Below are 115,343 nucleotides of genomic sequence, written 5' to 3'. Positions count from 1 at the left end.
TGCGCGGCAAGCCTTCCTTGAGCAACTGGCGCAGGATGCTTTTGACCCGTTGTTCCAGCGACGCATCTTCCAGCGTCGCCATCAGCCCCATCGCGTGTTCTTCCAGCGTGCGCAGCAATTGCGCGTCGGCCTGACGCAACGGCAATTGCAGATACGGCAGTGGCGCGATTAGCGCGGAATAGGGCTGCTCGAACAACACCGGGCAATCGAAGAACGCTTCGTACTGCGCCTGTGTGGCGTCTGTCGGGCATGGATGTTCCAGCCACACTGCGGCCGGCGACATCTGCGTGTCAGCGATCCAGCGCGCATATTGCAGCCACGAACCGAGGACGTTTTCCACCAGATGCCGGCGGATCCGTGGGCGCTCGTAGCGGCACGTCCAGATCAGGTGCACGTGACCGTCCTGCACCTCGGCGCGGCTGACGCCCATGTCGCCCACCAGTTTTTCGAACGGCATGATCCGGCTCATGGCCTCACCCAGGGTCGCGCAGTTCATGGTGATGTAACCCAGCACGCTCCAGGAATTGGGCAGCACGAAGTTCGCGGCGTTGAGACCGAACAGCGGATCGCCCGAGTGTTCGCAGAAGTAATCCAGCAGGCGCTCATGCACCTCACCCGGCAGGCGCAGGCTGTTGTCGCTCAACTGCGGCGCCTGCAAACCGGCCGCCGCCAACGCCGGCTCGATGGCCATGCCCAGTTGCTCGGCATGGCGCACGTATTTGAGCAGCGGCGGAACGGAGGTGAAGCCGAGCGATTGCATGATCCAATTCCCTTGATCAAGGTCTGCGTGAGCGAATGAATGGCTGAAAGGTAATTTGAAACCCCGACTAAAGTAAATGGCTGGCACTTGCGCGACGTTTGACTCAATTGGCTACTCGAACTGGCCGGATGCGACCGTGACACTTTTCGGCCGCTGACTAGTATGGAGGCCTGCCACATCACTGATCAGACTGCAGAAGAAGGACACACGCATGCGACGCTGGAACGGCTGGGGAGATGCAACCACGGTGGTCGAACTGCCGGCCCAGGGCGCGAGTTTTCTCCATGAACGACTGGGAGCCGGGCGCGCGCTGCCCGATGCCACGCTTGAAGCGGCATTGGCGCGGGTGCCGGTCTCGCGGCTGGCGCCGCACGCCTTGTACAGCGTCGACGCCCATGATCGCCTGCTGCATGCCCGGGGTCAGAGCCTGCCGGACTGGCTGGCGCTGCGCGAAGGCGCGTTGGGCATCTATCCCGACGCGGTGGCATTCCCCGAGACTGCCGAGCAGATCCGCCAATTGCTGGCGCTGGCCCATGCGCAGGACCTGTGCCTGATTCCCTATGGCGGCGGCACCTCGGTGGCCGGGCACATCAATCCGCCCGATTCGATGCGGCCGGTGGTGACGGTGTCGCTGGCGCGGATGAATCGCCTGATCGATCTCGATGAGCAGAGCCAGTTGGCAACGTTCGGCCCCGGCGCCAGTGGCCCGCAGGTGGAAAGTCAGCTGCGCGCTCGCGGCTACACGCTGGGGCATTTCCCGCAGTCGTGGGAGCTGTCGACGCTCGGCGGTTGGGTGGCCAGTCGCTCCAGTGGTCAGCAGTCGTTGCGTTATGGGCGCATCGAGCAATTGTTCGCTGGCGGCACCCTGGAAACCTTTGCCGGACCCTTGGACATTCCGACGTTCCCGGCCTCGGCGGCGGGGCCTGATCTGCGCGAAGTGGTGCTCGGTTGTGAGGGCCGTTTCGGAATCATTTCCGAAGTCAAAGTGCGGGTCAGCGCACTGCCCGCTGACGAACGTTTTTACGGTGTATTCCTGCCGAGCTGGACCAAAGCACTGCAAGCGATTCGCCAACTCGCTCAGGCGCGCGTGCCGCTGTCGATGCTGCGTTTGTCCAACGCCGTGGAGACCGAAACGCAATTGGCGCTGGCCGGTCATCCGCAACAAATCGCCTGGCTGGAAAAGTATCTGAGCCTGCGCGGGGCGGGCGAGGGCAAGTGTCTGCTGACCTTCGGCGTGACCGGCAATCGTCGGCAAAACGCGCTGTCGCTGAGCCAGGCCCGCCAGCATCTGAAAGCCTTCGGCGGGGTGTTCACCGGCACCTTGCTCGGCAAGAAATGGGCGCAGAACCGCTTCCGTTTCCCCTACCTGCGCGAGAACCTGTGGAACGCCGGCTACGTGGTCGACACCCTGGAAACGGCCACCGACTGGAGCAACGTCGACACTCTGCTCAACCTGATCGAAAACAGCCTGCGTGACGCGTTGGCGGCGGAGGGTGAGCGGGTGCATGTATTCACCCATTTGTCCCACGTCTACGGCGAGGGTTCGAGCATCTACACCACCTACGTGTTTCGCCCGGCGGCGGATTACCCGGCGACGCTCGCGCGCTGGCAGGCGCTCAAGCACGCGGCCAGTCAGACCATCGTCGACAACCACGGCACCATCAGCCACCAGCACGGCGTCGGCAAGGATCACGCGCCGTACCTGCTGCGCGAGAAAGGCGCGCTGGCAATGGACACCTTGCAGGCGCTGAGCAAGCACTTCGATCCGGCCGGGCGCCTCAACCCCGGCACGCTGTTGCCGGAGTGACGGCCATGAATCAGCACTGGAATGCCGCATGGCGCCAGCAGATTCTGCCGACGCTGGCCAAGGAGACCTGGGATCTGATCGTCATCGGCGGCGGCATCAGCGGCGCCGGCATCCTGCGCGAAGCGGCGCGGCGTGGCTGGCGTTGTCTGCTGCTGGAGCAACGGGATTTCGCCTGGGGCACCTCCAGTCGATCATCAAAAATGGTCCACGGTGGTTTGCGTTACATCGCCAAGGGCCAGTGGCGCCTGACCCGCGATTCGGTGCGCGAGCGTCAGCGTCTGCTCGACGAAGCGCCGGGGCTGGTGGAGCCGATGAGTTTCATGATGCCGCACTATCGCGGCGGTTTTCCCGGGCCGCGCGTGCTCGGCGGCTTGTTGTCGGTTTACGACGCCTTGGCCGGACGGCGCAGCCATCGTTTTCATGACGCGCAGCAACTGCGGTTTCTGGCGCCGGGGGTGAAGGAAAACGGTTTGCTCGGCGGCACTTGTTTTGTCGATGCGCTGACCGATGACGCGCGGCTGGTGATGCGCGTGTTGAGCGAAGCGCGGGCCGATGGCGCGGTGGTGCTCAACGGTGTGCGCGTCGAACATTTGCTGCGCGAAAACGGGCGAGTGTGCGGGGTTCAGGTCGAGGATTGTGAGGCAGGTACGTCGCTGCAATTGCGCTGTGGTGTGCTGGCGGTGGCCACCGGTGCCTGGGCGGAGCGCTTGCGACCGTCAGAAGCGGCAAAGCAATTGCGCCCGCTGCGTGGCAGTCATTTACTGCTGCCGGGCTGGCGCTTGCCGGTGGCCCAGGCGTTCACCTTTCTGCATGAACGGGATCGGCGTCCGGTGTTCGTGTTTCCGTGGGAAGGGGCGACGGTGGTTGGCACCACCGACCTCGATCACCGCGAGAATCTGGACCAGAGCGCGAGCATCAGCGCCGAAGAACTCGACTACCTGCTGGCGGCTTGCACGCAACAATTTCCAGGTGCCGAAGTGACGGCGGCGGATGTGCTGTCGACCTGGTCGGGCGTGCGCCCGGTGGTGGGCAGTGCGGCGGGTGAGCAGCCAGGCAAACCGTCGAATGAAACCCGTGAACATGTGCTGTGGCGGGAGCCGGGTTGCGTGACCCTGGCCGGCGGCAAACTGACCACGTTTCGCCCGCAAGCCATCGAAGTGCTCAAGGCCTGTGCCGACATGCTTGGCCGCGATTTCGAAGATGACGGCGCAGCGGTTTTTGCTGCGGTAGCACCACAGCCGATCCCCGGACTCAGCCCGCAACAGTGGCGACGTCTGGCCGGACGCCACGGCCGTGACCTGCCGAGGCTGGCGCAGTTGATCGCCGAGCTGGGGCACGAAACTGTCGGCAGCACCGACACCTTGTGGGCAGAGCTTGCCTTCGCCTGCGAGGCGGAAATGGTGCTGCACCTCGATGACCTATTGCTGCGCCGCACCCGGCTGGGCCTGTTGCTGGCGCGCGGTGGCGAAGCGCATTTCGCCGCCATCCGCCAGCTCTGCCAGCCACGCCTGGGCTGGGACGATGCACACTGGCAGCAAGAGCTGCAGCGTTACCGGGCGTTGTGGCAACGCCATCACGGTTTGCCGGAGGCCGCGCCTTGATGCCCCTCGAAGAGAGCTCCATGGATAAGCAATCGAACACGCGTTACCTGCTGGCGATCGACAACGGCACCCAGAGCGTGCGCGCGCTGCTCTTCGATCTGCAGGGCAATCTGCTGGGCAAAGGCAAGGTCGAGTTGCAGGCGTATTACTCGACGCAACCGGGCTGGGCCGAGCAGGACCCGGATTATTACTGGGCGAAACTCGGCGAGGCCTGCCAGCAGGTGTGGGCGCAAACCGGGATCGATCGCTCGCAGATTGCCGGGGTGTCGCTGACCACCCAGCGCGGCACGGTGATCAACGTCGATGCCGAGGGCAAGCCGCTGCGCCCGGCGATTTTGTGGCTCGATCAGCGCCAGAGCGAAGTCGAGGGCGGGATCAAGGGACCGTGGGGCTGGCTGTTCAAACTGGTCGGCGCTCAGGCAACCGTGGATTATTTTCGCGCTCAGGCCGAGGCTAACTGGATCGCCAGACATCAGCCCGAACTGTGGGCCGCGACCGATAAGTTTTTGCTGCTTTCGGGGTTTCTCACCCATCGCCTGTGTGGGCGCTTTGTCGACTCTGTCGGATGCTGCGTCGGTTACCTGCCGTTCGATTTCAAACGTCTGAAATGGGCCGCGCCCAGCGACTGGAAATGGCAGGCGCTGGCGGTGCGTCCCGAGCAATTGCCGACCTTGCACAAACCCGGTGAAACCCTCGGCTACATCAGCGCCGAGGCCAGCCGTCACACCGGGATTCCCGAGGGCTTGCCGCTGATTGCGGCGGGCGCTGACAAGGCCTGCGAAGTGGTCGGTTCCGGGGTGGTCGATGCGAGCACCGTGTGCCTGTCCTACGGCACCACGGCGACGATCACCAGCACCCGCTCGCGTTACCTGGAAATCGTCCCGCTGATCCCGCCTTACCCGTCGGCGGTGCCGGATCAATACAACTGCGAGGTGATGATTTATCGCGGTTACTGGATGGTCAGCTGGTTCAAGAACGAGTTCGGCCTGCGCGAGATGCAGCAGGCAAAAGAGCAGGGCATTGAGCCGGAGCAACTGTTCGATGCACTGGTCAACGCGGTGCCGCCGGGGTCGATGGGCTTGATGCTGCAACCCTACTGGTCGCCTGGGATTCGTGAGCCGGGCGTCGAGGCCAAAGGCGCGATGATCGGCTTCGGCGATGTGCACACCCGCGCGCACATTTACCGGGCGATTCTCGAAGGGCTGGCGTATGCGTTGCGCCAGGGCATGGAGAACATCGAGAAGCGCTCGAAGGTCTCGATCAAGCGTCTGCGTGTGGCCGGTGGCGGCTCGCAGAGCGATGCGGCGATGCAGCTCACGGCGAATATTTTTGGCCTGCCGGCGGAGCGTCCGCATGTGTACGAAGCGTCCGGATTGGGCGCGGCGATTTGCTGTGCGGTGGGGTTGGGGTTGTACGCGGATTTCCCCAGTGCGATGGCGGCGATGACCCGCGTCGGCACGGTATTCACCCCGCAACCCGAGGCGCAGCAGGTCTACGAACGGTTGTACAAAGAGGTGTACCTGCGCATGTATCGCCAGCTCAAACCGTTGTACCAGAGCATCCGCAACATCACCGGTTACCCCGCCTGAAACAACACCGCCAATCCCCTGTAGGAGCTGCCGAAGGCTGCGATCTTTTGCCTTTGATTTTTAAAAACAAGATCAAAAGATCGCAGCCTTCGGCAGCTCCTACAGGGGCGCGTGGTGATTCGCACATGGCGCTATCGGAGACTTTTTCTGGTGAGATTGGACAGTGTCAGCGCCGGGGGCGGTTGTTAGGCTCAACCCCCACAGCACCTCCAATAAGAACTAAAAGCAATGAAGCTGACTTTTCTCCTGTTGCTGCTTTGTGCAATGGCCCCGACGGCGTGGGGCTGGTCGAACCACACGGTGGGCAGCTATCTGGCGTTGCAGCAACTGCCGGCGCTGCGTGATGCGCCACCGGTCGAGGTCGAGCCGCTGGAGCGTTTTCTCGCCGAGCAATATGCGGCCGTGGTCGCGCTGCTGGAGCAACAGGAAAGCTTCGCCCGTGAGCACTTCACCGAGTACCCGCCGCGTCCCGACAACCTGAAACTGCCCGCCGTGCCGGGCGACAATCTGCGCCACGACTTTCTCACCGCGTTGCGCCTCAATCCGCGCATTCATCTGGCGATGGTCATCCAGCCGCTGCCGGGTAAGGATCTCCCCGAGCGCGAGCATCTCGGTGCCGATCAGGTGATGGTCGAGCAGACGCTGTCGCCATGGAATCGTCAGCGTTTCATTCGCGTGGCCGATGGCGAAAAAGTGGCGCCGCTGGCGGTGCTGGCCAGCGCTGCCGATGAGCCGGATTACGGCCACGACATCAACCTGTTCAGCGACAACCCCGGCGAGGTCGGCGCGCTGTATGGCTTCGGCCCGCAGCCGTTCGGCGACGCGCGGTTTCAGTACAGCTCGCAGGCGCCGTTCCACATGGGCTTCTTCCATGAGAGCGCGGTGGTGTATGCCGCTGCCGGATTTCTTCAACGCAGCTGGCCGGACTGGCGCGCCTATCAATACCTGGGCCTGGCGCGACTGGCGTTCGCCACTGGCCATCCTTACTGGGGCTACCGCTTTCTCGGCTGGGGCGTGCACCACGTGCAGGACCTGACCCAGCCGTATCACGCCAAGCCATTGCCCGGGGTCGAGCTGCCGAGTCTGTTGCTATTGGAAGGCAAGGCGCTGGCCGGTTTTGCCGATGATAAAAAGACCTCGATCGAACGCGTCGCCACCCGCCACATGGAAGTCGAGAAGTACCAGTCGACCTGGTTGCGCCGGGTGCTGCGTGCCGGTCAGGCGCATCCGATGCTCGCGGCCTACGCCGATGTGGCTCAAGACAAACAGTATCCGCCGTACTCGGTGGACTACTTGCGCAACGTGGTCAGCGCCGAGTCGGTAGAGGACTCGGCGGCGTTCGATGAAGCCATCGGCCAATGGCTGGAGACGGCGCCGGTGACCAGCGATTTCAGCAGCGGCAACGCGTTGCAGCGCGAGACCTTCGAGCATCCAGCGCTCAATCAGCAGTTGTTCACGTTGCTTGGGCATTTCGGCGCGCACAGCCGGATTTATGTCAGCGCCGCACTGGCGCCCCCGCCCTAGCGGTATTTGCACCCCACAACAATAAAACCAGGGAAAGAGGAACAGATCATGAAAGCTCGATTTCGCCTGTCTGGCGTAGCGCTCCCCGGCGTCGGTCTGGCAGGGCTGCTGCAACTGTGCGCAGTCGATGGCGTGCAGGCCAAGGAGTTCAGCGTGCTGGACAATCAGGTCACCGGCTCGATCGACACGACCCTGTCCTATGGCCGCTTGTGGCGGGTGCAGGGGCGCGACAAGAACAACGATGACGTCAACACCAACGACGGCAATCGCAACTTCGACACCGGGCTGGTTTCCGAGGTGTACAAGATCACGTCGGAGCTGGAAGCCAACTATCAGAACTACGGGATGTTCCTGCGTGGCACGGCGTTCTACGACACCCAGCTGATGGACAAGCGCAACGATTACTACCGCAACAACAACCCGTCGCAGCCGAGTCAGAGCTACCCGCAGGACGACCGCTTCACCAGCCAGACCCGCGACATCGCCGGCAGCCGGATCGAGATGCTCGACGCCTATGTCTACGGCAACTGGGACGTGGCGCAGATGCCGCTGACTGCGCGCATCGGGCGTCAGGTGTTCAACTGGGGCGAGGGGATTTTCTATCGCGGCGGGATCAACACCACCAACCCGGTGGACGCGGCGAAGTACCGTTTGCCGGGCGCCGAGGTCAAGGAGGTGCTGATGCCGGTGGAGGCGTTGAGCTTCAACATCGGCCTCAGCGATTCGCTGACCCTGGAAAGCTTCTATCAGACCAACTGGAAGGAAACCCGCATCGACCCGGTCGGCACTTTTTACTCGCAGACCGACCTGTTCGCCGATGGCGGCAACACCGGTTACAACAACTTCAGCGGCACCGCGCTCGATACGCCGGTGCCGGGTTTTGGCAACGTCATCGGCCTGTACAGCGCGCTGGGCAACAACCCGTTGCTCGGTCCGGCGCTGAAAAGCACTGGCCTCTACGCCAACGGCGTGACCCCGGCCTACGGCAACACGCTGAAAGTGGCGTCGATCGGCAAGGACTACAACGCCCGTAACGACGGCCAGTTCGGCTTCGCCTTCCGCTATATCGCCGAAGCGCTCAACAGCACCGAGTTCGGCCTGTACATGGTCAATTACCACGCCAAGGAACCGACCATCGCCGCTGACTTGGGCGGCTACAAGGGCATCGACATGAATGCCCTGACCAACATGCTTTCCAGCGTCGCCGGCAGTCAGGCCGGGGCGCTGGCCAACGGTCTGGCGACGGCCGATGTGATGGGCAACATCCAGGCGCATCGGCGTTATGCCGAAGACATCCGCATGTACGGCTTCAGCTTCAACACCACCCTGGGTCAGGCCTCGGTGTTCGGTGAGATTGCCTATCGGCCGAACCTGCCGATCGGCGTCGCGGCCACCAACGATCTGATTGGCGACCTGGCCAACGGTGCCGCTGTTGCGGTGACCGGCAAGCCCGTCAACGTCGGCGGGCAGATGGTCACCCTCGACAGCGAGATCAATAACGCCGAACGCGTCGAAGCGTTCAACACCTCGCTGGGCAGCATCTACAACTTCGGGCCGACGCTGTCGTTCGACTCGATGTTCGGCATCTTCGAACTGGCCTCCGAGCACCTGCGCGGCAGCAGCCTGCAATACACCGCCTACGACGGCAGCACCCGCTATTACGCCGGCACCGGCAACACTTCTTATGTGTCCGGCGGGGATCGCGACGATCAGGTCAACCGCAATTCCTACAGCTACACGGTGATGTTCAACGGCACCTGGAACGATGTGTACGCCGGGGTCAACGTTTCGCCCTACGTGGTCTACAAGGACGACTTCAAGGGCAACAGCTATCAGGCCGGCAACACCATCGAAGGGCGCAAGGCCTACACCCTGGGGATCAAGGCCAACTACCAGAACAAGCTCGAGGCCGAGGTGCAATACACCAACTTCTGGGGCGGCGGGCAGAACAACGGCATTCGCGACCGCGACAACGTCGGGTTCAACCTCAAGTACTTCCTTTGATAGCCATAACACAGGCGCACCCCTTGTAGGAGTGAGCCTGCTCGCGATAGCGGATTTTCAGTCGCAGTCGATGTTGTCTGTCACACCGCTATCGCGAGCAGGCTCACTCCTACAAGGGACTTGCGGTGATTTTCCGACCTCACTCCCATCTCGGAGATCGATCATGTTTTACACATCACGATTCAGCAAAACCGTGCTGGCGCTTGTTCTGGGCCTGAGCGCCGGCAATGCACTTGCCGCCATCACCCCACAACAAGCCGAACAACTGAAAACCACCCTGACGCCCATGGGCGCCGAGCGTGCGGGCAACGCCGCCGGCACCATTCCAGCGTGGACCGGTGGCATCACCCAGGCGCCGGCCGGCTACAAACCGGGGCAGCACCATCCGGACCCGTACGCGGCGGACAAGCCGTTGTTCACCATTACCAAGGCCAATCTCGACCAGTACAAGGCCCACCTCAGCCCCGGCCAGATCGCGCTGTTCAACAGCTACCCGGACACGTTCCAGATGCCGGTCTATCCGTCGCGTCGTTCAGGCTCGGCGCCGCAGTGGCTGTATGACAACACCCTCAAGAACGCGACCTCGGCCAAGCTGCTGGAGGGTGGCAGCGGGTTCGCCGATGCCTACGGCGGCGTGCCGTTCCCGGTGCCCAAGGACGGCGTTGAAGTGTTGTGGAACCACATCACCCGTTATCGCGGCATCTACGTGGTGCGTCGTGCATCCGAAGCGCCGGTGCAACGCAACGGCAGCTTTGCGCTGGTCACTTCGCAGCAGGAAGCGCTGTTCAACTTCTACCGTCCGGGCGGCCAGTACGCCGACCTGAAAAACATCCTGTTCTACTACCTCGCCTTCGTGAAAAGCCCGGCGCGACTGGCCGGTGGTGCGGCGCTGGTGCACGAGATGCTCGACCAGCTCAAGGACCCGCGTCAGGCCTGGGTCTACGACGCCGGTCAACGCCGCGTGCGCCGTGCGCCGAACCTTGCCTATGACACGCCGATCGCCTCGTCCGATGGCCTGCGCACCGCCGATGACACCGACCTGTTCAATGGCTCGCCGGACCGCTACGACTGGAAGCTCAAGGGCAAGCAGGAAATCTACATCCCCTACAACAACTACAAGGTCGGCAGCCCTGACGTGAAGTACGCGCAACTGCTGACCCCGGGCCACCTCAACCCGCAATTCACCCGCTATGAGCTGCACCGCGTATGGGTGGTCGAAGGCAACCTCAAACCGGGCGCGCGGCATATTTATTCCAAGCGCGTGCTGTTTCTCGACGAGGACAGCTGGGGCGCGGCACTGGTCGATCAATACGACGGGCGCGGAGAGTTGTGGCGGGTGTCGATGGCCTACCTGAAAAACTTCTACGACCTGCCGACCACCTGGAGCGCACTGGACGTGTTCCACGACCTGCAGGCACGGCGTTACTACGTGCAGAACCTCGACAACGAAGAAGCCTCCACCGTGGACTTCTCGCAACCGCTGCCGGAAGACGCGTATTTCATGCCGTCGGCATTGCGCCAGCGCGGGACGCGCTAAGGGGCACCGGACTGCTGATCGAACGCAATTCCTGCAGGAGCTGTCGCAGGCTGCGATCTTTTTTAAAAACAAGATCAAAAGATCGCAGCCTGCGGCAGCTCCTACACAAGGCGGGTTGTCTTTGACATTGGGTTGACTGGTCGGACGCCATCGCGGGCAAGCCCGCTCCCACAGGTTTTTCGGTCGTTCACACATTCTGTGTTCGACTCGTTTCCTGTGGGAGCGGGCTTGCCCGCGATTCGATTTACGCTTTGGCGCCGATTGAAGATCAGACGCGGAAGTGGCTGACCATCTGCTGCAGCTGACCGCCCAGGCGTGCCAGTTGAAGAGAGAATGGCCTTTCGGAAGATCGCCAGGTTTCAGCAAGAAAGGATGTGCTAGCCTGCAATCAATGATTTCATTGATTGCAGGGGGCGTCATGGCCAGCATCACCATTCGAAACCTTGACGAGAAGCTCAAGGAACAGTTGCGTATTACCGCTGCTCACAACGGACATTCCATGGAAGAAGAGGCGCGCCTGATTCTCGGTCGAGCCTTGGCAACGGTGGATCGTGCTGGCGGACTTGGAAGCCGGATACGCAACAGATTCAGTGCTCTCGGCGGAGCAGAACTTGATCTGCCAGAGCGCTCAGAGAAAGCCACCGGGGTGGATTTCTCTGAATGATAGTGCTCGATACCAACGTGCTTTCAGAGTTTATGCGTATCGAGCCTGAAGCCAGAGTGCTGGCTTGGGTCGATGCGCAGCCCGCCATGAATCTGGCCATCAGTGCGATAACGGTGGCAGAGATACTCCACGGCATCGCCCGACTTCCCTCAGGCAAGCGCAAACAGAATCTTCAAGCCCATGCGATGGCGATGTTTGAAGAGGATTTCGCCGGACGCATTGTGCCATTCGATGCACATGCCGCCGTCGAGTACGCGACACTCGTAGCTGATTGCGAGGCAATGGGGCGAGCGGCGTCGATGGCTGATGCGCAAATAGCCGCAATCTGCCGGGCTCATGGTGCGGCAATCGCTACTCGCAACGTGAAGGATTTTCAATTCTCAGGAGTGGAAGTGATTAATCCGTGGGAGGCGGGGGCGTAGATCCAGTGAGCATGGGGTGCCTGGGCTGACGCCATCGCGAGCAGGCTCACTCCTACAAGGGATTGGCGTTGTTCACATAATCTGTGTTCAACGCCGTACTTGTAGGAGTGAGCCTGCTCGCGATTGGATTTACGCTTTGGCGCTGACTGAAGGTCAGACGCGGAAGTGGCTGACCATTTGCTGCAGCTGGCCGCCCAGGCGCGCCAGTTCAACGCTGGACGCTGCGGTCTCGTCGCTGGCGGCGGCGGTCTGTTCCGACACGTCGCGCACGTTGATGATGCTGCGGCTGATCTCTTCGGCCACGGCGCTTTGCTGTTCGGCAGCGGCGGCGATCTGCTGATTCATCGACTGGATGTTCGACACCGTGCGGGTGATGTTTTCCAGGGAGTCGCCAGCCTTGCGGGTCAGGGCCACGCTGCTGTCGGTCAGGGCGCGGCTGTTGTTCATCACGGCCGCGACTTGCTGGGTGCCGTTTTGCAGACCGGCGACCAGGCCTTCGATTTCCTCGGTGGACTTCTGCGTGCGCTGGGCCAGGCCACGGACTTCGTCGGCAACCACGGCGAACCCACGACCGGCCTCACCGGCGCGCGCCGCTTCAATGGCTGCGTTGAGTGCCAGCAGGTTGGTCTGTTCGGCGACGGCCTTGATCACGTCCATGACGCTGCCGATCTTGTCGCTTTCCTGTTGCAGCACGCTCATGGCTTCGGTGGAACGCACCACTTCGCTGGCCAGACGCTCGATCTGCGCGATGGCTTCGTTGACCACTTTGTCGCCTTCACGGGCTTCGCCGTCAGCGGCGGCAGCGGCTTGCGAGGCTTCCTCGGCGTTGCGCGCGACTTCCTGCACAGTGGCGGTCATCTCGTGCATGGCGGTGGCGACCTGATCGGTCTCGACCTTCTGGCTGTTCACACCGGCGCTGGTCTGTTCGGTCACGGCCGAGAGTTCTTCGGCGGCGCTGGCGATCTGGGTGACGCCGTCGCGGATGCCGCTGATCAAGTCGCGCAGGGTCACGCCCATGCGCGCGATGCCTTGTTGCAGCACGCCGAGTTCGTCGCGGCGGGTGACGGTGACGTTCTGGGTCAGGTCGCCGCTGGCGATGCGTTCGACCACGGCCAGGGTTTCCTGCAGCGGACGGGTGATCTGACGGGTGATGATCACCGCAGCAATCACGCCCACCAACAGCGCCAGCAGGGTGCTGATCAGCTGGAAGGTACGGGCCTGGGCGCTTTCGATGTCGCGACGGTCAAGCTGGATCTGGTACAGCTGCTCGCTGGTGTTGACGATCGCGGTGCCTTGATCGGTCATCTCTTTACGCGCCTGCACGGCGTCGCTGTTGGCGTTCTTGTACGCCTGCAACGCGCTGCGGTAGTTGGTCAGGGCGGTTTCCAGCTGACGCAGGGCGTCCTGTTGGCTCGCGGCGAAATGCACGTTCAGTTGCTTGAGGCTGGCAATCGCCACGTCCAGCTGACGAACGGCTTTCTGCTCGGTTTCAGCGTTGGTGGTGGCGGTGTAGCCGCGCACTTCGTAGCGGGCGAGGATGAACGCTTCCTTGGCTTCGGTGATCGCCTGGAACTGCTCGAAGCGCTGCTCGCTCATGTCCATCTGCTGCACGCGTTTGCTGATCGCTTCGATCAGGCCGTACGCGGTATCGGCGTTGGTGCCCATCACGTCGCGCGCGCTGTTACCGTTGCGGTAGGCGTTGCGCATCTTGTTCAGCGAGGTCTGGTATTCAGCGATGGTCGCCGCCTGCTCCTTGAGCAGTTTGACGTTTTCCGGGCTCTTGAACTTGTTGATCAGCGCCTGCTGTTGCGCGGCAAAGCTTTCGAGGGTGGTCTGCACATTCTGCGCGGCGGTTTCGTCGCCGTTGGTCAGCATGTATTGCAGGCGCACCACGCGCAGCTTGGTCAGGCCGGCGTTGAGCTGGGTGATGTCGCTCATCCAGTTGCTGCGGTCGATCAGACCGCCGAGGCTGGTCCAGCCGGTCAGGGCCAGTACGCAGGTCAGGGCCAGGACCAGGCCGAAGCCCAGGCCCAATTTCATGTTCACGCTGATGTTGCCGAACCAGCTATTCATCACAATTCCTCCAGGAACGTAGAGCTACTTGATCGTCGGTCAGGCTGGAAGATTGTTGTTTTTTTGAGCCAGCAAGGGTGTTAGCAGGTTTGTATCGGCCGCAAACACGAGAGCTGAAAGGATTTTGTCCTACGGAATTTGTAACAAAGGCGTCCCAAGACTTTTTTCACATGCGTTTCACTCGCTGCTTACGCCTGCTTCTCTAGCCTCGCCGCATCGAATTGACTGTGATGCATGCCGACGAGGCGGCCCGATGTGGAATTGAGACTGAGTCTGTTCGGCGTCAAACGCTCGATCTCCCTGAGCGGATTGGCCCGCTATCGCAATACCTGGGTCGTCCTGGGCGCCTTGCTGCTGGTGATTCCGCTGACCCTGTGGCTGCTGGCCCCGGCGGCAGTGCCGGACCTGGCGCATGGCAACGTGTCCGGCGCCCGCGCGCTGGCGGCCGGGTGGGCCAAGGGCGACATGATCGTGCTGGTGCGTCACGTCGAGCGCTGCGATCACTCCCCGGCGCCGTGCCTGAGCGGCGATGATGGCATCACTGACCGCTCGCGCGGTGTCGCGGTCAGTGTCGGTGCGCAATTCGAGCACCTGGGCCTGAATAACGCCGAAATCTATAACAGCCCGATGCTGCGCACCGTGCAGACGGCCGGCTACATGTTCAACCGCGCGGCCAGCGGCGAAGACTGGCTGATCAGCTGCAAGGGCCGCATTTTGCAGGAAGCGCTGGCGCATAAGCTCCCGGGCCGCAATCTGATCCTGGTGACTCACAGCGAATGCATGGCAGAGCTGGAAAAGGACCTGGATGTACCGGTTTCCGACCCTGGTTACGGCTCCTCGCTGTTCGTCTCCGCCGCGAACAAGGCGGCCCCGCGCATGCTGGGCTTCATCGAAGCCTCCGACTGGCACTCATTGACCACTCGATGAGTTGACGTTTGCAAAGCGTCAGCCCAAACAAAACCCGCCAGTTCCGGCGGGTTTTGTTTGGGCTGGCGCGACGGCCGTCAGTAGCTGACGAAATAGTACGCCTGCCGCCCGACCATCATGGTCTTGAGCACTTTCAGCGGTGCGGCGGGTTCGCTGTCTGCCGAGATCACCGCGACGTTCGCCGGCGAGGCGCTGAGGAAGTCGTGCAGTTGCGCATCGGTGTCCAGCCCTTTGAGCACACGCTGGGTGTAGAACACGCTGGCGCCGCCAACCCGCTCATTGGCCTGGAACAGCGCGACCTGTTGGCCGTTGGCTTGCAGGGTCTGAATGTGTTCGGTCAGCGGCAGGAACGACAGCTCCTTGTCGGCATTGGGCAAGGCCCACTGGGCGGCGCCGAGGTAGCTGGCGATCACCACCGTGAGCAAACCAGCGGCAAGCGCCTGACGATGACGGGCGATTTTTCCGATGAAGCGGTCGGCAGTTTCACGCGCCTGCAAGCGCTCGAACAACACGCGTGCGTACTCGGCGGCGATCACGGCGGCGGCCGGGGTCATCGACATCAGGTACACCGTGCGCTTGCTGGAAGCCAGGGTCAGCATGATGAACTGCGCCACGATCCACAGGCTGAAAAACAGCAGGTAACGGTTGGCCTTCAACTCCTTGCGGAAATGCCACAGCCCCAGGTACACGAGGATGTTCCACGGCAGGAACGCTTCCGGCAGTTTGGCCAGGTAGTAATAGAACGGCTCATAATGCCCGGCCTCGACGAACGAACCGCTGAAACGGCCGACGCTGTTGGTCAGCAGCACTTCCGCGACGGCGTGCGAACCACCGCGTTGATAGAGCACGGCGAGCCAGATCAGCAACGGAATCAGGCCCAACGCCGTGAGCAGGCCGGGACGCAGCCAGGCGCCGATCTTCAGGCGTTTGTCGATCAGGTTGTCCGCCAACAGGTAGGCAAAAATCACCACCCCGGGCATTGCCAGCCCGAGCACGCCCTTGCTCAAGGTGGCGATGGCGATCCCGACGATAAACAGCAGCGAGTTGCCGGCGTTCGGCGCGCGTTGCGCCTGAAAGAACGCCAGCAACGCGGTGGTCACGCCGAGCGCCAGCAGCGCATCCTCGCCGACCCCGCGCACGTTGCTCCAGTAACTGGCCATGGTCGCCAGCAGAATCCCCGCCGTCCACGCGACGGCTTTCGGGCGCCCGAAGCGACGCAGCATGCCGTACAGCAACATCACGCTGAGCAGCCCGGCCACCGCCGACGCCAGCCGCACCGCCCACGGTGAAACACCGAACACGCGCATGGCGCCGGCGTCCAGCCACAGGCTCAGCGGCGGTTTTTCCAGAAACGGCTCGCCAAACAGGCGCGGCGTCACCCAGTCATCGTCCAGGTGCATCTCCATGGCGATCCCGGCGACCCGGGCCTCGGTGGAGCCTTGCAACTGGTGGTTACCCAAGGCGAAAAAAAACAGCAGGGCGGCGAGTAGAAACAGCGAAGTGGCGGCACGCGGCATGGATTTCAGGCAACCGGAGAGGGCAGGAGCCTTGAGCATACTTCGCCAATGCTTAACAAATTGTGAAACTCACGCCAGTTGGCGCGACCAGCGCTTCTCCGGCGTCTCGAACAATGGATTGACCAGCGCCGTCAGCACATGGTCCTGCCAGCGCCCGGCGATGTTCAGGTAAGCTTTGGCGTAGCCTTCGCGCTCGAAACCCAGGCGCTCCAGCAGCCGCGCACTGCGCTCGTTGCCGGGCATGTAGTTGGCCATGATCCGGTGCAGGTTCTGCGTGTCGAACATATAGCCGATGCCGGCCACCAGGCCTTCCTGCATCAAGCCCTGGCCCTGATGAGCGTGGTCGATGTGATACCCCAGATAACACGCCTGAAACGCGCCGCGGATGATCCCGCTGAAGTTACACGCGCCGATCATCTGCTGACCATCCGGCGTCAGCAGGGCGAAATGCATCGCCAGCCCGGCCTCGTAGGCGCTGGCCTGAATCTCCAGGCGTCGGCGAATCTGTGCAGTGGAAAAGTACTCGGTGGTGCGAATCGGCGACCACGGCGCGAGGTGGCGTTGGTTGCGGTGGTAGAAATCACTTTCCAGTTCGGCCTGGTCCGGGGCCAGGATGGCGAGCGTCAGGCGTTGGCAGGGCAGACTCAGCAGTGACATCGGGCGCTCCGGTTGGCAGGGTCGAGGGACAGAATTGATCACGGGGCGGAAAAAAACAAACCGCGCGCAACGCTTCGGCACCAAACGCCAGGCAAAAAAAAGCCCGCGGGAGAGCGCGGGCGAACCGTAGTTTCTTGAATGAGCGAGCGGACTGTACCGTGTTGATCGAACGGGGGCAGTGAAGAAAAATTCATCTCGGCAGCGACCGCTCTGCAACGCTTCAGGGCAGATGATCCGCGGCGAAATCGGCTTCCGAACGAGCTTTCAGTCGACCCTTGCGACAAGCGTCCTGAAAGCGTTCGAAGTCGCGCTCGTTCTGCGCGGTGTAACGGCGGGCGTATTTGAATAAAGCGTCAGCCAAGGCATCGCCCTTGCCGAGGTAGCCGCTGATGACCGCCGCGTTGCCTGAGGCTTTGGCGTGGGCTCGGGCCAGGGCGCGACCGCAGACCCGGGCATAGGCAGCGAAGGTTTCGGCGTCGAAGTTTTCCAGTTCGGCGGAGATCTTCATGTCGCGCAATTGCCGGACATAGAAATAGCGCCCGTTGGGACCGGTGGTCCAGCCGAGGAACAGATCGCTGGCCGACTGCATCAGCCGTTGGCCCTCGACCACCCGTTGACCTTCATGGCGCGTCCGGGACTTGCCTTTCACGTAATCGGCGAGCACCGAACGCCGCGCCTCCTTGAACTGCAGAAACAACGGAAACTCCTGATCATCGGTCAGCAGCGCCACCAGACAGCGCGTGCCGACGCTGCCCACACCGACCACTTTGAACGCCAGATCCTGCACCTTGAACCGCGAGAGCAGTTCCCGCCGGTCAGCCTGCAGGGTGGATCGATAATCCCGCATGAACGTGTCGAACAACGGTCGCCAGTCCGCCAGCCGCAACCAGTCATCATCGGCGTCGAGCAGCGTGGTGTTCTTGTGCAGGTGGAAGATCTCCGGCAAATCATCACGAATGACCAGCCGTCCGTGGGCGTCGCGCTCGCTGATCTTCGGCAGCAACTCGGCGTGGGTACGCCGCTCGGCTTTGTCGACGGCCCGCTGCACATGGTCCAGCGCACTCTTGCGTGCCTGATCGAGCAGGTCTTCGTACTTGATCGAGTCGTACCAGGTTTCCAGCGCACTCTGTTCGGCACACTCCAGCATCGTCGCCTGATAGGCGCCGACCATCTGCCGACACACGTCTTCCTCAACCGATTCGCCATGACGCAAATCCCGAGCCGCCACCACGAAACTCGCCGCCAGCCGCTTCACATCCCACTCCCACGGGCCTGGATGCGCCTCGTCGAAATCGTTGACGCTGAACAGCAGGTTGCGCTCCGGCGTGGCAAACCCGCCGAAATTCATCAAGTGCGCATCCCCGCAGATCGGCCCGACCAGCCCCATGTTCTCGGTACCCGACAGATCATGGGCCTGCAACAACGCATTGCCGCGAAAGAACGTGAAGGGCGAGACCAGCATCCGCCCGTAACGCAACTCCACCAGTGAGGCGACGCGGCCCTGACTCGAGGCCTTGATCAGCGGGATCGGATCGCGGCTCATTTTGCCGGTGGTGGCGTGGGCGCTGCGCGAGCATTGCTTGCGGGCGTCCTTGCCTTGCTTCATGCGGTCTTGGAGGGTGGTCATGGGGGCCTTTTTTTGGCTTTGCAACGTTGTCCCGGCCATTCCCTGAAGCCTGAAAAGACCCGGGAAAGGCCAGCGTTCATCGGGTGGCAAATTGATATTGCGTCAGGTAGCATTCGAGTGCCATCGCCCCCCTGGCATTGAGTAAAGCACTATTCAGGCCCGTCGGAGTGTGCGTAACGCCTTCCACGCAGGGTAGCCGGGGCGGAATAGGCGGCAACACGTGCTGCTGCTAAAAAGCTGAGCTTCACACTCACAAAATGAAAGTTATCGGGCCCTTCTCGGATCGTTATGGGCCCTCGCTTGCGTTCACTTTGATCGCATCGTTCTTGTTCCAGGGATTAGGCACACGATATGGCTTTACTCTTTCCTTCTCGATCCGCTTGCCAGTTTGATACTCCGGGTGAGCGGCGTTTGGCAGAACGTCTGGAGAAAAAACTTACGGACGATTGGCTCTCCTGGTTCGATGTACCCATCGGTCTCAAGGCCCGACGACCTGACTTTGTCATCATGCACCCGAAGAAGGGAATCCTGGTGCTGGAGGTCAAGGACTGGAAGATCGATATCATCAAAAGCATGAGCGTGACCCAGGCCAGCATACTTGTCGAAGATGAGCTGAAAAGTGTTGCCAACCCGCTCGAGCAGGCGCGCATCAATATCTTTGAGGCCGTGAATCTGCTTCAGAAAGACCCTGCCTTGAAACAACCGCCCGGATCTATCCGCCAGGGCAATTTATTGATGCCCTACAGTTGGGGCGTGGTGTTGCCCGAGATCACCCGAAAGCAATTTCAAAGTGAGGGGCTGGCGCAAGTAATGAGCGCTGATCGGGTCATCTGCCGGGACGAAATGACTGAAACGGTGGATAACCAAGAGTTTGAAAAGCGTCTGACTGACATGTTTGTCCAGCGGTTTCCTTGCCATCTTACCGCTGCTCAAATTGATCGCGTGCGCTATCACCTGTTTCCGGAAGTACGGGTGAATGTCTCACCCGGCCAGTTCGGACTGTTCAGTGCGCATGACGCACCGGTACCAAGCTTCATCAAGGTCATGGACTTGCAGCAGGAGCAACTGGCTCGTTCCATGGGTGAAGGTCACCGGGTCATTCACGGCGTCGCAGGTAGCGGCAAGACGATGATCCTGGGATATCGTTGCGTATACCTGGCGCAAACGTCGAACAAACCTGTTTTGGTCCTGTGCTACAACAAATCCCTGGCTGGACGGTTAAAGCAAGTACTGACCGCTCACGGGTTAAGCAACAAAGTGTCGGTGCGCAACTTTCATGGTTGGTGCTGGGATCTGTTGAAAGCAGCGGGTGCTGATTTGCCTGGCAAAGATCTGACCCCCGAGGAGGCCAAGGCGTTTCTTGAGCACCATGTATTCGAGGGTGTCGCCAGCGGACTCATTGCCAAAGGGCAATATGGCGGCATATTGGTCGATGAGGGGCACGACTTCCAACCTGAATGGTTTGAACTGGTCGTCAAAATGCTCGATCCGCAGATTAACTCTCTATTGGTGCTCTACGACGATGCACAAGCCATCTATCGTGGTAAGGCTGGCAAGGGCGGTATGGAGTTCAGCTTCGCCAGCGTAGGCATCCAGGCGTCAGGGCGAACCACCATTCTGCGCCTCAACTATCGAAATACCCTGGAAGTGCTGTCGGTGGCCCGAGCGTTCTCCCTGGACCTCCTGAATGCGCGTGATGCTCAGGAAGACAACATTCCGATCGTCGCGCCTCAAAGCGCTGGACGACGCGGCCCGATCCCTGAACTGCTCCATTGCTCGACGTGGTGGCAGGAACGCGACTGCATCGTTGAGCGGATTCGCGATGAACAAAACAAGGGGCGCAGTCTGGAAGATATGGCCGTGGTTTATCGCACTTCCTCCCAGGCACTTCAGATCGAAAAGAATTTGGCGTATGCAGGAATTCCTTTTGTCTCCGGTCGTTTCGCCAAAGGCCGCGGCGAACTTTACGGCGGTGCAGATGCGGTCAAAGTCGTCAGCATGCACTCTAGCAAGGGGCTGGAATTTGGTCTGGTGATCATCCCCGCATTGCATGAAATGCCCAAAACGGGCGAAGAAGAGGCGGACGAAGCCCGTTTGCTCTATGTCGCCATGACGCGAACAATCGAGCGTCTGGTGATGGTTCACCGTGAGCATTCGATTTTTACGACCAGAATACGTGAGGCAATTGATGCGGTGAGGGCGCATCTGGCGGGTGATAATGCGATAGAGGTGGCGGGCTAAGTTGCCATGCCAATCAGGGAGTGATTTCTTTGTTGAGATGAGTCCGGCTCTTTGAACGCTTCTTCCCGAGGGAGCAGGTGATAGCGCCAGTGCCTGGAGAGCGGCCGTGGTTTTAACGGTCGATGGGGGGCGAGCGATGGGGGATGGATTTCAGGCACAAAAAAAGACGTCCGAGGACGTCTTTTTTCGTTGAAGTGGTGGAGCCGGGGGGATTTGAACCCCCGTCCGCCAGTGCTCCGCTGTCGGTACTACATGCGTAGCCGTGTCTATTAAGTTAACCCTCAGCGACCCGACGGGCAGGGTGCTTTGGGCGAGTTGTGTAAGTTTTAGCCGCTTCGTCCACAACGTACTGCACGGCGATTCTGTTCTATATGACAATCATTTCGGGTTTACAGACATCCCCTGATGATTGCTGGGCCCGAAGGCACCAGGAGTGCATGTCAGCTGCAATTAAGCAGCGAGAGCAGCACCGTATTGGTCGTCATTGGCAACTATAAGAAGTTGCAACAGTGGATTTACGACTTCTGTTACCAAGTCGGCATGCACCTAAAGTTTCGTCACCGGCGTCGAATCCTAATCGGCCCCGAACTCATTGCCTCGTACATCAGGTGAGGCAACAAGCCTGCGCAGTGTACGCCAAACGGCCCACAAGGCCAACCCGAAGGTTGGCCGGGGCGTGAATCAATTGTTGGTGCCGGTGGATTTCCGCAGTTCCAGAATGGTTTGCGAGGTTTCCGCGACGCAGTCATCGATCTTGCCTTGAGCTTTGAGCGCCTGTGCCTTGCTCACGCTGGCCTCAGCACGCTGAGTCAGCTCTGGCGACGAGGACAGTTGCCCTTTGGCATTGTTGATGGTTTGGATATTGGCATCGCACAGGTCGGCAGGCTTGTCGGCGGCGAACGAAGTGGACGCCAACATCGATGCAGTAACGAACAGACCTAACAGTACAGAACGTTTCATGTGTATCTCCTTGAACCGAGTGGGTCCAGACTTCGCTGTCCGTCAGGACGGGCAACCGTATGGAAGAAAAACCCCGATCAGTCGGGGTTATTCTGTGGACTACAGTCGAACTCAAGGGTTCTATTTTTCTTCAACAGGCCTTGGCCCGGGTCACCCGATCCACTAGATAGACCAGCCCGTGATAGTCGATGCCGCCGTGTTGCGTCAGGCCGATTTCACAGGTGCGGCTGGTGGAAATCCCTTCGCTGCAATGCTGCACCGCGTCCTTGAGCGTGCGCAGCGAATGGCTGTTCAGCTCCGGGGTGGTGAAGCCCTTGTCGCCGGCAAACCCGCAGCAGTGGATACCTTCCGGGATGACCACGGTGTTGCTGCATTTGCGCGCCAGATCGATCAGCGCCTGGCTCTCGCCAAGGTGCTGCGTGCTGCAGGTCACGTGAACCGCAATCGGTGCTTCTTGCGGCGTAAAGTCCAATCGATCGAGAAGATGCGTACGGATGAAGCGCACCGGGTCGTACAGGTCCAGGCGCACATCTCCCACGTCCTGCACCAGGCGCAAGGTGCACGGGCTGGTGTCGCAATAGATCGGATCAAGCCCGCCGCGACTGGCGTGCAGCAGGGCGCTGATCAACTCCTGACGCTTGTGCTCGGCCTGTTCGGCATAGCCTTTGGAGGCGAAGGGCTGACCGCAGCAAAGGTTGTCCTGATTGTCCGGGAACACCACTTGGTAACCGGCCTTTTCCAGCAGGCCACGGGTTTTGTCGTAGAGCGACATTTGCTCCTTGTCACCGGCCGCCGGGCCCATGACCCGCGACACGCACGCCGCCAGATAGACCACGCGCGGACGCTCATCGGACACGCTCGGACTGAAGCGAATGGCTTTTTCCGGCTGCGGCATCGCGTTGGTCCACAGCGGCACCTGGCCTTTGGACAAACGCGTCAGCGTCGCCGAAAGTTTGGCCAGACGCGGTGCGCCGAGCAGCATTCGCGCACCGTTGGCCACGTGCAGGGTGAAGCGTGCGCCTTGCAGGGTCTTGGCGAAATTTCCTTCGATCCAGTCAGCAGTTTTCTGATGCGTGGCGGTGCGGGCGCGAAGCTTTTTCACCAGCTCACCGGTATTGATGCCGACAGGGCAACGCTGCGCACACAATCCGGTCGCCGCACAGGTGTCAATGCCTTGATATTCGTAGGCTTTTTCCAGCTCAGTGGTATCGATGCCGGCGCGTTTTTTCGCCTGAATGTCGCGCCAGATCACGATGCGCTGACGTGGGCTGAGGGTCAGGCCTTTCGACGGGCAGACCGGTTCGCAGAAGCCGCACTCGATGCATTTATCGACAATTTCATCGGCTGCCGGTAGTGGCTTCAGGTGCTTGAGGTGGATCTGCGGATCTTCGCTGAGCACCACGTCCGGGTTGAGGATGCCGTTGGGGTCGAGCAGGCGTTTGAGCTGCCACATCAATTGATAGGCATCGCTGCCCCATTCCAGCTCAACGAACGGCGCCATGTTACGCCCGGTACCGTGCTCGGCCTTCAGCGAACCGCCGAACTCCACCGCCACCAACTGCGCCACGTCGTCCATGAACGCCTGATAACGTGCGACTTCTTGCGGACTGTTGAAGCCTTGGGTGAAGACGAAGTGCAGATTGCCTTCCAGCGCGTGTCCGAAAAGGATCGCTTCATCGTAGGCATGTTTGTCGAACAGCTCGATCAGGCGATTGACGCCGATGGCCAGTTGCTCGACCGGGAAGGTCACGTCTTCGATGATTACCGTGGTCCCGGTTTTGCGCACCGCGCCGACGGCGGGAAACGTGTCCTTGCGGATGGCCCAGAGCTTGGCGTTCTCGGCTGCATCTTCAGTGAAATCGACCTGCTTCTCCACGGGGAAACTGGCCAGCGATGCCATGATCTGCGCCAGTTGTTCCTGCAGCAAAGTGGAAGAGGCGGCGCGGGATTCGATCAGCAGGGCGCAGGCATTGTTCGACAGGTGCTGTACGAAATCCGGCATGCCGGGTTTGTCCTGCACCGAACGCAGGCTGCGTCGATCGAGCAATTCCACCGCCGACACCGGTTGGCTTTTCAGCACGGTGACCGCGTTGCAGCAGGTTTCCACATCCGGAAACACGATCAGCGCCGACGCCTTGTTCGGGTGGTCGATTACCGTGTCGTAAGTCACCGCGCTGATGAAGCCGAGGGTGCCTTCGGAACCGACCAGCAGGTGGCTCAAGATATCCACAGGCTCGTCGAAATCCACCAGCGCATTGAGCGACAGGCCGGTGGTATTTTTCAGACGGTATTTGTGGCGAATTCTGGCGGCCAGTTCGGCGTTGGCGCGGGTCTCGCGGCCCAACGTCGCCAGGCGCTCCAGCAGCTCGCCGTGACTTTCGCGGAACGCGGCGACACTGGCGGCGTCTTCGGTGTCGAGGCGGGTGCCATCGGCCAGCACCAGGCGAATCCCGGCCAGCGTGTGATAGGTATTTTGCGCCGTGCCGCAGCACATGCCGCTGGCGTTGTTGGCGACGATGCCGCCGATCTTGCAGGCGTTGATCGACGCCGGGTCCGGACCGATCTTGCGGCCGAACGGGGCTAGCCATGCGTTGGCCTGCGCGCCGATGACGCCCGGCTGCAGGCGGATTTGCATGCCGTGATCACGAATCTCGCGGGCGTTCCAGTTATCCCCAAGCACAATCAGCACCGAATCGCTGATCGCCTGCCCGGAAAGGCTGGTGCCGGCGGCGCGGAAGGTCACCGGGACCTGATCGCGCTGGGCCAGTTTCAGCAGCGCGACCACTTCATCTTCGGACTCGACGCGGATCACCAGTTGCGGAATCAATCGATAGAAGCTGGCATCGGTGCCGAACGCCAGGGTCGACAACGGGTCGTCAAAGCGGCGCTCGGCCGGGATCAGTTGTTGCGCATCTCGCAGGAAAGTCGCCGGTAACGTCATTGGTCCTCCAGGATCAGCACCACCAGGTCTTTCGGGCCGTGGGCGCCGTAGGCCAGCACTTGTTCGATATCGGCCGTTTTCGACGGGCCGGACACCAGCAGCGCGTTGGTCGGCAGGCCTTGTGCCCACTCGAATTCCTGTTGCACCTGATAGAAGTTGTCGCGGATTTCGCTGGCCTTGAGCAAAGCGAAATGCACCGGCGGCACCAGGCTCATCAACCGCGGTTCTTCGCGGGTGGGCCAGATGATCAGGCTGCCGGTCGCGGCGATCGCCCCGAGGGTGCCGGTGAGGCTGGCCGGGGTGTCGTTGAACAGCTCGGCTTTCCACTCCTCCATCGGCCGGTCGTAGGATTTCAGTACCGGCAGCTCCGGATGGTTCGCCCAGTGCTGTGTGATGCGTTGACCGTGGGCTGTCGTCGGTGCGATCAACAGGCTCGGTAACTGACGGTCACGCAGCAATTGCGCGAGCAGCGCCGGCCAGTCTGCGCCAGTCGTCAGATGGATCTCGGTGTGCACCGCTTCCATCAGTTTGCGCAGTTGCGGGATGCGTTGCTCGGCGCTGTAGGTGTAAGGCTGCGTCACCAGATCGACGTCGAAGTCGTCGGCAATCGGCGTGGTGCCGGTCAGACTTTTCCGTAACTTGGCGAGGATATTTTGCTTGGCGCTCATCAGCGGTCTCCCTGTTTGGCCAGATGCTCGCGGGCCATGTCGTGCAGCGAGCGGGCGGCGGGTTTCGGTGCGCTGTGGTTTTGCGTCCACGGGCCGACATTGTTCGGTGTCAGCGCACGCAGGCGCGTGGCGAAGAAGCCGAACAGTCGATACAGGGTCGGCGAGCTGTTGAGTTTCGCCCAGGCGTTCCAGATGAAGCGTTCCTTGCGCGAATACTTGCTGCCCTGGCCGCGCATCACTTGATGCGGACTGTCTGGGGCTTTGACGTTCTCTTCGCGTAGGCGTCGCAGCAGAGCGGGGATCGGAATTTTTACCGGGCACACTTCGCCGCAGGCGCCGCACAGCGACGAAGCGCTCGGATGATCCGGGACTTTCGCCAGACCGACCATGTGCGGGGTGATGATTTTGCCGATAGGGCCCGGGTACACCTCGCCATAGGTGTGACCGCCGACGCGGGTGTAGACCGGGCAATGATTCATGCACGCGCCGCAGCGGATGCAGTTCAGGGTCTGGCGCAGTTCGCTGTCGGCAAAGGCCTGGCTGCGACCGTTGTCGAGCAACACCAGATGCACTTCCTGCGGGCCGTCGAGTTCGTGTTCCTTGCGCGGGCCGGAGATCATGTTGACGTAGGTGGTGATCGGAATGCCCAGCGCCGAGCGGGTCAGCAATGACAGCAGCGGCACCACGTCGCGCAGGTTTTCCACAACCTTTTCGATGCCGGTGACGGCGATGTGCACCGGCGGCACGGTGGTGGTCATGCGCCCGTTGCCTTCGTTTTCCACCAGCAACAGGGTGCCGGTTTCGGCGACGGCGAAGTTGACACCGGAGACGCCGATGTCCGCTTCGAAGAATTTCTGCCGCAGGACTCTGCGACCGATCTGAATGAGTTGGTCAACGTCCTTGGTGTATTCCACGCCAAGTTTGTCGTGGAACAAGGACGCGACCTGACCGGCATTCTTGTGGATCGCCGGCATAATGATGTGTGAAGGCTTCTCGTGGTCGAGCTGGACGATGTATTCCCCCATGTCGGACTCCAGGCATTCAACACCTTGAGCCTCGAGGAAATGGTTCATCTCCATCTCTTCGCTGACCATCGATTTGCCCTTGATCACTTGCCGCGCCTCGTGAGCGCGGATGATCGACAAGACGATGCCATTGGCCTCGTCCACCGTTTCCGCCCAGTGCACTGTCACACCGTTGCGGGTCAGGTTCTGTTCCAGTTGCTCGAGCAGGTCGGGCAACTTGGAGAGCGCACGCGCCCTGATCGAGTTGCCCAGGGCGCGCAAGTGTTCTCTTTCGTGGGCATCGCTGAAAGCCGCTGCCCGCTTGGTCATCAGTGAATCCATCGCAGTGCGGAAGTTGTTCCGTAACTGCGCATCGCCCAGGGCGTTGTGGGCCCGGGTGCGGAAATCTTCTTCTACGGCAACTGTAGGAATAATCGTCGAGGTGCTCATTGCGCACCCCCGGTTCGTTGCCACAGAAAGCTGGCGAGATGTTGCCCGCGCAGCGTTTCTTTTTGTTTCTCCAATGCGCCGTTGATGTTCATCAAACAGCCGCAGTCGGCGCTCAAGACCTTGTGCGCGCCGGATTCCTTCAGCGCCCGGGTCTTGTCAGCCACCATCGCGCCGGAAATGTCTGGCATACGGACGCTGAATGTCCCACCGAAGCCACAGCATTCGCTTTCGTGGTCGTGGTTGACCCGTTCCACGTTGCTCAACTGCGCCAACAACTCGCGGCCGTGCAGGTGGGTGTTCATTTCACGGCGTGCCGAACACGAGGTGTGCAGCGCGACCTTGACCGGCTCGCCGCTGTCCTTGAGCTGCACCTTGCAGACGAACAGCAGGAACTCGGCCAGCTCATAGGTCCGGGCCGCGAGGGCCTTAACCTGTTTCAGTGTTTCCGGCTCGTCCTTGAACAAGTCGGCGTAATGCTCGCGCAGCATCCCCGCGCAGGAACCCGACGGCACCACCACCGGATAATCCCCGGCAAACACCGCCAGTTGCGAGCGCGCGACCGTCCGCGCCTGCTCGGTGTAACCGGAGGTGTAGGCCGGTTGTCCGCAGCAGCTTTGCCCTTGCGGGTACTCGACCTTGATCCCTTCGCGTTCCAGCAAGTGGATCGCGTCCATCCCGGCTTCGGGGTAGAACAGGTCGACCACGCACGTGCCGAACAGGTAGACCTGCGACGGTTTCTCGTTGGGGTATTGCCGAGGTTCGGGCAGTGGCGGTGCAACGCGGGTCGCGTTTGGCACAGCGTTGTAAAAAAGCTCGCTCATCAGGCGTGTCTCCGGGTGGTCCCGGTTATCCGTCCGTTGCGGCCGCTGAAATATAGAGCGTGTTGCTTTCAGCAGCCTTACAGACCGGGGTGTGAATTGCTGACGCCGGAATCACGAACCGGCGTCGGTTATTTCCATGTTGCTTGTAGGCTTCTTGCAGGTTTAGTGCACCAGCATGCCGGTGAACCAATAGGCCTGAGCCAGGGTGATCAGGCCGACAATCGTGGCAAAGAATAGGCTGTGCTTGAGGGTGAAGCGGAACAGATCCGATTCCTTGCCCACCAGACCGGTCGCAGCGCAGGCCACGGCAATCGACTGTGGCGAGATCATCTTGCCGGTCACGCCGCCGCTGGTGTTGGCCGCCACCAGCAGGGTGTCATTGACGCCGATCTGGTGTGCGGTGGTCGCTTGCAGCGAACTGAACAGGGCGTTGGACGAAGTATCCGAGCCAGTGAGGAACACACCCAGCCAACCGAGGAATGGCGAAAAGAACGGGAACGCTGCGCCGGTGGCCGCCAGCACCAGGGCCATGGTCGACGACATGCCCGAGTAGTTGGTGACGAAGGCGAAGGCCAGCACCATACCGATCGACAGGATAGGCCAGCGCAGTTCGTAGAAGGTCTCTTTCAAAGTGGTCAGACCAGTTTTGAAGTTGATCTTCAGCACCAGCATCGAGATCAGCGCGGAGAAGAAAATCGCGGTGCCGGTCGCGGAAATCGGGTCGAGTTTGAATACCGCCGGAATAGCCGTTGGCGTGGCGACGATCGGTGCGGTCTTGATCACCAGTTGATCAAGGTGCGGGATCGCGAAGTTGAACACCCAGGCGTACATCGAACCGCCGGCGGCGAACATGGCCTTGAAGGGTTTGAGGGTCCAGATGGTTACCAGCACGGTGAGGATCAGGAACGGCGACCAGGCAATGAAAATTTCCCAGAGGCTGTAAGGCGATGCCACGGTGCTGCGCTTCTGGCCGAAACCGCCGACGCTGGCAGTCACCACCGAGGCCGACACGGCACCGGCGATGTGTTGGCCAGCGGCGCGCCGTGGCTGCCAGACTTTGAGGAACAGGGTCAGCGAAATCAGGCTGGCCAGGGCCGACGTGATGTCCGGCAGTTCCGGACCGATGAAGTTCGACGTGAAGTATTGAGTCACGGCGAAGCTCAGGCCCGCGACCAGGGCTGCCGGCCAGGTTTCACGCACGCCGCGCAGACCGTCCATCATGAACACCAGCCAGAACGGCACGAACAGCGACAGCAGTGGCAGTTGGCGACCAGTCATTGCGCCAATCTTGAATGCGTCGATACCAGTGACCTGGCCGGCGACGATGATCGGGATGCCCAAGGCGCCGAAGGCTACGGGGGCGGTGTTGGCAATCAGGCACAGTCCGGCGGCATACAGCGGGTTGAAGCCCAGGCCAACCAGCAACGCGGCGGTAATCGCCACGGGTGCACCGAAACCGGCGGCGCCTTCCAGGAACGCACCGAAGCAGAAACCGATCAGCAGCACCTGCAGGCGCTGGTCGTCAGTGATCGACAGCACCGAACTGCGAATGACCTCGAACTGACCACTTTTGACTGTCAGTTTGTAGAGGAAAACCGCTGCAACAATGATCCAGGCAATCGGCCACAGACCGTAGGCAAAGCCGTATCCGGCCGCGGCGAAGGCCATGTCGACCGGCATGTGAAAGGCGAAAATCGCCACGGCGATCGACAGCGCCAGCGTGATGCTGCCGGCCACATGCCCCTTGAGGCGGAACACCGCCAGAGCGAGGAAGAAGAAAACAATGGGAATGACGGCCGCAAGTGCGGAAACGCCGAGACTGCCGAGCGGGGTATAGAGCTGTTGCCAGGTTTGCATATGGGGTGGCCCCTAATTGTTGTTGGTCAGGCACTGTCAGCGTTCTTGGTTAATTGGTAATACCAATTTACAATCGCTGTTGGCTAGGGTAAAAGCCTTGATATCGGTGTGTCAATTTGTCGCCCTGAAACTTTTGTCGAATAAGCGGTGCAGATGCCATCTGATCCGCTTTGGCGAATGTGCTCTGACAGGTGTCGGCGGGGCGCCGATAGGCCAGAATAGAGAGCCCGGCGAGCGGTCGGGATCGTGGAGAAATGAGTTATGGGGTTTGATCAGATTCGTCAGCGCCGTTTGTCTGACGATATTGTCGAGCGACTCGAGGGGATGATCCTCGAGGGCACGCTGAAGTCCGGTGAGCGGCTTCCGGCCGAGCGTGCGCTGGCCGAGCAGTTCGGCGTATCGCGCCCGTCGTTGCGCGAAGCGATTCAGAAACTGGCGGCCAAGGGCTTGCTGGTCAGTCGTCAGGGTGGCGGCAATTATGTGGTGGAAACCCTCGGTTCGACGTTCAGCGATCCATTGTTACTGCTGCTTGAGAGCAATCCCGAGGCGCAGCGCGACTTGCTGGAATTTCGGCACACTCTGGAGGCATCATGCGCCTATTACGCAGCATTACGCGCTACCGACGTGGATCGCGAATGGCTGACAGCGGCGTTCAACGAGCTGCAGGATTGCTATACGCGGCATGACGAAGTGAGTCGGGTGGAGGAGGGTGCGGCGGATGCGAAATTTCATCTGGCGATCGCCGAAGCCAGCCACAACGCGGTGCTGCTGCACACCATTCGCGGGCTGTTCGATCTGCTCAAGCGCAACGTCGTGACCAACATCGGTGGCATGTACAAACAACGGACGGAAACCCGCGACATGCTGATCTCTCAGCACCGGGAATTGTATCTGGCGATTATCGAGGGGCGTGCGGAGCAAGCGCGGGAAGTCTCCAGCCGGCACATTCTGTATGTGCAGGAGGTGCTGGAAGAAGTGCGGCAAGAGGTTCAGCGCATGGCTCGGGCGGAGCGGCGCAAAGGAATGTAGCGTTTAGATGCAAAAAGATCGCAGCCTTCGGCAGCTCCTATAGGGAAATTCTCATTCCTGTGTAGGAGCTACCGTAGGCTGCGATCTTTTCAGGCAGGATAAATTACTCTTCCTTGCCCTTGTTGCGCACGGCGCGCTGCAGCTCTCGACCGGCGTCGCGTTCGCGCTCGGTGTCACGCTTGTCGTATTCCTTCTTGCCCTTGCCCAGAGCGATCTCGCACTTGACCATGTGCTTGCTCCAGTAGAAGGACAGGCAGACGCAGGCGTAGCCTTTCTGTTGCACGGCAGCGGCGAGTTTTTCCAGCTCGCGTTTGTTGAGCAGCAGTTTGCGGGTGCGGGTCGGGTCGGCGATGACGTGGGTGCTGGCGGTCATCAACGGTGTGATGTGACTGCCGAGCAACCAGGCTTCACCGTCCTTGAGCAGCACGTAACTGTCGACCAGTTGCAGTTTGCTTGCCCGCAGACTTTTTACTTCCCAGCCGGCCAGGACCAGACCAGCCTCGAACCGATGTTCGATGAAGTAATCGTGTCGCGCCTTTTTGTTCTGCGCGATGGTCCCTGTTGGGTGTTTCTTCTGTTTAGCCATAGGGGCGGCATTATATGGAGATAAACGGTCCTCGGCTACGGTGATGCTGCGTGCTTGAGCAGGTTGAGTGAATCCCGGACAATGCGGCCTCTTTTTCTGATGCTTGGGCGTGATATTCGATGTCGACAGACAAGGTTTCTGTCCACGGCAGTTGGGCTAGCCGCTGGGTTTTCATATTCGCCGCGACCGGTTCGGCCGTGGGACTGGGCAGCATCTGGAAATTCCCCTACATGGTCGGGGTCTACGGTGGCGGCGCCTTCGTGCTGATGTTTCTGGCCTGCATCGCCCTGATCGGGGTCCCGGTCATGCTGGCTGAAACCCTGATCGGTCGGCGCGCGCGGCAGAGTCCGGCGAACGCCCTGAAGGTGCTGGCCCAGGAGGCCGGGCATTCGGGCAAATGGTCGTGGGGCGCGTTTGCCGGGATGATCACGGCGTTGTTGATCCTGTCTTTCTATAGTGTGGTCGGCGGCTGGTCGCTGGATTACATCATCGACATGGGGCGCGGGGACTTCCAGGGCGCTACGGCGGAGCAAGTCGGCGCTTATTTCGGCAATGTCATCTCCGATCCTTGGCGCCTGACACTTTGGCACACAGTTTTCATGCTGCTGTCGGCGGTGGTGATTGCCAAAGGCGTTGTCGCCGGGCTTGAGCGCAGCCTGCGAATCATGATGCCGCTGCTGTTCGTGATGGTGCTGGTATTGCTGGTTTACAGCATGACCACCGGGCATTTCATGGAAGGCGTGCATTTCATGTTCGATTTCCACCCGGAAAAAGTCCTCGACGGCTTGCTGCCGGCCATGGGCCACGCGTTCTTTTCCCTGAGCGTGGGCGTCGGCTCGATCATGATCTACGGCGCCTACATGACCAAGGAAGCTTCGCTGTCCGGGACCGTGGTGGGTGTGGCGTTGCTCGACACCTTCGTGTCGCTGGTGGCGGGGCTGGCGTTGTTCCCGATTGTATTTGCTGGCGGTTTGAACCCTAGCGAAGGCCCGGGCCTGATGTTCGTCAGCCTGCCATTTGCCTTTGGTAACGTGGTATTCGGCCAGTTGATGGGCGTGGTGTTCTTTGTCCTGGTGGCGATTGCGGCGTGGAGTTCGGCGATTTCCCTGCTCGAACCGATGGTTGCCTACCTGGTTGAGCGCACCAAAATCAGCCGCGGCTGGGTGACGTTCTGGCTGGCATTCATCTGCTGGTTCGTCGGTCTGGGCACGGTGTTCTCCTTCAATATCTGGAAGGACGCCAAATTTTTCGTGAACGAAGGCGGGCTGTTCCATCTCTACCAATGGGGTGCGACGGGCGGTCTGGACTTCTTCGGTGTGATCGACTTCTTTACCTCGCGGATTATGCTGCCGCTCGGTGGCCTGTGTTTTGTGCTGTTTGCCGGTTGGGTGATGGGGCGTGATGCGGTGCGCGAGGAATTGGCGATCCGCAATCCGCTGCTGTTTGCCCTGTCCTTGTTCTTGATGCGCTACGTGGCGCCTATCGGCATTCTTGTAGTGTTTGCCGCTCAGCTCTGGAAGTAACGCTTACATGACGACACATATTCAACGTTCGGCGTTGCTGCCATACCCGGCGCAATTCCTCTACGACCTGGTCAACGACGTCGCGCGTTACCCGGAATTCTTGCCATGGTGCTCCTCCGCCGAGGTGCTGGAGAGCTCGCCCGAGCACATGCGCGCCAGCGTGGGCGTGGCCAAGGGCGGTCTCAGCCAGCACTTCGTCACGCGCAATACGCTGGTGCCGGGGCAGTCGATCGAGATGAATCTGGAAGAAGGTCCGTTCAACCAGCTGCATGGTGTCTGGGTGTTCAAGGCGTTGAACGAGAAGGCCTGCAAGATCAGTCTTGACCTTTCGTTCGACTACGCCGGTCCGATAGTGCGCGCGACACTCGGCCCACTGTTCAATCAGGCGGCGAATACGCTGGTGGATGCGTTCTGCCAGCGCGCCAAGCAGATGCATGGTTGAGCCGGTGATCGAGATTGAGGTGGTGTATGCCGCCGTGGATCGTCAGGTGTTGTGCACGGTCTGCGTCCCTGAAGGGACAACCGTGCGTGACGCGGTGCAGAAGTCCGGTATCGGGGCTGAGTTCCCGGAGCTGGACTTGAGCGAGTGCCCGCTGGGTATCTTCGGCAAAGTGATCGCGGATCCGCAGGTTCGCCTGATTCAGGCGGGGGATCGCATCGAGATCTACCGGCCATTGCTGGCGGATCCGAAAGAGGTGCGGCGCCTGCGCGCGGCCAAGGCTGCCGAGGCCAAAGCGCGAAATCAGTAGATGGGCCAAATCGCAGGCAATAAAAAACCCGGAATTTCCGGGTTTTTTATTGCCTCGCACATTATTGCGGCGAGGTGTCCAGCGGCTCAGGCGTCGGAACCGGAACGGTTTCAACACCGTCCACGTCCTTCTGGATCGAATCCAGCAAGGAGCCTGGCTTGGCAGGTTGTTCCGGCTTCGGCTTCTCGGCGTTTTCAGCAGGGGCGGTCACGCTGGTGCCACTGTCCTTGCCGAGAATGGCTTCGTCACGGCTCACGCCCGGCATAAAGTCACCGGACAGGCTGACAAGCTGGTCGTTAGAGTTGAAAATTACACTCATGCGTTCCTGTTGGCGTTCACCGCCACCAGGTTGCAGGCTGTACAGATAATCCCAGCGATCGGCATGGAACGTGTCGGCCAGCAGAGGGTTACCCATGATAAACCGTACTTGCCGGCGGGTCATTCCCGGGCGTAACTGGTCTATCATGTCCTGCGTGACGACATTGCCCTGCTGGATGTCGATTTTGTAAACCCCGGGGAATGAACAACCGGCGAGTGCGAGCAGTCCCACAAAGGTGAAACTGGTTAGCAAGAGCTTGGTGTTTTGCATCGGTGGGCGACTTCCACTATCTTGGCTGGGACAACGTAAACGCCGATCATACCCGCATTAAGAGAAGCTGCGAAGCAGCATCGCGAGAAAGCTGACCATGGTTGAAAATAGCGAACTACGCAAAGCCGGCCTCAAAGTGACCCTGCCACGGGTCAAGATCCTGCAAATGCTCGACTCTACCGAGCAGCGTCACATGAGTGCCGAGGACGTCTACAAGGCGTTGATGGAAGCGGGCGAGGACGTCGGTCTGGCCACGGTTTACCGTGTTCTGACCCAGTTCGAAGCCGCTGGCCTCGTGGTCCGTCACAACTTCGACGGTGGCCACGCGGTATTCGAATTGGCCGACGGTGGTCACCACGACCATATGGTCAACGTGGAGTCGGGTGAAGTCATCGAATTCTTCGACGAAGAAATCGAAAAACTTCAAAAATCGATCGTCGAGAAGCATGGCTTCGAAATGGTTGATCACAATCTGGTGCTGTACGTCCGCAAGAAAAAGTAAGCATGTCGCGCGAATTTCAGGTTCGCGAAACGAACGAAGGCGACCCAAGGGTCGCCTTCGTGCTTTCTGCCGTACCTGAATCTGAGGTCAGGCCTTTGCGGTGACCACCATCTTTTTCGCGTGAGCCAGGGACTCCTTGGTCAGGTCTATGCCACCGAGCATCCGCGCTACTTCTTCTATACGGTCGTTCTTGCTCAGTTTGGACACGGCGGTATGAGTCGCTTGATCGCCGCGCACCTTGTGCACGAACAGATGCTGATGCCCTTGCGCCGCGACTTGCGGCAGGTGCGTCACGGTCAATACTTGCCCGCGATCACCGAGGCGGCGCAGCAACTGGCCGACAATCTCCGCCGTTGGCCCGCCGATGCCCACGTCCACTTCGTCGAATACCAGTGTCGGCACCCGTGAGGTCTGCGCGGTGATCACCTGAATTGCCAGACTGATCCGCGACAGCTCGCCACCGGACGCTACTTTGGCCAGTGCCTTCAGCGGTTGACCGGGGTTGGCACTGACCAGCAGTTCGACTTGTTCCAGGCCGTTAGGCAGCAACTCATCGCTGCTGTTAGCCCGTAATTCGATGGTAAAACGACCGCCCGGCATGCCCAGGCGCTGGATTTCTTGCTCCACTGCGCTGGCGAGGCTGCCGGCCGCCTGATGGCGCAGGTCGCTCAGCTCGCGAGCCTTCTCCTGATAATGACGCGCATAAGAGGCCAGTTCCTCACCCAAGCGTTCGATGGATTCGTCATTGGCGTTCAATGTCTCGATTTCATCGAGCAGTTTCTGTTGCATCTCGGCGACTTCGGTCGGCTGGATCCGGTGCTTGCGTGCCAGGGTGTAGATCGCGTCGAGGCGTTCTTCCAGATATTGCAGGCGCGCCGGGTCGGCATCGAAGTTGTCGAGGAAGCGATTGAGCTCGCCGACTGCCTCTTCGACCTGAATCTGCGCGCTGGTCAGCAGGCTGCTGGCTTCGCCCAGCGCGCCAATCGAGTTGTTCACGCTCGACAGGCGGTTGAGGCTGGCGGTCAGCGCGTTCAGCACATTGCCGGAATCGCTATCGCTGCACTGCTCGACCACTTGTCGGCAAATGCCGAGCAGGGTTTCGGCGTTGGTCAGGTTCTTGTGTTCCTGCTCCAGCTGTTCCAGCTCGTTTTCGCCGAGACCGAGGTTTTCCAGTTCTTCGAGCTGGTAGCTGAGCAATTGATGGCGCGCGCGCTGTTCGTCGCCGGAGTTGGAGAGACGCTCCAGTTCCTGGCGGGTCTGGCGCCAGCGCTGGGCGGCCAGTTGCACCTGGCGGGCCAGATCGGTCGCGCCGGCATATTCATCGAGCAGGCGCCGGTGGGTATCGGTCTTCAGCAGCGACTGGTGTTCGTGCTGGCTGTGGATATCGATCAGCAGTTCGCCGAGAGCCTTGAGATCGCCGAGCGGGCAGGGCGTGCCATTGATATAGCCGCGTGAACGACCTTCGGCGGTAATGACCCGGCGCAGGATACACGGGCCGTCGCTTTCAAGGTCACGTTCGGCCAGCCAGGCATGGGCCTCGGGGATGTCGACCAGGTCGAAGGTGGCCAGGATGTCGGCCTTGTCGGCGCCAGGGCGGACCACGCCGCTGTCGGCGCGATCACCGAGGGTCAGGCCCAGCGCGTCAAGCATGATCGACTTGCCGGCGCCGGTTTCCCCTGTGATCACGCTCATCCCGCGATCGAGTTCGAGATCGAGATGTTCAACGATGGCGTAGTTGTGTACGGACAGGTGCACCAGCATAAAGGCCGCTCCCAGGCTTTAGGTCTGGTTATTTATACAGTGTTTTGTTTCGGGCTGACAATGGGCTCGCTTAGCTCGATTTGCTTGATCCGATCAAATGCTTAGTTCGACCTGGAATGACAATGCAGCACTTTTTTGTAGGGTTAATCATTGCAGGCCCTTGAAGCCTGATTTTGCGGCCCCATATATCGGGGCAGAAGCGCGAGTACAGCTCGCGGACGTAATTGAAAGGAGAATTCTATGGCTGACGAACAGACAGTAGATACGCAAAATCCAGATGCCAATCAGGCGCCCGAGACTTCGGGTGACGACCTGGCGACCCGTGTACAAGTGCTCGAAGAGCAGTTGGCCGCCGCGCAGGATCAGTCGCTGCGCGTAGCTGCCGATCTGCAGAACGTCCGCCGTCGTGCCGAGCAGGATGTCGAGAAGGCGCACAAGTTTGCGCTGGAAAAATTCGCCAGTGACCTGCTGCCGATCGTCGACAGCCTGGAGCGCGGCCTCGAGCTTTCGAGCCCGGACGACGAAAGCATCCGTCCGATGCGCGAAGGCATCGAGCTGACCCTGAAAATGTTCCACGACACCCTCAAGCGCTACCAGCTTGAAGCGATCGATCCGCATGGCGAACCGTTCAACGCTGTTCACCATCAGGCGATGGCCATGCAGGAAAGCGCCGACGTCGAACCGAACAGCGTTCTGAAGGTGTTCCAGAAGGGCTATCAGCTCAATGGCCGCCTGTTGCGTCCGGCGATGGTTGTGGTCAGCAAGGCGCCGGCACCGATTTCGCCTTCGATTGACGAGAAGGCTTGAAATTAGCCGCAAGGCCCCCATTTAGAAGTCAAGCGTTTAAGTATTACCGCAGTTAGCCACCACTGCTGCGGCAAAAAAATCCAAAGTTTCGGGAGAGTGAACATGGGCAAAATTATCGGTATCGACCTGGGGACTACCAACTCCTGCGTCTCCGTGCTGGAAAACGGCAAAGCCAAAGTTATTGAAAACGCTGAAGGCGCGCGCACCACGCCGTCGATCATCGCTTACGCCAACGATGGCGAAATCCTGGTAGGTCAGTCGGCCAAGCGTCAGGCAGTGACCAACCCGCACAACACGCTGTACGCGGTCAAGCGTCTGATCGGTCGTCGTTTTGACGAAGAAGTTGTGCAGAAAGACATCCAGATGGTCCCTTACAAGATCGTCAAGGCTGACAACAACGACGCTTGGGTAGAAGTGAACGGCCAGAAAATGGCGCCGCCACAAATCTCGGCTGAAATTCTGAAGAAGATGAAGAAGACCGCCGAAGACTACCTCGGCGAGCCAGTGACCGAAGCGGTGATCACCGTTCCGGCCTACTTCAACGACAGCCAGCGTCAGGCGACCAAAGACGCCGGCCGCATTGCCGGTCTGGACGTTAAACGTATCATCAACGAACCAACCGCAGCCGCTCTGGCTTACGGTATGGACAAGGCCAAGGGCGATCACACCGTGATCGTTTACGACCTGGGTGGCGGTACTTTCGACGTTTCCGTGATCGAGATCGCTGAAGTTGACGGCGAGCACCAGTTCGAAGTGTTGGCCACCAACGGTGACACCTTCCTCGGCGGTGAAGACTTCGACATTCGTCTGATCGACTACCTCGTTGACGAATTCAAAAAAGAAAGCGGCATGAACCTCAAAGGTGACCCGCTGGCCATGCAGCGCCTGAAAGAAGCCGCTGAGAAAGCCAAGATCGAGCTGTCGTCCGCTCAGTCGACCGACGTCAACCTGCCGTACATCACTGCAGACGCGACCGGTCCTAAGCACCTGAACGTGAAAATCTCGCGTGCCAAGCTCGAAGCACTGGTTGAAGACCTGGTTCAGCGCACCATCGAGCCTTGCCGCATCGCCATGAAAGACGCCGGTATCGACGTTGGCGCGATCAACGACGTGATCTTGGTCGGCGGTCAGACCCGTATGCCGCTGGTACAGAAGCTGGTTACCGATTTCTTCGGCAAAGAAGCACGTAAAGACGTTAACCCGGACGAAGCGGTTGCCATGGGTGCTGCCATCCAGGGTGCGGTTCTGGCCGGTGACGTGAAAGACGTTCTGCTGCTCGACGTCAGCCCGCTGACCCTGGGTATCGAAACCATGGGTGGCGTGATGACTGCGCTGATCGAGAAAAACACCACGATTCCTACCAAGAAATCGCAAGTGTTCTCGACTGCCGACGACAACCAGGGCGCCGTGACCATTCACGTCCTGCAAGGTGAGCGTAAGCAAGCTGCGCAGAACAAGTCTCTGGGCAAGTTCGACCTGGCCGACATTCCACCTGCTCCACGTGGCGTGCCGCAGATCGAAGTGACCTTCGACATCGACGCCAACGGCATCCTGCACGTCGGCGCGAAAGACAAGGCGACCGGCAAGACTCAGTCGATCGTGATCAAGGCGAACTCCGGTCTGTCCGACGAAGAAATCGAGCGCATGGTGCGTGACGCCGAGGCGAATGCCGAGGAAGACCGCAAGTTCGAAGAGCTGGCTGCTGCCCGTAACCAGGGTGATGCACTGGTTCACTCGACTCGTAAAATGGTTGCTGACGCGGGCGACAAAGTCACCGCCGAAGAGAAGACCGCGATCGAGGCTGCCGTGGTTGCACTGGAAGCCGCTGTAAAAGGCGACGACAAGGCTGCCATCGAAGCCAAGGTTGAAGAGCTGTCGAAAGTCTCGGCTCCGGTTGCCCAGAAGATGTACGCCGAACAGGCTCAGCCTGCTGAAGGCGCGGCACCGCACGACGAGAAAGCTGAAAAGGCTGACGATGTTGTCGATGCCGAGTTCGAAGAAGTCAAAGACCACAAGTAAGTTGTTGGTCGGCCGGTTGACTGCCTTGCGGCGGTGACTGGTAGGATGTCGCCGCGCGGGAGCTTGCTCCCGCGTTGGCGTATCTGGAATACGTGAATTTTTACAGCATGCGACAAGCCTCGTGTGTTGCTGGTATGGCCGGAAATGCTCCTGCTTTTCGCGCCGCAAGTACCACAAGAAACAAAGACCAGGATCGTTGAATTGACGTGAGTTGGGTCCGGGCCTGTATTGGGGCTCAACGAGTTTGGCCATCCTCAGGAGGGGTTTGCCGGACGTCCTCAAGAGTGCAAATGACTTATGGCAAAGCGTGACTATTACGAAGTGTTGGGTGTTGAGCGTGGCGCAAGCGATGCGGACCTGAAGAAGGCCTATCGTCGTCTGGCGATGAAGCACCACCCTGACCGTAATCCCGATGACAAAGCGTCGGAAGAACTGTTCAAAGAGGCCAACGAGGCCTACGAAGTATTGTCCGATTCCAGCAAGCGCGCGGCGTACGACCAGTACGGTCATGCCGGCATCGACCCGAGCATGGGTGGTGGCGGCGCCGGTTTCGGCGGGCAGAATTTCTCTGACATCTTTGGCGATGTCTTCAGTGATTTCTTCGGTGGCGGTCGCGGCGGTTCCCGTGGCGGCGCCCAGCGTGGCAGCGATTTGCGCTACACCCTGGAGCTGAATCTGGAAGAAGCGGTACGCGGTACCACCGTGAATATCCGCGTTCCGACACTGGTCAACTGCAAGCCATGCGACGGTTCCGGCGCGAAGAAAGGCTCGTCGCCATCGACGTGCCCGACCTGCGGCGGTATCGGCCAAGTGCGCATGCAGCAAGGTTTCTTCTCGGTGCAGCAGACCTGCCCGCGCTGCCATGGCCAGGGCAAGATCATTTCCGATCCGTGCGACTCCTGCCACGGCGACGGTCGCGTGGAAGAGTACAAGACCCTGTCGGTCAAGGTGCCGGCTGGCGTCGATACCGGTGACCGCATTCGCCTGTCCGGCGAAGGCGAAGCCGGTACGCAGGGTGGCCCGACGGGCGACCTGTATGTCGTCATCAACGTGCGTGAGCACGACATCTTCCAGCGCGATGGCAAACACCTGTTCTGCGAAGTGCCGATCAGCTTCGTCGATGCGGCACTCGGCGGCGAGCTGGAAATTCCGACCCTCGACGGTCGGGTCAAACTGAAAATCCCTGAAGGCACCCAGACCGGCAAGCAGTTCCGCGTGCGCGGCAAAGGTGTGGCGCCGGTGCGGGGCGGTGGTGCGGGCGACCTGATGTGCCGTGTGGCCGTCGAAACCCCGGTCAACCTGAATCGTCGTCAGCGCGAATTGCTCGAAGAGTTCCGCAGCTCCCTGGCGGACGACAACAGCCACTCGCCGAAAACCACCGGTTGGTTCGATGGTGTGAAGCGCTTCTTCGGCGATCTGTAAGGAGTCGGCATGCGACGTATAGCTGTGATGGGCGCCGCCGGGCGCATGGGCAAGATTCTGGTCGAGGCCGTGCAGCAGCGCGCGCCGCTGACCGGCCTGACCGCGGCGATCGTTCGTCCCGGCAGTACGCTGATCGGGGTTGATGCCGGTGAGCTGGCTTCGCTGGGGCGTATCGGTGTGCCGTTGTCCGGCAACCTGGAGTCGGTGGCTGAAGAGTTCGACGTGTTGATCGACTTCACGCTGCCGGAAGTCATGCTGAAAAACCTCGCGTTCTGCCGCAAGGCCGGCAAGGCCATGGTCATCGGCACCACTGGGCTGGATGCTGCGCAGAAACAGTTGCTGGCCGAGGCGGGCAAGGACATTCCGATCGTTTTCGCGGCCAACTTCAGTGTCGGGGTCAATCTGTCGCTGAAGCTGCTCGAGATGACTGCCCGGGTGCTTGGCGATGAGGCCGACATCGAGATCATCGAGGCGCATCACCGGCACAAGATCGATGCCCCTTCGGGCACGGCGTTGCGCATGGGCGAAGTGATCGCCGATGCGCTGGATCGTGATCTGCAGAAGGTCGCGGTCTACGGTCGTGAAGGCCACACCGGTGCGCGGGAGCGCGAAACCATCGGTTTCGCTACCGTTCGTGGTGGTGATGTGGTGGGTGATCACACTGTGCTGTTCGCCTGTGAGGGCGAACGTCTGGAGATCACGCACAAGGCTTCCAGCCGCATGACATTCGCCAAGGGTGCAGTGCGTGCGGCGTTGTGGCTGGATGGTCGCGAGCCGGGTCTGTATGACATGCAGGACGTGCTCGACCTGCATTGATTGACTGTTTTACCCAGCGCAAACGCCCTGTTTGCGCTGGTTTTTCTCTACCGCGCGACGGCCTGTCGCATTCTCCGGCCTTTAAGGCTCTTTAGCGGTGGACCAAAAAAGCCTTTTTCTGTAAGCTACAGCTTTAGTGTGTCCACTAAAAGCGCGCAGAATAATTCAGTGAAGAAGCGGGGTGACGTGTCCATACGTCACTCCGCTTTTTTACAACCTGCGATTGCCCTTTCATGCGTTATTTACGGGAGGTCTTCTTGACTAAGCCAGCCATACTCGCCCTTGCTGATGGCAGCATTTTTCGCGGCGAAGCCATTGGAGCCGACGGTCAAACCGTTGGTGAGGTGGTGTTCAACACCGCAATGACCGGCTATCAGGAAATCCTTACCGATCCTTCCTACGCCCAACAGATCGTTACCCTGACTTACCCGCACATCGGCAACACCGGCACCACGCCGGAAGACGCCGAGTCCGACCGCGTCTGGTCCGCTGGCCTGGTCATCCGTGACCTGCCGCTGGTAGCGAGCAACTGGCGTAACACGATGTCCCTGTCCGACTACCTGAAAGCCAACAACGTTGTGGCGATCGCCGGTATCGACACCCGTCGCCTGACCCGCATCCTGCGTGAGAAAGGCGCACAGAACGGCTGCATCATGGCCGGCGACAACATCTCCGAAGAAGCGGCAATTGCCGCTGCGCAAGGCTTCCCGGGCCTGAAAGGCATGGACCTGGCGAAAGTCGTCAGCACTAAAGAACAGTACGAATGGCGCTCCACTGTCTGGGACTTGAAGACCGACAGCCACGCGACTATCGATGCCTCCGAGCTGCCTTATCACGTGGTTGCCTACGACTACGGCGTCAAGGTCAATATCCTGCGCATGCTGGTCGAGCGCGGCTGCCGCGTCACTGTGGTGCCGGCGCAAACCCCGGCGGCCGACGTGCTGGCCCTCAAGCCGGACGGCGTGTTCCTGTCCAACGGCCCTGGTGACCCGGAGCCATGCGATTACGCGATCAAGGCGATCAAGGAAGTGCTGGAAACCGAGATTCCGGTATTCGGCATCTGCCTCGGTCACCAGTTGCTGGCCCTGGCCTCCGGCGCCAAGACCCTGAAAATGGGCCACGGCCACCACGGTGCCAACCACCCGGTACAGGATCTGGACACTGGCGTGGTGATGATCACCAGCCAGAACCACGGTTTTGCGGTAGATGAAGCGACCCTGCCGGCCAACGTGCGCGCGATCCACAAATCGCTGTTCGACGGCACCCTGCAAGGCATCGAGCGCACCGACAAGAGCGCGTTCAGCTTCCAGGGCCACCCTGAAGCGAGCCCGGGCCCGAACGATGTGGCTCCACTGTTCGACCGCTTCATCAACGAGATGGCCAAGCGACGCTAAGCGTTCGCCTTGAGACTGTAGCGAGAAGCCCTCGAGGGCGGCCCCGACACCGGTGGCGCCCCTCAGGGCTTCAGAAATCGATCAAGACGGCTTGCCGACTGACCTGCGGATTTGAGTGACAAACCCATGCCAAAACGTACAGACATTAAAAGCATCCTGATTCTCGGCGCTGGCCCGATCGTTATCGGCCAGGCCTGCGAATTCGACTACTCCGGCGCCCAGGCCTGCAAAGCCCTGCGCGAAGAGGGTTACCGCGTCATCCTGGTGAACTCCAACCCGGCCACCATCATGACCGACCCGGACATGGCTGACGCCACGTACATCGAGCCGATCAAGTGGCAGACCGTGGCCAAGATCATCGAAAAAGAACGTCCGGATGCAGTGCTGCCAACCATGGGCGGCCAGACTGCTCTGAACTGCGCCCTGGACCTGGAGCGCGAAGGCGTTCTGGAGAAGTTCGGCGTGGAAATGATCGGTGCCAACGCCGACACCATCGACAAGGCTGAAGACCGTTCGCGTTTCGACAAGGCGATGAAATCCATCGGCCTGGCGTGCCCGCGTTCCGGTATCGCCCACAGCATGGAAGAAGCCTACGCGGTTCTCGAAACCCTCGGCTTCCCTTGCATCATCCGACCGTCCTTCACCATGGGCGGCACCGGTGGCGGTATCGCCTACAACCGTGAAGAGTTCGAAGAAATCTGCGCCCGTGGTCTGGACCTGTCGCCGACCAAAGAGCTGCTGATCGACGAATCGCTGATCGGCTGGAAAGAATATGAAATGGAAGTTGTCCGCGACAAAAAGGACAACTGCATCATCGTCTGCTCGATCGAAAACTTCGACCCGATGGGCGTGCATACCGGTGACTCCATCACCGTGGCTCCGGCTCAGACCCTGACCGACAAGGAATACCAGATCCTGCGTAACGCCTCCCTGGCAGTTCTGCGCGAGATCGGCGTCGAGACCGGTGGTTCCAACGTTCAATTCGGTATCTGCCCGAACACTGGCCGTATGGTCGTGATCGAAATGAACCCGCGCGTATCGCGTTCCTCGGCGCTGGCTTCGAAAGCCACCGGTTTCCCGATCGCCAAAGTCGCGGCCAAACTGGCTGTGGGCTACACCCTCGACGAACTGTCGAACGACATCACCGGCGGCAAGACTCCGGCGTCCTTCGAACCGTCGATCGACTACGTTGTGACCAAGCTGCCACGCTTTGCCTTTGAGAAATTCGCCAAGGCCGACGCCCGCCTGACCACCCAGATGAAATCGGTGGGTGAAGTCATGGCCATCGGCCGTACCTTCCAGGAATCCCTGCAGAAAGCCCTGCGCGGTCTGGAAGTCGGCGTGTGCGGTCTGGACGAGAAGCTCGACCTGAGCAACCCGGAAAGCATGAGCGTGCTCAAGCGCGAACTGACCGTGCCGGGTGCCGAGCGTATCTGGTACGTGGCGGACGCTTTCCGTGCCGGCATGACTGTCGAAGACATTTTCGGCATGAACATGATCGACCCGTGGTTCCTGGTGCAGATCGAAGATCTGATCAAGGAAGAAGAGAAGGTCAAGACCCTCGGTCTGTCCGCTATCGACCGCGACCTGATGTTCAAGCTCAAGCGCAAAGGCTTCTCCGATCAGCGTCTGGCCAAGCTGCTGGGTGTGACCGAGAAGAACCTGCGTACTCACCGTCAAAAGCTGGAAGTGTTCCCGGTCTACAAGCGCGTTGACACCTGCGCGGCCGAGTTTGCCACCGACACCGCTTACCTCTACTCGACGTACGAGGAAGAGTGCGAAGCCGCGCCGTCCGGTCGCGACAAGATCATGATCCTGGGTGGCGGTCCGAACCGTATCGGCCAGGGCATCGAGTTCGACTACTGCTGCGTGCACGCTGCCCTCGCCCTGCGCGAAGACGGCTACGAAACCATCATGGTCAACTGCAACCCGGAAACCGTTTCCACCGACTACGACACTTCCGACCGTCTGTACTTCGAGCCGGTGACCCTGGAAGACGTGCTGGAAATCTGCCGCGTCGAGAAGCCGAAAGGCGTAATCGTCCAGTACGGCGGTCAGACTCCGCTGAAACTGGCTCGCGCCCTGGAAGCGGCGGGCGTGCCGATCATCGGTACCAGCCCTGATGCCATCGACCGTGCCGAAGACCGTGAGCGCTTCCAGCAAATGGTTGAGCGCCTGAACCTGCGTCAGCCGCCAAACGCCACCGTGCGCAGCGAAGACGAGGCTGTTCGTGCTGCTGCCAAGATCGGTTATCCGCTGGTGGTGCGCCCGTCCTATGTACTGGGCGGCCGCGCGATGGAAATCGTTTACAAGGAAGACGAGCTCAAGCGTTACCTGCGTGACGCGGTGCAAGTGTCCAACGACAGCCCGGTGCTGCTCGACCACTTCCTCAACTGCGCCATCGAGATGGACGTGGATGCGGTCTGCGACGGCAAGGACGTGGTGATCGGCGCGATCATGCAGCACATCGAACAGGCTGGCGTTCACTCCGGTGACTCCGCTTGCTCGCTGCCGCCGTACTCGCTGCCGGCGCACATCCAGGACGAGATGCGCGAGCAGGTCAAGAAAATGGCCCTGGAGCTGGGCGTTGTCGGTCTGATGAACGTGCAGTTGGCGCTGCAAGGCGAAGACATCTACGTCATCGAAGTCAACCCGCGCGCTTCCCGTACCGTACCGTTCGTGTCCAAGTGCATCGGTGTGTCCCTGGCGATGATCGCTGCTCGCGTGATGGCCGGTAAGACCCTGAAGGAAATCGGCTTCACCAAGGAAATCATCCCGAACTTCTACAGCGTGAAAGAGGCGGTGTTCCCGTTCGCCAAATTCCCTGGCGTTGACCCGATCCTCGGCCCAGAGATGAAGTCCACCGGTGAAGTGATGGGCGTGGGCGACACCTTCGGTGAAGCATTCGCCAAGGCCCAGATGGGCGCCAGCGAAGTGCTGCCGACTGGCGGTACCGCGTTCATCAGCGTGCGTGACGATGACAAGCCACTGGTTGCAGGCGTGGCCCGTGATCTGATCAACTTGGGCTTCGAAGTGGTTGCCACTGCCGGTACTGCCAAGCTGATCGAAGCCGCAGGTCTGAAAGTGCGCCGTGTGAACAAGGTGACCGAGGGTCGTCCGCACGTGGTCGACATGATCAAGAATGACGAAGTCACCCTGATCATCAACACCACCGAAGGTCGTCAGTCGATCGCTGACTCGTACTCCATTCGCCGTAATGCCCTGCAGCACAAGATCTACTGCACCACCACCATTGCTGCGGGCGAAGCTATCTGTGAAGCGCTGAAGTTCGGTCCCGAGAAGACCGTGCGCCGCTTGCAGGATCTACACGCAGGATTGAAGGCATGATCAAATATCCAATGACCGTCCAGGGCGCGAAAGCCCTGGAAGAAGAACACGCTCATCTGACCAAGGTCGTTCGTCCGAAGCTCAGCCAGGACATCGGTACGGCTCGCGAGTTGGGTGACCTGAAGGAAAACGCCGAATACCATGCCGCCCGCGAACAGCAGGGCATGGTCGAGGCGCGGATCCGTGACATCGAAGGCCGGATTCAGAATCAGGTCATCATCGACGTCACGACCATTCCGCACACGGGCAAAGTGATCTTCGGTACCACCGTCGAAATCGCCAATGTCGAGACCGATGAAAGCGTCACTTACCACATCGTGGGTGAGGATGAGGCTGACTTCAAACTCGGCAAGATTTCGGTCGGTTCGCCTCTGGCCCGCGCCTTGATCGGCAAGGAAGAGGGCGATGTGGTTGCCGTGAAGACGCCAAGCGGCGTTATCGAGTACGAGATTGTCGAAGTCCGTCACATCTGAAGGCAGGCGCCCGCTACTCGCGGGCGCCATGCTTTGGCAACTGACCCAGACGTTGTGGGTCGGTGGCTTCTGGTTGATTCATCTCGGTCTGCAGTCGGTGTTGGACAGGATTGGTCTGGCACCGCTGTTGATCGATGAGGTGGCAAGCGCAGTACAAGTGCCGGTGATGGGATTCGCCGCCGCCTGTGTGATTTTTCAGGCTTTGGTGCTGGTAAAGGCCGATGGCCTTGTCAGTCTATGGCGGGATTTTCGCGGGCAGGTGTTGCTGATGGCGTTATACGCGTGTGCGATGTTTGTCGCAGTGCGTGTCGGCTGGCCTGAAGCGCAGCGCTGGCAGGAATTCAGTTTTCTGGTGTTGGGCTTTTCCGGTGTGGTGCTGGTGCTGCAGCCGGTCCCGGGATCGAGTGGCAGGGTGCGCGAAGCACACCCTTGACCCTTGTCATCACTTGAAGCGATGAACGTTCGACAGCTGCTTGTTGACGCTGAAGTTCTTGCGGTAAACCAGTGCCATCTTGCCGATGACCTGTACCAGGTCTGCTTTGCCGACCTTGCACAGTTCGGCAATGTGCGCCAGGCGCGACTCGCGATCGAGGATGTTGAGCTTGATCTTGATCAGCTCGTGATCCGCCAATGCGCGTTCGAGTTCGGCTAACACACCCTCAGTCAAACCGTTGTCAGCCACCGTCAAAACCGGTTTCAGATGGTGGCCAATGGATTTGTACTGTTTCTTCTGCTCTGGAGTGAGCGGCATAATCTGACCCTTTCGTCTGGATTCTGTAAAATGGCGGCCATTTTACCCGAGGGTTCGTGGATCCGCCCAATAAATCACGACCCTAATCATCGAGGTGCCCAATGGCGCGTTCCAAGACAAGCCTTGGTTGGCTGAAACGACATGTCAACGATCCTTATGTGAAGCAGGCGCAGAAGGATGGCTACCGCTCGCGTGCGAGTTACAAACTTCTGGAGATCCAGGAAAAATACAAGCTGATCCGTTCCGGCATGAGCGTTGTCGACCTGGGCGCGGCGCCCGGTGGCTGGTCGCAGGTCACTAGCCGGCTGATCGGTGGTCAGGGGCGCCTGATCGCTTCGGACATTCTGGAAATGGACAGCATTCCGGACGTGACCTTCATCCAGGGCGACTTCACCGAGGACGCAGTGCTCGCGCGGATCCTTGAGGCCGTGGGTAATTCGCAGGTGGACCTTGTGATTTCCGATATGGCCCCCAATATGAGTGGTACGCCTGAAGTGGACATGCCAAAGGCGATGTTCCTTTGTGAGCTGGCACTTGATCTGGCAGAACGGATCCTCAAGCCGGGTGGTAATTTCGTGATCAAGATTTTCCAGGGCGAAGGGTTTGATGTGTACCTGAAGGATGCTCGTCGGAAATTCGACAAGATTCAGATGATCAAGCCAGACTCCTCCCGTGGCAGTTCCCGCGAGCAATACATGCTGGCTTGGGGTTACCGCGGCGGTGATGAGTAAAACGAGATTTTTTCGTGGGGTGATAGGTTTTTCGTATTTCGCCCCGCGTGCATAAGCGAATATTGTGTAGAAAGTGTTTCACAAAGGGTTACAGACGGCGCCTGCCAGAGTTGTAGGTAATGTAGTAAGTTAGGCCGGTGAATATCATGCGAAGCGCGCGCCAGTAGCGGAGCTTGCTTCAGAGGGTAGTTAATTGAACGATATGGCAAAGAATCTGATCCTGTGGTTGATCATCGCGGCAGTCCTCGTGACGGTGATGAACAACTTCTCCAGCCCTAACGAGCCGCAGACCCTCAACTATTCCGACTTCATCCAGCAGGTCAAGGATGGCAAGGTCGAGCGCGTAGCGGTTGATGGCTATGTGATTACCGGCAAGCGCAACGATGGCGACAGCTTCAAGACCATTCGTCCGGCGATTCAGGACAATGGCCTGATCGGTGACCTGGTCGACAACCACGTTGTGGTCGAAGGCAAGCAGCCGGAACAGCAGAGCATCTGGACCCAGCTTCTGGTGGCCAGCTTCCCGATCCTGGTGATCATCGCGGTGTTCATGTTCTTCATGCGCCAGATGCAGGGCGGTGCCGGCGGCAAGGGCGGACCGATGAGTTTCGGCAAGAGCAAGGCACGCCTGCTCTCCGAAGACCAGGTGAAAACCACTCTGGCTGACGTCGCCGGTTGCGACGAAGCCAAGGAAGAGGTTGGCGAGCTGGTGGAATTCCTCCGCGATCCGGGCAAGTTCCAGCGCCTGGGTGGCCGTATTCCTCGTGGTGTGCTGATGGTCGGTCCTCCGGGTACCGGTAAAACCTTGCTCGCCAAGGCGATTGCCGGCGAAGCCAAGGTGCCTTTCTTCACCATCTCCGGTTCCGACTTCGTTGAAATGTTCGTGGGTGTCGGCGCCAGCCGCGTTCGCGACATGTTCGAACAGGCCAAGAAACACGCACCGTGCATCATCTTCATCGACGAAATCGACGCCGTCGGTCGCCATCGTGGCGCCGGCATGGGTGGCGGTCACGACGAACGCGAGCAAACCCTCAACCAGTTGCTGGTCGAGATGGACGGCTTCGAAATGAACGACGGCATCATCGTGATTGCTGCGACTAACCGTCCCGACGTTCTCGACCCTGCGTTGCTGCGTCCGGGTCGTTTCGACCGTCAGGTGGTGGTTGGCTTGCCGGACATCCGTGGTCGCGAGCAGATCCTCAAGGTTCACATGCGCAAAGTGCCCATGGGTGACGACGTTGCTCCGGCAGTCATCGCACGTGGTACTCCGGGCTTCTCCGGTGCTGACCTGGCAAACCTGGTCAACGAAGCGTCCCTGTTCGCTGCGCGCAGCGGCAAGCGTATCGTTGAAATGAAAGAATTCGAACTGGCCAAAGACAAGATCATGATGGGCGCCGAGCGCAAATCCATGGTCATGTCCGAGAAAGAAAAGCAGAACACCGCTTATCACGAAGCCGGACACGCGATCGTTGGTCGCGTCGTGCCTGAGCATGATCCGGTGTACAAGGTCTCGATCATTCCGCGCGGTCGTGCGCTGGGTGTAACCATGTTCCTGCCGGAAGAAGATCGCTACAGCCTGTCCAAGCGCGCGCTGATCAGCCAGATTTGTTCGCTGTACGGCGGCCGTATCGCTGAAGAGATGACCCTTGGTTTCGACGGTGTTACCACCGGTGCTTCCAACGACATCATGCGTGCCAGTCAGATTGCACGGAACATGGTGACCAAGTGGGGGCTGTCGGAAAAACTCGGTCCGCTGATGTATGCCGAAGAAGAGGGCGAAGTGTTCCTCGGTCGCGGCGGCGGTGGTCAGAATGCAAGCTTCTCCGGTGAGACAGCCAAGCTGATCGACTCCGAAGTGCGCAGCATCATCGACCAGTGCTATGGCACGGCCAAGCAGATCCTCACGGATAACCGCGATAAGCTCGATGCCATGGCTGATGCATTGATGAAGTACGAAACGATCGATGCCGAGCAGATCGACGACATCATGGCGGGTCGCACTCCTCGCGAGCCTCGCGACTGGACGGGCGGTACCGGTACTGGTACGCCACCTCCAGTGGTCCAGGATGAGCGTCCGGAAACACCGATTGGCGGTCCGGCTGCTGACGTTTAAGGTTTGAAATGACTTCTGCTCAGTCCCTGACCCGGTTGCCTTGTGGCAACCGGGTTCTTGATTTGGCCCAGACGCATGTCATGGGCATTCTCAATGTCACTCCCGATTCCTTCTCCGACGGCGGCCGTTACAGCCAGTTTGACGTGGCCTTGCGTCACGCCGAAGCCATGGTGGCAGCCGGCGCGACTTTGATCGACGTCGGCGGTGAATCGACCCGCCCTGGTGCTCGTGCGGTTTCCCCGCTGGAAGAGTTGGAGCGCGTAGCGCCGATTGTGGAGTTGATCAATCGCGAACTGGACGTGATCATCTCGGTCGACACGTCGACCCCTGCGGTGATGCGCGAGACTGCGCGCCTCGGCGCAGGATTGATCAACGATGTGCGTTCGTTGCGCCGTGATGGCGCACTGGATGCCGCTGCGGCGACCGGCCTGCCGGTCTGCCTGATGCATATGCTCGGCGAGCCGGGTGATATGCAGGACAATCCGCACTATCAGGACGTGACTCGGGAAGTCAGCGAGTTTTTGTCCGAGCGTATGACGCAGTGTGCGGTGGCAGGTATTCCTGCGCAGCGGATCATTCTTGATCCCGGTTTCGGTTTCGCCAAAACCCTGCAGCACAATCTGAGTTTGTTCAAGCATATGGAGGCCTTGCATGCGCTGGGGCGTCCGCTGTTGGTGGGTGTTTCACGCAAAAGCATGATCGGCCAGGCGCTTAACCGCCCTGTTGGTGAGCGCCTGCACGGCGGACTGGCGCTGGCTGCACTGGCATCGGTGAAAGGTGCGCGTATATTGCGCGTCCATGATGTGGCAGAAACGGTGGACGTGGTGCGCATGCTCGCGGCCGTGGAATCAGCCGAATAAGAATGATGGAGCACTTATGAGCAAGAAGTATTTTGGCACTGACGGTATTCGTGGTCGTGTCGGTGAATACCCGATTACCCCTGACTTTATGCTCAAGCTAGGCTGGGCGGCGGGGATGGCGTTTCGCAAAATGGGCGCCTGCAAGGTGCTGGTCGGCAAGGACACGCGGATCTCTGGCTATATGTTTGAGTCTGCGCTCGAGGCTGGTCTGACTTCGGCGGGTGCCGACGTCATGCTTCTCGGCCCGATGCCAACGCCGGCCATTGCCTATCTGTCGCGTACCTTCCAGGCCGAAGCCGGGATCGTGATCAGCGCTTCGCACAATCCGCACGACGATAACGGTATCAAGTTTTTCTCCGGCCAAGGCACCAAGTTGCCTGATGAGCTGGAACTGATGATCGAAGAGTTGCTCGACACCCCGATGACCGTTGTGGAGTCGAGCAAGATCGGCAAGGTGTCGCGCATCAATGACGCCTCTGGCCGCTACATCGAGTTCTGCAAAAGCAGCGTGCCGACCGGTACCAGTTTTTCTGGCCTGAAGATCGTCATCGACTGCGCGCACGGTGCGACCTACAAGGTGGCTCCTAGTGTTTTCCGCGAGTTGGGCGCAGAAGTGGTTGTGCTGTCGGCTCAGCCCAATGGTCTGAATATCAATGACAACTGCGGTTCGACCCATATGGGTCAGCTGCAAGCTGCTGTTCTGGCCGAGCATGCTGATCTGGGTATCGCCTTTGATGGTGATGGTGATCGGGTGTTGATGGTCGATCACACCGGTGCCATCGTCGATGGTGACGAGTTGCTGTTCATTATTGCGCGGGATCTGCATGAGCGTGGGAAATTGCAGGGCGGTGTCGTCGGTACGCTGATGAGTAACCTGGGGCTTGAGCTGGCACTGGCCGAACTCTCGATTCCATTCATTCGCGCCAATGTGGGCGATCGCTATGTGATTGCGGAACTGCTTGAGCGAAATTGGCTGGTGGGTGGTGAGAACTCCGGACATATCGTTTGCTTCAATCACACCACCACCGGTGATGCGATCATCGCAGCGCTGCAGGTACTGATGGCGCTTAAATCCCGTAACGAAGGGCTGGCGCAAACACGTCAGGCGCTGCGCAAGTGTCCTCAGGTGCTGATCAACGTGCGTTTCGCTGGCGGCGAAAGCCCGCTTGAGCATCCGGCTGTCAAGGAGGCCAGTGCTCGGGTAACCCAGGCAATGGCAGGTCGCGGCCGGGTGCTTTTGCGCAAGTCCGGCACAGAGCCGCTGGTGCGTGTAATGGTCGAAGGTGAGGACGAAACTCAGGTTCGCAGCTATGCCGAAGAACTGGCAAAACTGGTAAGTGAAGTTTCTGCCTGATTCGGCTTGCCAGCCATGATTGTGTTGGGTAACATCTGCGCCCACTTTGACCGACGAGGTACAGCATGCGTCGCCCTATGGTAGCTGGTAACTGGAAGATGCACGGTACCCGCGCCAGCGTCGCTGAGCTGATCAACGGTCTTCGTCATCTGGCCTTGCCTAGCGGTGTTGATATCGCGGTATTCCCGCCTTGCTTGCATATCAATCAAGTGATTGATGGCTTGAAAGGCAAGTCGATTTCGATCGGCGCGCAGAATTCTGCGGTGGAATCCATGCAAGGTGCATTGACCGGTGAGATTGCACCGAGTCAGTTGGTAGATGCAGGGTGTTCCCTGGTACTTGTCGGGCACTCCGAACGCCGCCAGATAATGGGTGAGCGAGACGGGATGCTGAATCGCAAGTTCGCAGCGGCACAGGCATGTGGCTTGATTCCGGTGTTGTGTGTAGGGGAGACCCTCGAGCAGCGCGAAGCTGGAAAAACTCTTGAAGTTGTCGGGCGTCAGCTGGGCAGCATCATCGAGGAGCTGGGTGTAGGTGCCTTTGCCAAGGCAGTCATTGCTTACGAGCCTGTCTGGGCCATTGGTACCGGACTGACTGCAACGCCGCAACAGGCTCAGGATGTGCATAAAGCCATTCGCGAGCAGTTGGCGGCAGAGAATTCTGAAGTCGCACGAGGTGTGCGGCTTCTATACGGCGGCAGCGTGAAGGCGGCCAATGCGGTCGAACTGTTCGGCATGCCGGATATCGATGGGGGGCTCATTGGTGGAGCTTCCCTGAATGCAGATGAGTTCGGTGCGATTTGTCGCGCCGCGGGAAACTGAAAAAATGCTGGAAACAGTCGTAGTCGTTTTTCATCTGCTGGGTGCATTGGGCGTAGTTGCTCTGGTTTTGCTGCAGCAGGGTAAAGGTGCGGACGCTGGCGCGTCTTTCGGAGCAGGTGCTTCAAATACTGTGTTCGGAAGCCAAGGTTCCTCTACCTTTCTTAGTAAGTTTACTGCTATACTTGCCGCCGGTTTCTTCATAACCAGCTTGGGGTTAGGTTACTTTGCTAAAGAGAAGGCTCATCAGCTGACTCAAGCAGGTTTGCCAGATCCAGCAGTGTTGGAAGTACCTAAGCAACAACAACCGGCTTCTGATGATGTCCCGGTGCTTCAAGAGCAAAAGTCGGCTACCCCAGCGACTGACGTGCCTCCAGCTCAAGAGCAGAAGTAAGAAGGGTTTCAAACGTAGTTTTGCCGAGGTGGTGGAATTGGTAGACACGCAACCTTGAGGTGGTTGTGCCCATAGGGTGTAGGGGTTCGAGTCCCCTTCTCGGTACCAATTAGTCAGGAGAGCCCGCTGTTGCGGGCTTTCTTGCAGGTGGAAGGTTACATTGACCCTATAAGGGATCGGTCGTATACTTCCGCCCCAGCTTTGTCGCGGGGTGGAGCAGTCTGGTAGCTCGTCGGGCTCATAACCCGAAGGTCGTCGGTTCAAATCCGGCCCCCGCAACCAGTTTAAGGAGCCCCTTTTAAGGGGCTTTTTGTTAGCTGGACACTTTCTACGCCGCTGTTCGACGGCGTTTCAAGGATGGGCGTTTCGCCCATTTTTTTATTTTGCATAGCATGCACATACATGCACGAGGGGGTTCAGGTGTCGAGCAAGCTAGAAGAGTTGCAGGCCTTGTTGGCCCCGGTGGTCGTGGCCCTAGGCTATGAATGCTGGGGTATTGAGTTTTCGGCTCAAGGTCGCCACTCAATGTTGCGCGTTTATATCGATAAAGAAGGCGGCGTACTGGTGGACGATTGCGCCATCGTCAGCCGTCAGATCAGCGGTGTGCTGGATGTTGAAGATCCAATCTCCGTTGAATACACGCTTGAAGTTTCCTCGCCTGGCATGGAACGCCCGCTGTTCACTCTTGAGCAGTTTGCAAAATTTGCCGGTGAACAAGTAAAGATCAAGCTGCGCTCGCCTTTTGAAGGTCGGCGCAACTTTCAGGGCCTTCTACGCGGTGTAGAAGAGCAGGACGTCGTGGTGCAGGTAGACGACCATGAGTTCCTGTTGCCGATCGACATGATCGACAAGGCCAACATTATTCCCAGTTTTGACTGAGACGCGGATCCCGCGGATCCAATGGCTTGCGAAAGGCGAGGCGTACGATGAGCAAAGAAGTACTGCTGGTTGTTGAGTCGGTATCCAATGAAAAGGGCGTACCGGCAAGCGTAATTTTTGAAGCGCTGGAGCTGGCCCTGGCCACTGCTACCAAGAAGCGTTTTGAAGACGAAGTTGACCTGCGTGTGGAAATCAACCGCCACACCGGTTCCTACGAAACTTTCCGTCGCTGGACGGTCGTCGAAGAGAATGACCTCGATGATCCGGCGATCGAAACCTGGCCAAGTAAGGTTGCCGAAACGCATCCTGGTGCCAAGGTCGGCGACGTCGTCGAAGAAAAAATCGAATCCATCGAGTTCGGCCGCATTGCCGCACAGACTGCCAAGCAAGTCATTGTGCAGAAAGTGCGTGAAGCCGAGCGCGCTCAAGTGGTCGACGCCTATCGCGAGCGCCTGGGAGAAATCATCTCTGGCACCGTGAAAAAGGTGACCCGCGACAACGTGATCGTCGATCTGGGTAACAACGCCGAGGCGTTGCTGGCTCGTGAAGACATCATTTCTCGCGAAACCTTCCGTGTCGGTGTGCGTCTGCGTGCACTGCTCAAGGAAATCCGCACCGAGAACCGCGGCCCGCAGCTGATCCTGTCGCGTACCGCGCCGGAAATGCTGATCGAGCTGTTCCGTATCGAAGTGCCGGAAATCGCTGAAGGCCTGATCGAAGTCATGGCCGCATCCCGTGATCCGGGTTCGCGTGCCAAGATCGCTGTCCGCTCCAAGGACAAACGCATCGACCCGCAGGGCGCGTGCATCGGTATGCGCGGTTCGCGCGTCCAGGCCGTGTCGGGCGAGTTGGGTGGCGAGCGTGTCGATATCGTCCTGTGGGACGATAACCCGGCGCAGTTCGTAATCAATGCCATGTCGCCGGCAGAAGTGGCGGCCATTATCGTTGACGAAGATGCCCATGCCATGGACATCGCCGTTGGCGCAGACAATCTTGCTCAGGCCATCGGTCGCGGTGGTCAGAACGTGCGTCTGGCTAGCCAATTGACTGGCTGGACCCTGAACGTGATGACCGAATCGGACATCCAGGCTAAGCAACAAGCAGAAACCGGCGACATCCTGCGCAACTTCATCGACGAGCTGGAAGTCGACGAAGAACTGGCTCAGGTGCTGGTTGATGAAGGCTTCACCAGCCTGGAAGAGATTGCCTACGTACCGTTGGAAGAAATGCTCAACATCGACGGCTTTGACGAAGACATCGTCAACGAGCTTCGCGCTCGTGCCAAGGATCGTTTGTTGACCAAAGCCATCGCTACTGAGGAAAAGCTGGCAGACGCCCATCCGGCCGAAGACCTGCTCTCGCTTGAGGGTATGGACAAGGATTTGGCGATGGAACTGGCGGTGCGCGGCGTAATTACCCGCGAAGACCTGGCCGAGCAGTCTATTGACGATCTGCTCGACATCGACGGCATTGACGATGATCGTGCCGGCAAGTTGATCATGGCCGCCCGAGCCCACTGGTTCGAGTAATTAGGCGCGGCCTGAGGAGAGAAGTGCATGACGCAAGTCACGGTGAAACAACTGGCCGATGAGGTCAAAACACCGGTAGAGCGCCTGTTGCAGCAGATGCGTGAGGCAGGTCTGCCGCACACCGCCGCCGAAGAACATGTGACTGACAGTGAGAAGCAATCCCTGCTGACTCACTTGAAAAGCAGCCACAAGGCGAAAGTGGAAGAACCACGCAAGATCACGCTGCAGCGTAAAACCACCAGCACCCTGCGTGTGGCTGGTAGCAAGAGCATCAGCGTAGAAGTTCGCAAGAAGAAAGTTTTCGTACAGCGTAGCGCGGAAGAAATCGAAGCCGAGCGCCAGCGTGAACTGGAAGAGCGTCGCGCAGTAGAAAATGCTGCCCGCAAGAAGGCTGAAGAAGAAGCCAAGCAGCGCGCTGAAGAACAAGCGCGTAATCAGCCTGCTGCAGCGCCAAGTGCAACTGCCGAAGCTGTTGCTGCACCTGCCCCAGTGGCCGAACCTGTGCGCGAAGCTGCGCCGGTTGTTGCCGCTGCGCCAGCTGCCGACGCTCGCAAGCGTGACGAACAGCGCCGTCCGGACAAGCCACGTGCCGACGATAACAATCGTCGCGGCGGTGGTGGCGACGGCGAGCGCAAAAACGCTCCGCATCGCGCATCGGTCAAAGAAAAAGCGCCGGCTCCACGTGTGGCGCCACGCACTACCGACGAAGAAAGCGATGGCTTCCGTCGTGGTGGTCGCGGCAAGGCCAAGCTGAAGAAGCGCAACGCTCACGGTTTCCAGAACCCTACCGGTCCTGTCGTGCGTGAAGTGAAGATCGGCGAGACCATCACTGTGGGCGATCTCGCCCAGCAGATGTCGGTCAAGGCTGCTGAAATCATCAAGTTCATGTTCAAACTGGGCACCCCAGCGACCATCAACCAGGTACTCGATCAGGAAACTGCTCAACTGGTTGCCGAAGAGCTGGGCCACAAAGTGACCCTGGTCAGCGACACCGCCCTGGAAGATTCCCTGGCCGAGTCCCTGAAGTTTGAAGGTGAAGCAGTTTCCCGTGCACCAGTCGTGACCGTAATGGGCCACGTTGACCACGGTAAGACTTCCCTGCTCGACTACATCCGTCGTGCCAAGGTAGCTGCAGGCGAAGCCGGCGGCATTACCCAGCACATCGGCGCATACCACGTTGAAACCGACCGCGGCATGGTGACGTTCCTCGACACCCCTGGTCACGCTGCGTTTACCGCAATGCGTGCCCGTGGTGCCAAGGCGACCGACATCGTGATCCTGGTGGTAGCGGCGGACGACGGCGTGATGCCACAAACCATCGAGGCTGTTCAGCACGCTCAGGCGGCTGGCGTTCCTCTGGTGGTTGCAGTGAACAAGATCGACAAGCCGGGTGCCGACCTCGATCGCATTCGCAGCGAACTGTCGGTTCACGGCGTGACTTCCGAAGAGTGGGGCGGCGACACTCCATTCGTGCCAGTCTCGGCGAAAATGGGTACCGGCGTTGACGAGCTGCTCGAAGCCGTTCTGCTGCAGGCCGAAGTGCTCGAACTGACTGCCACTCCATCGGCTCCTGGCCGTGGTGTTGTCGTCGAATCGCGCCTGGACAAGGGCCGTGGCCCGGTAGCAACTGTTCTGGTTCAGGACGGTACGCTGCGTCAAGGCGACATGGTCCTGGTCGGCTCGAACTACGGCCGCGTGCGCGCCATGCTCGACGAGAACGGCAAGCCGATCAAGGAAGCAGGTCCGGCCATTCCGGTCGAGATCCTGGGTCTGGATGGTACGCCGGACGCTGGTGACGAGATGAGCGTGGTTGCCGACGAGAAGAAAGCCCGTGAAGTGGCTCTGTTCCGTCAGGGCAAGTTCCGCGAAGTAAAACTGGCTCGCGCTCACGCCGGCAAGCTGGAAAACATCTTCGAAAACATGGGTCAGGAAGAGAAGAAGACGCTCAACATCGTCCTCAAATCCGACGTCCGTGGTTCGCTGGAAGCTTTGCAGGGCGCTCTGAACGGCCTGGGCAACGACGAAGTGCAAGTGCGCGTAGTCGGTGGCGGTGTCGGTGGTATTACCGAATCCGACGCCAACCTGGCACTGGCTTCCAACGCTGTACTGTTCGGCTTCAACGTGCGTGCCGATGCTGGCGCACGGAAGATCGTCGAGCAGGAAGGTCTGGACATGCGTTACTACAACGTGATCTACGACATCATCGAAGACGTCAAGAAAGCCCTGACCGGCATGCTTGGCAGCGATGTTCGCGAGAACATCCTGGGCGTGGCCGAAGTGCGCGACGTGTTCCGTTCGCCGAAGTTTGGCGCGATCGCCGGTTGCATGGTGATCGAAGGTGTTGTGTACCGTAACCGTCCGATCCGTGTACTGCGTGAAGACATCGTTATCTTCGAAGGCGAGCTGGAGTCCCTGCGCCGCTTCAAGGATGACGCTTCCGAAGTACGTGCCGGCATGGAATGCGGTATCGGCGTGAAGAGCTACAACGACGTCAAAGTCGGCGACAAGATCGAAGTCTTCGAGAAGGTTCAGGTTGCTCGCAGCCTCTAACTCGCGCACTTCAGGAGCCGTGATGGCCGGCCGCACTCAACTGTGCGGCGCATCACCCGGACTCTAAACGCAACGCCCGGTCTGGCATTTGTCAGGCCGGGCGTTTGCCGCTTTCAGACCTTGCGGGTTTCACCGCAGGGCAGTAACAGGTAACAAATCATGGCAAAAGAATACAGCCGTACCCAACGTATCGGCGATCAGATGCAGCGTGAGCTGGCCCAGCTGATCCGTCGTGAAGTCAAAGATCCACGTGTTGGCCTGGTCACCATTACCGCAGTGGAAGTCAGCCGTGACGTCGGTCACGCGAAGATCTTCATCACCGTGATGGGGCAGGACAACGCCGAAGACATCGCGCAAAGCATCAAGGTGCTCAATGCTGCTGCAGGTTTCCTGCGCATGCAGTTGGCCCGTGAAATGAAGCTGCGCAGCGTGCCGCAGTTGCACTTCCACTACGACGAAAGCGTCGTGCGTGGTGCGCACCTGTCGGCCCTGATCGAGCGCGCCGTGGCTGAAGACAATCAGCACCTGGCCACCGCTGAACCTGAAGACACCAAGGAGTAATTCGGTGGCTCAGGTCAAACGTATCCGTCGTAATGTCAGCGGTATCATCCTGCTCGACAAGCCATTGGGGTTCACCTCCAACGCCGCGTTGCAGAAGGTTCGCTGGTTGCTCAACGCCGAGAAGGCCGGTCACACCGGCAGCCTCGACCCGTTGGCCACCGGTGTCTTGCCGTTGTGCTTTGGCGAGGCAACCAAGTTTTCGCAATACCTGCTCGATTCCGACAAGGGTTATGAAACCCTGGCGCAACTGGGCAAGACCACCACCACGGCCGATGCCGAGGGTGAGGTTTTGCAGGAGCGCGCGGTGACCGTTGGTCGCGCCGATGTCGAAGCGGTCCTGCCGAAATTTCGCGGTCAAATCAGTCAGATACCGCCGATGTACTCGGCACTCAAGCGTGACGGGCAGCCGCTGTACAAGCTGGCTCGTGCAGGCGAAGTAGTGGAGCGCGAACCGCGTTCTGTTACTATTGCGCGCTTGGAATTGCTGGCCTTCGAAGGCGATACTGCGCGTCTTGCGGTGGATTGCAGCAAGGGCACCTATATTCGCACCCTGGTGGAGGATATCGGTGAGCAGCTCGGTTGTGGTGCGTACGTCGCAGAACTGCGTCGTACCCAGGCCGGGCCTTTTACCCTGGCGCAGACCGTCACCCTCGAAGAGCTGGAAGCGGTACATGCCGAAGGCGGCAACGAAGCGGTCGACCGCTTCCTGATGCCATCGGACAGCGGCCTGCAGGATTGGCCGTTGTTGCACTTCTCCGAAGCGAGCGCGTTCTACTGGCTCAACGGCCAGCCGGTACGTGCCCCGGATGCTCCGAAGTTCGGCATGGTACGGGTACAGGATCACAATGGTCGCTTCATTGGTATCGGTGAAGTGAGCGAAGACGGGCGCATCGCGCCACGTCGACTGATTCGGTCAGAATGACCGAACGAGTGTGGCTGTTAACAGGCACGGTCACTACTCATTTATAGATACAGGGATTTGTCCCTGGCCTGTTGAAACTGTTTTTGAAACAGTTTCCTGATAAAAGGATTGCCTCATGGCTCTCGACGTTCAAGAAAAAGCTCAAATCGTTGCCGACTACCAGCAAGCTGTTGGTGATACTGGTTCGCCAGAAGTGCAAGTTGCACTGCTGACCGCCAACATCAACAAACTGCAAGGTCACTTCAAGGCCAACGGTAAAGACCACCACTCCCGTCGTGGTCTGATCCGCATGGTAAACCAGCGTCGTAAGCTGCTGGACTACCTGAAAGGCAAAGATCTGAGCCGTTACAGCGCTCTGATCGGCCGCCTGGGTCTGCGTCGCTAATCAGCGATTGCGCTATGAGGTTGGTTGTCTGTCAGGCATCAGCGGTTTTCCGCTGGTGGCTGGCAGGCTCCCAGCCTCAAGTTTTATCTGCACTACCGTTTTACCCGGACAGTCAGCGGGCCGATTCCCGACATTGCCCAAGAATTTCGCAAGAAACCAGTTCCCCCAAGAGCCACAAAGAAGGTAGGACACCGTGAACCCGGTAATCAAAAAATTCCAGTTCGGTCAGTCGACCGTTACCCTCGAGACTGGCCGTATCGCCCGTCAGGCCTCCGGCGCAGTATTGGTCACCGTTGACGACGACGTCAGCGTATTGGTGACCGTAGTCGGTGCCAAGCAAGCCGATCCAGGCAAGGGCTTCTTCCCTCTGTCCGTTCACTACCAGGAAAAGACTTACGCTGCCGGTAAGATCCCTGGCGGTTTCTTCAAGCGCGAAGGCCGTCCTTCCGAGAAAGAAACCCTGACTTCCCGACTGATCGACCGTCCGATCCGTCCGCTGTTCCCAGAAGGCTTCATGAACGAAGTGCAGGTTGTCTGCACCGTCGTTTCCACCAGCAAGAAGACCGATCCGGACATCGCTGCGATGATCGGTACCTCGGCTGCCCTGGCCATCTCGGGCATTCCGTTCGACGGCCCGATCGGCGCCGCTCGAGTGGCTTTCCACGAAAGCACCGGCTACCTGCTGAACCCGACTTACGAGCAGCAAGCTGCTTCGAGCCTGGACATGGTCGTTGCCGGTACTTCGGACGCCGTACTGATGGTTGAATCGGAAGCCAAAGAGCTGACCGAAGACCAGATGCTGGGCGCGGTACTGTTTGCTCACGACGAGTTCCAGGTGGTGATCAACGCCGTTAAAGAACTGGCCGCTGAAGCTGCCAAGCCAACCTGGACCTGGGCGCCTGCTCCAGAAGCCACCGAACTGCTGGGCGCGATCCGTGCCGAGTTCGGCGAAGCGATCTCCCAGGCTTACACCATCACCGTCAAGGCTGACCGCTACGCACGTCTGGGCGAGCTGAAAGACCAGGTCGTTGCCAAGCTGTCCGGCGAAGAAGGCCAGCCATCGGCTGCCGACGTCAAAGCTGCTTTCGGCGAAATCGAATACCGCACCGTTCGCGAAAACATCGTTAACGGCAAGCCACGTATCGACGGCCGCGACACCCGTACCGTACGTCCGCTGAACATCGAAGTCGGCGTTCTGCCGAAGACTCACGGTTCGGCCCTGTTCACCCGTGGTGAAACTCAGGCTCTGGTCGTTGCGACCCTGGGTACTGCCCGTGACGCGCAGCTGCTGGACACCCTGGAAGGCGAGAAAAAAGACCCGTTCATGCTGCACTACAACTTCCCTCCGTTCTCGGTGGGCGAGTGTGGTCGCATGGGTGGTGCTGGTCGTCGTGAAATCGGTCACGGCCGTCTGGCGCGTCGTTCGGTTTCGGCCATGCTGCCAGCCGCTGACGTGTTCCCGTACACCATCCGCGTGGTGTCGGAAATCACCGAATCCAACGGTTCGAGCTCGATGGCTTCCGTTTGCGGCGCTTCCCTGGCCCTGATGGACGCTGGCGTGCCAATGAAGGCGCCGGTTGCCGGTATCGCCATGGGTCTGGTTAAAGAAGGCGAGAAGTTCGCCGTCCTGACCGACATCCTGGGTGACGAAGACCACCTGGGCGACATGGACTTCAAGGTAGCCGGTACCGCCAAAGGCGTCACCGCGCTGCAGATGGACATCAAGATCAAGGGCATCACCGAAGAGATCATGGAAATCGCTCTGGGCCAAGCCCTGGAAGCGCGCCTGAACATCCTCGGCCAGATGAACCAGATCATTGGCCAGTCGCGTACCGAACTGTCGGCCAACGCTCCGACCATGATCGCGATGAAGATCGACACCGACAAGATCCGTGACGTTATCGGTAAAGGTGGCGCGACCATCCGTGCGATCTGCGAAGAGACCAAGGCTTCGATCGACATCGAAGACGACGGCTCGATCAAGATTTTCGGCGAAACCAAGGATGCTGCAGAAGCTGCTCGTCAGCGCGTTCTGAGCATCACTGCAGAAGCCGAGATCGGCAAGATCTACGTCGGCAAGGTTGAGCGCATCGTCGACTTCGGCGCATTCGTCAACATCCTGCCGGGCAAGGACGGTCTGGTGCACATCTCGATGCTGAGCGACGCTCGTGTAGAGAAAGTCACCGACATCCTGAAAGAAGGCCAGGAAGTGGAAGTGCTGGTACTGGACGTGGACAACCGCGGCCGTATCAAGCTGTCCATCAAAGACGTGGCAGCGGCCAAGGCTTCGGGCGTTTAATCACCCCATCGCTTTAGCGCAATAAAAATGCCCCGCCGTGAAAACGGCGGGGCATTTTTTTGTCTGCCATAAACGCATGTGTGGCGAGGGCGCTTGCTCCCGTCCGGCTGCGCGGCAGTCGTAAAAAACATCAGCCTCAGAAAGCTTGGGGTCGCTCCGCAACCCAGCGGTAGCAAGCTCCCTCGCCACAAGTGATAATCAGCAAAGACAACGCACAAATTTGCCGCAGCCCGAGACCGGTGCTAGGTTTAGCCCACCGCCCGTGTAGCTCAGCCGGTAGAGCAGCGCACTCGTAACGCGAAGGTCGCAGGTTCGATTCCTGTCTCGGGCAAAAATTATTTCACCTTGCGGCTCAGATCCTCGACGGTACGTTTGAGCTGATCCATGGCGCGATCCTGATCGTTGATTTTCTGCTTCAGGCTGGAAATTTCGCTGCTGGCGGAATTCGAGCTCGAACCGCTGTTGCGCTTGAGGTCTTCGACTTGGCGTCCGAGGGTATCCAGTTGACGGTCCTGATCCTTGACCTTGTTCTTCAGATCGTCGATTTCCTTGCTGCTGGAATTCGAACTGGAACCGCTGTTGCGTTTGAGTTCTTCAATCTGGCGTGACTGCTCGCGGACGGTATCGCGGATCTTTTGCAGTTCATCGATGCTGATATCGCTTTTGATGACGACATCTTTGCCGTAATCGTTGTGAATCAGCGAAACCTTATCGCCATAGGATGAGCTGCTGTTGCTCAGTTCAAGCGCCATGGCGCTGGCCGGCAACATCATGGCGGCGAGCAAGGTACTGGCAGACACAACGGAACAAATCTTCGAAAAGCTGCGCATCACTGGTTTTCCTTGTGAACAGCAAGAGTGAATGCCGATATGGCACATCGCTATGACTTGGAATCCGGATTTATGTTCCGCAGGTCAACTTTTTGTGAGACAGATGTAAAGAGCCGTGTAATTCGTCATGCAAACGTCCTATATTCGGTGCCTGCATGAGCATCGCTTAGCAGTTTTCAGATGATCCCGAATGGTTCCGAAGGCCGGAAAATCCGCGTCAGAGAGATCCTTGATGATCCAGATCCATCCTCCATTCTTACGATCAGCGAGAACGCCATGACCGAACTAACTCAAGAGCAACGTCACGAACTAGCGCTGGAAAAGTACAAGCTCGATGCGCCCCAACTGCTGGAAGAGATCAAGGACCTGAGTCCTGATGATCAGAAGGACCAGATCCAGTGGGCATTCGAAGACGAAGCTGAAGCCCAGAGCTTGCAGCCGTGGGAGTTGACGCTCAAGTACACCAGCACCCCTGAAGAGTTCAAGGCTCAGCGTCTTGTGCTGCACAAGGAGGCGGCCGAAGTGTTGGGCGTCGAGTGGGACGAGTACTGCGAGATGAACAATCTGGTGGTCTGAAACAAAAACGCCAGCCTCAACCGGGCTGGCGTTTTTTATTGCGTGACGGCTTCAGAGGCTCAGACGCATCGACAGATCCACCGCCTTCACATCCTTGGTCATCGCACCGATCGAGATGTAATCCACCCCGGTCTCGGCGATCGGCAGCAGCGTGCTTTCGTTGATGCCGCCGCTGGCTTCCAGTTTGGCTTTGCCGCCGTTCAGGCGCACGGCTTCGCGCATGTCATCCAGGCTCAGCTCGTCGAGCATGATGATATCGGCACCGGCTGCCAGCGCTTCTTTCAGCTCCTCCAGGCTTTCCACCTCAACTTCCACCGGTTTGCCCGGCGCGATCTTGTGCGCGGCGGCAATGGCCTGGGCGATGCCACCGCTGGCGGCGATGTGGTTTTCCTTGATCAGGAACGCGTCGTAGAGGCCGATGCGGTGGTTGTGGCAACCGCCGCAGGTCACCGCGTATTTCTGCGCCAGACGCAGGCCCGGCAGGGTCTTGCGGGTATCCAGCAGCTTGACCTGAGTCTGCGCTACGAAGTCCGCCAGATACTGCGCCCGCGTGGCCACGCCGGACAGCAGTTGCAGGAAGTTCAGCGCACTGCGCTCGCCGGTCAGCAGCGAACGCGCCGGGCCTTCCAGGTGAAACAGTGGCTGATTGGGTTTTACCCGTTCACCGTCACGTACCTGCCAATGCACCGCGACGCGCGGATCGAGCTGGCGAAACACGGTGTCGACCCACGCCGTACCGCAGATAACAGCGTCGTCGCGAGTGATGATGGTGGCTTTGGCCAGACGTTCGGCGGGGATCAGTTGCGCGGTGATGTCGCCGCTGCCGATGTCTTCGAGCAACGCACGGCGCACGTTGGCTTCGATTTCGGCGGTCAAATCGGCGAGACGTAGATTCGGCATAACGGGCTCCACAAACTAAGTGCGCCGATTATAGGGGTATGGCAGGAGCCAACCCAAGGCAAGAACTCGCGTGCCTGACTGCAGCTGGTCGATTTCCCGTGAGCAAAGCACCGTTATTCGTGGTCACTGGAGGGGGGCGCAGGCATAGGGGAAACCCTGAGAGCTGTAGCGCCCGGGACAAGTTTTGCAAGATAATCCGCCTTGCATTTGACGTCATAGCTTTGACGTCTGTCTGGGAACCTCGCTCTCACAGGGATTGCCCTGTAAGTGACAGAAGAATCACCGTTTCAGGAGGCTTGGATGCACAACGACGGGAATGTAGTGCCTTTGCACAAGGCTGCTACCGATCAGGCGAATCACTCGCCGCTCGCCCGCCTGCCTGTGATTCTGCTTCAGGTTCGCGACAAGGCTGCCCAGCAACTGCGTCATGGTTTGCAGGAGTTGTTCGATAACGCCGACGACACCCTGTTCGAGATGGCCGACCGGGCGCGTAACGACGTCGAACAGAACATCTTTTTCGAAGCCATGCGCGACCTGCGCCTCAAGCGCAAAAACATTGAGCGCGGGTTTCTCGAGCAATTCTTCGAAGCCTTCGTTGCCCTCATCCAGTACGACGCCGTACAGCAGACCCTGTCCGATGCACTGATGTTTGAGGAGTCGGCGCCGCGCACCGATGACATGGAGCGCAGCGTGGCCGTCGAGACCATGGTCGGCCGGGTGCTCAAGCGCGATGGCTTTGCCCTCGATCAGCTGACGGCGCGGCTCAACGCGCTGCTTGGCAAACACATCGACGATCAGCACAACCCGCTCGGCCCGGCGATGCTCTGCGAGTTTTTCCTGCAGGCCGGTCGCAATCTGGGCGTGGAGATCAAGGTCAAGCTGATCCTGCTCAAACTGTTCGAGCGCTATGTGTTGGCAGATATCGAGCAGTTATACGCCGAGGCCAATCAATTGCTGATCGCCACCGGCGTATTGCCCGAGTTGAAGCCGGCCCCGGCACGCCGAGCGATCGAGCGTGCCGCAGCGAGCATCAGCAGCGAAGAAGGCGACGAGCCGGCACCCGCCGACGAAGGCGTGCAAGAAGTCTTCGTCGCGCTACAGGAGCTGCTCCTGCACGTACGCGGCAGTGTCGCCCCGACCCTGGAGCCGAGCGTTGCGACGCAGCCGATCAGCACCCGCGACCTGCTGCGCCTGCTCTCGCACCTGCAACAGTACGTCCCGGCGCTGGCGGCGCAGGACGACTTCGATCTGCGCAACCAGCTCGAACAATTGCTGACGCGGGTCAGCGTCCGGAGCGGCAAGTCGCGCATCGTCGATGGCGCCGACGAGGACGTGATCAACCTGATCGCCATGGTCTTCGAATGCATCCTTGAGGACCGCAACCTGCCGGATTCGCTCAAGGCGCTGATCGCCCGTCTGCAGATTCCGATGCTCAAGGTCGCGGTGCTCGACAAGAGCTTCTTCAGCCGCAGCAGCCATCCGGCGCGGCGCCTGCTCAATGAGATCGCCGATGCGGCCATGGGCTGGGGCGATTGCACCGGCGAGGCGCGTGACAGCCTGTATCTGCGTATTGAACAAGTGGTGCAGCGCTTGCTGAGCGAGTTCGTTGACGACCCGGCGATTTTCTCCGAATTGCTCGCGGACTTTCTGGCCTTCACCAGCGATGAGCGTCGGCGCAGTGAATTGCTTGAGCAGCGTTTGCGCGACGCCGAAGAAGGGCGGGCGAAAACCGAACTGGCCCGGCAGCGGGTCGAACAGGCAGTGAATCAGGCGCTGCTGGGTAAAGTCTTGCCACCGTCGGTGGTGACGTTCGTCGGCGATGCCTGGAGCAAGGTGTTGCTGCTGACGTGCCTCAAGCACGGTGATCAGTCCGCCGAATGGCAGGCCGATGTACAGACCCTGGAACAACTGATCTGGAGCGTTCAACGGCATGACGAGGCGGACGCTGGCATGCGTTTGCTGGCGCTGGTACCGGGCTTGCTCAAGTCACTGCGCGACGGCCTGAGCAGTTCGGCGTTCGATCCGTTTGCCACCAGCGAATTTTTCAGCGAACTGGAAGCGTTGCATGTGCGCTTGCTCGACCCGGCCGCCGAGCAGGATCCAGCCGAGGCGGCGTTGGTCGAGGTGTCGCAGCACATTACCCTGCGCACGGCCGACGAAGGCTCTGGTAGCCTGAACCCGACAGGTCTTGCCCAGGATGACGCGGGGCTGCGGCAGGTCGACCAATTGCGCGTGGGCAGTTGGGTTGCGTTCCAGGAGGACGACGAGCACACCCTGCGCTGCAAACTGGCGGCCATCATCGAAACCACTGGCAAGTACGTGTTTGTCGACCGCACCGGGATGAAAGTGCTGGAGCGCAGCCGAGTCGGCCTGGCCCTGGAATTCCGCCGCGGCGCGGTGCGTGCGCTGGATGACACCTTGCTGTTCGACCGCGCGTTGGCGTCGGTGCTCGGCAATCTGCGACGACTCAATCGCGGCAAGTGATCGCGCGCCAGGGGCCGATCACGGCATACTGGGCGCCAAGACAGTCGGCGTTGAAGGAATCGGTATGCAGTTGGATCCCGCTAGCGGGTGGTGTCACGGGGTGCAGGTCTGCCCATCGCCCAACTTCAATGAACGCCCTGCGGGCGAAATTTCCCTGTTGGTGATTCACAACATCAGCCTGCCGCCGGCGCAGTTCGCCACCGGCAAGGTGCAGGAATTTTTCCAGAATCGCCTGGATGTCACCGAGCATCCGTATTTTGCAGGGATCGCCGACCTGCGCGTCTCGGCGCATTTTCTGATCGAGCGTGACGGCAGCGTCACCCAGTTTGTCTCCTGTCTTGAGCGGGCGTGGCATGCTGGCGTGTCAATGTTCGAAGGCCGCGAAACCTGTAACGATTTTTCCGTGGGCATCGAGCTCGAAGGCACCGATGATCTGCCCTTTACCGATGCGCAGTATCAGGCATTGATCACGCTGACCCGTCAGCTGCAAGCAGCATTTCCGGCTATCACCGGCGCCCGTATCTGCGGGCACAGCGACATCGCACCCGGGCGCAAGACCGATCCTGGCCCGGCATTCGACTGGGCGCGTTACCGCGCCGCCCTGGCACAAGAGGAAGGACAATGAGTTTTCTGGTGTTACTGCTGGCGCTGTGGATCGAGAAATTCTCGGCCCTGCGCCATCGGGTTCAACGCGACGGCGGATGGATCCGCGAACTGCACAAACTCGAAAGCACCGCGCGTCTGGCCCAGCGGCCGTGGCTGGTGCTGACGATTCTGGTGTTGCTGCCGGTGGCACTGCTCGGCTTGTTGCTGCTGGTGCTGGAACCGGTGGCGTACGGCCTGCTGGCCTTGCCGGTGCACTTACTGGTGGTGATTTACGCCTTGGGGCGCGGTGATCTGCTCGGTGGTCTCGGGCCGTTCCGTGACGCCTGGCGCCGCGAAGACCTGCAAGCCGCCGCACACGTGGCCAAGCGTGACCTGGACATCTGCGCCGACAGCGGCGAGCAGTTGCTGGATCAGGTACAGGGCCACCTCTTGTGGCAGGCCTATCAGAGCTTCTTCGCGGTGATCTTCTGGTATTTCGTGCTCGGTCCGGTGGCGGCGCTGGCCTATCGCTTGCTGGCCCTGGCGCAAGAGCATGGGCAGAGTCCGGCGGTGGTGGAAAGGGCGGGGCAGTTGCGCCATGCCTTCGACTGGGTGCCGGTGCGTCTGTTGGCTGCCAGCTTTGCCCTGGTCGGCAACTTCGTCGCGGTCAGCCGGGTGATGTTGCACGAACTGCTGAACTGGAACATCAGCGCGGCGCACCTGATCAGCAAGGTCGGGCTGGCTGCCGGCGAGATCCCGCCGCCGGTGGTCGGGCCGGAAGGCATCAACACCCTCGATTGTCTGTGGGAGCTGCTGCTGCGCGCGGCGGTGCTGTGGTATGCCGGGTTTGCCTTGTGGACAGTCTTGATTCACTGATCCCTCAGGGAAATTCATTGTGGCGAGGGAGCTTGCTCCCGCTGGGTGGCGAAGCCGCCCTCGCTGTTCATCATTAACAACGCGTCCAGGCGATTTGCGTCTGCTGCGCAGCCGAGCGGGAGCAAGCTCCCTCGCCACAGGGTGAGCGATCTGCACAGGCAGTCGTTAACCTTAAGTTACAAAACCTCCCCTCGATTTGAGCTATACAGAGACAGCGCCCGATAGTGGCTATCTGCTGTCGCCCCGCGCCTGCCAATAAAAACAAGAAAAGCCAAGGGAGACTTCCAGTGAAGAGCTTGCTCTATCCCGCCGTCTCGCTGATGAACCGTCTGAGCTTCGGCATGAAGTTCAGCCTGATCAGCGTGCTGTTTCTGGTGCCGATGCTGGTGACCAATTTCTATCTGGTGCGCGATTCCTATCGCGAATTCCAGGGCACTCGCGTCGAGTTGCAGAGCCTCGACCTGCTGGGCAACAGCCTGACCCTGCGCCGGGATCTGGAAACCCTCAATAACCGGGTGCAAATCAACGTCATCCTCGGCCAATCCGGCAAGGCCGACAATCTCGAGGCGCAGATCAGCAGCCTGGAACAAGCCGTGCTCGCACGTCTGCAAGGGCTGAAGGCGACGACCGAGGATCCGGAGCAGATCAAGGTGTTCGACGGCAAACGCGATGAAATGATCAGCGTGTTCAAGGCCCAGCAAGCGGAAAATTCTCTGCAAAGCAAAAGCGGGATGATCGGCAAACTGCTGGGCAACGCGCAGATCTTCAGCCAGATCATCGCCAGTCAGGCCGGTCTGAGCCGTGACAATCAGGGCGACATCCGTCAGCTCAGCGAACTGGTGACTAACATTACGCCGGCGGTGACCCAGACCCTCGGTGAAGGCCGCGCCATCGGTTCGTATTCGTTGGGCCAGGGCTTTCTCAACAGCTCGTCGAGCACCCGTTTCGACGAGTTGCTGGCGCAGATCGAAAAACTTCAGGCCGAATATGCCCTGAAACTGGCGGACGCCCTCGACTCCAGCAAAGCCGCACGCGCCGGCCTCAGTGCTCAGGCCGACAGCAGCAAGGCGTCGCTCAAGCAGGCCAGCGAACTGTTCGAAGAGAAAGTGGTGGTGGCCGAGACCCTCGATACCCCGTGGCAGGCGTTCTACGACCAGGTCACCGGGTTGATGGACATGACCTACCAGCTCAACGACGCGACCCTGAAATTCCTCGAGACCCAATTGCAGCAACGCCTGGCGCAAAACCGTACGCACATGCTGTTGCAGGCTGTGGCGTTGACGGTGGTGTTCGTGCTGATTTTCTATCTCTACGGCGGTTTCTACGCATCGACCCGTACCACGCTCAAACGTCTGGGCGCGATGATGGACAAGGTCGCGGCCGGTGACATGACGGTCAATTTCGTCGCGCAGAGCCGTGATGAACTCGGCGAGCTGGGCGAGGTGTTCAATGGCACGGTGAGGAAGATCCACGACCTGATCGAACGGGTCGGTCATACCGTGAGCGAAGTCGAGCGTCAGGCCGGGCAGGTGGAAAATGTCTCCGCACAAAGCAATCAGGCGGTGGCTGGACAGCGCACGCAGATCGAGCAAGTGGCGACGGCGATGAACCAGATGTCGGCGACCTCGCTGGAAGTGGCACGCAGCGCAGCGGCGGCGGTGAGCAGCGCCCACAGCGTCAACGACGAAACCATCAGCGGTCGCGGGCTGGTCGAGTCGCAGCAGGGCAGTATTGCCGCGCTGGCCAGCGAGATCGATCAGTCAGTGCGGGTAATCAATCAACTGGCCAGTGACAGCCAGTCGATCAGCCGCGTGCTGGAAGTGATCAAGAGCATCGCCGAGCAAACCAACCTGCTGGCGCTCAACGCTGCCATCGAAGCCGCTCGCGCCGGTGAGCAGGGGCGTGGCTTTGCCGTGGTCGCGGACGAGGTGCGCACCCTGGCCAAGCGCACCCAGCAATCGACCGAAGAAATCGAGCAGATGATCACCAAGCTGCACGGTGGGGTCGGCGCGGCAGTGAAAGCCATGGGTGTCAGCCATCAGATGGCCAATGGCACGGTCGGGCAGTCGGAAAAGGTCCAGCAGGCGCTGGAAAACATTCTCGGCGCGGTGGGCATGATCGTCGACCAGAACCAGCAGATCGCTGCTGCCGTGGAGCAACAGACCGCCGTGGCGCACGACATCGACCAGAACATCGTCGAGATCAACCGCGCCGGCGAGCGCACGGCCCAAGGCGCGCATCAGACCGAGGATGCCAGCCGGGCATTGTCGGCGCAGGTGGTGGAGCTCAAGCAGTTGATCAGCGCGTTCCGCGTCTGAATCCTGACCCGGCGCAAGGCCCTGTAGTGAGGGGATTCATCCCCGATGGGACGCGAAGCGTCCCTTCATGTCTGTAAGTGATCAGGGACTGCTGCGCAGTCCATCGGGGATGAATCCCCTCGCTACAGGGTTCACGCCTGCAAGGGTGATGTCAGAACATTTTGTAATGCATTGATCCTTACGTTTGTAAGCCAAATCCTGTTTTCTTTCGACGGCTGGCTTTTCGTCATTAATGAGCCAGTATCCCTGTTCCGCTGACTGCGTCGAGGAGGCCGCTCATGTCCGTTGCAACCCTGGGAATCCAGGGCCGTTGTGCACATTGCCAGACCACGCAAGGGCTCAAGCCGTGGCAACTGAATGCCATCGCGATCAACGAACCGTTCACCTGCGCGCACTGCCAGAAAAGCCTGGAGTTGCGCTGCCCGAAACAGATCAAACGCTTCCGATCTCTCGATTCGCTGGGACTGTTGCGTTTCAGTGCGTCACTGACGGTGTGCACCGCATTGCTGGTGGCGCTGGTCATGGAATGGATCGGGCTGCTCAGCGTGACTGAACAGCTGAACGCATCACTGATCGTGATTTTCGTGTACTTCGCGCTGCTGCGCTTTGTTCATCATCGCCAGCACATGACCTTGATCCTCGACGCGGCCAAGGCTCACGGCGACTGATTACCAGCCGAATACTTCGCAACTGTTGGCGGTGCTGGCGACGGCCAGTTGCTGTGGGCTGATCTTCATCAGTTCGGCGAGCGCCGTGCAGATTGCCGGCAGGTGCGCGGGGCTGTTGCGCTGGCCGGGGAACATCGCGGGGGCCATGTCCGGTGAATCGGTTTCCAGCACGATCGACGCCAGCGGCAGATCCGCCAACACCCGATGCATGCGCAACGCCTGCGGCCAGGTCGGTGCTCCACCCAGTCCGAGTTTGAAACCGAGTTTGATGTATTCGCGCGCCTCTTCACGGCTGCCGGCGAAGGCGTGGATGATGCCGGCGCGTTTGAGCTTGAAGCGCTTGAGCGTGGCAATCACCGCCGCGTGGCTGCGGCGCACGTGGATCAGCGCCGGCAGCTCGAAGTCCGCCGCCAGTTGCAGCTGCGCGTCGAACAGCGTCTGCTGGCGTTCGCGGTCGAGGGTTTCGATGAAGTAATCCAGACCGATCTCGCCCACCGCGCACAACTGCCGATGGCCGTGCAGGCGGGTCAGCCAGTCGCCCAACGCGGTCAGATCCTGCGGGCGATGCTGCTCGAGGTACACCGGGTGCAGACCGAATGCCGCGTACAGCTCGGCATCGCCCTGCACCAGATCCCACACCCGTTGCCAGTTGCCCTCATGGACCCCCAGCACCACCATCCGCCGTACCCCGAGGGCACGGCTTTGGGCAAGCAACGCCGAACGGTCGGCGTCGAAGTCGGGGAAGTCGAGGTGGGTGTGGCTGTCGATCAGCTCCACGGTTCAGTCCCGGTGAATACGCTGCTTGAAGGTACGGGCGATGGCCTGCACACCGGGCTCGTATTCGGATTGCTCGACGGCGGCCAGCGCCAGTTCCAGCGCCTTGTCGGCGATCAACTGGTGCTGCTGGGCCATGGCGTTGACTGGCAGCGGCAGGAAGTCCAGCAACTGCGTGTCACCGAAGGTGCCGAGGCGCAGCGGACGGGACTTGAGCGGGAAGTCATGCAGTGCATCGAACACGCCTTGCAGCAGCACGTAGGAGGTGGTCACCAGCGCATCCGGCAAATGCCCCAGACGCTGCAGGAGTTCTTCCATCAACTGCTTGCCGCACTCGCGGCTGAAGGATTCGGCGTGCTCGACCAGCACTTCGCCTTTGAAATCGACCAAGGCTTGCTTGAACCCGGCGGCACGTTCCTGGCTGATGCTCAGTTCCGGTCGCGCGCCGAGCAGCACGATCTGTTTCGGCTGCGGGTCGAGCAGGCTTTGGGTCAGGTGCAGGCTGGCTTCACGGTCATCACTGATCACCGAGCAGAAATGCTCCGGTTCCATGACCCGGTCGATGGCGATGATCGGCAGCCCCTTGGCCTGCAATTGACGGTAGCTGTCGTCACCGGCCGGCAGGCAACTGGCGACGATCAGCGCATCGCAGCGGCGGGCGCGGAACAGTTGCAGCAACTGGCGCTCGCTGTCCGGCGCATCGTCGGAACTAGCGATCAGCAGCTGATAGCCGCGCGCCCGGGCACCTTGTTCCAGCAGTTTGGCGATCCGCGCGTAACTGGGGTTTTCCAGGTCCGGCAGGATGAACCCCAAGGTGCGCGTGTGCCGACTGCGCAGCCCGGCCGCTTGTGGATTGGGCGTGAAGCCGTGCTGCTCGACCACCGCACGCACCCGCTCGACGGTCGCGGTGCTGATGCGTTGCTGTTCGGCCTTGCCGTTGATGACGTAGCTGGCGGTGGTCACGGACACTCCGGCCAACCGCGCGATATCACTGAGTTTCAACCCGGTATTTCCTTGTTTTTTCGAGCTAGCCCCGACATTTTCGCCAATCCTACCCGATTAGGGCAGGCGACTATTGTCGCAGCGCATCCGACAAGTTGGACTTCAAGGATGAGACATTATCGAGTAACGTGCCGATCAATCTAGATTAAACGTTTCAGCAAGCGTATTTTCTACGTTTTAGACGCCTTTGGCCGGTTCTGCCGCGAAACCGCCAAAACTGCCGCTGAAAAGCAGGCTGACCAGCGCCTAAGCTGTGACTATTCAAAACAATACCTGGCGCATCCATGTGCCAAAAAGGAGATCGCATGCTCGAGCTCACTATAGAGCAGATATCCATGGGCCAATCGGCCGTGGATAAACCCGCCGCCCTGCAATTGCTCGCCAATCACCTGGTGGCCGATGGTCTGGTCGCCGATGGCTACCTCGCCGGCTTGCAGGCCCGGGAAGCCCAGGGCTCGACCTTTCTCGGTCAAGGTATTGCCATCCCCCACGGTACGCCCGAGACCCGCGATCAGGTATTCGCCACCGGCGTGCGCCTGATGCAGTTTCCCGAGGGCGTGGATTGGGGCGATGGGCAGATCGTTTATCTGGCGATCGGCATCGCCGCCAAATCCGACGAACACTTGCGCCTGCTGCAACTGCTGACCCGCGCCCTCGGCGAGACCGATCTGGGCCAAGCCCTGCGCCGCGCCAGCTCCCCGGAAGCGCTGTTGAAACTGCTGCAAGGCGCACCGCAGGAATTGGCGCTGGATGCCCAGATGATCGGTCTCGGCGTGTCGGCAGATGATTTCGAAGAACTGGTCTGGCGTGGCGCGCGTCTGCTGCGTCAGGCCGATTGTGTGAGCAACGGCTTTGCCGGCGTATTGCAGCAAGTCGAAGCGCTGCCGCTGGGCGATGGCCTGTGGTGGCTGCACAGCGAACAAACCGTGAAGCGTCCGGGCCTGGCCTTCGTCACCCCGGACAAACCGATGCGCTACCTCGGCCAGCCGCTCAGCGGTCTGTTCTGTCTGGCCAGTCTCGGTGAAGCGCATCAGGCCTTGCTTGAACGTCTGTGCGCGTTGTTGATTGAAGGTCGTGGCCATGAATTGGGCCGCGCCACCAGCAGCCGCAAAGTCCTCGAAGTGCTTGGCGGCGAACTGCCCGCCGACTGGCCGAGCGCCCGCATCGCGCTGGCCAACGCCCACGGTCTGCACGCACGCCCGGCGAAGATCCTCGCGCAACTGGCGAAGAGTTTCGACGGCGAAATCCGCGTGCGCATCGTCGACAGCCAGGACAGCGCCGTGTCGGTGAAGAGCCTGAGCAAGCTGCTCAGCCTCGGTGCCCGTCGCGGTCAGGTGCTGGAGTTGATCGCTGAACCGAGCATCGCCGCCGACGCTTTGCCGGCGCTCTTGGCCGCCATCGAAGAAGGCCTGGGTGAAGAAGTCGAACCGCTGCCAGCGGTAAGCCAGCAACGCGAAGTCATTGCCGATATCGCCGAAGTGCTGATCGCCCCGGCGTCCGGCGCGCAGTTGCAGGCGATTCCGGCGGCACCGGGCATCGCCATCGGCCCGGCGCATATTCAGGTGCAGCAAGCCATCGATTACCCGTTGCGCGGTGAGTCCGCCGCCATCGAGCGTGAACGCCTCAAGCAAGCGCTGGACGATGTGCGCCGCGACATTCAGGGCTTGATCGAACGCAGCAAAGCCAAGGCAATTCGCGAGATCTTCATCACCCACCAGGAAATGCTCGACGACCCGGAATTGACCGACGAAGTCGACACCCGCCTCAAGCAAGGCGAAAGCGCCGAAGCGGCGTGGATGGCAGTGATCGAAGCGGCGGCCCGACAACAGGAATCTTTGCAGGACGCGTTGCTCGCTGAGCGGGCGGCGGACCTGCGTGACATCGGGCGCCGGGTGCTGGCGCAACTCTGCGGTGTGCAGACGCCGAGCGAACCGGAGCAACCGTACATTCTGGTGATGGACGAGGTCGGCCCGTCGGACGTGGCGCGACTCGATCCGGCGCGCGTCGCGGGGATTCTCACCGCGCGTGGCGGCGCCACTGCACACAGCGCCATCGTCGCCCGTGCCTTGGGCATCCCGGCGCTGGTGGGCGCCGGTGCTGCGGTGTTGCTGCTCAAACCGGGCACGCCGTTGCTGCTCGACGGCCAGCGCGGTCGCCTGCACGTCGACGCCGACGCCGCGACCCTGCAACGCGCCGCCGAAGAACGCGACACCCGTGAGCAGCGCCTCAAGGCTGCCGCCGAACAACGCCACCAACCGGCGCACACCACCGACGGCCACGCCGTGGAAGTGTTCGCCAACATCGGCGAAAGCGCCGGGGTCAGCGCTGCGGTGGAGCAGGGCGCCGAAGGCATTGGTCTGCTGCGCACCGAACTGATTTTCATGGCTCACCCGCAGGCGCCGGACGAGGCTACTCAGGAAGCCGAATACCGCCGCGTCCTCGATGGCCTCGCCGGCCGGCCGCTGGTGGTGCGCACGCTGGACGTCGGCGGCGACAAACCGCTGCCGTATTGGCCGATCGCCAAGGAAGAAAACCCGTTCCTCGGCGTGCGCGGCATTCGCCTCACGTTGCAGCGTCCGCAGGTCATGGAAGCGCAACTGCGCGCGTTGCTGCGTTCGGCGGACAACCGGCCGTTGCGCATCATGTTCCCGATGGTCGGCAGCGTCGAAGAATGGCGTCAGGCCCGCGACATGACCGAGCGTCTGCGCCTGGAAATCCCGGTTGCGGACCTGCAACTGGGGATCATGATCGAAGTGCCGTCCGCGGCCTTGCTGGCGCCGGTGTTGGCGAAAGAAGTCGATTTCTTCAGCGTCGGCACCAACGACCTGACGCAATACACCCTGGCCATCGACCGGGGGCACCCGACGCTCTCGGCCCAGGCCGATGGCCTGCACCCGGCGGTGCTGCAATTGATCGACATCACCGTGCGCGCCGCGCATGCCCATGGCAAATGGGTCGGCGTGTGCGGCGAGCTGGCAGCAGATCCGCTGGCGGTGCCGGTGCTGGTCGGCCTCGGCGTCGATGAGCTGAGCGTGTCCGGGCGCAGCATCGCCGAGGTCAAGGCGCGCATCCGCGAACTCAGCCTGACCCAGGCGCAAACCCTTGCTCAACACGCCCTCATCGTGGGCAGCGCGAACGAAGTGCGTGCATTAGTGGAGGCCCTGTAATGGCCAAGATTCTCACCCTGACCCTCAACCCGGCGCTGGACCTCACGGTCGAGCTGCCGCGCCTGGAGGCCGGTCAGGTCAACCGCAGCGACGAGATGCACACCCATGCTGCCGGCAAGGGCGTAAACGTCGCCCAGGTGCTCGCGGACCTCGGGCATCAACTGACGGTCAGCGGTTTTCTCGGCGAAGACAATCTGCAGGCCTTCGAAACCTTGTTCGCCAAGCGCGGCTTTGTCGACGCGTTCATCCGCGTGCCGGGCGAGACGCGCAGCAACATCAAGGTCGCCGAGCACGACGGGCGCATCACCGACATCAACGGCCCGGGGCCGGTGGTCGACGCGGCGGCCCAGCAGGCGCTGCTCGATCGTCTGGTGCAGATTGCACCGGGGCATGACGCGGTGGTGGTGGCCGGCAGTTTGCCGCGTGGCGTCACCGCGCAGTGGTTGCGCGAGCTGATCGAACGGCTGAACGAACTCGGCCTGAAAGTTGCCCTCGACAGCAGCGGCGAAGCCTTGCGCGCGGCCATTGAAGCGCGCCCGTGGCTGATCAAGCCGAACACCGAAGAACTCGCCGATGCGCTGGATTGCGATGTGGTCTCGCACGCTGCCGAAGCACAGGCGGCGGCGTGCTTGCACGCCAAGGGCATCGAGCATGTGGTGATTTCCCATGGTGCCGATGGCGTGAACTGGTTCAGCGTCGGTGCGGCGCTGCATGCCACACCGCCCAAGGTGACGGTCGCCAGCACGGTGGGTGCTGGTGACTCGTTGCTGGCCGGCATGCTCCACGGTCTGCTCAGCGCCGATACGCCCGAGCAGACCTTGCGCAGCGCCACGGCGATTGCCGCGATGGCGGTGACGCAGATCGGTTTTGGCATCAACGACACCGCGCAACTGGCGCGGCTCGAACAGGGCGTGCGCGTGCGTCCCCTGACAGAACAATAAGAGGGTTTGTCATGAAGTTAGCCATTGTCACGGCCTGCCCGAACGGCATGGTCACCAGTGTGCTGTGCGCCCGTCTGCTCGACGCGGCAGCCCAGCGTCAGGGCTGGAGCACCAGCGTTGAAGTGGTGGATGCGGCGCACCCGGAACGTGAACTGTCGGCCGCGACCATTGCGGCGGCGGAGTGGGTGCTGCTGGTGGTCACCGGCGACATCGACATGACGCGTTTCGTCGGCAAGCGCGTGTTCCGCATTGCCCCGGCGCAAGCGCTGCAGGATGTGGAAGCGGTGCTGCGCCGGGGGGCGCAAGAGGCTGAAGTGTACGTCGCCTCTGACGCTGCCCCGGCGCCCGCTGCGCTACGTGCGCCGCGCATCGTCGCGATCACCGCGTGCCCGACCGGCGTCGCCCATACCTTCATGGCGGCCGAGGCGTTGCAGCAGACGGCCAAGCGTCTGGGCTATGAACTGCACGTCGAAACCCAGGGTTCGGTCGGCGCGAAAACCCCGCTCAGCGCCACGGCGATTGCCGAGGCGGACGTGGTGTTGCTGGCGGCCGACATCGAAGTTGCCACCGAGCGTTTCGCCGGCAAGAAGATCTACCGTTGCGGCACCGGCATTGCGCTCAAGCAGTCCGAAGCGACACTGAAAAAAGCCCTCGCCGAAGCTCAGGTGGAGAGCGCCGCGAGTGACGGCAAGGCACCGGCCAAGCAGGAGAAAACCGGTGTCTACAAACACCTGCTGACCGGTGTGTCGTTCATGCTGCCGATGGTGGTGGCCGGTGGTTTGATGATCGCGTTGTCGTTCGTCTTCGGCATCACCGCGTTCAAGGAAGAAGGCACGCTGGCGGCGGCGCTGATGCAGATCGGCGGCGAGACTGCGTTCAAGCTGATGGTGCCGCTGCTCGCCGGTTACATCGCCTATTCGATCGCCGACCGTCCGGGCCTGGCGCCGGGGATGATCGGCGGTTTGCTCGCCAGTACGCTGGGGGCAGGGTTCATCGGCGGTATCGTCGCCGGGTTTATTGCCGGGTATGCGGCCAAGGCCATCAGTCGTTATGTCGCCTTGCCGCAGAGTCTTGAAGCGCTGAAACCGATTCTGATCATCCCGCTGTTCGCCAGCCTGTTCACCGGGCTGGTGATGATCTACGTGGTGGGCAAACCGGTCGCCGGCATGCTCGCGGCGCTCACGCATTTCCTCGACAGCATGGGCACCACCAACGCGATCCTGCTCGGCGTATTGCTCGGCGGCATGATGTGCGTCGACCTCGGCGGCCCGATCAACAAAGCCGCGTATGCGTTCTCGGTGGGCCTGCTGGCCTCGCAGAGTTATGCGCCGATGGCCGCGACCATGGCCGCCGGCATGGTGCCGCCGATCGGGCTGGGCATCGCCACCTTCATCGCCCGGCGCAAGTTCGCCCAGACCGAGCGCGAGGCCGGTAAAGCGGCGCTGGTGCTGGGGCTGTGCTTCATCTCCGAAGGGGCGATTCCGTTTGCCGCCAAGGACCCGCTGCGGGTGATCCCGGCGAGCATCGCTGGCGGTGCGTTGACCGGCGCCCTGTCGATGTATTTCGGCTGCAAACTGATGGCGCCGCACGGTGGCCTGTTTGTGCTGGCGATCCCGAATGCGATCAATCATGCGTTGTTGTATCTGCTGGCGATTGTCGCGGGGAGTCTGCTCACGGCGGTGGTGTATGCGCTGGTCAAACGGCCCGAGGCTGTCGAGCTGGCGATGGAACCCGCCAAAGCCTGACACCGATCTCTGTAGGAGTGAGCCTGCTCGCGATTGCACTCTGTCTAATACATCAATGTTGACGGAAACACCGCCATCGCGAGCAGGCTCACTCCTACAAGAGCCAGTGTCATGGCGAGTTCACACAGCCGTGCTTAAGTTTTCCTTTTTCCAGGGAGAACAGCATGAGCGATTTCAATCCGGGGCGTCGGCGGGTCATGCAAGTGGTGGGTGCCGGGCTGCTGATGCCGGGGCTGGCGCCGGCAGTGATCGCGTCGGTCAAGGATCGGCCGCAACTGACTGACGGCGTGCAATCCGGTGACCTGCAGGGCGACCGCGCGATGATCTGGAGCCGCAGCGACCGTCCGGCGCGGATGGTGGTCGAGTGGGACACCCGCAGCCAGTTTCGCCACCCGCGCCGGGTCGTCTCGCCATTGGCCGACGCGCGCACCGATTTCACCGCCCGGGTTGAACTGACCGGGCTGCCCGCCGATCAGGCGATTTTCTATCGCGTATATTTCAAAGACGCGCAAACCGGCGTCGCCAGCGAACCGTGGCTCGGTCACTTGCGCAGCGCACCGACGGCGCGGCGTAACATCCGTTTCGTCTGGAGCGGTGACACCGTCGGCCAGGGTTTCGGCATCAACCCGGACATCGGCGGCATGCGCATCTACGAATCCATGCGTCTGCGCCTGCCGGACTTCTTTATCCACAGCGGCGACACCATCTACGCCGACGGCCCCGTACCGGCGCAACTGACCACCGAAGGTGGCCGCGTCTGGCGCAACCTCACCACCGAAGCCAAGAGCAAAGTCGCGCAGACCCTGGACGACTATCGCGGCAATTACCGCTACAACCTGATGGACGAAAACATCCGCCGCTTCAACGCCGAAGTGCCGCAGATCTGGCAGTGGGACGACCACGAAGTGGTCAACAACTGGTCGCCGGGCAAGCAGCTCGACGAGCGTTATCAGGAAAAAGATATCCACACCCTGGTCGGTCGTGCGCGCAAGGCCTGGCTGGAATATTCACCGATGCGTTTGCAGGCGGCCGACGGTGGTGGGCGGATTTATCGCAAGCTCAGTTACGGGCCGATGCTCGATGTGTTCGTGCTCGACATGCGCAGCTATCGCGGCGCCAACGACGACAATCTCGGCGCGGCCAAGCCGTTCCTTGGGCGTGAGCAACTGGACTGGCTCAAGCGTGGGCTGAAACACTCCAAGGCGCAGTGGAAGGTGATCGCCGCCGACATGCCGATCGGCCTCGGTGTGCCGGACGGTGAAGTCAGCCCGGGCGTGGCGCGCTGGGAAGCCGTGGCCAACGGTGATCCTGGCCCGGCTCAGGGGCGCGAGTTGGAAGTTGCCGAGCTGCTCGGTTTTCTGCGGGCGCAGCAGGTGCGCAACTTCGTGTTTCTGACGGCGGACGTGCATTACTGCGCGGCGCATCACTACCACCCCGATCGCGCCGCGTTTCAGGATTTCGAACCGTTCTGGGAGTTTGTCGCCGGGCCGCTGAATGCCGGGAGTTTCGGGCCCAACCCACTGGACAAGACCTTTGGCCCGGAAGTGGTGTTCCAGAAGGCGCCGCCGACCCAGAATGCTTCACCGTTTGCCGGGTTTCAGTTTTTTGGCGAGGTGAATATCGAGGGGCAGAGCGGGGAGATGAGTGTGGTGTTGCGGGATTTGAATGGTGTTGCGGTATTCGAGCAGAAGTTGCAGCCCGTCTGAAGATCAAAAACAACCCTCACCCCGGCCCTCCCGAAATCTCGGACCGCCTGGAGGGTGAGGGCATTTTGCGATTCGCCGCAATTCTTGTGATTTGCTCCAGCACATCATCCATCTGCTGCATCACTTCAAGATTACTGAACCGTACAACTTCAATGCCTTGACGTTCCAGAAAAAGCGTCCGACGTTGATCGTGGATCAAGCCCATCGTTTCGTAGTGTTGACCGCCGTCCAGCTCAATCGCCAGTTTCAGCTCGACACAGTAAAAGTCCAGCACGTAGGGCGGACACGGAACCTGCCTGCGGAATTTGAGATTGGCAGTCTGCCGTGAACGAAGCTTTTGCCAGAGCAGTTGTTCGCAATCGGTTTGGTTGGCGCGTAAATGGCGGGCGAATCGAGCGAGAGTGGGGCGAGTTTGCATGCTTCACGGTCCTTGTGAAGTGGCTGGGATTTTCACTGTAGACCAGAACCCTCACCCCAGCCCTCTCCTGGAGGGAGAGGGAGCCTACGGAGTTGTGTCGAGTTGTACATCGACCTGAAAGACCGAGTCGATTATCGAGCCTTCGAGTTGAGAGATCTGGAGCTTTCTGGATTCAGCGCGGAGCGTTCATGTCAGCGTATTTATCCACCATCCCCCAATCAGTCCCCTCTCCCGGAGGGAGAGGGAGCCTACGGAGTTGTGTCGAGTTGTACATCGACCTGAAAGACCGAGTCGATTATCGAGCCTTCGAGTTGAGAGATCTGGAGCTTTCTGGATTCAGCGCGGAGCGTTCATGTCAGCGTATTTATCCGCCATCCCCCAATCAGTCCCCTCTCCCTCGGGGAGAGGGTTAGGGTGAGGGGCTCTTTGGCTGAGTCAATAAACATCCCGGCGGTAGCGCCCCTGTTCGATCAGGCGCTCGACTTCGGCGGCGCCGAGGATGTCGTTGAGTGCCTGATCCACGCCAGAAGCCATGCCTTGAAGGCTGCCGCAGATGTAGATCACTGCACCGTCGGCCAGCCATTGCCTCAGCTCGTCAGCGGATTCACGCAGACGATCCTGGACGTAAATTTTCTGCGCCTGGTCACGGGAAAACGCGAGGTCCAGGCGTGCCAGATCGCCGTTGATCAACCACTCTTCCAGCTCCGCCCGGCAAAGGAAATCGTGCCGGCGATTGCGTTCGCCGAACAACAGCCAGTGGCGCTGTTGACCGTCGGCGATCCGTGCCTTGAGCAGGCTGCGCAACCCGGCGAGGCCGGTGCCGTTACCCAGCAGAATCATCGGCACGGGTTCATTCGGCAGGTGGAAGCCGCTGTTGCGGCGCACGCGCAGGCTGATGTTGCCGCCGACCGCGGCGTGTTCGGTCAGCCAGCCGGAAGCGATGCCCAGGCGGCCATCGGGGTGCTGTTCCTGACGCACGATCAGCTCCAGCACACCGTCAGCGGCGATCGAGGCAATCGAGTACTCGCGCATCGCCAACGGCACCATCGCATCCACCAGCGCCTGCGCGTGCAGGCCGACCAGATGCGCGCGGTGTTCAGGCAATTGGCGTGAGGCGAGGGCCACTTCCAGCGGCTCTTCGAGGCCGTTGATCGTCACCCGGGTTTCGCCACGAATGCCGAGGCCGTCGAGGAAGTGCTCGACCGCCCACGCGCAATTGCGCGGCAGCACTTCCACCAGGTCGCCGGCCAGCCAGCTGCTGGTGCTCGGTGCGCTCAGGCCCAACAGGTAGACCGGCGAGCCGCTGCTGTCGGGGTTTATCAGTTCGCGGCGCACCAGCGTCCAGTTCTCATAGCTCGGCGCTTGCCAGGTGTCGACCGGTGTCTGTCCGGTGAGCAGCCCGAGTTGAGTCTGCCAGTGACGCAGGGCGTACGGATCGCCGCTGTCGACTTCGACCGGGGCGAACAGGGTCTTGCCGCCTTGCTCGCTCAGCCATTGATGCAGGCGTCGGGCGAAACCGCAGAAGTGCGCATACTGGCGATCACCCAGGCCGAGTACGGCGTAGTTCAGGCCCTCGAGGCTAGCGGCGTTGCGCAGCACCTTGCGTTCGAAACCGCGAGCGCTGTCCGGTGCCTCGCCGTCGCCGAAGGTGCTGACCACGAACAGTGCGTTGTTCGATTCACGCAGATCCTGCGCGCTGACATCCGCCAGTGGCTGCACCTTCACCGGCAACCCTGCGGCCTGCAATTGGCCGGCGGTCTGCCACGCCAGTTGTTCGGCAAACCCGCTCTGGCTGGCGAAACCGATCAGCCATCCGGGAGCGTTGCCGGCCGGTGGTTCGAGGCCTTTGCGTGCGTCCTGAATCTGTTTTTTCTTGCGCCGACGGTCCAGGTACAGCAACCAGCCGGTGATGAAAAACAGCGGCATGCACACCGCCGCGAGGGTGATGATGATCCGTCCGACGAGGCCGAAATAGCTGCCAACGTGCAGCGCGTAAATGCTGGTCAGCAGTTGCGCCTTGAAACTCTTGTCGGCGTAGCGGTCGACCCGGTTGACCACGCCGGTGGCCGGGTCGAGGGTGATCTGGTTCAACGCGCGATCATGCGGTGAGCTGTCGAGCAGGTAGAACACGGTCGCCGGTTGCCCGGCCACGGCCGGCATGCGGATGTTGTAGGCGGACAGGCCCGGGCCGGCGGCGCTGTAGATGCTGCTCCACATCGCCGCGTAGTCGGCGGTCGGAGCCGGGCCTTCCGGTGCCGGACCGCGACCACCGCGCACGCGTTCGTTTTGCGGCGCGTCGGACAACAGTTTGGTCAGGCCTTTGTTGTACCACTCGTAGGACCAGGACAACCCGGTCAACGCCAGCAGCAGATACACCAGCAAACACCAGGTGCCGGCTACCGAGTGCAGGTCCCAATTGAAGCTGCGGCCCTTTTTCTTCCAGTCGAGGGTCAGCCACACGCGCCAGCTGTTCCACTGCCGTGGCCAGCGCAGATACAGCCCGGAGAGGCAGAAGAACAACAGGATCAGGGTGCACGCGCCGGTGATGTTGCGCCCGGTGTCGCCCATGGCAAGGAAGCGGTGCAGTTGCAGCATCAGGCCGAAGAAGTCCTGGCCCACGGCATCGCCCATGAACTCGCCGGTGTACGGGTCGAAGTAGCGCATCTCGCCACGGCGTTCGCCTTTGGGCGGAGTGAAGTAGACGCGTGCAGCGTTGCCGCTGTCGGTCTCGACCCAGAGCATCGCGACCTTTTTGCCGGACGTCGCTTCAATGTGCTCCACCAGTTCGACCGGCGGCAGGACGCCGGCGACCTGTTTTTCCACCTGCAGCACCGACGGGTTCAGCGCTCGCAGGATTTCGTCCTGGAACGAATAGGCGGCACCGGTAATGCCCATCAGGGCCAGCACCAGCCCGGCAGTGATGCCAAAAAACCAGTGCAGCTGGAACAGGGTTTTCTTCAACACGTCACTCGCCGTCCGTTCGAAAATTGGTTTCACGGCGCGCATTATGCCGTGGGTGATCGAGCGCTTCTTTGATTACGCACAAAAGCCCCGTTCAAATGAATGAACGGGGCTTTGTTCCTTGTAGGCGCTGCGGCACGCTGCGATCTTTTGATGTTGGTTTTTAAAAATCAAGATCAACAGATCGCAGCGTACCGCAGCGCCTACAGGTTCCTTAGAAGTGGAAGTTGGCGCTCAGCAATGCTGTACGACCCGCCGCCACGTGGGCGTAGTGGGTCTGGAACACCTGGTCGAAATAACGCTTGTCGGTCAGGTTCTGCACGTTCAGTTGCAGGTCCACGTTCTTGGTCAGGGCATAGGTGGCCATGGCGTCGTAGCGCCAGTAGGACGGGATCTCCACCGAGTTGGCGACGTTGCCGAACTGCGAGTCGACGAAGGTCGCGCCGCCGCCAATGGTCAGTTTTTCCGGGATCAGGTCATAGGTCGACCACAGCGTGAAGTTGTTTCGCGGTGTGCTCGGCATGTGGTTGCCCTTGTCGGCGGCGAGGGTGGTCTTGACCACTTCGCTGTCCATGTAGGTGTAGCCGCCGAAGACTTTCCAGTTGCGTGTCAGCTTGCCGCTGTAGGTCAGTTCCAGACCATTGACGACCTGCTCGCCGTCGAGCACCTGGGTGGTGGCGCCGTCCGGGTCGTCGATGCGTGCGTTGGTTTTCTCGGTGCGGAACAGCGCAGCGGTCAGCGACAGGTCGTCACCGAAGAAGTCCCACTTGGTACCGATCTCGTAGTTGCGGTTTTTTTCCGGGTCCAGGTCGCTGTTGTTCGCGGTCAGTTCCAGGCTGCCGTTGCCGCTGGTTTCGCCGGCCGGGTTGCTGGAGGTGGAGTAGGCCGCGTAGACACTGCCGTTAGGCAGCGGGTTGTAGACCACGCCGATCTGGTAGTTGAGCAGGTCGCTGGTGTTCTCGCGGGAGAAGTTGCCCGCCACCGCGCCGCGACCGCCGGTGCTGTAACCGCTGGATTCGGTCTGATAGTTGTCGTAGCGCAGGCCCAGGTTCAAGGACCATTGCTCGTTGAACTTCAGGGTGTCGAACACGTAGGCCGCTGCGGTTTTGGTGTCCGTATCGGTGTACGCAGCGCTGTCAGTGATTTTGCCCGACCAGTTATCCCCAGGGGTTGGCTTGTACAGGTTGGTGCAGTCGCCGGAGCGGAACAGCGCAGCGTTGCACGTGGTGCCACTGGCGGACGAGGTCAGGACGTACGGCCGGTTGTGGGTGTCCTGATAGGAAAACTCCAGACCGGTGACCAGGCTGTGCTCGATCCCGGCCGTGTTGAACTTGGCGCTCAGATCGGTCTGGTTGACCCAGCCGCTGGACGTCGAGTTGCGGCTCTTGGCGCCACGATAGACGCTGCCTTTGGCCACGTTGCCCTTGCTGTCGTCCGGGTTGCTGACGATGTAGTCCAGGGTCGAGCGCGACATGCGGAAGCTGTTGGAGACGGTCAGGTCATCGTTCAGGTCGTGTTCGATCTTGAAGGTGCCGCTGTCGTCGCTGGTCTGGCGATAGTCACGGCTGGTGAGGCCGTAGAAGTTGTCGCGGTTGACGTTGGCCGGTTTGTCGACGTGGTATTTGCTGCGATTCGAACTGGAGGTCAGCGGGATGCCGTAGTCCGGAATGTCGTCGGTTTCGTTGTGGTAGTAACCGACGATCACCCGGGTGTCGGTACCCAGGCCGAACGAGAAGGTCGGCGCCACGCCCCAGCGGCTGACGTCCACGCCATCACGTCCGGCGACGTTGGCTTCATGCTTCATCAGGTTCAGGCGCAAGGCCGAGGTGTCGGTCATCTGCTGGTTCAGGTCGAGCGTGGTGCGCTTGGTCTGGTCCGAACCCCAGGTGAAACCACCGTTGTAGAAATTTCCCAGTTTGGCGGTCTTGCTCACCAGGTTCAGGCTGCCACCGGTGGAGCCGGCGCCGGTGAAGGCCGAGCCCGGGCCTTTACTGACTTCGACCGATTCCACGTCGAAGATTTCGCGGCTTTGCGAGGCCGGGTCGCGCATGCCGTCGATGAACACGTCGCTTTCGGCATTGAAGCCACGAATGATCGGGCGGTCACCGGCTGGGTTGCCGCCTTCGCCGGCACCGAAGGTGATGCCGGGCGTCGTACGCAGCGCATCGACCAGGCTGGTGGCGCCGGTGTCACGGATCACCTGCTGCGGGATGACGGTCACGCTTTTTGGCGTTTCGCGCAGCGGCGCGGTGTATTTCTTCGATTGCGATGCATCGGTTTTGTAGGAGGTGTCCTGCTGCTCGCCAACCACGCTGGTGGCGTCCAGCGCAATCGCATTGCCCGAGGCTTTTTCATCGGTTTGCTGGGCTGCAAAAGCCATGTGTCCGGCGGAGCCGGCAGTGATCGCCATGCCGATGGCAGAGGCGAGCAAACGCGGTGAACTGACGGCGGATTGTTGTGGTTGGCGTGACATGTGAATTCCCCTCCCCAAGGATTTGAGGTCGCGGAATATAGGGTAAACAGGTATTCGTATCAATTGCGAAATATTGTTATTCGCGACGAATTTACATTCTTTACAATTTAACCTTACGGTTTTTGGCGATTCATCCGTCGTGCGGGTTTTACACGGCCAATAAGAATCAATACCATTGGCACCCCTTTACCATCAGGTACGATCGCCATGCTGCTGCACATCCCCGGCCTGTTCGCCAAAGACGAAGTGCAGCGCATCCGCGAGGCGCTGGAGCAGGCCGATTGGGCCGATGGCAAGATCACCGCCGGTTATCAGTCGGCCAAGGCCAAGCACAATCTGCAACTGCCGGAAGGTCATCCACTGGCCCAGGAAATCGGTGCGGCGATGCTCGAACGGCTGTGGAAAAATCCGCAGTTCATGTCCGCTGCGCTGCCGCACAAAGTATTCCCGCCGTTACTCAACTGCTACACGGCGGGCGGCAGTTTCGATTTTCATATCGACAACGCCGTGCGTCAGCCCAAGGGCAGCATCGAGCGAGTGCGCACCGATCTGTCGGCCACGCTGTTTTTCAGTGAGCCCGAGGATTACGACGGCGGTGAACTGGAGATCCAGGACACGTTCGGCACCCAGCGGGTGAAACTGCCGGCCGGCGACCTGGTGCTGTACCCGGGCACCAGCCTGCACAAGGTCAACGCCGTCACGCGCGGCGCGCGTTACGCATCGTTCTTCTGGACGCAAAGTCTGGTGCGCGAAGACAGTCAGCGCGCGTTGCTGTTCGAGATGGACGAAGCGATCCAGCAACTGACGCAAGACCTGCCCGATCACCCGTCGCTGATCCGCCTTACCGGCACCTATCACAACCTGCTGCGGCGCTGGGTCGAGGTATGAGTTACCTGCTGCGGCGCGAAGAAGTGCTCGACGGCACGCAGCTCGGCGCCATGCTCGAAGAAAGTCCGGCCCGTGCCGCGCAGGCGATTCTGCTCGCGGCAGGCCAAGGCGTGATTGAAGCGCAGGCGTTGCTCGGGCAGATCCTGCTCGACGGCCGAGGCATCGCCCAGGATCAGCCGCTGGCGCTGCGTTGGTTCGGCATCGCTGCCGGGCAGGGGCATCTGATGGCGCGCAACATGCTCGGCCGTTGTCATGAGCATGGTTGGGGTTGTGTCGCGAATGCCGCGATTGCCGCGCAGCATTATCGAATCGCCGCAGACGCGGGGCTGGATTGGGCGATGTACAACCTGGCCAATCTGCTGGCCACCGGGCGCGGGGTGGTGTTGGATCATGCTCAGGCACTGGCGCTGTACCAGCACGCCGCTGAAGCCGGCCACGCCAAGTCGATGAACCTGCTGGGACGTTATCTGGAAGACGGGCAGGCCTGTCAGGCCGATCCGAGCGCCGCGCGCGATTGGTATCGCCGCTCGGCCGAGGGCGGGGATTTTCGCGGTCAGTTCAGTTACGCCGCCGTGCTGGCGGAAGAAGGACTGATCGATGATGCACTGGGCTGGTTGCGCAAGGCACTGGCGGCAGGGAACGTGAACTTCCTGCGGGTGAGCATCGATGCATTGCTCAACGCTCGTCACCCACAGATTCGCCAGATGGCTGAAGTTTATCAACAGCGGCTGAGTGAGTTGCTCGCGGCCTGATTAATTAAAAGCGCTCCTCAACTAATACTCGGTCAGGTGCTTTGTAGTTGGCTGTTAGTTGTTGTTTGATTAATTGATTCTGGTTGTTTTGGTATTTAATTTTAATAGTTAATGACTTGTGTGGGCGGGCACTGCTTGATTAGTGTTGTCTTCGATGTTTGTGGTCAAGCCGTTGGAAGTGGCTTGTGAACATCAAAATAACCGTTAATACATTCCGAAGAAGACAAGGAGTCTCTGATGGAGCCGAAGATTAATAACACGGTCGCGGAAATTGCGGCCAAAGCACCACTGGTATTTGTGAATGCCTCGCTGGGTGCGGGTGAGGAATACAACCGCGACACCGGCATACAGCTGACCAAGGAACAGATTGTCAGTCTGAGAAAGTATGAAGTTCTGGGGCTGTCCCTTCCGGTACGTCTGCAAGACGTTATTGCCTATTTGAATTATGGCGCCGGTGATCAAGGTGGCGTGGGCCTGAAAGCTGCGGATTTTCTGCGCACCTTTACCATGACGTATGACCATGCGAAACGCTGGTCGCCGCTGCGCGAGCAAATCATGCTGACCGGCACTGACCTGAAAATCTTTGCCGGCAGTATTATCCGCACCGGTAATGCCATCGTGGAAGTGTATGAGGATCTCAAAGCGTCGAGGTATCTGGAAGAACACAATATCAATACGCCTGAGGAATATCTGAGCCTGAAACGGCAGATTCCGGGGCTTCCTGATCTCGACCTGTCGCCAGAAGATGTCCCGGATATCAAGGCGTATCTCAATGATCTGCTGATGAAAGTTGCGCAATGTCATCAGAAAGCCGAGCGGGTGCGAGAGCAACTGGACAGTTTCGGTATTGATATGCGCGAAAAAGTGCTGCCGGAAATTGCCTTGCGCCTGGCGTTTGTTTCCAGGAACACCTACCAGAGCGACATCAAGGCGTTGCAGGGCACCATTGATCAGCGCTCAAAAGAAATTGATGAACTGAACAAACAGTACGATCAGTTGGTTCAGGAGGCGATCAAGTCCGCAGCCACTCTGAATATTGGTGGTTTGATTCTGGGTATTTATCAGGGCGTCAAGGCGGAAAGTATTCGTAATGAGCGTAACCGCTTAAAGCAACTGCAACTGGCTGATAATCAGCTCATGGCCAGCAAAAACCAGACGCTGAGTTCGTTGAACAAAATTCGAGATGATCTGCAGAATCTAAGTTACGTAGCCATCGAGGCCGAGGTGGCTACGCAGAATCTCATGCTGGTGTGGAATGCGCTCAGTGATTATGTCGCGGCTTCCTTTAGTGAGGTCGACGGTATATTCGAGGCGACTTCGTTGCGCCGCTTCAAAAATCAGTTACTGGATATCATTGATCCCTGGGAACAGATAAAGGTCAGTTCCGACCAGTTACTGAAAGTGTTTGAAGAAGCGGATAAAGAGTATGAGAAAAATCGTCTGGTTATTCGGAGTCGGTCCATGAGATCTTTGCTGTCGGTGAATTCGGTTGTTCCTACGTTCAATATGGCAAAACTGCGTGAGCATAATGCGTCGGTGCAAGGCCTGAATACGACGGCGCAGATGCTGTTTGAACAATTCGATTACATGCCCGGTACCGTCGGCGCCATGAATAACCTGGCCATCGCGATCAACAAGGCCACGTTCGACCTGCGCAGCCAGGCGCTGGCCACCGGCATCTATCTGGAGCGCGCGGAGAGGAAGCTGCGAGGCTATCAGGCGGAACTGGAGTACCCGGATGATGCGGACGAAGTACGCGAAGACATGGAGCTCGAGTTAAAGAACATCTTCAACAAGGTGTCTGTACAGACGCAGGACTTGAACGTTGTTCACAAGAGCATCACTGCACACTATGACCGCAACGCTTCGGCCGGCTGGCTCGCGACCCTGAGGGGTGATCGCGCAGCGACTGTGGCACTCAAGAGCAAGTGCGATGAAAAACTCGCAGACCTGACGGTCGAGATGAAGTCTGTTTCCGAGGGGATTGATCTGATCGCCAAGGCAGGCATCGAAAAAATTGGCGAACAGGCACAGTTGTCGCTCGAAAATCTCAAGGCATTGGGCTTGGCGCCACCTCAGGTGCAGGTCGCGATGTTGGCCATCGATACCCTGAAGAAGTTGATTTCCGGTATTGGCGAGGCGATTTCGTTCCTCAATATGCTGGCGGCGTACAACCGGTTGAATGACAAGGCGGGTGAACTGCGTGCGCAGATCAACCAGTACGTCAAAGACATCGGCCGTTTTGATGGGCGTATCGAACTGGTCGAGACCCTGGATCAACTGGACGCCGGCCGTTCTGGCTATGCCGCCGAGTTTGCCAGTCTGATTGAAGACTTTGCGCAGTTCACCCGTGATTTCCGGCAGAACACTTCGCTTCCTGTCGAAGCGCGAGCGCAAGCGGCGATCGTGCGAATGGCCGACGTCATCAAGCATTTGAAGAGCATTCATCAATAACAAGGGGCTGAGGGGGTGGGCTGTAAGCCCATCACCTCTGAAACAACATGAATGTACTGGCTTATGAATTTACGGTGGCGCAACGGCGTGTGCTGGACCGTTACATTCGGTTTCTCGGTGCCTTGCCCGCAACGTTCAACGCGATACCGATGGTCTTCGAGCGTCGCAGGAGGAGCGGCCATCAACTGGCGGTTCTGGCCAGGGACTCGCGGTTGGAAAATGCCCGCTTCAATCAGCGCTATCTCGAAGCGTTCTGGGGGTGTACCCAGGCATTGAAAGTGCTGGGCGCAGGCTATGTTGCAGATCTGCAAACGTTCACCCGTGAAACGCTGGAAATCACCGGCAGAACCTCCCGGAACGAACCTGTCAGCCAAGTGGATTTCCGGGTCTACAGTCTTTCCAGGTCGCCGACCTGGAAGTTGTTTCCCCCTCAGGATGTTTCTGACTTGCTGCACGAACTGGCGCTTCGGTTCTTTGAACTTAGAGTCGAGACGCGACAGCTGAAATATACCGTCGTTGAAGTGTACGAAGAGTCGTTCGGCGTGAAGTCGGTATTTGTCAGCGCCATGGATCACCGTTCGTGCCTTTGCCATGCAACCCCCACTGTTGCGCAGGCGTTGTTTGCCGACGCCGCGACCACCCCGGTCTGGGACATCGCTTACTCGTCGAGGGAGCCTGCGGTCAGAGCGGCGGAGTACAAGGCCGACATCGTCGAGTTGTTCAATGGATGGGGTCAGGTGAATACGCAGAAGGGGCTGTTCATTGAAGCGCTTTATCAGCGCCTCGATGGCGTATGCAATCAACTGTTGCAGGCCAAGAGTGCAACGAAACTGGGTGAGTTGAACTTCAAACTGGCGGCGATCATCGACGGCGCCGACGAATGCCTGGCGATGCTGAGCCACCTGGAGGCATGGCTGCGCCGATAAAAAAAAGGCCCATGATCGCTCATGGGCCTTTTCTCAATCGCCGCGTATTACACGTAGAACGATTTCAGTGGCGGGAAGCCATTGAATTCCACGGCGCTGTAGCTGGTGGTGTAGGCACCGGTCGACAGCCAGTACAGACGATCACCGATTGCCAGGTTCAGCGGCAGACCGTACTTGTAGTTTTCGTACATGATGTCGGCGCTGTCGCAAGTTGGACCGGCGATGACCACTTCTTCCATCTCGCCTTTCTTCTCGGTCCAGATCGGGAACTTGATCGCTTCGTCCATGGTTTCGATCAGGCCGGAGAACTTGCCCACATCGGTGTACACCCAACGCTCGACGGCGGTGCGCGATTTACGCGCAACCAATACCACTTCACTGACCAGAATGCCGGCGTTGGCAATCAACGAACGGCCCGGCTCCAGAATGATTTCCGGCAGGTCATCACCGAAGTCTTCTTTCAGGAAGCGGATGATTTCTTCAGCGTAGGTTTCCAGGCTGTTGGTGCGGGTGATGTAGTTGGCCGGGAAGCCGCCGCCCATGTTGATCAGCTTCAGGTGAATGCCGTCTTCTTCTTTCAGGCGTTCGAAGATCACTTTGACCTTGGCGATCGCCGCGTCCCAGACGCTGATGTCGCGCTGTTGCGAACCGACGTGGAACGAGATGCCGTACGGCACCAGGCCGAGGTCGCGAGCGAGGATCAGCAGGTCCATGGCCATGTCGGTCTGGCAGCCGAACTTGCGCGACAAAGGCCAGTCAGCGGTGGTCGAGCCTTCGGTGAGGATCCGCACATAGACTTTCGAACCCGGCGCGGCTTTGGCGATGTTGCGCAGGTCGGCTTCGGAGTCGGTGGCGAACAGGCGCACACCCTTCTCGTAGAAGTAGCGGATGTCCTTGGACTTCTTGATGGTGTTGCCGTAGCTGATCTGGTCCGGGCTCACGCCACGACCCATGACTTTGTCCAGCTCATAGATGGAGGCGATATCGAAGCTCGAGCCTTTCTCTTTGAGCAGGTCGATGATCTCGACGGCCGGGTTGGCCTTGACCGCGTAGTAGACCTTGGCGAATTCGAAACCGGCGCGCAGGTCGTCATAGGCCTGGCTGATCATCGCGGTGTCGATCACCACGAACGGGGTTTCCTGTTTGTCGGCGAACGCCTTCATTTTCTGAAAGGTTTCGCGCGCGAAATAGTCTTCGACCTGGATCGACATACTTGGGAACTCCTACTGGCAAACGTTAGTAATCAATGGGTGCGAGGGTGTGTCATCAATGAATTCGCGAGTGCGTTGAACCTGAGCGCGTGCCAGGCAAGGCGCAGGCCGCCGCTAATGGCCACTCCCTTCGCAAGGCCTGCAACGCAGCATGGCGCGCGCTCAGGCTCAACCCGAAGGGCCGGGCCCGCTTTTGCGCAGGGCTGCGTTGCTCGTCCCTTATTTGGAACAACCAAACTGCGGGCCTCGCGCCTTGCCCTGCGCAAAAGCGGACTCCGGCGCACTCGTGAATTCATTGATGACACACCCTCCTGAACGCCCTCCGTATCCCCACTTTGGTTCGCCTACTTCCCAAGGCATGTCGCCGAAAGCAAAAAGGCCATGGGAAATGCAGCTTTTTTCCCTTGGCCTTGCTGTCTCGTCGTCAGTACTTGAGCCGGATGGATCGTTTCCAGCATGGACGTTCGGCGCGAACTTTAGGGCGTGAGGGGCGTGAGATCAACTAAAAATGTCGCGTTTTTGCACGCTTCTGACGTGCGTCGCGGTTATCACTCTTTGTAGCCGACCGAGATGACGGACAGATGTTCCCCAGGAATTTTCGAGTGTTAAAAATACCTGCACGTTCGCGGCTTTTGTCGGCTAAGTCGTGGGTAAGTGTGATAGGCGCAACATCGGCGACGTTGGCGGCGAGCGGGTGGATTGAGAGGGATTTTGAAGAGTGTGACGGGTGGTTTCTCAATGCCAGAACCCACCTTGGTGTTGATATTTTTTTCCAGCCTTTGCAAACACAAAAAAACCTGTGGCGAGGGAGCTTGCTCCCGCTGGACTGCGAAGCAGTCCCCCGCTTTTTATGAAAGGAAGGGCCGCTGCGCGACCCTGCGGGAGCAAGCTCCCTCGCCACAGGTTAAATGTTCGACCTTTTAATCGATCAGGCGACGACTGCCTCAGCCGGCGAGACGATATTGGTCTTCATCCCGCGCGAGCGCCCCGAACTCAGATAAGCCGCAATCGACTCCTGGGTGACTTCACCCAGGAACACCCGCTCGGCATCCATCACCGGCAGCCACGAACGATTGAACTCGTACATTCGCGACAACAGGATGCGCAAATGCTCGTCGTACGCCGCGGTGGCGTTGAACTCGCGCAGGAACTGAGCACAGGTGCCGGTCTGGCGGTGCAGGTCGCGGCGACGCACATAGCCCAGCGCCTTGTTCTCGGCACAGGTGACCACCACGTAGCGGCGGTCATGCTCGTCCATCAATTCCAGCGCATCGGCGACCGGGGTTTCCGGACTGACCGACGGCGCGTTATCGGCGGCGTCTTCGGCTTTCACCAGCAGCAGACGCTTGAGCGTGCTGTCCTGTCCGACGAAGTTGCTGACAAAGTCGTCCGCCGGATGCGCGAGCAGGGTGTCCGGGTGATCGATCTGCAGCAGTTTGCCGGCGCGGAAGATCGCGATCTTGTCGCCCAGCTTGATCGCTTCGTCGATGTCGTGGCTGACCATGATCACGGTCTTGTTCAGCGCCCGTTGCATCTCGAAGAACTCGTTCTGGATCATCTCGCGGTTGATCGGGTCGACCGCACCGAACGGCTCGTCCATCAACAACAGCGGGGCATCGGCCGCCAGTGCGCGGATCACGCCGATCCGCTGTTGCTGGCCGCCGGACAGTTCACGCGGGTAGCGATGCAGATACTGCTTGGGTTCCAGCTTGATCATGCTCATCAGTTCGCGAGCGCGGTCGTGGCATTTCTGTTTGTCCCAGCCGAGCAGTTTCGGCACCACGACGATGTTCTCTTCGATGGTCATGTTCGGGAACAGACCGATCTGCTGGATCACGTAGCCGATGTTGCGACGCAGGGTCACTTCGTCGAGGTCGGTGGTGTCTTCGCCGTTGATCAGGATCTTGCCCGAGGTCGGTTTGATCAGGCGGTTGATCATCTTCAGCGTGGTGCTTTTGCCGCAACCCGATGGCCCGAGGAACACACAGATTTCGCCTTCATTGACGGTCAGGCTTACCGAGTCCACGGCTTTGACATCTTTGCCGTTGCTTTGGAAGGTCTTGCTGAGGTTTTGAAGTTCGATCATTTGAGGAGTCCTTTTGGAGTCAGCGTGCGTTGCAGCCACTGCAGGAGGAGGTCGGCGAAGATCGCCAGAAGACTGACCAGCAGCGCGCCGACGATCAGCATCGACATGTCGCTGCGGCTGATGGAGGCGAGGATCAGCACGCCAAGGCCGCCGGCGCCGATGGTCGCGGCGATGGTCATTACGCCGATGTTCATCACCACCGCGGTGCGCACGCCAGCGAGAATCACCGGCACCGCAATCGGCAGCTCGACCATGCGCAGGCGCTGGCCGAACGTCATGCCGATGCCGCGAGCGGCTTCACGGATGCCCGGTTCGACGCCGGTCAGGGCGAGGTAGGTGTTGCGCATGATCGGCAGCAGTGAATAGAGGAACACTGCGGTGATCGCTGGCATCGGCCCCAGGCCCTGACCGAACTTGGAATAGAACGGCAGCAGCAGGCCGAACAGCGCAATCGACGGCACGGTCAACAGCACCGTGGCGCTGGCTTGCAAGGGGCCGGCGAGTGTCGGGAAGCGCGTCATCAGAATGCCCAGCGGCACGCCGACGACGATCGCCAAAGTGACGGCAATGCCGACCAGGGTGATGTGCTGCCAGGTCAGGTGCATCACCTGCTGCCAGTCGAGGTGGGAAAAGGCGTTCAGAAATTCCATGACTTTTCCTCCTTAGTTCAGTGGGTGCTGGCGCAGGAAATCGGCGGCGACTTTCGACGGGCTCTCGTGATCGACGTCGACCCGCGCGTTGAGCTGGCGCATGGTTTCGTCGTCGAACAGTTCGGCCAGTGGCTTGAGCTGCTCGGCCAGTTGCGGATGGGCGTCGAGGTAGGCCTGACGCACCACCGGCGCGGCGGTGTAGTCGGGGAAGTAGTGCTTGTCGTCTTCCAGCAGCTTCAGGCCGAAGGCGTTGAGGCGACCGTCCGTGGTGTAGACCAGACCGGCAAACACCTGGCCGTTACGCAGCGCGGTGTAGACCAGCCCCGCGTCCATCTGGCGGATGTTCTTGCGGGTCAGGTTCATGTCGTAGAGCTTGACCATGCCGTCCAGACCGTCGGAGCGGTTGGCGAACTCGGTGTCCAGTGCCACCAAGTGGTTGGTCTTGGCTTCAGCGCGCAGGACCTCGTTCAACTGGCTGATGTTGTTGATCTGCGGATAGGCCTCGGCGACGTTTTTCGGCAAGGCGAGGGCGTAGGTGTTGCTGAACTTCGACGGCGTGAGCCAGACCAGTCCTTTTTTCGCGTCGAGTTCTTTGACCCGGGCGTAGGACTGTGCGCTGTCGAGTTTCTCGGTGACATGGTTGTAGGCCACCAGCGACACGCCGGTGTATTCCCAGAGCATGTCCAACTGCCCGCTTTCGTGGGCGCTGCGGGCCAGGTTGCTGCCCAGACCGCCGGTGATCTGCGCGTCGTAACCCTTGCTGCGCAGGTATTGCGCGGTGATTTCCGCGAGCAAAGTCTGCTCGGTGAACACCCGGGCGCCGAGGCGGATAACGGGCTTTTCAGCGGCTTGCGCCAACCCTGCAAACAGCAGGATGCAACTTAAGATCAAGCTAAGTCGTTTCATATTCATTCCTTCGCAAGAGCCTTAAGACGGGCGCAAACCGCGTTCCAGCCAGAGACGGCTGGCGAGGGTGACCACGCCATCAAGCAGCAGGGCCAGCAGCGCGGTGCACGCGGCGCCGAGCAGCAGTTGCGGCTGATTGTTCAGGGCGATGCCAGGGAAGATCAGGCTGCCGAGGCTGTTGGCACCGATCAGGAACGCCAGCGGCGCGGTCCCGACGTTGATCGCCAGCGCCACCCGCACACCCCCGATGATGATCGGCACGGCGTTGGGCAATTCGACTTTCCACAGCACTTGGCGCGGCGTCATGCCGATGCCGACGGCCGCTTCTTTCAGCGAACCCTGCACATTTTTCAGGCCTTCGTAGGTGTTGCGCACGATGGGCAACAGGGAGGCGAGGAACAAAGCGAAGATCGCCGGGCCACTGCCGATGCCGAGGACGCCCAAGGCAATCGCGAGCACGGCCAGCGGAGGCACGGTGTTACCGATATTGAAGATCTGCATGAAGCGTTCAGCGCGGCCGACCATGGTCGGGCGACTGAGGAAGATGCCGGCGGGGATGCCCACGACCAGGGCGGCCAGCATTGAAGCGAGGACGAGAATCAGATGAGCTTGCAGGTAAAACAACAAATCGTCGCGGTAGTGTTCGATCGTGTTGATGCCGATCCAGTGGACCAGCAGGGCCAGGAGCGCGATCACCACCGCACCTCCCATCAGCCCTTTGCCATAGCGGATAGCCACAGGCGGACTCCTTTTCTTGTAGTCGGCGAACGCTCTCCCGTGTGGCATGCCATACATGGCTGCCGGGAATAAACGTTCGCGAGAAGCAGCTCCCTCAGCACCGGCAAAAAGCGGTCTGAAAGCGAGCCATGAGCGCAGCCTCGTCAGGCTAACTTGCTGATTTTTCAGCCCCTGACGAAATGTCGTAACAGGGGATGGACGTCTCCGTGCTTTAAAAGGTTCCCACATAAGATGCCATCTGGCCACCTGCAGGAGCTGCCGAAGGCTGCGATCTTTTGACTTTGTTCTAGAGCAACAGATCAAAAGATCGCAGCCTGCGGCAGCTCCTACGGGGTTTTGCGGGTCCGAGGGACGGTGGTTCGGCGGTTACTTTTTAAGCTATACTCGCCGCCCTTTTTTGAATCACCGCCAGGCGATTTCCCATGACCAACCAGGCCGCCGAAGTCGCGAAACGCCGCACTTTCGCCATTATTTCCCACCCCGATGCCGGTAAAACCACGATCACCGAAAAGCTCCTGTTGATGGGCAAGGCGATTGCAGTGGCCGGTACGGTGAAATCCCGTAAATCCGATCGCCATGCGACATCCGACTGGATGGAGATGGAGAAGCAACGGGGTATTTCCATTACTACCTCGGTCATGCAGTTCCCGTATCGCGAACACATGATCAACCTGCTCGACACCCCGGGCCACGAAGACTTCTCCGAAGACACCTACCGCACCCTGACGGCGGTCGACTCGGCATTGATGGTCCTCGACGGCGGTAAGGGTGTAGAGCCACGGACCATCGCCCTGATGGACGTCTGCCGTCTGCGTGACACGCCGATCGTCAGCTTTATCAACAAACTCGACCGTGACATCCGTGACCCGATCGAGCTGCTCGACGAGATCGAAGCCGTTCTGAAGATCAAGGCCGCGCCGATCACCTGGCCGATCGGTTGCTACCGCGACTTCAAGGGCGTGTACCACCTGGCCGACGACTACATCATTGTCTACACCGCCGGTCACGGTCACGAACGCACCGAAACCAAGATCATCGAGAAACTGGACTCAGACGAGGCGCGCGCGCATCTGGGCGACGAGTACGACCGCTTCCTCGAACAGCTGGAGCTGGTGCAGGGCGCCTGCCACGAGTTCAACCAGCAGGAGTTCCTCGACGGTCAACTGACCCCGGTGTTCTTCGGTACCGCACTGGGCAACTTCGGGGTCGACCACGTGCTCGATGCTGTGGTTGATTGGGCACCGCGTCCGCTGGCCCGTGTCGCCAACGAGCGCACCGTGGAGCCGGTGGAAGAGAAGTTCTCGGGCTTCATCTTCAAGATCCAGGCGAACATGGACCCGAAACATCGCGACCGCATCGCCTTCATGCGCATTTGCTCGGGCAAGTACGAGAAAGGCATGAAGATGCGCCACGTGCGTACCGGCAAGGACGTGCGCATTGGCGACGCCCTGACGTTCTTCTCCTCCGAGCGTGAGCAACTGGAAGAGGCGTACGCCGGCGACATCATTGGTCTGCACAACCACGGCACGATCCAGATCGGCGACACTTTCAGCGAAGGCGAAGCCCTTGGTTTCACCGGTATTCCGCACTTTGCGCCGGAGCTGTTCCGCCGTGTGCGTCTGCGTGATCCGCTGAAGTCCAAGCAGTTGCGTCAGGGTCTGCAGCAACTGGCCGAAGAGGGTGCAACGCAGGTGTTTTTCCCGGAGCGCAGCAACGACATCATTCTTGGCGCCGTCGGTGTGCTGCAGTTTGATGTGGTCGCGAGCCGTTTGAAGGAGGAATACAAGGTTGAGTGCTCGTATGAGCCGATCACGGTGTACTCCGCGCGCTGGATTGAATGCAGCGACAAGAAGAAGCTTGAGGAGTTTTCCAACAAGGCTGTGGAGAACCTGGCACTGGATGGCGGTGGTCACCTGACTTATCTGGCGCCGACGCGGGTTAACCTGGCGTTGATGGAAGAGCGTTGGCCGGATGTGAAATTCCGTGCGACGCGTGAGCATCACTAAGCGCTGAATTGTTTTGTCCGAAGCCCTCTAGGTGTATGCCTAGGGGGCTTTTTTTTGTTTGGTTGGTTTGGGTGTATATATCCGTTGCTTCGGGTGTTGCTGATTAGGGTTCCGCCCTTACGGCGGGTCACTTTTTACAAACGCCTAAAAAGTAACCAAAAACGCTTGCTCCTACGTACGGCCCGCTCGCTGTGGCTCGGGGTTCCTTCGCTGCGGGATCGATCCGGGCGCAGCGTCTACGGTTTGCTTCGCTGCACCTCCTCTCGCTGTGTTTGGCTTCGCCAAACGGTCGCTGCGCTCCCACGCCCGGATCGATCCCTCCGCTCAGCCTGCCGACGTCGCCCGTGGATCAAGATCAAGAGCTGCAGTCGAGCTAACGCTCATCCTGTTGAGTGGTGAAGAGCACAGCGTGGTCGGCTTTGATTCTGTGGTGGGGCTGCCCCTCACCCCAGCCCTCTCCCCGAGGAGAGGGAGCCGGTTTGTGGGCTTTTCAGAATCAGAGTTCGGCTCGTAATTTCACGTCGGCGCACCTCCCCCAAACACCTCTCTCAGTTCCCTCTCTCTTTGGGAGAGGGTCAGGGTGAGGGGCTTTTGGCCTGATGTGAATTGGCTGTCAGGCGACTCGGTATTTTGTGATTTCGATGTACTTGAGCGCGACAACCGGATCGCGGGCCGTTAGTGTTCCAGTTCCCCGCAAGTCGTTTTGAGAGGTCAATGGAATGACGCGCAACCTCGTCCATCTGCTTCGCCCCAACGGCTATTTCAGTCTGATGGCCTGGGTGCTCGCGGCGTTGTTGTTCATCAATCGCTTAAGCAGCATGGTCAAGCTGTTCATGGCGTTGTATCTGCGTCAGGAGCTGGGGCTGGCGATCGAGACGGTTGGCTGGCTGTTGTCGGCGTACGGTGCCGGGCTGTTGGTCGGTTCGATGCTCGGTGGGCTGCTCAGTGATCATGTGCGGACGGCACGTCTGACGGCGGCGTTGTTCTTTGTTTCCGTGTGGGTGCTGATCCTGCTGGGGCTGGTGACACAGGTGCCGTTGCTGGCGGTTTTGCTGTTGCTCAGCGGCACCGTCGACGGGGCGATTCGAACGCTTCATCAGCGCTTGATCATGGAGTATTGCGAGCCTGCGCAGCGCTCCCGCGCCCAGGCCTTGAGCCGGGTGGCGCGCAATCTTGGCATGGCGGCTGCCGGTGTTGCCGGCGGGGTGTTGGCGCAGACGGATTTCCGTTGGGTGTTTTTCGTCAGTGCGGCGATGACGTTGCTGGCGTTGCTCTGGTTTGTGCGCACGACCTGGCGTCGCGCGGTGCTCAAGCCCGATGAGGTGGCCGAGGCAGGGGCCGGCGCAGGCGTGCCGTTACGTGATACGGCGTTCCTCTGGCTACTCGGCGCGGCGGTGTTGCTGGGTATGGCCTTCGACACGGTTTACAGCACGCTGGGCAACTACCTGCGCGACTACTACCACTTGAGCACCGAGGCCATCGGTTGGCAGTTCGGGCTTAACGCGATGCTGGTGGTGGCGCTGCAGATTCCACTGACACACTGGGGCGAGCGCTGGGGCGTACGTAAACAACTGCTGGCCGGGTGTGTGCTGCTGGCTCTCGGGTTGGGCATGCTGCCGTTGGGTTCCGGGCTGTTTTACGTGTGCCTGTCGACGGTGATCTGGACATTGGGTGAAGCTTTTTTCATGCCGCCGATGAATGTGCTGGTCATGCAACACGCGCAGAGCGGCAAAAGCGGCCAGTATTTCGGTCTGTTTTTCATGAGTTGGAGCGCGAGTGCGCTGCTGTCGCCGGTGCTCAGTGGCCAGCTGTATGGACACTTCGGAGGCCACAGCGTGTGGTTTGCGAGCGCGACACTGGCGTTGTTGACCTTGCCGCTGATCCTCCTCGCGACGCGTTCATCGACCCAGGCCAAGAGGCTCCCGGCCGGCAAAGATATCAGCTCGCTTAGCTGATTCGGTTATAAGGGTTATTCACAAGTGATCTGCCTGGCCTGGGCATTTCCGGGGTCTCGTTAGCGTCCTATCTGGTGAACCACGCTGATCGGAACTAGATTTCATTCAGCGCCGGGTCGGCACCCCAGGCTTCAACCACGAAAGGATGGAATCAGCTATGAGCATTTTTCAACGCATTGTGCTGTTGCTTAAGGTTTTGGTGATGCTGTCACTGGGTACGTCTGCAGCCTGGGCGAGTACCGCCAGTCCTCAGCAGGGGTTTAATGCGCCACATGGGCACGGCGTGATCATGCTGGCCAAGTCCGAATCCGAGCCGGGCGATCAGGACCAGGGCGGCAGCAAGGATGACGACGACTCGACCACTGATGAGCCGGACACCGACGACGATGAAGACGGCGACAGCCAGACGTAGATCGCCGGCAAAAGAAAACCCCTTCTTCCCCGACTGATGCGCAATCGGAGGAGAAGGGGTTTGGTTAACACATTACTTGCGGATAAACACGATCCCTGTAGGAGCTGCGGTACGCTGCGATCTGTTGATCTTGATTCTGAAAATCAACAGATCGCAGCCTCGTTTCACTCGACAGCTCCTACAGGTTTTGTGTCGGTCTTCGGTTTTGCTTACGCCGCGCCATCCAGGAACTGCTCGGCGTAGTGACACGCCACCTGGCGGTTGTCGAGTTCACGCAGGGCCGGCTCTTCCATGCTGCAACGCTCGGTCGCGTACGGGCAACGCTTGTGGAACGCGCAGCCCGGTGGCGGGTTCAGCGGGTTTGGCAGTTCGCCGACGATCTTGATTTTCGGCTTGTCCGGATCCGGGTGGATGGTTGGCGTCGCCGACAACAAGGCCTGGGTGTACGGGTGTAGAGGGCGGGTGTAGATGTCCTCTTTCGGGCCCATTTCCACCGGGCGGCCGAGGTACATCACCAACACCGAATCAGCAACGTGACGCACCACTGCCAGGTTGTGCGAGATGAACACGTAGGCGGTGTTGAATTCCTGCTGCAGGTCCATGAACAGGTTCAGCACCTGTGCCTGAATCGACACGTCCAGCGCCGAGGTCGGTTCGTCCGCCACCAGCACTTTGGGTTGCAGCATCATCGCCCGGGCCAGGGCGATCCGCTGACGCTGACCGCCGGAGAACATGTGCGGATAGCGCTGGTAATGCTCAGGACGCAAGCCCACCTGCTTCATCATCGCCTGGACTTTCTCGCGACGCTCGGCGGCACTCAGGTTGGTGTTGATCAGCAGCGGCTCGGCCAGTTGATCACCGATTTTCTGCCGAGGGTTCAACGACGCGTACGGACTCTGGAACACCATCTGCACGTCTTTGCGCAGTTGCTTGCGCTGGGCCTTGTCGGCACCGGCGACTTCCTGACCGGCGATTTTCAGCGAGCCGGACGACGGCTCTTCAATCAGGGTCAGGGCACGGGCCAGGGTGGATTTGCCGCAACCCGACTCGCCGACCACGGCGAGGGTCTTGCCGGCTTCCAGTTCGAACGACACGCCGTTGAGGGCGCGCACGGTCGCGTGGCCCTTGAACAGGCCTCGAGAAACTTCGTAGTGACGGGTCAGGTCGCGGGCGGTAAGTACGACGGCCATTACGCCACCTCCTGATTCAGCGGGTAGAAGCAACGGGCAAGGCTGTTGGCTTTCGGGTCCAGGCTCGGACGCTGCGCACGGCAGCTGTCCTGCACGTACGGGCAGCGCGGCGACAGCAGGCAACCCTGCGGACGGTCGTAGCGGCCCGGCACGATGCCCGGCAAGGTCGACAGGCGCTCGGCGCCCAGGCTGTGTTCGGGAATCGCCTTGAGCAGCGCTTCGCTGTACGGGTGCGCCGGGATGTCGAACAGTTGCGGCACCTGACCGACTTCAACCGCCTGGCCGGCGTACATCACGCACACGCGCTGGGCGGTTTCGGCGACAACGGCGAGGTCGTGGGTGATCAGCACCAGGCCCATGTTCTGTTCTTTCTGCAGCGCCAGCAGCAGATCCATGATCTGTGCCTGAATCGTCACGTCGAGTGCCGTGGTCGGTTCGTCGGCGATCAGCAGTTTCGGCTCGCCGGCAATCGCCATGGCAATCGCCACGCGCTGGCTCATGCCGCCAGACAGTTGGTGCGGGTAGGCGTCCATACGGCTGGCGGCGCCCGGGATTTCAACTTTTTCCAGCAGTTCGATGGCGCGTTTGCGCGCTTGCTTGCCGGACATTTTCAGGTGCAGGCGCAGCACTTCTTCGATCTGGAAACCGACGGTGTAGCTCGGGTTGAGTGCGGTCATCGGGTCCTGGAACACCATCGCCAGGTCTTTGCCGACGATCTGCCGACGCTGGCGGTTGCTCAGCTTGAGCATGTTCTTGCCGTCGAAGCTCAGGGCATCGGCAGTGACGATCCCCGGGTGCTCGATCAGGCCCATCAGCGCCATCATGGTCACCGACTTGCCCGAACCGGACTCGCCGACGATCGCCAGGACTTCGCCCTTGTCCACTTTCAGGTCGAGGCCATCGACCACCGGAACGGCGTTCTTGTCGCCGAAGCGAACGTTGAGATTCTTGATTTCTAGCAATGACATGGGAATCTCCTCAGGCGGCGTTCTTGAGTTTCGGGTCCAGCGCATCGCGCAGACCGTCGCCCATCAAGTTGATTGCCAGCACGCTGAGCAAAATGGTCAGACCTGGCAGGCTCACCACCCACCAGGCGCGTTCGATGTAGTCGCGGGCCGAGGCCAGCATGGTGCCCCACTCAGGGGTTGGCGGTTGTACGCCAAGGCCGAGGAAGCCCAGCGCCGCAGCGTCGAGAATCGCCGAAGAGAAACTCAGGGTCGCCTGCACGATCAGCGGCGCCATGCAGTTGGGCAGCACAGTGATGAACATCAGGCGTGGCAGACCGGCACCGGCCAGGCGCGCGGCGGTGACGTAGTCGCGGTTCAGTTCGCCCATCACGGCGGCACGGGTCAGACGCACGTAGGACGGCAGCGAGACCACGGCAATGGCGATCACGGTGTTGATCAGGCCAGGGCCGAGGATGGCGACGATCGCCACAGCCAGCAGCAGCGACGGCAGAGCCAGCATGATGTCCATCAGACGCATGATGGTCGGGCCGATCATTTTCGGGAAAAAACCGGCGAACAGACCCAGCAGGATCCCCGGGATCAGCGACATTACCACCGACGACAGACCGATCAGCAGCGACAGGCGCGAACCCTGGATCAGACGCGACAGCAGGTCGCGACCCAGTTCATCGGTGCCGAGCAGGAACTGCATCTGCCCACCTTCCAGCCACGCCGGTGGCGTCAGCAGGAAGTCACGGTATTGCTCGCTCGGGTTATGCGGCGCGACCCACGGCGCGAACAGCGCGCAGAAAATCACCAGCAACATGAACAGCAGGCCGGCAACCGCGCCCTTGTTTTTGGAGAAGGCTTGCCAGAATTCTTTGTACGGCGACGGGTACAGCAGGCTTTGATCCGCGCTTGGGGCGGCATTGGCTACTGAGGATGTTGGAGTGCTCATGGTATGGACCTCAGCGCTGATGACGGATGCGTGGGTTGGCAAAGCCGTAGAGGATGTCCACTACGAAGTTGACCAGAATCACCAGGCAGGCGATTAACAGGATGCCGTTTTGCACGACCGGGTAGTCCCGGGCGCCGATGGCTTCGATCAGCCATTTACCGATGCCGGGCCAGGAGAAAATGGTTTCGGTCAGGACTGCACCGGCCAGCAGGGTGCCGACCTGCAGGCCGACCACGGTCAGCACCGGGATCAGCGCGTTGCGCAGGCCGTGGACGAACACCACGCGCGACGGCGACAGGCCTTTGGCCTTGGCGGTGCGGATGTAGTCTTCACGCAGCACTTCGAGCATCGACGAACGGGTCATGCGCGCGATCACCGCCAGCGGAATGGTGCCCAGTACGATGGCCGGCAGGATCAGGTGGTGCAAGGCGTCGAGGAACGCGCCCATGTCATCGGCCAGCAGCGTGTCGATCAGCATGAAGCCGGTGCGCGGCTCGATGTCGTAGAGCAGGTCGATCCGCCCGGACACCGGGGTCCAACCCAGGCTTACGGAGAAGAACATGATCAGGATCAGGCCCCACCAGAAGATCGGCATCGAATACCCCGCCAGGGAGATGCCCATCACCCCATGGTCGAACAGGGATCCTCGCTTGAGGGCCGCGATCACCCCGGCCAGAAGACCGAGGATGCCGGCGAACAGCAGGGCGGCCATGGACAGTTCCAGGGTCGCCGGGAAGAGGGAGGTGAACTCGGTCCATACGCTGGTGCGCGTCCGCAGGGATTCGCCGAGATCGCCGTGGGCCAGTTTGCCGATGTAGTCCAGGTATTGGGCGTACAGCGGTTTGTTCAGACCAAGGCGTTCCATTGCCTGAGCGTGCATTTCGGGGTCGACCCGACGTTCGCCCATCATCACTTCCACGGGGTCGCCCGGAATCATGCGAATCAACGCGAAAGTCAGCAAGGTGATGCCGAAAAACGTGGGGATCAACAACCCCAGTCGGCGGGCAATAAAACTAAACATCTTGTGTGGTACCTCATCAGCCGGTTAGGCGTGCCCGGCTTCCCTGGGGTCAGGGAGGCCGGGAGTTTCTTATCTACTTCACCTGGGTGGTGGCGAAGTTATTAGTGGTGAGAGGGCTGATGTGATAACCCTCTACGTTGTTGCGCATTGCGGTAAACATCCGGGTGTGGGCCATGCTGATCCACGGCTGGTCCTGATTAAACAGCACCTGGGCCTGTTCGTAGAGCCTGGCACGTTCGGCCGGATCTACTTTAGCCCGTGCTTCGTCGAGCAGCGCCTGGAATTTCTCGTTGCACCAGCGCGCATAGTTTTCGCCGTTCTTGGCGGCCTCGCAACTGAGCATAGGCGTCAGGAAGTTATCCGGGTCGCCGTTGTCGCCCGCCCATCCGGCAGACACCATATCGTGTTCGCCGTTCTTCGCGCGCTTGAGCATTTCGCCCCATTCCATCACGCGAATGTCGATCTTGATCCCGACTTTCGCCAGGTCAGCCTGCATCATCTGTGCGCCGAGCATCGGGTTCGGGTTGGTAGGACCGCCGCCGTTACGGGTAAACAGGGTAAACACGGTGCCTTCCGGAACCCCGGCTTCCTTGAGCAGGGCGCGGGCCTTGTCGAGGTCGCGTGGCGGGTTCTTCAGGTCGTGGTTGTAGCCCAGCAGGGTCGGCGGGTACGGGTTGACCGCGACCGAGGCGTTGCCTTTGCCGAACAGGGCGTTGACGTAGGCTTCCTTGTCGAAGGCAATGTCGATGGCCTTACGCACGCGCACGTCGCTCATGTATTTGTGCTGGGTGTTCATCGCGATGTAGGAGACAGTCATCGCGTCCAGCTCGTCGACTTTCAGGTTGCTGTCTTTCTTGATGCTCGGGATGTCATCCGGCTTCGGATACAGCGCGACCTGACACTCGTTGGCCTTGAGCTTCTGCAGGCGCACGTTGTTGTCGGTGGCGATCGCCAGGATCAGCGCATCGGCCGGTGGCTTGCCACGGAAGTAGTCCGGGTTGGCCTTGAACCGTACCTGGGCGTCCTTGGCGTAACGCTGGAAGATGAACGGGCCGGTGCCAATCGGCTTGCTGTTCAGGTCGCCGGTCTTGTTGGCCTTGAGCAACTGGTCGGCGTATTCGGCCGGGTAGATCGAGGAGAATGCCATGGCGATGTCAGCCAGGAACGGCGCTTCGCGGCGGGTCAGGGTGAACTTGACCGTGTTGTCGTCGACTTTTTCTACGCTTTTGAGCAGTTCCTTGAAGCCCATGCTTTCAAAGTACGGGAAGCCCACGCTCGACAGTTTGTGCCACGGGTGATTCGGGTCCAGCTGACGCTGGAAGCTCCAGACCACGTCGTCGGCGTTCATGTCGCGGGTCGGCTTGAAGTATTCGGTGGTGTGAAACTTGACGCCTTTGCGCAGGTGGAACGTGTAGGTCAGGCCGTCTTCGCTGATGTCCCAGGATTCGGCCAGCGCCGGAATCACTTCGGTGGTGCCGGGCTTGAAGTCCGCCAGACGGTTGAAGATCGTTTCGGCCACCGCATCGGCAGTGACTGCAGTTGTGTACTGGACCATATCGAAGCCTTCCGGGCTGGCTTCGGTGCAGACCACCAAGGGTTTGGCCGAGACGCCGATGGCGGCGCTCAACAACGCAGCCGCGACGGCCGCACGTAGGGGAAGCATTTTCATCGATAACCCTCTGCAATCGGTTGAAGACAAAAAACCGAACGGCCGACTCTTCATGAGTCAGCCGTCGGTTGGCGTTTTTTACAGGATGTTGAACGGAATGGTGGTCACCAGACGGAACTCGTTGATGCTGCCATCGGACTGGTTCTCGCTGGCGCGGTGAGCGGTATAGGTGCCACGGATGGTGGTCGCCTTGAGTGGGCCGCTCTGTACCGCGTAGGTTGCACCGATGCCGTATTCGTAGTGGTGCTCGCCGTCCATGTTTTTCACGTCATACGCAGTGCCGGTGTAGTGAGTACCGTCGATGCCCCAGCCGCGAGCCTGGTAGATGTTGAACTTCAGACCTGGCACACCGTATTCGGCCATGTTCAGACCGTAGGCGACCTGGAAGGATTTCTCGTTCGGGCCGTTGAAGTCCGACAGCAGGGAGTTGGCCAGGTAGATGCCGTTGGTTTCGTGCAGGTAGTCGAAGTACTCGTTACCGTTAATTTCCTGGTACGAGAAGGTCAGGCTGTGTGCCTGGTGCGTCAGGCCAAACGACAGCGAGTAGGTGTCGTTGTCGATTTCGCCCATCTCTTTTTTGCCGGTATCGACGGTTTTGTAGTAGTTCAGGCCGGTGGTCAGGCTCACGACATTGCTGTCACCCAGTTCGTGGGTGGCGCCGAAGTAGTACTGGTTCCAGAAGTCTTCAACCTTGGAAGCGTACAGGCTGGTTTTCAGGCTTTTCAGCGGCTGATAGTTCAGGCCGACGATGCTTACGCGATCGGTTTCAGCGTTGTTGTTGGTGTACTCGGAGCGGAACTTGGACAGGCTCTCTTCAGTACGCGGCGATACGCGGTCGAAGCTGCCGGCGTCGAACGACAGGTTGTTCAGTTCTTCGCTGTGCAGGCTTACACCTTCAAAGCTCGAAGGCAGCGCACGGTTGCCGATGGTATCGACGATTGGAGTGCTGAAGTTCTGACGACCGGCGGTCAGCGTGGTGTTCGACACGCGGAACTTGACGTTGGCCAGACCCAGTTTGCTCCACTGGCCTTCAGCGTCGCCGCCTTCCTTGGTCAGCGTACGGTTGTTGCCCGCGCCTGGACGCGAACCCGGAGCGCCGCCGTTGTTGGAAGCCAGGTCCTTGCGACTACGATCCAGCGCTACAGCGTTGTAAGCGGCGACTTCAGTGCTGACACCGACGGTGCCCTGAGTGAAGCCGGAGTTGAAGTTGACGATGGTGCCCTGTACCCAGTTGATACGACGATCGGTCGGGGTGGCGACGCCATCCTTGCGGTAAGTGAACTTGCCGCCGCGCTTGAGTTGTTCGTTGGCGTACCAGTTACGGGTCGTGCCGCTGATCGTAGAACCTTCGAGGAAGCCGGTAGCGTCAGCCTGGGCACTCTTCTCGTTGACGGTCACCGGGGTGAACGCCTGGCTTTGGGTTTCCGCATAAGCCGTGGCGGTGATGCTGCTGATGGCCAGAGCCAGTATCGCGGTGCTGCTCAGTTTCATGGGTGAAGCTCCTTTACTTTCTTTTTATGCCGGCTTTTTTGGGTGGGCCGGTTATTGGTTTAGAACTCATTCACACATCGCAAACGTTTGCCAAAGGCCTGATTGGCGAATTTCGGCAAAGCGCTTGCGTGAGGGGGATAGACGGCCCCCCTCAGCATTGCGGCTAATCGGTTGGGTTAATCGATACTGACGCCCGAAAATACGTTGCGACCGAAGGGGCTGACCTTGAAGCCTTCAACCCTGGCGCTTAACGGCTGGTTGACCGTCGAGTGGGCGACAGGCGTGATCGGCACTTGCTGCTTGAGCAACTGCTGCGCCTGTTTGTAGAGCGTGGTGCGCTGGTCGCGGTCGGTGACGACCTTGGCCTCTTTGATCAGCTTGTCGTAAGCCGGATCGCACCACATGGAGTAGTTGTTGCCGCCAATCGCGTCGCAGCTGTACAGGGTGCCCAGCCAGTTGTCCGGGTCCCCGTTGTCGCCGGTCCAGCCGATCAGGCTGATGTCGTGCTCGCCATTCTTGGTGCGCTTGATGTACTCGCCCCATTCGTAGCTGACGATCTTCACTTTCAGACCGATTTTGGCCCAGTCCGCCTGGAGCATTTCGGCCATCAGTTTGGCGTTGGGGTTGTATGGACGCTGTACCGGCATCGCCCACAGGGTGATTTCGGTGCCTTCTTTGACGCCGGCAGCCTTGAGCAGCTCTTTGGCTTTTTCCGGGTTGTAGGCGGCGTCCTTGATGCTGTCGTCGTAGGACCACTGGGTCGGCGGCATGGCGTTGACGGCCAGTTGCCCGGCGCCCTGATAAACAGCGTTGAGAATCCCTTGTTTATTCACCGCCATGTCCAGCGCCTGCCGCACTTCGAGCTGGTCGAAGGGCTTGTGGCGCACGTTGTAGGCGATGTAACCGAGGTTGAAGCCAGGCTTGGAAATCAGCTGCAGTTTCGGGTCGGCCTTCAGCGCTTCGACATCGGCAGGGCGCGGATGCAGGGTGATCTGGCACTCGCCGGCCTTGAGCTTCTGCACGCGCACCGAAGCGTCGGTGTTGATCGCGAAGATCAGGTTCTTCAGCTTGACCCGGCTCGGGTCCCAGTATTGCTCGTTGCCGGTGTAACGGATGTTCGAGTCTTTCTGATAGCTCTTGAACACGAACGGCCCGGTACCGACTGGCTTCTGGTTGATGTCGCTCGGTTTGCCCGCGGCCAGCAGCTTGTCGGCGTATTCGGCGGACAGGATGGCGGCGAAGCTCATGGCGATGTTCTGGATGAACGCGGCGTCGACGCTGTTGAGCGTGAACTCCACGGTCAGCGGCCCGGTCTTTTCGACCTTGGCGATGTTCTTGTTCAGGCTCATCCCGTTGAAATACGGGAACTCGGTCGGATAAGCCTTACGGAAGGGCTGTTGCGGATCGAGCATGCGGTTAAACGTGAACAGCACGTCGTCGGCGTTGAAGTCGCGCGTCGGTTTGAAGTACGGCGTTGTATGAAATTTCACACCTTCACGCAGGTGAAAGGTGTACTTGAGACCATCCTCGGAAATATCCCACTTGGTTGCCAGGCCCGGTACGACATTGGTCGCGCCTTTTTCGAACTCGACCAGACGGTTATACAGCGGCTCGGCGGCGTCGTTATCGGTCGCCGTCGTGTACTGCGCGGTATCGAAACCGGCCGGGCTGCCCTCGGAACAGAACACCAGGCTGTTGCTGGCGGCGTAACTGGCGGACGTGGCGGCCAACAGGCCGGCGCCCAGCAATGCGGAAGAAACCAAGGTATGGCGCATGACGCTCCCTCTTTTTGTAGTGTTGTTCAATGCACCGCGATCCCGTCCAGGGAAGTTGAGGTTGCATTGAGCTCAATCCAGTACGTACAGCAAGCCGGTGGCCCACGCAGAAACTGGTCAGAACCCGACGGTAGGGCCCGTGGGTCTGGCAGTAAATGCGTAATTGCCTGAAAACTCGTAGGAAAAGTCGACGCGTCCTCCGCCGCTGCAGTCATCCGCAGCGGAATTGGCTGTAGGCAAATTCCTGTTTTTCCGGCAGCTAAAACAACGGCGACGTCATGAACGCCGCCGTTGCAATGGCTTAATTGCTGACGCTGACGCCGTAGAAGGAGTTCAAGCCAAATGGGCTGATCTTGAAGTCCTGCACGTTGGCGCGCATGGGTTGGAACACCGTCGAGTGAGCGATAGGTGTGTATGGAACAGCATCTTTAAGGACGTGTTGCGCCTGTTTGTACAGTTCGGTGCGCTTGGCCTGGTCGGTGGTGCGTTTGGCATCTTTGACGATACCGTCGAACTTCTTGTCGCACCACTTGGAGAAGTTGTTGCCGTTGAGCGAGTCGCAGCCGAACAGCACGTTCAGCCAGTTGTCCGGGTCACCATTGTCACCGCTCCAGCCAATGATCATGGCCTGGTTCTCGCCGCCTTTGGAGCGCTTGATGTACTCGCCCCACTCGTAGCTGGTGATCTTCACGTTCAGGCCGATCTTCTTCCAGTCGGACTGGAGCATTTCAGCCATCAGTTTGGCGTTCGGGTTGTACGGACGCTGTACCGGCATTGCCCACAGCACGATTTCGGTACCTTCCTTGACGCCAGCTTCCTTGAGCAGTTGCTTGGCTTTTTCAGGATCGTACTTGGCGTCCTTGATGGTGGTGTCGTAGGACCACTGGGTCGGCGGCATGGCGTTCACGGCCAGTTGGCCTGCGCCCTGGTAAACCGAGTCGATGATCTGCGGCTTGTTCACCGCCATGTCCAGCGCCTGGCGCACACGCAGGTCGGCCAGCGGGTTAGGCTCGTTGCTGCCCTTGACCTTGTCCATCACGTTGTAGGCGATGTAGCCCAGGTTGAAACCGGCCTGCTCAGGCATCTTCAGAGTCTTGTCGGCTTTCAGCGCCGCGAGATCTGCCGGACGCGGGAACAGGGTGACCTGGCACTCGTTCTTTTTCAGCTTCTGGATACGCACCGACGGGTCGGTGGTGATAGCGAAGATCAGGTTGTCGATCTTCACGTCTTCAGGCTTCCAGTAGTCCTTGTTGCCGGTGTAACGGATGTTCGAGTCTTTCTGGTAGCTCTTGAACACGAACGGGCCGGTGCCGATCGGCTTCTGGTTGATGTCGGCAGGCTTGCCTTCCTTGAGCAACTGGGCAGCGTACTCGGCGGACTGGATCGAGGCGAAGCTCATGGCCATGTTCTGGATGAACGCAGCGTCGACTTGTTTCAGGGAGAACTTGACGGTGTTGTCGTCGACTTTCTCGACCTTGGTGATGTTGGTGTCCATCCCCATGTCGGTGAAGTACGGGAATTCGGTCGGGTACGCCTTACGGAACGGGTCATCCTTGTTAATCATGCGATTAAAGGTGAACAGCACGTCGTCGGCGTTGAAGTTACGCGTCGGCTTGAAATACGGGGTGGTGTGGAACTTGACGCCTTCACGCAGGTGGAAGGTGTAGGTCAGGCCATCCGGGGAAATGTCCCAGCTGGTGGCGAGGCCCGGGACAACGGCGGTGCCGCCACGCTCGAACTGGCTCAGACGGTTGAACATGGTTTCGGCTGAGGCGTCGAAGTCGGTTCCGGTGGTGTACTGGCCTGGATCAAAACCGGCCGGGCTCCCTTCGGAGCAGAACACCAGGTTAGTCGCAGCGGATGCGAAAGGTGCGGAGGCTAACAAGCCTGCGCCGACTAAAAACGGAATGACCGCGTGTTTAAGCATGTTGGCCTCATGATTTGTTGTCATTTTTTAATATTGAGGTACGACCTCGTGAGTCGTGCCTGCGGATACTTATGCAGGGGCCATACCCAATGCAAGATCCAGAGCGCCTGCCGGCCTCAAAGCGTGGCACGAACGTACCTTAATGTCGCATTTGTGTAAGAGTTGACGCATTTGACCGTTTGCGGGTGATTTAAACGGTGCAAACGAAGCCCCAAAACGGTGCGTTGGTCACGTTGTGCGCGCCGCCTTGGGGCTTGGTGTTACTTATTTATACCCACGCCGTAGAAGGGTGTAAGGCCAAACGGGCTGATCTTGAAGTCGGTCACTTCCTTGCGCAGCGGCTGGAACACCGTGGAGTTGGCGATCGGGGTGATCGGCACCTGCTGTTTAAGGATCAGTTGCGCCTGTTGATACAGTTTTACCCGTTGCGCCTTGTCGGTGGTCACCTTGGCTTGTTGCACCAGCTTGTCGTAGGCCGGATCGCACCACTTGGCGTAGTTGCTGCCCTTGACCGCCGCGCAGCTGTAGAGCACGCCGAGCCAGTTGTCCGGGTCGCCGTTGTCACCTGTCCAACCATAGATCATCGCGTCGTGTTCGCCATTTTTCGCACGCTTGATGTACTCGCCCCATTCGTAGCTGACGATGTTGGCCTTGATCCCGATCTTGTCCCAATCCTGCTGGATCATCTGCGCCGACATCCGCGCGTTCGGGTTGGAGGCGCGCTGCACGGTCATCGCCCACAAGTTGATGGTGGTACCCGGTGCAACCCCGGCTTCCTTGAGTAGCGCCTTGGCTTTTACCGGATCGTAGGGCGCGTCCTTGATGTTCGGGTCATATGACCATTGCGCGGGCGGGAGGGCGTTTTGCGCCAACTGGCCGGCACTCTGGTAAACGGCTTTGATGATCGCCGGTTTGTCGATGGCCATGTCCAGCGCCTGGCGGACCTTGAGCTGATCCAGCGGCGGGTGAGTGGTGTTGTAGGCGAGGAACCCGAGGTTGAAACCGGCCTGCTTGAGCACACGCAGGTTCGGGTCTTTTTCCATGACCTCAATGTCCGCCGGGCGCGGGTAGCCGCTGACCTGGCATTCGCCGGTCTTGAGTTTCTGCAGGCGCACGGCGGCGTCGGGGGTGATCGAGAAGATCAGGTTGTCGATCTTCACGTCTTCGGGTTTCCAGTAGGCCTTGTTCGCGGCGTAGCGGATTTGTGAGTCCTTCTGGTAGCGCTTGAACACGAACGGGCCGGTGCCCACCGGTTTCTGGTTGAGGTCGGCGGCTTTGCCTTCCTTCAACAGTTGGGCGGCGTATTCGGCCGATTGCACCGAGGCGAAGCTCATGGCGAGGTTTTGCACGAAGGCGGCGTCGACGTTGTTCAGGTTGAAGCGCACGGTGTGGTCGTCGAGTTTTTCTACCGATTTGATGGTGGTGTTCAGGCCCATGTCGGTGAAGTACGGGGACTCAGCGGGGTAGGCCTTGCGGAAGGCGTTGTCCGGGTCGAGCAGGCGCTGGAAGGTGAACAGCACGTCGTCGGCGTTGAAGTCGCGGGTCGGGGTGAAATATTCCGTGGTGTGGAATTTCACGCCTTGGCGCAGGTGGAAGGTGTATTGCAGGCCGTCGCTGGAGATGTCCCATTTGGTCGCCAGGCCGGGTTCGATGTCGGTGCCGCCGCGCTGGAATTGGGTGAGGCGGTTGAAGACGGTTTCGGCGGAGGCGTCGAAGTCGGTGCCGCTGGTGTATTGGCTGGGGTCGAAGCCGGCGGGGCTGGCTTCCGAGCAATACACCAGGGTTGTGGCTGCGTTGGCTATGGGGGCTATGGCTGTCAGTGCGAGGGTGATTACAAGCGGTTTGAGGGTGGATCTTGGCATGGAGTCCCCGGGATTTTGGAGGTGGTTGTTTGTTGAGGTTAGCGGGGATTTGGGGGTGTTCGGAAATATCGTTTTTCTTGTTGGGGTGTCTATCTCGGTATATCTGGGCTGTGTGTACATATCCGTTGCTGCGGTAACGGCGGCTTGGGGTTCCGCCCTTACGGCGGGTCACTTTTGGCAAACGCCCCAAAAGTAACCAAAAACGCTTGCTCCTGCGTGCGGCCCGCTCGCTGGGGCTCGGGGTTCCTTCGCTCCGGGATCGATCCGGGCGCAGCGTCTA

Annotated in this window: 89 protein-coding genes, 3 tRNA genes and 1 other RNA gene (1 of these 93 cut by a window edge); 56 read left to right on the top strand and 37 right to left on the bottom strand. The window is 60.0% G+C overall.

Annotation, left to right across the window (positions count from 1 at the left end):
* Window positions 1–760, bottom strand: partial view of an AraC family transcriptional regulator gene (locus tag J5M57_RS05410; RefSeq protein ID WP_207847800.1) — the 5' portion only. 257 nt of this gene lie to the left of the window's left edge; 760 of the gene's 1,017 nt are visible here — the first part of the coding sequence; its start codon is at window positions 758–760; its stop codon lies beyond the left edge, outside the window.
* A 211-nt stretch (window positions 761–971) separates the two neighbouring features.
* Between J5M57_RS05410 and J5M57_RS05405 the strand changes: the two genes are divergently transcribed.
* From J5M57_RS05405 to J5M57_RS05370, 8 genes are all read left to right on the top strand, one after another.
* Window positions 972–2,567 (top strand): FAD-binding oxidoreductase, encoded by a 1,596-nt coding sequence (locus J5M57_RS05405; RefSeq protein WP_207847799.1) that lies wholly within the window; start codon window positions 972–974, stop codon window positions 2,565–2,567.
* A 5-nt stretch (window positions 2,568–2,572) separates the two neighbouring features.
* Window positions 2,573–4,168, top strand: a complete 1,596-nt coding sequence (locus J5M57_RS05400) for a glycerol-3-phosphate dehydrogenase/oxidase (RefSeq protein ID WP_207847798.1) — start codon at window positions 2,573–2,575, stop codon at window positions 4,166–4,168.
* Window positions 4,169–4,188: 20 nt separating this feature from the next.
* Window positions 4,189–5,757: an FGGY-family carbohydrate kinase gene (locus tag J5M57_RS05395; protein ID WP_207847797.1), complete on the top strand. Its 1,569-nt coding sequence runs from the start codon at window positions 4,189–4,191 to the stop codon at window positions 5,755–5,757.
* A gap of 228 nt (window positions 5,758–5,985) precedes the next feature.
* Window positions 5,986–7,281, top strand: a complete 1,296-nt coding sequence (locus tag J5M57_RS05390; protein WP_207847796.1) for a phospholipase — start codon at window positions 5,986–5,988, stop codon at window positions 7,279–7,281.
* A gap of 48 nt (window positions 7,282–7,329) precedes the next feature.
* Window positions 7,330–9,285 carry a DUF1302 domain-containing protein gene (locus J5M57_RS05385; protein WP_207847795.1) on the top strand — a complete coding sequence of 652 codons (1,956 nt, stop codon included), beginning with the start codon at window positions 7,330–7,332 and terminating at the stop codon, window positions 9,283–9,285.
* Between the two features lie 163 nt (window positions 9,286–9,448).
* Window positions 9,449–10,822, top strand: coding sequence for a DUF1329 domain-containing protein (locus J5M57_RS05380; protein WP_207847794.1), 1,374 nt, complete (start codon window positions 9,449–9,451; stop codon window positions 10,820–10,822).
* 418 nt (window positions 10,823–11,240) lie between these two features.
* Window positions 11,241–11,486, top strand: a complete 246-nt coding sequence (locus J5M57_RS05375; RefSeq protein WP_027614126.1) for a plasmid stabilization protein — start codon at window positions 11,241–11,243, stop codon at window positions 11,484–11,486.
* Window positions 11,483–11,908: a type II toxin-antitoxin system VapC family toxin gene (locus J5M57_RS05370; protein ID WP_207847793.1), complete on the top strand. Its 426-nt coding sequence runs from the start codon at window positions 11,483–11,485 to the stop codon at window positions 11,906–11,908. The genes J5M57_RS05375 and J5M57_RS05370 overlap by 4 nt, the downstream gene beginning before the upstream one ends.
* A gap of 153 nt (window positions 11,909–12,061) precedes the next feature.
* Here the strand turns inward: J5M57_RS05370 and J5M57_RS05365 are convergent, their stop codons facing one another.
* Window positions 12,062–13,981, bottom strand: coding sequence for a methyl-accepting chemotaxis protein (locus J5M57_RS05365; RefSeq protein WP_207847792.1), 1,920 nt, complete (start codon window positions 13,979–13,981; stop codon window positions 12,062–12,064).
* A 255-nt stretch (window positions 13,982–14,236) separates the two neighbouring features.
* Here J5M57_RS05365 and J5M57_RS05360 point away from each other — a divergent pair, with 255 nt between their 5' ends.
* Entirely contained in the window at window positions 14,237–14,908 is a 672-nt protein-coding gene (locus tag J5M57_RS05360; protein WP_207847791.1) for a histidine phosphatase family protein, read from the top strand.
* Window positions 14,909–14,985: 77 nt separating this feature from the next.
* On the opposite strand, the gene J5M57_RS05355 is transcribed toward J5M57_RS05360, so the two are convergent.
* The 3 genes from J5M57_RS05355 to J5M57_RS05345 form a co-directional block, all read right to left on the bottom strand.
* Window positions 14,986–16,464 carry a glycosyltransferase family 39 protein gene (locus J5M57_RS05355; protein ID WP_207847790.1) on the bottom strand — a complete coding sequence of 493 codons (1,479 nt, stop codon included), beginning with the start codon at window positions 16,462–16,464 and terminating at the stop codon, window positions 14,986–14,988.
* A gap of 30 nt (window positions 16,465–16,494) precedes the next feature.
* Complete coding sequence (gene rimJ, locus J5M57_RS05350) at window positions 16,495–17,082, bottom strand: ribosomal protein S5-alanine N-acetyltransferase (RefSeq protein ID WP_207847789.1); 588 nt, start codon at window positions 17,080–17,082, stop codon at window positions 16,495–16,497.
* A gap of 220 nt (window positions 17,083–17,302) precedes the next feature.
* Window positions 17,303–18,709, bottom strand: a complete 1,407-nt coding sequence (locus J5M57_RS05345) for a DUF2252 domain-containing protein (protein ID WP_207847788.1) — start codon at window positions 18,707–18,709, stop codon at window positions 17,303–17,305.
* Window positions 18,710–19,060: 351 nt separating this feature from the next.
* Between J5M57_RS05345 and J5M57_RS05340 the strand changes: the two genes are divergently transcribed.
* Complete coding sequence (locus tag J5M57_RS05340; RefSeq protein ID WP_207847787.1) at window positions 19,061–20,950, top strand: 3'-5' exonuclease; 1,890 nt, start codon at window positions 19,061–19,063, stop codon at window positions 20,948–20,950.
* A 195-nt stretch (window positions 20,951–21,145) separates the two neighbouring features.
* On the opposite strand, the gene ssrA is transcribed toward J5M57_RS05340, so the two are convergent.
* The 7 genes from ssrA to J5M57_RS05305 form a co-directional block, all read right to left on the bottom strand.
* Window positions 21,146–21,535, bottom strand: a transfer-messenger RNA (tmRNA) gene (gene ssrA, locus J5M57_RS05335).
* Between the two features lie 96 nt (window positions 21,536–21,631).
* Complete coding sequence (locus J5M57_RS05330) at window positions 21,632–21,910, bottom strand: hypothetical protein (protein WP_169843053.1); 279 nt, start codon at window positions 21,908–21,910, stop codon at window positions 21,632–21,634.
* 130 nt (window positions 21,911–22,040) lie between these two features.
* Window positions 22,041–24,851 (bottom strand): FAD-binding and (Fe-S)-binding domain-containing protein, encoded by a 2,811-nt coding sequence (locus J5M57_RS05325; RefSeq protein WP_207847786.1) that lies wholly within the window; start codon window positions 24,849–24,851, stop codon window positions 22,041–22,043.
* Window positions 24,848–25,519 carry a lactate utilization protein gene (locus J5M57_RS05320; protein ID WP_169843055.1) on the bottom strand — a complete coding sequence of 224 codons (672 nt, stop codon included), beginning with the start codon at window positions 25,517–25,519 and terminating at the stop codon, window positions 24,848–24,850. The genes J5M57_RS05325 and J5M57_RS05320 overlap by 4 nt, the downstream gene beginning before the upstream one ends.
* Window positions 25,519–26,973: a LutB/LldF family L-lactate oxidation iron-sulfur protein gene (locus J5M57_RS05315; protein ID WP_207847785.1), complete on the bottom strand. Its 1,455-nt coding sequence runs from the start codon at window positions 26,971–26,973 to the stop codon at window positions 25,519–25,521. Before J5M57_RS05315 ends, J5M57_RS05320 begins: the two co-directional genes overlap by 1 nt.
* The gene (locus tag J5M57_RS05310; RefSeq protein WP_207847784.1) at window positions 26,970–27,794 is read right to left on the bottom strand and encodes a (Fe-S)-binding protein; all 825 of its coding nucleotides are present in this window, start codon (window positions 27,792–27,794) and stop codon (window positions 26,970–26,972) included. The genes J5M57_RS05315 and J5M57_RS05310 overlap by 4 nt, the downstream gene beginning before the upstream one ends.
* A 162-nt stretch (window positions 27,795–27,956) precedes the next feature.
* Window positions 27,957–29,651: a lactate permease LctP family transporter gene (locus tag J5M57_RS05305; protein ID WP_083367053.1), complete on the bottom strand. Its 1,695-nt coding sequence runs from the start codon at window positions 29,649–29,651 to the stop codon at window positions 27,957–27,959.
* 261 nt (window positions 29,652–29,912) lie between these two features.
* Here J5M57_RS05305 and J5M57_RS05300 point away from each other — a divergent pair, with 261 nt between their 5' ends.
* Window positions 29,913–30,680 carry a GntR family transcriptional regulator gene (locus J5M57_RS05300; RefSeq protein ID WP_207847783.1) on the top strand — a complete coding sequence of 256 codons (768 nt, stop codon included), beginning with the start codon at window positions 29,913–29,915 and terminating at the stop codon, window positions 30,678–30,680.
* 103 nt (window positions 30,681–30,783) lie between these two features.
* Here J5M57_RS05300 and smpB read toward each other — a convergent pair whose 3' ends face one another.
* Window positions 30,784–31,266 carry an SsrA-binding protein SmpB gene (smpB, locus tag J5M57_RS05295; protein WP_003221505.1) on the bottom strand — a complete coding sequence of 161 codons (483 nt, stop codon included), beginning with the start codon at window positions 31,264–31,266 and terminating at the stop codon, window positions 30,784–30,786.
* A gap of 119 nt (window positions 31,267–31,385) precedes the next feature.
* On the opposite strand from smpB, the gene J5M57_RS05290 reads away from it, so the two are divergent.
* The 3 genes from J5M57_RS05290 to J5M57_RS05280 are packed head-to-tail and all read left to right on the top strand — an operon-like array spanning window position 31,386 to window position 33,538.
* The gene (locus J5M57_RS05290; protein ID WP_207847782.1) at window positions 31,386–32,789 is read left to right on the top strand and encodes a sodium-dependent transporter; all 1,404 of its coding nucleotides are present in this window, start codon (window positions 31,386–31,388) and stop codon (window positions 32,787–32,789) included.
* A 7-nt stretch (window positions 32,790–32,796) separates the two neighbouring features.
* Window positions 32,797–33,231: a type II toxin-antitoxin system RatA family toxin gene (locus J5M57_RS05285; RefSeq protein ID WP_083367051.1), complete on the top strand. Its 435-nt coding sequence runs from the start codon at window positions 32,797–32,799 to the stop codon at window positions 33,229–33,231.
* Window positions 33,224–33,538 (top strand): RnfH family protein, encoded by a 315-nt coding sequence (locus J5M57_RS05280; RefSeq protein ID WP_207847781.1) that lies wholly within the window; start codon window positions 33,224–33,226, stop codon window positions 33,536–33,538. The genes J5M57_RS05285 and J5M57_RS05280 overlap by 8 nt, the downstream gene beginning before the upstream one ends.
* A gap of 61 nt (window positions 33,539–33,599) precedes the next feature.
* Here the strand turns inward: J5M57_RS05280 and J5M57_RS05275 are convergent, their stop codons facing one another.
* Window positions 33,600–34,127 (bottom strand): outer membrane protein assembly factor BamE, encoded by a 528-nt coding sequence (locus J5M57_RS05275; RefSeq protein WP_064585903.1) that lies wholly within the window; start codon window positions 34,125–34,127, stop codon window positions 33,600–33,602.
* A gap of 97 nt (window positions 34,128–34,224) precedes the next feature.
* Here J5M57_RS05275 and fur point away from each other — a divergent pair, with 97 nt between their 5' ends.
* On the top strand, window positions 34,225–34,629 hold the full coding sequence (gene fur / locus J5M57_RS05270) for a ferric iron uptake transcriptional regulator (RefSeq protein WP_016771770.1): 405 nt from the start codon (window positions 34,225–34,227) through the stop codon (window positions 34,627–34,629).
* Between the two features lie 87 nt (window positions 34,630–34,716).
* On the opposite strand, the gene recN is transcribed toward fur, so the two are convergent.
* On the bottom strand, window positions 34,717–36,390 hold the full coding sequence (recN, locus tag J5M57_RS05265) for a DNA repair protein RecN (RefSeq protein WP_207847780.1): 1,674 nt from the start codon (window positions 36,388–36,390) through the stop codon (window positions 34,717–34,719).
* A gap of 240 nt (window positions 36,391–36,630) precedes the next feature.
* On the opposite strand from recN, the gene grpE reads away from it, so the two are divergent.
* The 8 genes from grpE to J5M57_RS05225 all read left to right on the top strand — a co-directional run bounded on the left by grpE (window position 36,631) and on the right by J5M57_RS05225 (window position 47,102).
* Window positions 36,631–37,197 carry a nucleotide exchange factor GrpE gene (gene grpE / locus J5M57_RS05260; protein WP_207847779.1) on the top strand — a complete coding sequence of 189 codons (567 nt, stop codon included), beginning with the start codon at window positions 36,631–36,633 and terminating at the stop codon, window positions 37,195–37,197.
* A gap of 102 nt (window positions 37,198–37,299) precedes the next feature.
* The gene (gene dnaK, locus J5M57_RS05255; RefSeq protein ID WP_064585905.1) at window positions 37,300–39,216 is read left to right on the top strand and encodes a molecular chaperone DnaK; all 1,917 of its coding nucleotides are present in this window, start codon (window positions 37,300–37,302) and stop codon (window positions 39,214–39,216) included.
* A gap of 297 nt (window positions 39,217–39,513) precedes the next feature.
* A complete protein-coding gene (gene dnaJ / locus J5M57_RS05250) occupies window positions 39,514–40,638 on the top strand; it encodes a molecular chaperone DnaJ (RefSeq protein WP_083367049.1) in 1,125 nt (374 codons plus the stop codon).
* Between the two features lie 9 nt (window positions 40,639–40,647).
* Window positions 40,648–41,454 (top strand): 4-hydroxy-tetrahydrodipicolinate reductase, encoded by an 807-nt coding sequence (dapB, locus tag J5M57_RS05245; RefSeq protein ID WP_041066780.1) that lies wholly within the window; start codon window positions 40,648–40,650, stop codon window positions 41,452–41,454.
* A 257-nt stretch (window positions 41,455–41,711) separates the two neighbouring features.
* Window positions 41,712–42,848 carry a glutamine-hydrolyzing carbamoyl-phosphate synthase small subunit gene (gene carA / locus J5M57_RS05240; protein ID WP_207847778.1) on the top strand — a complete coding sequence of 379 codons (1,137 nt, stop codon included), beginning with the start codon at window positions 41,712–41,714 and terminating at the stop codon, window positions 42,846–42,848.
* Window positions 42,849–42,974: 126 nt separating this feature from the next.
* Window positions 42,975–46,196, top strand: coding sequence for a carbamoyl-phosphate synthase large subunit (carB, locus tag J5M57_RS05235; protein ID WP_064585909.1), 3,222 nt, complete (start codon window positions 42,975–42,977; stop codon window positions 46,194–46,196).
* Window positions 46,193–46,669: a transcription elongation factor GreA gene (greA, locus tag J5M57_RS05230; RefSeq protein ID WP_003221530.1), complete on the top strand. Its 477-nt coding sequence runs from the start codon at window positions 46,193–46,195 to the stop codon at window positions 46,667–46,669. Before carB ends, greA begins: the two co-directional genes overlap by 4 nt.
* 28 nt (window positions 46,670–46,697) lie before the next feature.
* Window positions 46,698–47,102, top strand: a complete 405-nt coding sequence (locus J5M57_RS05225) for an MFS transporter (RefSeq protein WP_207847777.1) — start codon at window positions 46,698–46,700, stop codon at window positions 47,100–47,102.
* A gap of 9 nt (window positions 47,103–47,111) precedes the next feature.
* Here J5M57_RS05225 and J5M57_RS05220 read toward each other — a convergent pair whose 3' ends face one another.
* Window positions 47,112–47,420 carry a YhbY family RNA-binding protein gene (locus tag J5M57_RS05220; RefSeq protein WP_003221534.1) on the bottom strand — a complete coding sequence of 103 codons (309 nt, stop codon included), beginning with the start codon at window positions 47,418–47,420 and terminating at the stop codon, window positions 47,112–47,114.
* Window positions 47,421–47,521: 101 nt separating this feature from the next.
* On the opposite strand from J5M57_RS05220, the gene rlmE reads away from it, so the two are divergent.
* The 16 genes from rlmE (at window position 47,522) to J5M57_RS05140 (ending at window position 63,146) form a co-directional block, all read left to right on the top strand.
* On the top strand, window positions 47,522–48,151 hold the full coding sequence (gene rlmE / locus J5M57_RS05215) for a 23S rRNA (uridine(2552)-2'-O)-methyltransferase RlmE (RefSeq protein ID WP_064585912.1): 630 nt from the start codon (window positions 47,522–47,524) through the stop codon (window positions 48,149–48,151).
* Window positions 48,152–48,353: 202 nt separating this feature from the next.
* Window positions 48,354–50,264: an ATP-dependent zinc metalloprotease FtsH gene (gene ftsH, locus J5M57_RS05210; protein WP_064585913.1), complete on the top strand. Its 1,911-nt coding sequence runs from the start codon at window positions 48,354–48,356 to the stop codon at window positions 50,262–50,264.
* Window positions 50,265–50,272: 8 nt separating this feature from the next.
* On the top strand, window positions 50,273–51,124 hold the full coding sequence (folP, locus tag J5M57_RS05205) for a dihydropteroate synthase (protein WP_207847776.1): 852 nt from the start codon (window positions 50,273–50,275) through the stop codon (window positions 51,122–51,124).
* A 16-nt stretch (window positions 51,125–51,140) separates the two neighbouring features.
* Entirely contained in the window at window positions 51,141–52,478 is a 1,338-nt protein-coding gene (gene glmM, locus J5M57_RS05200) for a phosphoglucosamine mutase (RefSeq protein ID WP_169843205.1), read from the top strand.
* Between the two features lie 65 nt (window positions 52,479–52,543).
* On the top strand, window positions 52,544–53,299 hold the full coding sequence (tpiA, locus tag J5M57_RS05195; RefSeq protein WP_169843061.1) for a triose-phosphate isomerase: 756 nt from the start codon (window positions 52,544–52,546) through the stop codon (window positions 53,297–53,299).
* Between the two features lie 4 nt (window positions 53,300–53,303).
* The gene (secG, locus tag J5M57_RS05190) at window positions 53,304–53,690 is read left to right on the top strand and encodes a preprotein translocase subunit SecG (protein ID WP_027610782.1); all 387 of its coding nucleotides are present in this window, start codon (window positions 53,304–53,306) and stop codon (window positions 53,688–53,690) included.
* Between the two features lie 22 nt (window positions 53,691–53,712).
* Window positions 53,713–53,798: transfer RNA gene (locus J5M57_RS05185), tRNA-Leu, on the top strand.
* Window positions 53,799–53,895: 97 nt separating this feature from the next.
* Window positions 53,896–53,972 (top strand) — tRNA-Met (locus J5M57_RS05180).
* Window positions 53,973–54,110: 138 nt separating this feature from the next.
* Window positions 54,111–54,569, top strand: coding sequence for a ribosome maturation factor RimP (gene rimP / locus J5M57_RS05175; protein WP_007915250.1), 459 nt, complete (start codon window positions 54,111–54,113; stop codon window positions 54,567–54,569).
* Between the two features lie 47 nt (window positions 54,570–54,616).
* The gene (gene nusA / locus J5M57_RS05170) at window positions 54,617–56,098 is read left to right on the top strand and encodes a transcription termination factor NusA (protein WP_003221546.1); all 1,482 of its coding nucleotides are present in this window, start codon (window positions 54,617–54,619) and stop codon (window positions 56,096–56,098) included.
* 27 nt (window positions 56,099–56,125) lie between these two features.
* Window positions 56,126–58,648, top strand: a complete 2,523-nt coding sequence (infB, locus tag J5M57_RS05165; RefSeq protein ID WP_064585916.1) for a translation initiation factor IF-2 — start codon at window positions 56,126–56,128, stop codon at window positions 58,646–58,648.
* Window positions 58,649–58,807: 159 nt separating this feature from the next.
* Window positions 58,808–59,209 (top strand): 30S ribosome-binding factor RbfA, encoded by a 402-nt coding sequence (gene rbfA / locus J5M57_RS05160; RefSeq protein ID WP_064585917.1) that lies wholly within the window; start codon window positions 58,808–58,810, stop codon window positions 59,207–59,209.
* A 4-nt stretch (window positions 59,210–59,213) separates the two neighbouring features.
* Window positions 59,214–60,131, top strand: coding sequence for a tRNA pseudouridine(55) synthase TruB (truB, locus tag J5M57_RS05155; RefSeq protein ID WP_064585918.1), 918 nt, complete (start codon window positions 59,214–59,216; stop codon window positions 60,129–60,131).
* 115 nt (window positions 60,132–60,246) lie between these two features.
* Window positions 60,247–60,516, top strand: a complete 270-nt coding sequence (rpsO, locus tag J5M57_RS05150) for a 30S ribosomal protein S15 (RefSeq protein ID WP_003221553.1) — start codon at window positions 60,247–60,249, stop codon at window positions 60,514–60,516.
* 193 nt (window positions 60,517–60,709) lie between these two features.
* Window positions 60,710–62,815: a polyribonucleotide nucleotidyltransferase gene (pnp, locus tag J5M57_RS05145; RefSeq protein ID WP_007961443.1), complete on the top strand. Its 2,106-nt coding sequence runs from the start codon at window positions 60,710–60,712 to the stop codon at window positions 62,813–62,815.
* A 258-nt stretch (window positions 62,816–63,073) separates the two neighbouring features.
* Window positions 63,074–63,146: transfer RNA gene (locus tag J5M57_RS05140), tRNA-Thr, on the top strand.
* 4 nt (window positions 63,147–63,150) lie between these two features.
* On the opposite strand, the gene J5M57_RS05135 is transcribed toward J5M57_RS05140, so the two are convergent.
* Window positions 63,151–63,645 carry a hypothetical protein gene (locus J5M57_RS05135; protein ID WP_083367044.1) on the bottom strand — a complete coding sequence of 165 codons (495 nt, stop codon included), beginning with the start codon at window positions 63,643–63,645 and terminating at the stop codon, window positions 63,151–63,153.
* A gap of 276 nt (window positions 63,646–63,921) precedes the next feature.
* Between J5M57_RS05135 and J5M57_RS05130 the strand changes: the two genes are divergently transcribed.
* Window positions 63,922–64,221: a DUF6388 family protein gene (locus J5M57_RS05130; RefSeq protein ID WP_207847775.1), complete on the top strand. Its 300-nt coding sequence runs from the start codon at window positions 63,922–63,924 to the stop codon at window positions 64,219–64,221.
* 51 nt (window positions 64,222–64,272) lie between these two features.
* On the opposite strand, the gene nadC is transcribed toward J5M57_RS05130, so the two are convergent.
* The gene (gene nadC, locus J5M57_RS05125; protein ID WP_064585921.1) at window positions 64,273–65,121 is read right to left on the bottom strand and encodes a carboxylating nicotinate-nucleotide diphosphorylase; all 849 of its coding nucleotides are present in this window, start codon (window positions 65,119–65,121) and stop codon (window positions 64,273–64,275) included.
* Window positions 65,122–65,421: 300 nt separating this feature from the next.
* On the opposite strand from nadC, the gene J5M57_RS05120 reads away from it, so the two are divergent.
* The 5 genes from J5M57_RS05120 to J5M57_RS05100 all read left to right on the top strand — a co-directional run bounded on the left by J5M57_RS05120 (window position 65,422) and on the right by J5M57_RS05100 (window position 72,052).
* Window positions 65,422–67,605 carry a DUF1631 domain-containing protein gene (locus J5M57_RS05120; RefSeq protein WP_207847774.1) on the top strand — a complete coding sequence of 728 codons (2,184 nt, stop codon included), beginning with the start codon at window positions 65,422–65,424 and terminating at the stop codon, window positions 67,603–67,605.
* A 64-nt stretch (window positions 67,606–67,669) separates the two neighbouring features.
* Window positions 67,670–68,230: a 1,6-anhydro-N-acetylmuramyl-L-alanine amidase AmpD gene (gene ampD / locus J5M57_RS05115; protein ID WP_207847773.1), complete on the top strand. Its 561-nt coding sequence runs from the start codon at window positions 67,670–67,672 to the stop codon at window positions 68,228–68,230.
* On the top strand, window positions 68,227–69,066 hold the full coding sequence (ampE, locus tag J5M57_RS05110) for a regulatory signaling modulator protein AmpE (protein WP_207847772.1): 840 nt from the start codon (window positions 68,227–68,229) through the stop codon (window positions 69,064–69,066). The genes ampD and ampE overlap by 4 nt, the downstream gene beginning before the upstream one ends.
* Before the next feature lie 287 nt (window positions 69,067–69,353).
* Window positions 69,354–71,384 (top strand): methyl-accepting chemotaxis protein, encoded by a 2,031-nt coding sequence (locus tag J5M57_RS05105; RefSeq protein ID WP_207847771.1) that lies wholly within the window; start codon window positions 69,354–69,356, stop codon window positions 71,382–71,384.
* 278 nt (window positions 71,385–71,662) lie between these two features.
* Window positions 71,663–72,052 (top strand): hypothetical protein, encoded by a 390-nt coding sequence (locus tag J5M57_RS05100; RefSeq protein WP_064585925.1) that lies wholly within the window; start codon window positions 71,663–71,665, stop codon window positions 72,050–72,052.
* On the opposite strand, the gene J5M57_RS05095 is transcribed toward J5M57_RS05100, so the two are convergent.
* Together J5M57_RS05095 and cra are read right to left on the bottom strand one after the other, a co-directional pair.
* Window positions 72,053–72,829: a TatD family hydrolase gene (locus tag J5M57_RS05095; protein WP_207847770.1), complete on the bottom strand. Its 777-nt coding sequence runs from the start codon at window positions 72,827–72,829 to the stop codon at window positions 72,053–72,055.
* 3 nt (window positions 72,830–72,832) lie between these two features.
* Window positions 72,833–73,828 (bottom strand): catabolite repressor/activator, encoded by a 996-nt coding sequence (gene cra, locus J5M57_RS05090; protein ID WP_169843068.1) that lies wholly within the window; start codon window positions 73,826–73,828, stop codon window positions 72,833–72,835.
* A 305-nt stretch (window positions 73,829–74,133) separates the two neighbouring features.
* On the opposite strand from cra, the gene ptsP reads away from it, so the two are divergent.
* The 4 genes from ptsP (at window position 74,134) to J5M57_RS05070 (ending at window position 81,387) form a co-directional block, all read left to right on the top strand.
* Window positions 74,134–76,995 (top strand): phosphoenolpyruvate--protein phosphotransferase, encoded by a 2,862-nt coding sequence (gene ptsP / locus J5M57_RS05085; RefSeq protein ID WP_064585928.1) that lies wholly within the window; start codon window positions 74,134–74,136, stop codon window positions 76,993–76,995.
* Window positions 76,995–77,936 (top strand): 1-phosphofructokinase, encoded by a 942-nt coding sequence (gene pfkB, locus J5M57_RS05080; RefSeq protein WP_083367039.1) that lies wholly within the window; start codon window positions 76,995–76,997, stop codon window positions 77,934–77,936. The genes ptsP and pfkB overlap by 1 nt, the downstream gene beginning before the upstream one ends.
* 11 nt (window positions 77,937–77,947) lie before the next feature.
* Entirely contained in the window at window positions 77,948–79,681 is a 1,734-nt protein-coding gene (locus J5M57_RS05075; protein ID WP_207847769.1) for a PTS fructose-like transporter subunit IIB, read from the top strand.
* A gap of 164 nt (window positions 79,682–79,845) precedes the next feature.
* The gene (locus tag J5M57_RS05070; RefSeq protein WP_207847768.1) at window positions 79,846–81,387 is read left to right on the top strand and encodes an alkaline phosphatase D family protein; all 1,542 of its coding nucleotides are present in this window, start codon (window positions 79,846–79,848) and stop codon (window positions 81,385–81,387) included.
* Between the two features lie 16 nt (window positions 81,388–81,403).
* On the opposite strand, the gene J5M57_RS05065 is transcribed toward J5M57_RS05070, so the two are convergent.
* From J5M57_RS05065 to J5M57_RS05055, 3 genes are all read right to left on the bottom strand, one after another.
* Window positions 81,404–81,805: an endonuclease domain-containing protein gene (locus J5M57_RS05065; protein WP_169843073.1), complete on the bottom strand. Its 402-nt coding sequence runs from the start codon at window positions 81,803–81,805 to the stop codon at window positions 81,404–81,406.
* 435 nt (window positions 81,806–82,240) lie between these two features.
* Complete coding sequence (locus J5M57_RS05060; protein WP_207847834.1) at window positions 82,241–84,769, bottom strand: sulfite reductase flavoprotein subunit alpha; 2,529 nt, start codon at window positions 84,767–84,769, stop codon at window positions 82,241–82,243.
* A gap of 211 nt (window positions 84,770–84,980) precedes the next feature.
* The gene (locus J5M57_RS05055; RefSeq protein ID WP_207847767.1) at window positions 84,981–87,239 is read right to left on the bottom strand and encodes a TonB-dependent siderophore receptor; all 2,259 of its coding nucleotides are present in this window, start codon (window positions 87,237–87,239) and stop codon (window positions 84,981–84,983) included.
* Window positions 87,240–87,446: 207 nt separating this feature from the next.
* On the opposite strand from J5M57_RS05055, the gene J5M57_RS05050 reads away from it, so the two are divergent.
* The 4 genes from J5M57_RS05050 (at window position 87,447) to J5M57_RS05035 (ending at window position 92,259) form a co-directional block, all read left to right on the top strand.
* A complete protein-coding gene (locus J5M57_RS05050; protein WP_064585934.1) occupies window positions 87,447–88,127 on the top strand; it encodes a Fe2+-dependent dioxygenase in 681 nt (226 codons plus the stop codon).
* Entirely contained in the window at window positions 88,124–88,879 is a 756-nt protein-coding gene (locus tag J5M57_RS05045) for a tetratricopeptide repeat protein (protein WP_169843074.1), read from the top strand. Before J5M57_RS05050 ends, J5M57_RS05045 begins: the two co-directional genes overlap by 4 nt.
* Window positions 88,880–89,116: 237 nt before the next feature.
* Window positions 89,117–91,333, top strand: a complete 2,217-nt coding sequence (locus J5M57_RS05040) for an alpha-xenorhabdolysin family binary toxin subunit A (RefSeq protein ID WP_207847766.1) — start codon at window positions 89,117–89,119, stop codon at window positions 91,331–91,333.
* A gap of 47 nt (window positions 91,334–91,380) precedes the next feature.
* On the top strand, window positions 91,381–92,259 hold the full coding sequence (locus tag J5M57_RS05035) for a hypothetical protein (protein WP_207847765.1): 879 nt from the start codon (window positions 91,381–91,383) through the stop codon (window positions 92,257–92,259).
* Window positions 92,260–92,306: 47 nt separating this feature from the next.
* Here J5M57_RS05035 and J5M57_RS05030 read toward each other — a convergent pair whose 3' ends face one another.
* The 5 genes from J5M57_RS05030 to J5M57_RS05010 all read right to left on the bottom strand — a co-directional run bounded on the left by J5M57_RS05030 (window position 92,307) and on the right by J5M57_RS05010 (window position 97,823).
* Window positions 92,307–93,470, bottom strand: coding sequence for a type III PLP-dependent enzyme (locus J5M57_RS05030; protein ID WP_064585938.1), 1,164 nt, complete (start codon window positions 93,468–93,470; stop codon window positions 92,307–92,309).
* A 928-nt stretch (window positions 93,471–94,398) separates the two neighbouring features.
* The gene (locus tag J5M57_RS05025; protein WP_047291222.1) at window positions 94,399–95,556 is read right to left on the bottom strand and encodes an ABC transporter ATP-binding protein; all 1,158 of its coding nucleotides are present in this window, start codon (window positions 95,554–95,556) and stop codon (window positions 94,399–94,401) included.
* Window positions 95,553–96,206: an ABC transporter permease gene (locus tag J5M57_RS05020; protein ID WP_064585940.1), complete on the bottom strand. Its 654-nt coding sequence runs from the start codon at window positions 96,204–96,206 to the stop codon at window positions 95,553–95,555. The genes J5M57_RS05025 and J5M57_RS05020 overlap by 4 nt, the downstream gene beginning before the upstream one ends.
* A gap of 12 nt (window positions 96,207–96,218) precedes the next feature.
* On the bottom strand, window positions 96,219–97,112 hold the full coding sequence (locus tag J5M57_RS05015) for a glycine betaine ABC transporter substrate-binding protein (protein WP_064585941.1): 894 nt from the start codon (window positions 97,110–97,112) through the stop codon (window positions 96,219–96,221).
* Between the two features lie 21 nt (window positions 97,113–97,133).
* Complete coding sequence (locus J5M57_RS05010) at window positions 97,134–97,823, bottom strand: ABC transporter permease (RefSeq protein WP_169843207.1); 690 nt, start codon at window positions 97,821–97,823, stop codon at window positions 97,134–97,136.
* A gap of 449 nt (window positions 97,824–98,272) precedes the next feature.
* Between J5M57_RS05010 and J5M57_RS05005 the strand changes: the two genes are divergently transcribed.
* From J5M57_RS05005 to J5M57_RS04995, 3 genes are all read left to right on the top strand, one after another.
* Window positions 98,273–99,856, top strand: a complete 1,584-nt coding sequence (locus J5M57_RS05005; protein WP_064585942.1) for a peptide chain release factor 3 — start codon at window positions 98,273–98,275, stop codon at window positions 99,854–99,856.
* A 719-nt stretch (window positions 99,857–100,575) separates the two neighbouring features.
* Window positions 100,576–101,811, top strand: a complete 1,236-nt coding sequence (locus tag J5M57_RS05000; protein ID WP_207847764.1) for an MFS transporter — start codon at window positions 100,576–100,578, stop codon at window positions 101,809–101,811.
* A gap of 157 nt (window positions 101,812–101,968) precedes the next feature.
* Window positions 101,969–102,223, top strand: coding sequence for a hypothetical protein (locus J5M57_RS04995; protein ID WP_207847763.1), 255 nt, complete (start codon window positions 101,969–101,971; stop codon window positions 102,221–102,223).
* Window positions 102,224–102,432: 209 nt separating this feature from the next.
* On the opposite strand, the gene J5M57_RS04990 is transcribed toward J5M57_RS04995, so the two are convergent.
* The 9 genes from J5M57_RS04990 to J5M57_RS04950 form a co-directional block, all read right to left on the bottom strand.
* Window positions 102,433–103,413, bottom strand: coding sequence for a peptide ABC transporter ATP-binding protein (locus tag J5M57_RS04990; RefSeq protein ID WP_207847762.1), 981 nt, complete (start codon window positions 103,411–103,413; stop codon window positions 102,433–102,435).
* Window positions 103,413–104,381: an ABC transporter ATP-binding protein gene (locus tag J5M57_RS04985; RefSeq protein ID WP_064585946.1), complete on the bottom strand. Its 969-nt coding sequence runs from the start codon at window positions 104,379–104,381 to the stop codon at window positions 103,413–103,415. The genes J5M57_RS04990 and J5M57_RS04985 overlap by 1 nt, the downstream gene beginning before the upstream one ends.
* A 10-nt stretch (window positions 104,382–104,391) precedes the next feature.
* The gene (locus J5M57_RS04980; RefSeq protein ID WP_169843079.1) at window positions 104,392–105,318 is read right to left on the bottom strand and encodes an ABC transporter permease subunit; all 927 of its coding nucleotides are present in this window, start codon (window positions 105,316–105,318) and stop codon (window positions 104,392–104,394) included.
* Window positions 105,319–105,328: 10 nt separating this feature from the next.
* A complete protein-coding gene (locus J5M57_RS04975) occupies window positions 105,329–106,339 on the bottom strand; it encodes an ABC transporter permease subunit (RefSeq protein WP_169843080.1) in 1,011 nt (336 codons plus the stop codon).
* Between the two features lie 73 nt (window positions 106,340–106,412).
* Window positions 106,413–108,008 carry an ABC transporter substrate-binding protein gene (locus tag J5M57_RS04970; protein ID WP_064585948.1) on the bottom strand — a complete coding sequence of 532 codons (1,596 nt, stop codon included), beginning with the start codon at window positions 108,006–108,008 and terminating at the stop codon, window positions 106,413–106,415.
* A gap of 78 nt (window positions 108,009–108,086) precedes the next feature.
* Window positions 108,087–109,499 carry an OprD family porin gene (locus J5M57_RS04965; protein ID WP_169843082.1) on the bottom strand — a complete coding sequence of 471 codons (1,413 nt, stop codon included), beginning with the start codon at window positions 109,497–109,499 and terminating at the stop codon, window positions 108,087–108,089.
* A gap of 176 nt (window positions 109,500–109,675) precedes the next feature.
* Complete coding sequence (locus tag J5M57_RS04960; protein WP_169843083.1) at window positions 109,676–111,274, bottom strand: ABC transporter substrate-binding protein; 1,599 nt, start codon at window positions 111,272–111,274, stop codon at window positions 109,676–109,678.
* Window positions 111,275–111,575: 301 nt separating this feature from the next.
* A complete protein-coding gene (locus tag J5M57_RS04955) occupies window positions 111,576–113,201 on the bottom strand; it encodes an ABC transporter substrate-binding protein (RefSeq protein WP_169843084.1) in 1,626 nt (541 codons plus the stop codon).
* Window positions 113,202–113,461: 260 nt separating this feature from the next.
* Window positions 113,462–115,063 carry an ABC transporter substrate-binding protein gene (locus J5M57_RS04950; protein WP_207847761.1) on the bottom strand — a complete coding sequence of 534 codons (1,602 nt, stop codon included), beginning with the start codon at window positions 115,061–115,063 and terminating at the stop codon, window positions 113,462–113,464.
* Window positions 115,064–115,343 lie beyond the last annotated feature (280 nt).

Source organism: Pseudomonas sp. 86_A, assembly GCF_017491705.1.
In the GTDB taxonomy this organism is placed as follows: domain Bacteria; phylum Pseudomonadota; class Gammaproteobacteria; order Pseudomonadales; family Pseudomonadaceae; genus Aquipseudomonas; species Aquipseudomonas koreensis.
The sequence above is the reverse complement of the archived record's forward strand: the minus strand, read 5'-3'. Positions and strand labels throughout refer to the sequence as shown.

What these genes read in the sequence shown, in the direction of transcription:
- dnaJ (WP_083367049.1), top strand. Translation starts at nt 39,514, where the DNA reads ATGGCAAAGCGTGACTATTACGAAGTGTTGGGTGTTGAGCGTGGCGCA.
- J5M57_RS05135 (WP_083367044.1), bottom strand. Translation starts at nt 63,645, where the DNA reads ATGCGCAGCTTTTCGAAGATTTGTTCCGTTGTGTCTGCCAGTACCTTG.
- J5M57_RS05310 (WP_207847784.1), bottom strand. Translation starts at nt 27,794, where the DNA reads ATGAGCGAGCTTTTTTACAACGCTGTGCCAAACGCGACCCGCGTTGCA.
- carB (WP_064585909.1), top strand. Translation starts at nt 42,975, where the DNA reads ATGCCAAAACGTACAGACATTAAAAGCATCCTGATTCTCGGCGCTGGC.
- glmM (WP_169843205.1), top strand. Translation starts at nt 51,141, where the DNA reads ATGAGCAAGAAGTATTTTGGCACTGACGGTATTCGTGGTCGTGTCGGT.
- rlmE (WP_064585912.1), top strand. Translation starts at nt 47,522, where the DNA reads ATGGCGCGTTCCAAGACAAGCCTTGGTTGGCTGAAACGACATGTCAAC.
- J5M57_RS04980 (WP_169843079.1), bottom strand. Translation starts at nt 105,318, where the DNA reads ATGAGCACTCCAACATCCTCAGTAGCCAATGCCGCCCCAAGCGCGGAT.
- J5M57_RS05355 (WP_207847790.1), bottom strand. Translation starts at nt 16,464, where the DNA reads ATGCTCAAGGCTCCTGCCCTCTCCGGTTGCCTGAAATCCATGCCGCGT.
- rbfA (WP_064585917.1), top strand. Translation starts at nt 58,808, where the DNA reads ATGGCAAAAGAATACAGCCGTACCCAACGTATCGGCGATCAGATGCAG.
- J5M57_RS04995 (WP_207847763.1), top strand. Translation starts at nt 101,969, where the DNA reads ATGAGCATTTTTCAACGCATTGTGCTGTTGCTTAAGGTTTTGGTGATG.
- J5M57_RS05070 (WP_207847768.1), top strand. Translation starts at nt 79,846, where the DNA reads ATGAGCGATTTCAATCCGGGGCGTCGGCGGGTCATGCAAGTGGTGGGT.
- pfkB (WP_083367039.1), top strand. Translation starts at nt 76,995, where the DNA reads ATGGCCAAGATTCTCACCCTGACCCTCAACCCGGCGCTGGACCTCACG.
- J5M57_RS05065 (WP_169843073.1), bottom strand. Translation starts at nt 81,805, where the DNA reads ATGCAAACTCGCCCCACTCTCGCTCGATTCGCCCGCCATTTACGCGCC.
- J5M57_RS05045 (WP_169843074.1), top strand. Translation starts at nt 88,124, where the DNA reads ATGAGTTACCTGCTGCGGCGCGAAGAAGTGCTCGACGGCACGCAGCTC.
- J5M57_RS05015 (WP_064585941.1), bottom strand. Translation starts at nt 97,112, where the DNA reads ATGAAACGACTTAGCTTGATCTTAAGTTGCATCCTGCTGTTTGCAGGG.
- J5M57_RS05050 (WP_064585934.1), top strand. Translation starts at nt 87,447, where the DNA reads ATGCTGCTGCACATCCCCGGCCTGTTCGCCAAAGACGAAGTGCAGCGC.
- J5M57_RS05305 (WP_083367053.1), bottom strand. Translation starts at nt 29,651, where the DNA reads ATGCAAACCTGGCAACAGCTCTATACCCCGCTCGGCAGTCTCGGCGTT.
- J5M57_RS05290 (WP_207847782.1), top strand. Translation starts at nt 31,386, where the DNA reads ATGTCGACAGACAAGGTTTCTGTCCACGGCAGTTGGGCTAGCCGCTGG.
- ftsH (WP_064585913.1), top strand. Translation starts at nt 48,354, where the DNA reads ATGGCAAAGAATCTGATCCTGTGGTTGATCATCGCGGCAGTCCTCGTG.
- J5M57_RS04975 (WP_169843080.1), bottom strand. Translation starts at nt 106,339, where the DNA reads ATGTTTAGTTTTATTGCCCGCCGACTGGGGTTGTTGATCCCCACGTTT.
- J5M57_RS05340 (WP_207847787.1), top strand. Translation starts at nt 19,061, where the DNA reads ATGGCTTTACTCTTTCCTTCTCGATCCGCTTGCCAGTTTGATACTCCG.
- J5M57_RS04985 (WP_064585946.1), bottom strand. Translation starts at nt 104,381, where the DNA reads ATGTCATTGCTAGAAATCAAGAATCTCAACGTTCGCTTCGGCGACAAG.
- J5M57_RS05370 (WP_207847793.1), top strand. Translation starts at nt 11,483, where the DNA reads ATGATAGTGCTCGATACCAACGTGCTTTCAGAGTTTATGCGTATCGAG.
- grpE (WP_207847779.1), top strand. Translation starts at nt 36,631, where the DNA reads ATGGCTGACGAACAGACAGTAGATACGCAAAATCCAGATGCCAATCAG.
- J5M57_RS05375 (WP_027614126.1), top strand. Translation starts at nt 11,241, where the DNA reads ATGGCCAGCATCACCATTCGAAACCTTGACGAGAAGCTCAAGGAACAG.
- J5M57_RS05035 (WP_207847765.1), top strand. Translation starts at nt 91,381, where the DNA reads ATGAATGTACTGGCTTATGAATTTACGGTGGCGCAACGGCGTGTGCTG.
- recN (WP_207847780.1), bottom strand. Translation starts at nt 36,390, where the DNA reads ATGCTGGTGCACCTGTCCGTACACAACTACGCCATCGTTGAACATCTC.
- J5M57_RS04970 (WP_064585948.1), bottom strand. Translation starts at nt 108,008, where the DNA reads ATGAAAATGCTTCCCCTACGTGCGGCCGTCGCGGCTGCGTTGTTGAGC.
- J5M57_RS05345 (WP_207847788.1), bottom strand. Translation starts at nt 18,709, where the DNA reads ATGACCACCCTCCAAGACCGCATGAAGCAAGGCAAGGACGCCCGCAAG.
- J5M57_RS05100 (WP_064585925.1), top strand. Translation starts at nt 71,663, where the DNA reads ATGTCCGTTGCAACCCTGGGAATCCAGGGCCGTTGTGCACATTGCCAG.
- infB (WP_064585916.1), top strand. Translation starts at nt 56,126, where the DNA reads ATGACGCAAGTCACGGTGAAACAACTGGCCGATGAGGTCAAAACACCG.
- J5M57_RS05280 (WP_207847781.1), top strand. Translation starts at nt 33,224, where the DNA reads ATGGTTGAGCCGGTGATCGAGATTGAGGTGGTGTATGCCGCCGTGGAT.
- J5M57_RS05030 (WP_064585938.1), bottom strand. Translation starts at nt 93,470, where the DNA reads ATGTCGATCCAGGTCGAAGACTATTTCGCGCGCGAAACCTTTCAGAAA.
- J5M57_RS05130 (WP_207847775.1), top strand. Translation starts at nt 63,922, where the DNA reads ATGACCGAACTAACTCAAGAGCAACGTCACGAACTAGCGCTGGAAAAG.
- J5M57_RS05330 (WP_169843053.1), bottom strand. Translation starts at nt 21,910, where the DNA reads ATGAAACGTTCTGTACTGTTAGGTCTGTTCGTTACTGCATCGATGTTG.
- smpB (WP_003221505.1), bottom strand. Translation starts at nt 31,266, where the DNA reads ATGGCTAAACAGAAGAAACACCCAACAGGGACCATCGCGCAGAACAAA.
- J5M57_RS05405 (WP_207847799.1), top strand. Translation starts at nt 972, where the DNA reads ATGCGACGCTGGAACGGCTGGGGAGATGCAACCACGGTGGTCGAACTG.
- J5M57_RS05220 (WP_003221534.1), bottom strand. Translation starts at nt 47,420, where the DNA reads ATGCCGCTCACTCCAGAGCAGAAGAAACAGTACAAATCCATTGGCCAC.
- J5M57_RS05120 (WP_207847774.1), top strand. Translation starts at nt 65,422, where the DNA reads ATGCACAACGACGGGAATGTAGTGCCTTTGCACAAGGCTGCTACCGAT.
- J5M57_RS05040 (WP_207847766.1), top strand. Translation starts at nt 89,117, where the DNA reads ATGGAGCCGAAGATTAATAACACGGTCGCGGAAATTGCGGCCAAAGCA.
- dapB (WP_041066780.1), top strand. Translation starts at nt 40,648, where the DNA reads ATGCGACGTATAGCTGTGATGGGCGCCGCCGGGCGCATGGGCAAGATT.
- J5M57_RS05380 (WP_207847794.1), top strand. Translation starts at nt 9,449, where the DNA reads ATGTTTTACACATCACGATTCAGCAAAACCGTGCTGGCGCTTGTTCTG.
- J5M57_RS05075 (WP_207847769.1), top strand. Translation starts at nt 77,948, where the DNA reads ATGAAGTTAGCCATTGTCACGGCCTGCCCGAACGGCATGGTCACCAGT.
- ampE (WP_207847772.1), top strand. Translation starts at nt 68,227, where the DNA reads ATGAGTTTTCTGGTGTTACTGCTGGCGCTGTGGATCGAGAAATTCTCG.
- rimJ (WP_207847789.1), bottom strand. Translation starts at nt 17,082, where the DNA reads ATGTCACTGCTGAGTCTGCCCTGCCAACGCCTGACGCTCGCCATCCTG.
- J5M57_RS05390 (WP_207847796.1), top strand. Translation starts at nt 5,986, where the DNA reads ATGAAGCTGACTTTTCTCCTGTTGCTGCTTTGTGCAATGGCCCCGACG.
- tpiA (WP_169843061.1), top strand. Translation starts at nt 52,544, where the DNA reads ATGCGTCGCCCTATGGTAGCTGGTAACTGGAAGATGCACGGTACCCGC.
- J5M57_RS04955 (WP_169843084.1), bottom strand. Translation starts at nt 113,201, where the DNA reads ATGCTTAAACACGCGGTCATTCCGTTTTTAGTCGGCGCAGGCTTGTTA.
- ampD (WP_207847773.1), top strand. Translation starts at nt 67,670, where the DNA reads ATGCAGTTGGATCCCGCTAGCGGGTGGTGTCACGGGGTGCAGGTCTGC.
- J5M57_RS04990 (WP_207847762.1), bottom strand. Translation starts at nt 103,413, where the DNA reads ATGGCCGTCGTACTTACCGCCCGCGACCTGACCCGTCACTACGAAGTT.
- greA (WP_003221530.1), top strand. Translation starts at nt 46,193, where the DNA reads ATGATCAAATATCCAATGACCGTCCAGGGCGCGAAAGCCCTGGAAGAA.
- J5M57_RS05400 (WP_207847798.1), top strand. Translation starts at nt 2,573, where the DNA reads ATGAATCAGCACTGGAATGCCGCATGGCGCCAGCAGATTCTGCCGACG.
- J5M57_RS04965 (WP_169843082.1), bottom strand. Translation starts at nt 109,499, where the DNA reads ATGAAACTGAGCAGCACCGCGATACTGGCTCTGGCCATCAGCAGCATC.
- fur (WP_016771770.1), top strand. Translation starts at nt 34,225, where the DNA reads ATGGTTGAAAATAGCGAACTACGCAAAGCCGGCCTCAAAGTGACCCTG.
- secG (WP_027610782.1), top strand. Translation starts at nt 53,304, where the DNA reads ATGCTGGAAACAGTCGTAGTCGTTTTTCATCTGCTGGGTGCATTGGGC.
- rpsO (WP_003221553.1), top strand. Translation starts at nt 60,247, where the DNA reads ATGGCTCTCGACGTTCAAGAAAAAGCTCAAATCGTTGCCGACTACCAG.
- J5M57_RS04950 (WP_207847761.1), bottom strand. Translation starts at nt 115,063, where the DNA reads ATGCCAAGATCCACCCTCAAACCGCTTGTAATCACCCTCGCACTGACA.
- J5M57_RS05010 (WP_169843207.1), bottom strand. Translation starts at nt 97,823, where the DNA reads ATGGGAGGTGCGGTGGTGATCGCGCTCCTGGCCCTGCTGGTCCACTGG.
- J5M57_RS05025 (WP_047291222.1), bottom strand. Translation starts at nt 95,556, where the DNA reads ATGATCGAACTTCAAAACCTCAGCAAGACCTTCCAAAGCAACGGCAAA.
- J5M57_RS05320 (WP_169843055.1), bottom strand. Translation starts at nt 25,519, where the DNA reads ATGAGCGCCAAGCAAAATATCCTCGCCAAGTTACGGAAAAGTCTGACC.
- nadC (WP_064585921.1), bottom strand. Translation starts at nt 65,121, where the DNA reads ATGCCGAATCTACGTCTCGCCGATTTGACCGCCGAAATCGAAGCCAAC.
- J5M57_RS05385 (WP_207847795.1), top strand. Translation starts at nt 7,330, where the DNA reads ATGAAAGCTCGATTTCGCCTGTCTGGCGTAGCGCTCCCCGGCGTCGGT.
- J5M57_RS05000 (WP_207847764.1), top strand. Translation starts at nt 100,576, where the DNA reads ATGACGCGCAACCTCGTCCATCTGCTTCGCCCCAACGGCTATTTCAGT.
- J5M57_RS05315 (WP_207847785.1), bottom strand. Translation starts at nt 26,973, where the DNA reads ATGAGCACCTCGACGATTATTCCTACAGTTGCCGTAGAAGAAGATTTC.
- J5M57_RS05275 (WP_064585903.1), bottom strand. Translation starts at nt 34,127, where the DNA reads ATGCAAAACACCAAGCTCTTGCTAACCAGTTTCACCTTTGTGGGACTG.
- J5M57_RS05225 (WP_207847777.1), top strand. Translation starts at nt 46,698, where the DNA reads ATGCTTTGGCAACTGACCCAGACGTTGTGGGTCGGTGGCTTCTGGTTG.
- J5M57_RS05020 (WP_064585940.1), bottom strand. Translation starts at nt 96,206, where the DNA reads ATGGAATTTCTGAACGCCTTTTCCCACCTCGACTGGCAGCAGGTGATG.
- J5M57_RS05395 (WP_207847797.1), top strand. Translation starts at nt 4,189, where the DNA reads ATGGATAAGCAATCGAACACGCGTTACCTGCTGGCGATCGACAACGGC.
- J5M57_RS05005 (WP_064585942.1), top strand. Translation starts at nt 98,273, where the DNA reads ATGACCAACCAGGCCGCCGAAGTCGCGAAACGCCGCACTTTCGCCATT.
- folP (WP_207847776.1), top strand. Translation starts at nt 50,273, where the DNA reads ATGACTTCTGCTCAGTCCCTGACCCGGTTGCCTTGTGGCAACCGGGTT.
- J5M57_RS04960 (WP_169843083.1), bottom strand. Translation starts at nt 111,274, where the DNA reads ATGCGCCATACCTTGGTTTCTTCCGCATTGCTGGGCGCCGGCCTGTTG.
- ptsP (WP_064585928.1), top strand. Translation starts at nt 74,134, where the DNA reads ATGCTCGAGCTCACTATAGAGCAGATATCCATGGGCCAATCGGCCGTG.
- nusA (WP_003221546.1), top strand. Translation starts at nt 54,617, where the DNA reads ATGAGCAAAGAAGTACTGCTGGTTGTTGAGTCGGTATCCAATGAAAAG.
- J5M57_RS05365 (WP_207847792.1), bottom strand. Translation starts at nt 13,981, where the DNA reads ATGAATAGCTGGTTCGGCAACATCAGCGTGAACATGAAATTGGGCCTG.
- J5M57_RS05055 (WP_207847767.1), bottom strand. Translation starts at nt 87,239, where the DNA reads ATGTCACGCCAACCACAACAATCCGCCGTCAGTTCACCGCGTTTGCTC.
- J5M57_RS05285 (WP_083367051.1), top strand. Translation starts at nt 32,797, where the DNA reads ATGACGACACATATTCAACGTTCGGCGTTGCTGCCATACCCGGCGCAA.
- J5M57_RS05325 (WP_207847786.1), bottom strand. Translation starts at nt 24,851, where the DNA reads ATGACGTTACCGGCGACTTTCCTGCGAGATGCGCAACAACTGATCCCG.
- dnaK (WP_064585905.1), top strand. Translation starts at nt 37,300, where the DNA reads ATGGGCAAAATTATCGGTATCGACCTGGGGACTACCAACTCCTGCGTC.
- J5M57_RS05300 (WP_207847783.1), top strand. Translation starts at nt 29,913, where the DNA reads ATGGGGTTTGATCAGATTCGTCAGCGCCGTTTGTCTGACGATATTGTC.